Source organism: Providencia sp., assembly GCF_040396775.1.
In the GTDB taxonomy this organism is placed as follows: Bacteria; Pseudomonadota; Gammaproteobacteria; order Enterobacterales; family Enterobacteriaceae; genus Providencia.
This window is the reverse complement of sequence record NZ_JBEBNT010000010.1, coordinates 1-115343: the sequence shown is the minus strand read 5'-3', so window position 1 is coordinate 115343 and position 115343 is coordinate 1. Positions and strand designations below refer to the sequence as shown.

General features: G+C 42.4%; 105 protein-coding genes and 3 pseudogenes (1 of these 108 running past the window's edge). 60 read left to right on the top strand and 48 right to left on the bottom strand.

Going from position 1 to position 115343, the window contains the following annotated elements; genetic code table 11:
• From hemN to greB, 14 genes are all read right to left on the bottom strand, one after another.
• Positions 1–331, bottom strand: the start of a protein-coding gene (gene hemN, locus ABWP91_RS12360; RefSeq protein WP_353243533.1) for an oxygen-independent coproporphyrinogen III oxidase. 1043 nt of this gene lie to the left of the window's left edge; the window shows 331 of its 1374 coding nt (coding positions 1–331); it begins with the start codon at positions 329–331; the stop codon falls past the left edge of the window.
• A gap of 333 nt (positions 332–664) precedes the next feature.
• Positions 665–1183: a Der GTPase-activating protein YihI gene (gene yihI, locus ABWP91_RS12355; RefSeq protein ID WP_353243532.1), complete on the bottom strand. Its 519-nt coding sequence runs from the start codon at positions 1181–1183 to the stop codon at positions 665–667.
• Positions 1184–1625: 442 nt separating this feature from the next.
• Positions 1626–2960 (bottom strand): NCS2 family permease, encoded by a 1335-nt coding sequence (locus ABWP91_RS12350; protein WP_353243531.1) that lies wholly within the window; start codon positions 2958–2960, stop codon positions 1626–1628.
• A gap of 182 nt (positions 2961–3142) precedes the next feature.
• The gene (locus ABWP91_RS12345; RefSeq protein ID WP_353243530.1) at positions 3143–3895 is read right to left on the bottom strand and encodes an amino acid ABC transporter permease; all 753 of its coding nucleotides are present in this window, start codon (positions 3893–3895) and stop codon (positions 3143–3145) included.
• Position 3896: 1 nt separating this feature from the next.
• Entirely contained in the window at positions 3897–4649 is a 753-nt protein-coding gene (locus ABWP91_RS12340; protein ID WP_219245367.1) for an amino acid ABC transporter permease, read from the bottom strand.
• A 111-nt stretch (positions 4650–4760) separates the two neighbouring features.
• Entirely contained in the window at positions 4761–5600 is an 840-nt protein-coding gene (locus tag ABWP91_RS12335; RefSeq protein WP_219245366.1) for an ABC transporter substrate-binding protein, read from the bottom strand.
• A 460-nt stretch (positions 5601–6060) separates the two neighbouring features.
• Positions 6061–6774 (bottom strand): phosphate signaling complex protein PhoU, encoded by a 714-nt coding sequence (gene phoU, locus ABWP91_RS12330; protein ID WP_353243529.1) that lies wholly within the window; start codon positions 6772–6774, stop codon positions 6061–6063.
• A gap of 13 nt (positions 6775–6787) precedes the next feature.
• Positions 6788–7564 carry a phosphate ABC transporter ATP-binding protein PstB gene (gene pstB, locus ABWP91_RS12325; RefSeq protein ID WP_219245365.1) on the bottom strand — a complete coding sequence of 259 codons (777 nt, stop codon included), beginning with the start codon at positions 7562–7564 and terminating at the stop codon, positions 6788–6790.
• Between the two features lie 37 nt (positions 7565–7601).
• Positions 7602–8483 carry a phosphate ABC transporter permease PstA gene (gene pstA / locus ABWP91_RS12320; RefSeq protein ID WP_502935811.1) on the bottom strand — a complete coding sequence of 294 codons (882 nt, stop codon included), beginning with the start codon at positions 8481–8483 and terminating at the stop codon, positions 7602–7604.
• A gap of 1 nt (position 8484) precedes the next feature.
• A complete protein-coding gene (gene pstC / locus ABWP91_RS12315; RefSeq protein WP_206084973.1) occupies positions 8485–9441 on the bottom strand; it encodes a phosphate ABC transporter permease PstC in 957 nt (318 codons plus the stop codon).
• A gap of 109 nt (positions 9442–9550) precedes the next feature.
• Positions 9551–10594, bottom strand: coding sequence for a phosphate ABC transporter substrate-binding protein PstS (pstS, locus tag ABWP91_RS12310; protein ID WP_353243528.1), 1044 nt, complete (start codon positions 10592–10594; stop codon positions 9551–9553).
• A gap of 500 nt (positions 10595–11094) precedes the next feature.
• Positions 11095–12426, bottom strand: a complete 1332-nt coding sequence (gene envZ / locus ABWP91_RS12305; protein ID WP_353243527.1) for a two-component system sensor histidine kinase EnvZ — start codon at positions 12424–12426, stop codon at positions 11095–11097.
• Positions 12423–13142, bottom strand: a complete 720-nt coding sequence (gene ompR / locus ABWP91_RS12300) for an osmolarity response regulator transcription factor OmpR (RefSeq protein WP_042847751.1) — start codon at positions 13140–13142, stop codon at positions 12423–12425. Before ompR ends, envZ begins: the two co-directional genes overlap by 4 nt.
• Before the next feature lie 114 nt (positions 13143–13256).
• Positions 13257–13742 (bottom strand): transcription elongation factor GreB, encoded by a 486-nt coding sequence (greB, locus tag ABWP91_RS12295; protein WP_353243526.1) that lies wholly within the window; start codon positions 13740–13742, stop codon positions 13257–13259.
• A 169-nt stretch (positions 13743–13911) separates the two neighbouring features.
• Here greB and ABWP91_RS12290 point away from each other — a divergent pair, with 169 nt between their 5' ends.
• The 4 genes from ABWP91_RS12290 (at position 13912) to ABWP91_RS12275 (ending at position 19429) form a co-directional block, all read left to right on the top strand.
• The gene (locus ABWP91_RS12290; RefSeq protein ID WP_353243525.1) at positions 13912–16242 is read left to right on the top strand and encodes a Tex family protein; all 2331 of its coding nucleotides are present in this window, start codon (positions 13912–13914) and stop codon (positions 16240–16242) included.
• Positions 16243–16606: 364 nt separating this feature from the next.
• Positions 16607–16837 carry a ferrous iron transporter A gene (gene feoA, locus ABWP91_RS12285; protein WP_047756225.1) on the top strand — a complete coding sequence of 77 codons (231 nt, stop codon included), beginning with the start codon at positions 16607–16609 and terminating at the stop codon, positions 16835–16837.
• Positions 16838–16866: 29 nt separating this feature from the next.
• Positions 16867–19185, top strand: coding sequence for a Fe(2+) transporter permease subunit FeoB (gene feoB, locus ABWP91_RS12280; protein ID WP_353243524.1), 2319 nt, complete (start codon positions 16867–16869; stop codon positions 19183–19185).
• A 10-nt stretch (positions 19186–19195) separates the two neighbouring features.
• Positions 19196–19429, top strand: coding sequence for a FeoC-like transcriptional regulator (locus tag ABWP91_RS12275; protein WP_273803884.1), 234 nt, complete (start codon positions 19196–19198; stop codon positions 19427–19429).
• Here ABWP91_RS12275 and ABWP91_RS12270 read toward each other — a convergent pair.
• The 4 genes from ABWP91_RS12270 to bioH form a co-directional block, all read right to left on the bottom strand.
• Positions 19414–19590 carry a DUF6392 family protein gene (locus ABWP91_RS12270; protein WP_353243523.1) on the bottom strand — a complete coding sequence of 59 codons (177 nt, stop codon included), beginning with the start codon at positions 19588–19590 and terminating at the stop codon, positions 19414–19416. The genes ABWP91_RS12275 and ABWP91_RS12270 overlap by 16 nt on opposite strands.
• A 2-nt stretch (positions 19591–19592) precedes the next feature.
• The gene (locus ABWP91_RS12265; protein WP_353243522.1) at positions 19593–20096 is read right to left on the bottom strand and encodes a DUF6392 family protein; all 504 of its coding nucleotides are present in this window, start codon (positions 20094–20096) and stop codon (positions 19593–19595) included.
• The gene (locus ABWP91_RS12260) at positions 20093–21499 is read right to left on the bottom strand and encodes an S-type pyocin domain-containing protein (protein ID WP_353243521.1); all 1407 of its coding nucleotides are present in this window, start codon (positions 21497–21499) and stop codon (positions 20093–20095) included. The genes ABWP91_RS12265 and ABWP91_RS12260 overlap by 4 nt, the downstream gene beginning before the upstream one ends.
• Before the next feature lie 267 nt (positions 21500–21766).
• Entirely contained in the window at positions 21767–22543 is a 777-nt protein-coding gene (gene bioH / locus ABWP91_RS12255) for a pimeloyl-ACP methyl ester esterase BioH (protein ID WP_353243520.1), read from the bottom strand.
• 46 nt (positions 22544–22589) lie between these two features.
• On the opposite strand from bioH, the gene ABWP91_RS12250 reads away from it, so the two are divergent.
• The 7 genes from ABWP91_RS12250 to ABWP91_RS12220 all read left to right on the top strand — a co-directional run bounded on the left by ABWP91_RS12250 (position 22590) and on the right by ABWP91_RS12220 (position 29717).
• Positions 22590–23273: a DNA utilization protein GntX gene (locus ABWP91_RS12250; protein ID WP_353243519.1), complete on the top strand. Its 684-nt coding sequence runs from the start codon at positions 22590–22592 to the stop codon at positions 23271–23273.
• Positions 23274–23336: 63 nt separating this feature from the next.
• A complete protein-coding gene (gene nfuA / locus ABWP91_RS12245; protein WP_047756247.1) occupies positions 23337–23915 on the top strand; it encodes a Fe-S biogenesis protein NfuA in 579 nt (192 codons plus the stop codon).
• 86 nt (positions 23916–24001) lie between these two features.
• Positions 24002–24325, top strand: a complete 324-nt coding sequence (gene glpE, locus ABWP91_RS12240) for a thiosulfate sulfurtransferase GlpE (RefSeq protein ID WP_219245354.1) — start codon at positions 24002–24004, stop codon at positions 24323–24325.
• A gap of 16 nt (positions 24326–24341) precedes the next feature.
• The gene (glpG, locus tag ABWP91_RS12235) at positions 24342–25190 is read left to right on the top strand and encodes a rhomboid family intramembrane serine protease GlpG (protein ID WP_353243518.1); all 849 of its coding nucleotides are present in this window, start codon (positions 24342–24344) and stop codon (positions 25188–25190) included.
• Between the two features lie 28 nt (positions 25191–25218).
• Complete coding sequence (locus ABWP91_RS12230; protein ID WP_004262881.1) at positions 25219–25977, top strand: DeoR/GlpR family transcriptional regulator; 759 nt, start codon at positions 25219–25221, stop codon at positions 25975–25977.
• Between the two features lie 392 nt (positions 25978–26369).
• Entirely contained in the window at positions 26370–27860 is a 1491-nt protein-coding gene (gene glpD, locus ABWP91_RS12225) for a glycerol-3-phosphate dehydrogenase (protein ID WP_353243517.1), read from the top strand.
• 285 nt (positions 27861–28145) lie between these two features.
• Entirely contained in the window at positions 28146–29717 is a 1572-nt protein-coding gene (locus tag ABWP91_RS12220; protein WP_353243516.1) for an ATP-binding cassette domain-containing protein, read from the top strand.
• A gap of 35 nt (positions 29718–29752) precedes the next feature.
• Here the strand turns inward: ABWP91_RS12220 and ABWP91_RS12215 are convergent, their stop codons facing one another.
• Genes ABWP91_RS12215 through ABWP91_RS12205 form a run of 3 tightly spaced genes read right to left on the bottom strand, consistent with a single transcriptional unit; the run spans position 29753 to position 31172 of the window.
• Positions 29753–30277 carry a DUF2569 family protein gene (locus ABWP91_RS12215; RefSeq protein WP_353243515.1) on the bottom strand — a complete coding sequence of 175 codons (525 nt, stop codon included), beginning with the start codon at positions 30275–30277 and terminating at the stop codon, positions 29753–29755.
• Entirely contained in the window at positions 30278–30640 is a 363-nt protein-coding gene (locus tag ABWP91_RS12210; RefSeq protein ID WP_353243544.1) for a DUF488 domain-containing protein, read from the bottom strand.
• A gap of 22 nt (positions 30641–30662) precedes the next feature.
• Entirely contained in the window at positions 30663–31172 is a 510-nt protein-coding gene (locus ABWP91_RS12205; RefSeq protein ID WP_353243514.1) for a DUF2569 domain-containing protein, read from the bottom strand.
• 149 nt (positions 31173–31321) lie between these two features.
• Here ABWP91_RS12205 and ABWP91_RS12200 point away from each other — a divergent pair, with 149 nt between their 5' ends.
• On the top strand, positions 31322–32221 hold the full coding sequence (locus ABWP91_RS12200; RefSeq protein WP_353243513.1) for a DNA-3-methyladenine glycosylase family protein: 900 nt from the start codon (positions 31322–31324) through the stop codon (positions 32219–32221).
• A 67-nt stretch (positions 32222–32288) separates the two neighbouring features.
• Here the strand turns inward: ABWP91_RS12200 and poxB are convergent, their stop codons facing one another.
• Positions 32289–34013, bottom strand: a complete 1725-nt coding sequence (gene poxB, locus ABWP91_RS12195; RefSeq protein ID WP_353243512.1) for a ubiquinone-dependent pyruvate dehydrogenase — start codon at positions 34011–34013, stop codon at positions 32289–32291.
• A 340-nt stretch (positions 34014–34353) separates the two neighbouring features.
• Complete coding sequence (locus ABWP91_RS12190; protein WP_353243511.1) at positions 34354–35325, bottom strand: 3-oxoacyl-[acyl-carrier-protein] synthase III C-terminal domain-containing protein; 972 nt, start codon at positions 35323–35325, stop codon at positions 34354–34356.
• A 483-nt stretch (positions 35326–35808) separates the two neighbouring features.
• Between ABWP91_RS12190 and proP the strand changes: the two genes are divergently transcribed.
• Genes proP through ABWP91_RS12175 form a run of 3 tightly spaced genes read left to right on the top strand, consistent with a single transcriptional unit; the run spans position 35809 to position 39156 of the window.
• Positions 35809–37311: a glycine betaine/L-proline transporter ProP gene (gene proP / locus ABWP91_RS12185; RefSeq protein WP_353243510.1), complete on the top strand. Its 1503-nt coding sequence runs from the start codon at positions 35809–35811 to the stop codon at positions 37309–37311.
• Between the two features lie 24 nt (positions 37312–37335).
• Entirely contained in the window at positions 37336–38784 is a 1449-nt protein-coding gene (phrB, locus tag ABWP91_RS12180) for a deoxyribodipyrimidine photo-lyase (protein ID WP_353243509.1), read from the top strand.
• 60 nt (positions 38785–38844) lie between these two features.
• The gene (locus tag ABWP91_RS12175) at positions 38845–39156 is read left to right on the top strand and encodes a monooxygenase (protein WP_353243508.1); all 312 of its coding nucleotides are present in this window, start codon (positions 38845–38847) and stop codon (positions 39154–39156) included.
• 4 nt (positions 39157–39160) lie between these two features.
• On the opposite strand, the pseudogene ABWP91_RS12170 reads toward ABWP91_RS12175, so the two are convergent.
• A pseudogene (locus ABWP91_RS12170) lies at positions 39161–39928 on the bottom strand (class I SAM-dependent methyltransferase); the annotation flags it as partial.
• A 92-nt stretch (positions 39929–40020) separates the two neighbouring features.
• On the bottom strand, positions 40021–42084 hold the full coding sequence (gene paaZ / locus ABWP91_RS12165; protein ID WP_353243507.1) for a phenylacetic acid degradation bifunctional protein PaaZ: 2064 nt from the start codon (positions 42082–42084) through the stop codon (positions 40021–40023).
• A 322-nt stretch (positions 42085–42406) separates the two neighbouring features.
• On the opposite strand from paaZ, the gene paaA reads away from it, so the two are divergent.
• The 13 genes from paaA (at position 42407) to paaY (ending at position 53912) form a co-directional block, all read left to right on the top strand.
• On the top strand, positions 42407–43345 hold the full coding sequence (paaA, locus tag ABWP91_RS12160) for a 1,2-phenylacetyl-CoA epoxidase subunit PaaA (protein ID WP_353243506.1): 939 nt from the start codon (positions 42407–42409) through the stop codon (positions 43343–43345).
• A gap of 33 nt (positions 43346–43378) precedes the next feature.
• The gene (paaB, locus tag ABWP91_RS12155) at positions 43379–43666 is read left to right on the top strand and encodes a 1,2-phenylacetyl-CoA epoxidase subunit PaaB (RefSeq protein WP_004262911.1); all 288 of its coding nucleotides are present in this window, start codon (positions 43379–43381) and stop codon (positions 43664–43666) included.
• Positions 43667–43676: 10 nt separating this feature from the next.
• Positions 43677–44435, top strand: coding sequence for a 1,2-phenylacetyl-CoA epoxidase subunit PaaC (gene paaC / locus ABWP91_RS12150; RefSeq protein ID WP_353243505.1), 759 nt, complete (start codon positions 43677–43679; stop codon positions 44433–44435).
• A 4-nt stretch (positions 44436–44439) separates the two neighbouring features.
• Positions 44440–44949, top strand: coding sequence for a 1,2-phenylacetyl-CoA epoxidase subunit PaaD (gene paaD, locus ABWP91_RS12145; RefSeq protein ID WP_353243504.1), 510 nt, complete (start codon positions 44440–44442; stop codon positions 44947–44949).
• A gap of 10 nt (positions 44950–44959) precedes the next feature.
• Positions 44960–46018, top strand: coding sequence for a 1,2-phenylacetyl-CoA epoxidase subunit PaaE (gene paaE, locus ABWP91_RS12140; RefSeq protein WP_353243503.1), 1059 nt, complete (start codon positions 44960–44962; stop codon positions 46016–46018).
• Between the two features lie 8 nt (positions 46019–46026).
• Positions 46027–46800 (top strand): 2,3-dehydroadipyl-CoA hydratase PaaF, encoded by a 774-nt coding sequence (gene paaF, locus ABWP91_RS12135; RefSeq protein ID WP_353243502.1) that lies wholly within the window; start codon positions 46027–46029, stop codon positions 46798–46800.
• A gap of 2 nt (positions 46801–46802) precedes the next feature.
• Positions 46803–47597, top strand: coding sequence for a 2-(1,2-epoxy-1,2-dihydrophenyl)acetyl-CoA isomerase PaaG (gene paaG, locus ABWP91_RS12130; protein ID WP_353243501.1), 795 nt, complete (start codon positions 46803–46805; stop codon positions 47595–47597).
• 2 nt (positions 47598–47599) lie between these two features.
• Positions 47600–49147, top strand: coding sequence for a 3-hydroxyacyl-CoA dehydrogenase (locus ABWP91_RS12125; protein ID WP_353243500.1), 1548 nt, complete (start codon positions 47600–47602; stop codon positions 49145–49147).
• On the top strand, positions 49144–49587 hold the full coding sequence (gene paaI / locus ABWP91_RS12120) for a hydroxyphenylacetyl-CoA thioesterase PaaI (RefSeq protein ID WP_353243499.1): 444 nt from the start codon (positions 49144–49146) through the stop codon (positions 49585–49587). Before ABWP91_RS12125 ends, paaI begins: the two co-directional genes overlap by 4 nt.
• Entirely contained in the window at positions 49580–50782 is a 1203-nt protein-coding gene (pcaF, locus tag ABWP91_RS12115; protein WP_353243498.1) for a 3-oxoadipyl-CoA thiolase, read from the top strand. Before paaI ends, pcaF begins: the two co-directional genes overlap by 8 nt.
• A 113-nt stretch (positions 50783–50895) precedes the next feature.
• Entirely contained in the window at positions 50896–52206 is a 1311-nt protein-coding gene (gene paaK / locus ABWP91_RS12110; RefSeq protein ID WP_353243497.1) for a phenylacetate--CoA ligase PaaK, read from the top strand.
• A gap of 152 nt (positions 52207–52358) precedes the next feature.
• Positions 52359–53297, top strand: coding sequence for a phenylacetic acid degradation operon negative regulatory protein PaaX (gene paaX / locus ABWP91_RS12105; RefSeq protein ID WP_353243496.1), 939 nt, complete (start codon positions 52359–52361; stop codon positions 53295–53297).
• A gap of 21 nt (positions 53298–53318) precedes the next feature.
• Positions 53319–53912 (top strand): phenylacetic acid degradation protein PaaY, encoded by a 594-nt coding sequence (gene paaY, locus ABWP91_RS12100; protein WP_353243495.1) that lies wholly within the window; start codon positions 53319–53321, stop codon positions 53910–53912.
• A gap of 41 nt (positions 53913–53953) precedes the next feature.
• On the opposite strand, the gene ABWP91_RS12095 is transcribed toward paaY, so the two are convergent.
• From ABWP91_RS12095 to ABWP91_RS12070, 6 genes are all read right to left on the bottom strand, one after another.
• A complete protein-coding gene (locus ABWP91_RS12095) occupies positions 53954–55477 on the bottom strand; it encodes a DHA2 family efflux MFS transporter permease subunit (protein WP_353243494.1) in 1524 nt (507 codons plus the stop codon).
• Positions 55478–55493: 16 nt separating this feature from the next.
• A complete protein-coding gene (gene emrA, locus ABWP91_RS12090; protein ID WP_353243493.1) occupies positions 55494–56666 on the bottom strand; it encodes a multidrug efflux MFS transporter periplasmic adaptor subunit EmrA in 1173 nt (390 codons plus the stop codon).
• Positions 56667–56984: 318 nt separating this feature from the next.
• Positions 56985–57293: a hypothetical protein gene (locus ABWP91_RS12085; protein ID WP_353243492.1), complete on the bottom strand. Its 309-nt coding sequence runs from the start codon at positions 57291–57293 to the stop codon at positions 56985–56987.
• A 24-nt stretch (positions 57294–57317) separates the two neighbouring features.
• On the bottom strand, positions 57318–57545 hold the full coding sequence (locus tag ABWP91_RS12080; RefSeq protein ID WP_225820068.1) for a type II toxin-antitoxin system Phd/YefM family antitoxin: 228 nt from the start codon (positions 57543–57545) through the stop codon (positions 57318–57320).
• Positions 57546–57664: 119 nt separating this feature from the next.
• Entirely contained in the window at positions 57665–60751 is a 3087-nt protein-coding gene (locus tag ABWP91_RS12075) for an efflux RND transporter permease subunit (RefSeq protein WP_353243491.1), read from the bottom strand.
• The gene (locus ABWP91_RS12070) at positions 60748–61830 is read right to left on the bottom strand and encodes an efflux RND transporter periplasmic adaptor subunit (protein WP_353243490.1); all 1083 of its coding nucleotides are present in this window, start codon (positions 61828–61830) and stop codon (positions 60748–60750) included. The genes ABWP91_RS12075 and ABWP91_RS12070 overlap by 4 nt, the downstream gene beginning before the upstream one ends.
• A gap of 262 nt (positions 61831–62092) precedes the next feature.
• Here ABWP91_RS12070 and ABWP91_RS12065 point away from each other — a divergent pair, with 262 nt between their 5' ends.
• Both ABWP91_RS12065 and ABWP91_RS12060 read left to right on the top strand, forming a co-directional pair.
• Positions 62093–64141, top strand: coding sequence for a TonB-dependent receptor domain-containing protein (locus ABWP91_RS12065; RefSeq protein ID WP_353243489.1), 2049 nt, complete (start codon positions 62093–62095; stop codon positions 64139–64141).
• Between the two features lie 69 nt (positions 64142–64210).
• Entirely contained in the window at positions 64211–65068 is an 858-nt protein-coding gene (locus ABWP91_RS12060; protein WP_353243488.1) for an alpha/beta hydrolase, read from the top strand.
• On the opposite strand, the gene ABWP91_RS12055 is transcribed toward ABWP91_RS12060, so the two are convergent.
• On the bottom strand, positions 65069–66004 hold the full coding sequence (locus ABWP91_RS12055) for a LysR substrate-binding domain-containing protein (protein WP_353243487.1): 936 nt from the start codon (positions 66002–66004) through the stop codon (positions 65069–65071). It abuts the gene before it with no gap.
• A 600-nt stretch (positions 66005–66604) separates the two neighbouring features.
• Here ABWP91_RS12055 and ABWP91_RS12050 point away from each other — a divergent pair.
• From ABWP91_RS12050 to ABWP91_RS12020, 7 genes and pseudogenes are all read left to right on the top strand, one after another.
• The gene (locus ABWP91_RS12050; protein WP_353243486.1) at positions 66605–67210 is read left to right on the top strand and encodes an ankyrin repeat domain-containing protein; all 606 of its coding nucleotides are present in this window, start codon (positions 66605–66607) and stop codon (positions 67208–67210) included.
• A gap of 30 nt (positions 67211–67240) precedes the next feature.
• Positions 67241–68164, top strand: a complete 924-nt coding sequence (locus tag ABWP91_RS12045; RefSeq protein ID WP_353243485.1) for an oxamate carbamoyltransferase subunit AllH family protein — start codon at positions 67241–67243, stop codon at positions 68162–68164.
• Positions 68154–69704: an acyl-CoA synthetase FdrA gene (fdrA, locus tag ABWP91_RS12040; RefSeq protein WP_353243484.1), complete on the top strand. Its 1551-nt coding sequence runs from the start codon at positions 68154–68156 to the stop codon at positions 69702–69704. Before ABWP91_RS12045 ends, fdrA begins: the two co-directional genes overlap by 11 nt.
• Positions 69704–71119, top strand: coding sequence for a YlbE family protein (locus tag ABWP91_RS12035; RefSeq protein ID WP_353243483.1), 1416 nt, complete (start codon positions 69704–69706; stop codon positions 71117–71119). The genes fdrA and ABWP91_RS12035 overlap by 1 nt, the downstream gene beginning before the upstream one ends.
• Positions 71120–71374: 255 nt before the next feature.
• Positions 71375–72937 carry a permease family protein gene (locus ABWP91_RS12030; RefSeq protein WP_353243482.1) on the top strand — a complete coding sequence of 521 codons (1563 nt, stop codon included), beginning with the start codon at positions 71375–71377 and terminating at the stop codon, positions 72935–72937.
• A gap of 74 nt (positions 72938–73011) precedes the next feature.
• Positions 73012–73962 (top strand): carbamate kinase family protein, encoded by a 951-nt coding sequence (locus tag ABWP91_RS12025; RefSeq protein WP_353243481.1) that lies wholly within the window; start codon positions 73012–73014, stop codon positions 73960–73962.
• Between the two features lie 125 nt (positions 73963–74087).
• Positions 74088–75476, top strand: a pseudogene (locus tag ABWP91_RS12020) (amidohydrolase family protein).
• 198 nt (positions 75477–75674) lie between these two features.
• Here the strand turns inward: ABWP91_RS12020 and ABWP91_RS12015 are convergent.
• From ABWP91_RS12015 to ABWP91_RS11970, 10 genes are all read right to left on the bottom strand, one after another.
• Positions 75675–76658 (bottom strand): nucleoside hydrolase, encoded by a 984-nt coding sequence (locus tag ABWP91_RS12015; protein WP_353243480.1) that lies wholly within the window; start codon positions 76656–76658, stop codon positions 75675–75677.
• Positions 76659–76682: 24 nt separating this feature from the next.
• On the bottom strand, positions 76683–77684 hold the full coding sequence (locus tag ABWP91_RS12010; protein ID WP_353243479.1) for a LacI family DNA-binding transcriptional regulator: 1002 nt from the start codon (positions 77682–77684) through the stop codon (positions 76683–76685).
• A 70-nt stretch (positions 77685–77754) separates the two neighbouring features.
• The gene (locus ABWP91_RS12005) at positions 77755–79140 is read right to left on the bottom strand and encodes an MFS transporter (RefSeq protein ID WP_353243478.1); all 1386 of its coding nucleotides are present in this window, start codon (positions 79138–79140) and stop codon (positions 77755–77757) included.
• A 256-nt stretch (positions 79141–79396) separates the two neighbouring features.
• Positions 79397–80794: a hexose-6-phosphate:phosphate antiporter UhpT gene (gene uhpT, locus ABWP91_RS12000; protein ID WP_219245311.1), complete on the bottom strand. Its 1398-nt coding sequence runs from the start codon at positions 80792–80794 to the stop codon at positions 79397–79399.
• Positions 80795–80843: 49 nt separating this feature from the next.
• Positions 80844–81632, bottom strand: a complete 789-nt coding sequence (locus ABWP91_RS11995) for an inositol monophosphatase family protein (protein ID WP_353243477.1) — start codon at positions 81630–81632, stop codon at positions 80844–80846.
• Positions 81633–81931: 299 nt separating this feature from the next.
• A complete protein-coding gene (locus ABWP91_RS11990; protein ID WP_353243476.1) occupies positions 81932–82192 on the bottom strand; it encodes an acyl carrier protein in 261 nt (86 codons plus the stop codon).
• Between the two features lie 10 nt (positions 82193–82202).
• Complete coding sequence (locus tag ABWP91_RS11985; RefSeq protein WP_353243475.1) at positions 82203–83837, bottom strand: hypothetical protein; 1635 nt, start codon at positions 83835–83837, stop codon at positions 82203–82205.
• A 53-nt stretch (positions 83838–83890) separates the two neighbouring features.
• Positions 83891–84139: a hypothetical protein gene (locus ABWP91_RS11980; protein ID WP_353243474.1), complete on the bottom strand. Its 249-nt coding sequence runs from the start codon at positions 84137–84139 to the stop codon at positions 83891–83893.
• 233 nt (positions 84140–84372) lie between these two features.
• Positions 84373–86019, bottom strand: a complete 1647-nt coding sequence (locus tag ABWP91_RS11975) for a secretin N-terminal domain-containing protein (RefSeq protein WP_353243473.1) — start codon at positions 86017–86019, stop codon at positions 84373–84375.
• The gene (locus ABWP91_RS11970; RefSeq protein ID WP_353243472.1) at positions 86009–86788 is read right to left on the bottom strand and encodes a helix-turn-helix domain-containing protein; all 780 of its coding nucleotides are present in this window, start codon (positions 86786–86788) and stop codon (positions 86009–86011) included. Before ABWP91_RS11970 ends, ABWP91_RS11975 begins: the two co-directional genes overlap by 11 nt.
• Before the next feature lie 196 nt (positions 86789–86984).
• On the opposite strand from ABWP91_RS11970, the gene ABWP91_RS11965 reads away from it, so the two are divergent.
• The 9 genes from ABWP91_RS11965 (at position 86985) to ABWP91_RS11925 (ending at position 92378) form a co-directional block, all read left to right on the top strand.
• On the top strand, positions 86985–88154 hold the full coding sequence (locus ABWP91_RS11965) for a PrgH/EprH family type III secretion apparatus protein (RefSeq protein WP_353243471.1): 1170 nt from the start codon (positions 86985–86987) through the stop codon (positions 88152–88154).
• 24 nt (positions 88155–88178) lie between these two features.
• Positions 88179–88508, top strand: coding sequence for an EscF/YscF/HrpA family type III secretion system needle major subunit (locus tag ABWP91_RS11960; protein WP_353243470.1), 330 nt, complete (start codon positions 88179–88181; stop codon positions 88506–88508).
• A 51-nt stretch (positions 88509–88559) separates the two neighbouring features.
• Positions 88560–88856, top strand: coding sequence for a type III secretion system inner rod subunit SctI (gene sctI, locus ABWP91_RS11955; protein ID WP_353243469.1), 297 nt, complete (start codon positions 88560–88562; stop codon positions 88854–88856).
• Positions 88857–88859: 3 nt separating this feature from the next.
• A complete protein-coding gene (gene sctJ / locus ABWP91_RS11950; RefSeq protein ID WP_353243468.1) occupies positions 88860–89609 on the top strand; it encodes a type III secretion system inner membrane ring lipoprotein SctJ in 750 nt (249 codons plus the stop codon).
• Positions 89593–90084, top strand: a complete 492-nt coding sequence (locus ABWP91_RS11945) for a hypothetical protein (protein WP_353243467.1) — start codon at positions 89593–89595, stop codon at positions 90082–90084. The genes sctJ and ABWP91_RS11945 overlap by 17 nt, the downstream gene beginning before the upstream one ends.
• Positions 90062–90733, top strand: a complete 672-nt coding sequence (locus ABWP91_RS11940) for a hypothetical protein (protein ID WP_353243466.1) — start codon at positions 90062–90064, stop codon at positions 90731–90733. Before ABWP91_RS11945 ends, ABWP91_RS11940 begins: the two co-directional genes overlap by 23 nt.
• A 118-nt stretch (positions 90734–90851) precedes the next feature.
• A complete protein-coding gene (locus ABWP91_RS11935; protein WP_353243465.1) occupies positions 90852–91172 on the top strand; it encodes a hypothetical protein in 321 nt (106 codons plus the stop codon).
• 321 nt (positions 91173–91493) lie between these two features.
• On the top strand, positions 91494–91925 hold the full coding sequence (locus ABWP91_RS11930) for a winged helix-turn-helix domain-containing protein (protein WP_353243464.1): 432 nt from the start codon (positions 91494–91496) through the stop codon (positions 91923–91925).
• Between the two features lie 24 nt (positions 91926–91949).
• On the top strand, positions 91950–92378 hold the full coding sequence (locus ABWP91_RS11925) for a hypothetical protein (protein WP_353243463.1): 429 nt from the start codon (positions 91950–91952) through the stop codon (positions 92376–92378).
• A 25-nt stretch (positions 92379–92403) separates the two neighbouring features.
• On the opposite strand, the gene norR is transcribed toward ABWP91_RS11925, so the two are convergent.
• On the bottom strand, positions 92404–93918 hold the full coding sequence (norR, locus tag ABWP91_RS11920) for a nitric oxide reductase transcriptional regulator NorR (protein WP_353243462.1): 1515 nt from the start codon (positions 93916–93918) through the stop codon (positions 92404–92406).
• A gap of 183 nt (positions 93919–94101) precedes the next feature.
• Here norR and norV point away from each other — a divergent pair.
• A pseudogene (norV, locus tag ABWP91_RS11915) lies at positions 94102–95298 on the top strand (anaerobic nitric oxide reductase flavorubredoxin); the annotation flags it as partial.
• 59 nt (positions 95299–95357) lie between these two features.
• Positions 95358–96020 carry an iron-sulfur cluster repair protein YtfE gene (gene ytfE, locus ABWP91_RS11910; protein ID WP_353243461.1) on the top strand — a complete coding sequence of 221 codons (663 nt, stop codon included), beginning with the start codon at positions 95358–95360 and terminating at the stop codon, positions 96018–96020.
• Positions 96021–96082: 62 nt separating this feature from the next.
• On the opposite strand, the gene ABWP91_RS11905 is transcribed toward ytfE, so the two are convergent.
• The 3 genes from ABWP91_RS11905 to ABWP91_RS11895 all read right to left on the bottom strand — a co-directional run bounded on the left by ABWP91_RS11905 (position 96083) and on the right by ABWP91_RS11895 (position 99958).
• On the bottom strand, positions 96083–97453 hold the full coding sequence (locus ABWP91_RS11905) for a class-II fumarase/aspartase family protein (protein WP_353243460.1): 1371 nt from the start codon (positions 97451–97453) through the stop codon (positions 96083–96085).
• Between the two features lie 14 nt (positions 97454–97467).
• The gene (locus ABWP91_RS11900; protein WP_353243459.1) at positions 97468–99024 is read right to left on the bottom strand and encodes a PTS transporter subunit EIIC; all 1557 of its coding nucleotides are present in this window, start codon (positions 99022–99024) and stop codon (positions 97468–97470) included.
• Between the two features lie 193 nt (positions 99025–99217).
• Positions 99218–99958 (bottom strand): MurR/RpiR family transcriptional regulator, encoded by a 741-nt coding sequence (locus tag ABWP91_RS11895; protein WP_353243458.1) that lies wholly within the window; start codon positions 99956–99958, stop codon positions 99218–99220.
• A gap of 520 nt (positions 99959–100478) precedes the next feature.
• On the opposite strand from ABWP91_RS11895, the gene fdnG reads away from it, so the two are divergent.
• The 12 genes from fdnG (at position 100479) to ABWP91_RS11835 (ending at position 114190) form a co-directional block, all read left to right on the top strand.
• Positions 100479–103526: a formate dehydrogenase-N subunit alpha gene (fdnG, locus tag ABWP91_RS11890; RefSeq protein WP_353243457.1), complete on the top strand. Its 3048-nt coding sequence runs from the start codon at positions 100479–100481 to the stop codon at positions 103524–103526.
• Positions 103527–103535: 9 nt separating this feature from the next.
• A complete protein-coding gene (gene fdxH / locus ABWP91_RS11885) occupies positions 103536–104474 on the top strand; it encodes a formate dehydrogenase subunit beta (RefSeq protein ID WP_353243456.1) in 939 nt (312 codons plus the stop codon).
• Complete coding sequence (gene fdoI, locus ABWP91_RS11880; RefSeq protein ID WP_353243455.1) at positions 104474–105112, top strand: formate dehydrogenase cytochrome b556 subunit; 639 nt, start codon at positions 104474–104476, stop codon at positions 105110–105112. The genes fdxH and fdoI overlap by 1 nt, the downstream gene beginning before the upstream one ends.
• A 372-nt stretch (positions 105113–105484) precedes the next feature.
• Complete coding sequence (locus tag ABWP91_RS11875; RefSeq protein ID WP_219245275.1) at positions 105485–106042, top strand: tyrosine-type DNA invertase; 558 nt, start codon at positions 105485–105487, stop codon at positions 106040–106042.
• Positions 106043–106978: 936 nt separating this feature from the next.
• Positions 106979–107368, top strand: a complete 390-nt coding sequence (locus ABWP91_RS11870) for a helix-turn-helix domain-containing protein (protein ID WP_353243454.1) — start codon at positions 106979–106981, stop codon at positions 107366–107368.
• An 82-nt stretch (positions 107369–107450) separates the two neighbouring features.
• Positions 107451–108014, top strand: a complete 564-nt coding sequence (locus ABWP91_RS11865) for a fimbrial protein (RefSeq protein ID WP_353243453.1) — start codon at positions 107451–107453, stop codon at positions 108012–108014.
• Between the two features lie 66 nt (positions 108015–108080).
• The gene (locus tag ABWP91_RS11860) at positions 108081–108626 is read left to right on the top strand and encodes a fimbrial protein (protein WP_353243452.1); all 546 of its coding nucleotides are present in this window, start codon (positions 108081–108083) and stop codon (positions 108624–108626) included.
• Positions 108627–108654: 28 nt separating this feature from the next.
• Positions 108655–111186, top strand: a complete 2532-nt coding sequence (locus tag ABWP91_RS11855) for an outer membrane usher protein (RefSeq protein ID WP_502935810.1) — start codon at positions 108655–108657, stop codon at positions 111184–111186.
• Positions 111187–111199: 13 nt separating this feature from the next.
• Positions 111200–111949, top strand: coding sequence for a fimbria/pilus periplasmic chaperone (locus ABWP91_RS11850; RefSeq protein ID WP_353243450.1), 750 nt, complete (start codon positions 111200–111202; stop codon positions 111947–111949).
• 10 nt (positions 111950–111959) lie between these two features.
• The gene (locus tag ABWP91_RS11845) at positions 111960–112574 is read left to right on the top strand and encodes a fimbrial protein (protein WP_353243449.1); all 615 of its coding nucleotides are present in this window, start codon (positions 111960–111962) and stop codon (positions 112572–112574) included.
• Positions 112575–112614: 40 nt separating this feature from the next.
• The gene (locus tag ABWP91_RS11840) at positions 112615–113175 is read left to right on the top strand and encodes a fimbrial protein (RefSeq protein WP_353243448.1); all 561 of its coding nucleotides are present in this window, start codon (positions 112615–112617) and stop codon (positions 113173–113175) included.
• Between the two features lie 13 nt (positions 113176–113188).
• Positions 113189–114190: a fimbrial protein gene (locus ABWP91_RS11835; RefSeq protein ID WP_353243447.1), complete on the top strand. Its 1002-nt coding sequence runs from the start codon at positions 113189–113191 to the stop codon at positions 114188–114190.
• A gap of 45 nt (positions 114191–114235) precedes the next feature.
• Here the strand turns inward: ABWP91_RS11835 and ABWP91_RS11830 are convergent, their stop codons facing one another.
• Together ABWP91_RS11830 and ABWP91_RS11825 are read right to left on the bottom strand one after the other, a co-directional pair.
• Positions 114236–114913 carry a fimbrial protein gene (locus ABWP91_RS11830; RefSeq protein WP_353243446.1) on the bottom strand — a complete coding sequence of 226 codons (678 nt, stop codon included), beginning with the start codon at positions 114911–114913 and terminating at the stop codon, positions 114236–114238.
• A 92-nt stretch (positions 114914–115005) separates the two neighbouring features.
• On the bottom strand, positions 115006–115343 hold a 338-nt coding region (locus ABWP91_RS11825; RefSeq protein ID WP_502935809.1), incomplete at its 5' end, for a fimbrial adhesin EcpD family protein.

The following is a 115343-nucleotide window of genomic DNA, read 5'->3' as shown; positions in this document are numbered from 1 at the left end:
CCCAATGCATTTGCGTGACCGTGCGGTTTTTTAATAAAGATGCGCGTTGAATGATTTCTTTTTCAATAACTTTTAAATATTCATCCGCTTTATGTTTTTGGCGAGTAACTAATTTATTACAGCCACAGAAATAGCAGAGTTTATGGCAAAAAGGAATGTGCACATATAGCGATAACGGGCGTTCGGGATAACGCGCCGTGGCGCTAATAAACGCTTGTTCATCATAGTCTTGATTAAATTCCAAGGCGGTCGGATATGACGTATACCGCGGCCCTGAATAATTGTATTTCTGAATGAGAGAAAGATCCCAAACAATATTTTGCTCTGACATAACATTCCTCAATTGACCAAAAGCTCAAACCATTACAACGGGTTGCACCTTATTTAATTTGTTATTCGGTGGTGTAAAAATTTTATCGCATACATAACGTTATAGACTCTAAATATTTCAAGTTGCGGCTAGGCGGCAAGTGAATGAGTCGCTAGGAGTATACATAAGTATATGACTCGTGCGAATGAACGTAGCCAACAATGCTGCAGCTTGAAATATGACGAGTATTATAAAGATGTTAGAGAAAAGAGACTTGATGCAACATCAAAGAAAAGTGTGTTTATAGAAAAAACAGACGCATCCCCCGCTTACACGAGGGATGGTTAAACGAAGTTATTTGCTTTTTAAGATGCGCATGATGTCATCTAATTTATCTTCGTCTTCTTCCTCTTCTTCTTCGTCAGCATATTCAATGCCTAAGATATTCATCAGTTCATCAATACGATCTAAACAAGTGTTGATGTATTTTTGCTCTTCTGCATTAACCGTTTCGCCATCTTCTAAACGAGCCAATAAGCTATCTAAACGGTCATCGCTTTCTAACAGCTCTAACTCTTTTTCAGGCGTCAGTTTTTCTTTAACAACTGGCTGTTTTTTCTCAACAACAGGTTTTGTAATTTGTTTTTCATCCACAACCAAAGGAACCGGTTTTTTGCTACCTAAACGTGGATCAGCGGAGGCATTTTGCCCACCATTTTGCTTGTTGGATGCTTGTTCTTCATAGCGGCTGCCAGATTTATGACCACGATGTTTTTTCTCGCGTTTACGTTCACGGCCTTCCGCGTTTAATTCTTCTTTAGTTTTACGGTATTTTTTCTTTGGCTTAGCTGCCGGTTTTTTTGGTGCATTCATGGTCTGATACCTTGATAAAGTCAGTTTCTGCTGCGAAATCTAGCAGGATCCCATAAAGGGGGAAAGCACTAGTTTGCAATTTCAGCGGATTTTTTATTCCACCCTGCCTTCGCAACAGTACTTTACTGATTATACCTTAAATAATTCGCGTTGCATGTAGAGGGATTCGAATAGAAGAAAGAGAAATGATTAACTCATTAAATGACTTTAAAAAATTTGTGCAGCTAAACAAAGTTAGCTCTAGGAGCATACACAAGTATGTGATTAGAGTTAGCAAACGAAGCCAACACAGTTAATGTGACTTATTAATGCTCTAAATAATTCGAACTGTGGCTAGGCGCCAAGCGAGGTTATCTCGGGGAGCATACACAAGTATGTGACCCGAGTAACCAAGTGTAGGCAACAACGTCACAGCTCGAAGTATGACGAGCATTCGAGCATTTTAGGCGTCGACTAAAATCATTTTAAGCAAAAACATCGCTGCCACTAAAATCACGCACAGGCCCAGATCACGCCAGCGTCCTGTCCCGATTTTCATCGCACAGTACGCAATAAACCCTAACGCAATCCCTTCTGTAATTGAGAAGCTAAACGGCATCATCACTGCGGTAATAAACGCAGGGACGGATTCCGTTAAGTCATCCCATTTCACGCGAGTCAGGCTTGAAGTCATCAACACACCCACGTAAATCAATGCACCCGCAGTTGCATAAGCAGGAACCATACCCGCAAGTGGAGAGATAAACATGGTCAATAGGAACAAGATACCAACCACGACTGCCGTTAACCCTGTACGCCCACCGACTGACACTCCTGAAGAGCTTTCAATATAGGCCGTTACCGATGAGGTTCCCATTGCTGAGCCAGCGACTGAGCTTAAGCTATCAACATACAAAGCTTGCTTCATACGAGGGAAAGTCCCGCGTTCATTGGTGATCCCAGCTTTGTCAGTTACACCAATCATGGTGCCTGATGAGTCAAATAAGTTGACTAACATAAAAGCGAAAATCACGCCAGATAACGCTAAATCTAATGAGCCTGCGAAGTCCACTTGACCTACGACGCTAGTGATACTTGGTGGGATAGAGAAAATGCCCGTGTATTGCACATCACCGAGGGCCAGACCAATTAAGGTGGTCACGACAATAGACACTAACACCGCCGCATGGATATTACGCGCCGCTAAAATGGCGATAATAAAGAAACCCAGCGCGCCTAACCACACGTTATGGTGTGTTAAGTTACCGATAGACACCAATGTATCTGGGTTTGCCACGATAATACCGGAGTTTTTCAACCCCATCATCGCAATAAATAAACCAATACCGCTGGTGATCCCCACACGTAAACTCAGAGGGATATTCGCAATAATCCAATAACGAATGCGGAATAATGTCAGGATAAACAAGCCAACTGCGCCCCAGAAAACAGCGCCCATCGCCACTTGCCATGAATAACCCATCGCGCCAACCACTACAAATGCAAAGAAGGCATTCAGCCCCATCGCGGGTGCGACCGCAATCGGTAAGTTAGCGAGTAAGCCCATCAAAATACTGCCAATTGCCGCAATCAAGCAGGTGGTAACGAACACCGCTTTGATATCCATGCCTGCAATTGACAAAATTTGAGGGTTAACAAAGACGATATACACCATCGTCAGGAAGGTTGTGAAGCCAGCGACAACTTCAGTTCGTGCGGTTGTGCCGTGTTCTTGTAATTTAAAAACACGCTGAAACAAGCTCTGCGATTGTGCCGAGCTAGAAGATTGATTACTCATTAGATATCGCGCCCAAAAAAAGTTTTTTTCGCCCTATACTACAATTAAAAATCGAAAAAGAAAACGATTGCGTAAAATTCAACAGGCAAAATGTCCTAACTAACTGATACAACGCGATGAATTATGAAAAAGAATAAAAATGGGTTTTGGTAAGATGGCGGTATAAAAACCGCCATTCCTATTTAGGATAGTGCTAACAATTTTTGTCTACGCCAAAATAATAAGCTACGTTTTGCCGCCCGCTTGTATGGGTCATTTTGCGCACTGAGTTTTTTCGCCGCCACATTGGCAATGATTTCTACCGCAAAACACATCACAAAGTAGATAAATGCCACGAATAAGAAAACTTCCAGTGGATAAACCATTTCGCGGTTATTCACTTGAGTTGCTAAGAAAGATAATTCAGCCACACCAACAACATAGGCTAATGAAGTGTCTTTAATCAGCGCCACCCATTGGTTGATAAACGACGGCACCATCATACGTAATGCTTGGGGTAAAACGATATTCCACAGTACTTGCCAGCGGTTGAAACCAAGGGACAACCCTGCCTGCCATTGCCCTGCGCCTATCGCTAAGATCCCGGCTTTCACAGCATGGGCTAAGTAAGCGGAAGTGATCAAGGCGAGTGCACAGACTACCGTGGTGATCCCGGGGATTTCTGTGCCTAATAAAATCGGTAGCAAGAAATAGGTCCAAAATATCAACATAATGACAGGAATTGCACGGAAAAAGCCTAAAACTGCTGCAAATAGGTTAACCCAAAAGCCACGTAACATGGCTAATGCAATACCGCCCAAGGTTCCTAAAACAATGGATGCTGCCCCTGCTAACAAACTAATTACCAGCGTCAGTGCTGCCCCTTCTAATGGGCCGTCAGGGAAAGTCCCAAACAGTAAATATTGCCAATTTTGTTCGATCACTGAAAAATCCATGTTACACCCCCTGAGCCAAGTTACGTTGCAAGCGCCACTGTCCCCAACCTTCCATCAACGCAATAATGGCGATATACAGCACCGTTGCTACCCCAAATGCAGTGAAGGTTTGTAAGGTTTGGCTATCCACTTGGCGAGACACATAAGAGAGCTCCGCGACGCCAATCGCCATGGTTAAAGACGAATTTTTTACCACGTTCATGTACTGACCAAGTAACGGCGGCATGGCGATTTTGACCGCTTGAGGCAATACCACCAATTTCATCGCTTGCCACGAAGTCAGTCCCAGCGCAAACGCGGCATATTTTTGCCCTTGGCGTACCCCACGGATCCCCGCGCGAATTTCTTCCGCAATAAAAGGGACGGTGTATAACGTTAACCCAATAAAACCGGCTAAAAACTCAAAAGAAGGCCAACCTACAGTGAGCCCAAATACGTTGATTTCATGGGGTGTATTTAGCCATTCCATCGCCGCAGAAGGGAGAATTTCCCCCGAGGCGAAATACCAGAAAAATAACTGCACCAACAAAGGCGTGTTTCTAAAAATAGAAATATAGATGCTCACTCCCCAGCGCAGAGGAGCAATCTGGCTATCCTTTGCTGATGCAACTAAAAAGCCTAAAAAGGTGGCGGCAATAATGGTGCAAATCGAGATCCAGACTGTTAAAACAAAGCCATAGCCGAACCATTCAAGGTACTGTGGCGCGAGTAAATGCGCAGACCAAAAATCACCGCTGACAAATTTCTCAAACATAGTTCACGACCTATTTCTTTCACATCCTGTGACTAAAAAACTCACCCCGTATAACCAAGAACCCCGCACACAGTGCAGGGTCTCAAATCACTCAATTCTTGCCACTATCGATTAAGATTGTGGTTGTTGTTCGCTCAGTGGGGCAAATTTAAAGTCACCGCGTGGTTGAGCAGCTTTGGTGTCTGGACCAAACCAACGGTTATAAATCACTTCGGCTTTACCGTCTTTTTCCAGTTTCAGCAGGGTTTCATTCACGTTTTCAACTAAACGCGTTTCGCCTTTGCTGGCAGCCAGAGCTTGGTACTCTTTGGTTAAGCTAAACGGTGAAATTTCAAAATCTACTTTTACTTTTTCTGGCAAGTTACCTAATAAGCCAACCAGTTTTGCATCGTCTTGGGTAATCGCTTGGACGTTACCATTACGCAGCGCCGCAAATGCTTGCGGAGTATCATCATAAGAAATCACTTTGGTATCTGGGAAACGTTCACGCAGTGTAACTTCCTGCACCGTTCCTTTATCGGCACCAATACGCAGTGGTTTGATGTCATCAGGGGTTTTTAATACGCCTTTACGAGCAATAAATTTTTGGCCAGTGGCGAAATCAGGGATAGAGAAATCAACCTGTTTTGCACGCTCATCGGTAATGGTGAAGTTCGCCCCAATCAGGTCAACTTTACCAGAGGTCAGCAGTGGAATGCGGTTTGCAGGGTTTGTTGGGCGCAGTTCAAGTTTCACACCTAAGCTATCTGCAATTTCTTGCGCGATATCAACGTCATAACCCGCTAGCTTTTTAGTTTGTGGGTCAATAAAACCAAACGGAGGATTGCTATCAAATACGGAGATGCGGATCACACCCGCTTGTTTAATATCATCTAATTTATCTGCGCTAGCGACATTCGCTGTCAGCGCCAAACCTGTAAGTAAAACAGTCGTCAGAATACGAGCTTTCATTGAATACCCCTAGTGGTAAATTTATGTAAATCGACCACCACACGCTATCAACTATCTCTTAGCACCTGAAATAATATTAAATAATATATTTATAACAAAATGGAATATATGAAAGTACAAAAAAGGGGCAAATGCTATAACAAAGGCCCCCGAATATGGTTTTCACCATCAATAGACTCTTATCGAGCAAGAAGAAAGTCCGTATAAAAATCTTAAGCTAAATTTTTAGATACGTTGTACCTAAAAAACAACCATTTAATTTTCTAAATCATTCGCGTTGTGGCTAGGCGGCAAAATGAGGATAGCTTGGGGAGCATACACAAGTATGTGACCCAAGTAGCCGAATGAAGCCAACACCGCCACAGCACGAAGGATGACGAAAATTGGGAGCATACATAAGTATGTGACTAGAGTGGCGTTGTGCAGCCAACGCCGCTACAGTGCGAAATATGACGAGCATTTATTTGCTAGTGAGCATTTTTTCTAAATTATCCCCACCCACATGACGGAAATCCTGCCCCTTCACATAGTAGAAAATAAACTCACAGATATTTTGGCAGCGGTCTCCGATACGCTCGATTGAGCGTGCGCAGAACAGCGCCGTTAACACGCTTGGAATGGTGCGCGGGTCTTCCATCATGTAGGTCATTAGCTGACGCACAATGCCTTCGTACTCTTGGTCCACTTTTTCGTCTTCGCGGTAAATACGAACGGCTTCTTCGAGATCCATACGCGCAAACGCGTCCAACACATCATGCAGCATTTGCACTGTGTGGCGGCCTAGCGATTCTAAACTAACGAGAAGCGGCTGATGTTGCTGCGAAAATTTCTCCAATGCGGTTTGGCAGATTTTATCGGCAACGTCACCGATGCGCTCCAATTCCGCAATAGTTTTGGAAATTGACATAATCAGTCGCAAGTCACTCGCCGTTGGCTGACGCTTAGCGATAATTTTGACGCACTCTTCATCAATAGCCACTTCCATCATATTGACTTTGTGGTCATTTTCGATAACTTCACGCGCTAGAGCTTCATCCTGATTATGCATTGCCGTGATGGCTTTGGTGAGCTGTTCTTCGACCAGCCCTCCCATTGTCATTAATTCAGTATGGATATGTTCCAGTTCCGCATTGAACTGCCCAGATATATGTTTGTTGTGATTCAGCGTATCCATCGTCGGCTCCATATCAACCGTAGCGGCCAGTAATATAATCTTCAGTTTGCTTCATTTCTGGGGTGGTGAACATCTTATCGGTATGATTAAACTCAACCAATTCACCTAAATACATAAATGCTGTGTAATCAGAACAGCGCGCCGCTTGTTGCATGTTGTGGGTAACAATCACGACGGTATACTCTGATTTTAATTCACTGATTAACTCTTCAATACGACCTGTGGAAATAGGGTCCAAGGCTGAACAAGGTTCATCCAGCAATAACACTTCGGGACGAATCGCAATACCACGCGCAATACACAGGCGCTGTTGCTGACCACCCGACAAGCTGTAACCGCTTTGGTGCAGTTTGTCTTTGGTTTCATTCCACAGTGCCGCTTTAGTTAATGCCCATTGCACGCGCTCATCCATTTCCACACGAGACAGTTTTTCAAACAAACGCACGCCAAACGCGATGTTGTCGTAGATAGACATTGGGAATGGCGTTGGTTTTTGGAACACCATGCCCACTTTTGCACGTAATAATGCGATATCTTGTTTATCCGTCAGGATGTTTTGACCATCCAGTAAGATTTCGCCTTGTGCGTGTTGTTCGCCGTACAACTCATACATTTTATTGAAAGTACGTAATAATGTGGATTTACCACAACCTGATGGGCCGATAAACGCCGTAACTTTGTTTTTCTCAATGTCTAAAGAGATATTTTTCAGTGCGTGAAACTTGCCATAATAGAAGTTGAGGTCACGGACTTTAATTTTACTGTTCGCAATTTCGTTTGCATTAATCATGGTTACTTTCTCTCTAAATCTTTATTTATCCGGGCGATTAGTGTTTTTTCTGTGCAAACACAACGCGGGCAATGATGTTAATGATCAGGACACACAGGGTAATTAACAGCACCCCAGCCCAAGCGAGATCTTGCCATTCCGAGAATGGGCTCATTGCAAATTTGAATATAGTCACAGGTAAGTTAGCAATTGGCTCGCTCATATCTGTACTCCAGAACTGGTTCGACAATGAAGTAAACAGGAGCGGTGCGGTTTCCCCCGCAATACGCGCAATTGCTAGCAAGATCCCTGTAATAATCCCGGATACTGATGCTTTTAATGTAATGGATAAAATCATTTTCCATTTTGGTGTTCCAAGAGCATAAGCCGCTTCACGCAAGCTATCCGGTACCAACTTCAGCATGTTTTCAGTGGTACGAATAACAATGGGAATTTGCAGCAATGCCAGTGCAATCACCCCAGCCCATCCAGAGAAATGCTGCATTTGCGCCACCACAATGGTGTACACAAATAAGCCAACAACGATAGATGGTGCTGATAACAAAATGTCATTAATAAAGCGGGTCACAGACGCTAGCCATGATTTACGGCCGTATTCAGCTAAATAAATTCCCGCTAAAATCCCTAAAGGCGTTCCAATCACCGTTGCCCATAAAATTAATAAACCACTACCGACGATCGCATTCGCTAAACCACCGCCTTCGGTATTTGGTGGCGGGGTCATTTCGGTAAACAGGTTGAGGGACATGCCGTCAATCCCTTTGGTCACCGTCGAAAATAAAATCCACACTAGCCAGAACAACCCAAATGCCATGGTCAGCATTGAGACAAACAGCGCCATTCTATTCACTTGGCGGCGCCATGCTTGACGGCGGGCGCGTTCTTTCTCATTGACGATAAAAGGTTGAGATTCAGACATATTAACGGCCCTCATTCTTCGCAAGACGCATTACCATCAACTTGGAAATTGCCAACACAATGAACGTGATAACAAACAGGATAAGCCCAAGTTCCATCAGCGCTGAGGTATGTAAGCCGCTTTCTGCTTCCGCAAACTCATTCGCCAATGCAGAGGTAATACTGTTCCCTGGCATGAAGAGAGATGCGCTATCGAGTTGGTAAGTATTACCAATCACGAAGGTCACTGCCATGGTTTCACCCAATGCACGGCCTAACCCTAACATCACCCCACCTATTACCCCGTTTCGAGTATACGGCAGTACAATGTTCCAAATCACTTCCCACGTGGTACAGCCAATTCCGTAGGCTGACTCTTTCATCATCACCGGGGTTTGTTCAAACACATCACGCATAACAGACGCAATGTAAGGAATAATCATGATCGCGAGGATAATCCCCGCCGCTAAAATACCTATCCCGAAAGCAGGGCCTGAAAATAACTCACCGACAATCGGAATACTCGACATCACGTTGCCGACTGGCTCTTGGAAGTATTCTGCGAATAGGGGGGCGAAAACGAATAAGCCCCACATCCCGTAAACGATACTGGGAATGGCGGCAAGCAATTCAATAGCAATCCCTAATGGACGCTTTAGCCAATTTGGTGCAAGTTCCGTTAAGAACAGTGCAATACCAAAACTGACAGGCACCGCGATAATCAGGGCGATTAGCGAGGTTACAATGGTACCGTAAATCGGCACAAGGGCACCAAACTGTTCCGCTGGCGCATCCCACTCTTTAGTCCATAAAAACGAAAACCCAAACTTCTGCATACTTGGCCAAGATGCAAAAATAAGGGAAATAATGATGCCACCGAGCATTAATAAAGTGATTAGCGCGGCAATCTTTACCAGTGCACCAAAAATTACATCACCTGATTTGCTGGGAGCTCTAAATGCCGTTGTTTTTTCGGCCATGCGCTTTGTTCTCTTTCCATTCCTACTTGGTTTGTAGGATTGCGTTACAACAATGAGCGGGTAAGCCCTGTTCCTCAGTACTTACCCGCCATTTCCAACCCGAGGGGCATTAAAACAATGCTTTACCTTGGCTATCTTTAATTTCTGTTTTCCATGCTGCACGAACGGCTGTTACAACTTCTTGAGGTAAAACGGCGTAATCCAGTGCTTCTGCTTGCTTGCCGCCTTTATCGTACGCCCAGTTGTAGAAGTCGAGAACTGCTTTACCTTTCTCAGCATTCGCTTGTTCTTTGTGTACTAAGATGAACGTCGTTGACGTGATTGGCCATGCGTTTGCGCCGTCACGGTTAGTCAGGTCTTGTGCAAACGACTTAGACCAATCAACTTTTTTCGCTGCTGCGCTGAAGCTTTCACCTGTTGGTGATACCGCTTCGCCATCCGCAGAAACTAACTTAGTATACGCAAGATTATTTTGTTTTGCGTAAGCATATTCAACATAACCGATAGAGCCTGGCAGGCGCTGTACGAACGCTGCAACTCCGTCGTTACCTTTGCCGCCTACGCTGTTTTTTGGCCAGTTAACGGTTGAACCTGCACCAACTTCATCTTTCCAACCTGTGCTGACTTTTGCTAAGTAGCTTGTAAAGACGAATGTGGTACCTGAACCGTCAGAACGTCTTACCACCGCGATGGCTTGGTCTGGTAAGTTTGCATTTGGGTTTAATTTTGCGATAGCAGGGTCATTCCATTTGGTGATTTTACCTAAATAGATATCACCTAATGTGTTGCCATCTAAAGTCAGTTGGCCTGACTCTATGCCTTTTACGTTAACCGCCAGCACCACACCACCAATAACAGTAGGGAATTGGAACAGGCCATCTTCTTTTAATTTTTCGTCAGTTAATGGCGCATCAGATGCACCGAAATCAACGGTTTTTGCATTAATTTGTTTTACACCACCAGAAGAACCGATCCCCTGATAGTTCACTTTATTACCTGTTTCTTTCTGATAAGAGTCTGCCCACTTCGCATAGACAGGAGCAGGGAAGGTCGCGCCAGCTCCGGTCAGGCTGGTAGCAGCAAAAGAAGACATTGCAGTCAGAGATAAAGTTGCTGCCATTACGCTTGCTAAGGTGGTACGCGTCATTTTCATAATCCCTCCGGGGATGTATAGAAACAATCAAGTATAAAATTGTTGGGTGTATGTCACGGTAGGAAAAATAGGACAATTTAGTTACGACAACATGTCGTTTTTATGACAGTTTTATGACAATTGATTATTTTTTCACTGAGGACGAGATAAAGCCAGGAAGGATAAAAATAAAAATAAATTAAATTCAAATAGTTAAATAAAAATCGCATCAAAATACGTTTGAAAAAGAAAAATGACAGACTGTCATAAAAGCGAAAAATATTTTTAGTCTAGGCAAAAAAGGATAGCGCTAAATAGTTCAAGTTATCGATAGGCGCCCAAGGAGCCTGAATACAGATAATACGCAAAACAATTCGAACTCTATAAATAGGAAGATAGCTCTAAATAGTTCAAGCTGTAGGTAGGCGCCAAACGAAGATATCCCTAGGAGCATACGCCAGTATGTGACTAGGGGAGCTGAGTGTAGGCAACACCCCTACGGCTTGAAATATGACGAGATATCAGTCTTCTTTTTCTTTGAGAGGGAGCAAAGCCCTAATCGCAAACCCGCCACGCTCACTTTTGTGGATCTCAATACTCCCTTCATGGGCATCCACTATACGGCGTATAATCGCTAGCCCCAAACCTGTCCCTTTGTTGCTTCGTGCTTTTTCACCTTGCACAAACGGTTGGAATAAACGGTGGATATCTTCGTCTTTGATCCCTGCGCCGTCATCTTCCACTTGGAACCACACGAAATCTTCGGTTTTTCCACTGCTGACTTTGATCCAGCCATTCCCATAGCGATAAGCATTCACAATCATATTGGTGATTGCACGCTTAATCGCCAGCGGGTTACCGTTCACAATCATAGAGCCTGGTTCTAACGCGGTTTCAATTTCGCCGATAACATTACTTTCAGCACTAACCGCTTCCATAAGGATAGCGTTGAGATCGCAGAACTCCATATCCATTTCTTGACCTGTTTTCAGGTAAGACATGAATTGGCCGATAATCGCGTCACACTCTTCAATATCTTTATTGATAGACTCTGCCAGATAGCTGTCTTCTGGGCTCATCATTTCTGTGGCTAAGCGAATACGAGTTAACGGTGTTCTTAAGTCATGGCTGACCCCTGCCATCAGGACAGTTCGGTCATTTTCAAGGGTTTTAATCCCTGCGGCCATATGGTTAAAAGACCGAATTGCTGCTCTAACTTCCGTTGCCCCCTTTTCTTGCATCGGGGGCAAGACAAAGCCCTTTCCGACCTCCCCTGCGTGGTACTCCAATTCAAGCAATGGCTTGTTTTGGTAGCGGATATACAGCCATACCCCCGCAAAAATTGTGAGGAAAATAGTTAAGGTATACCTGAAGACAAGGGAAAATTGATTTTGACCAATTTCAGTCAGGGGAACTCGCACCCAGATATCGGGAGCGAGGTAAGACGTTAACCACAAAATCGGATACTCACGGCCAAGTTCAAGATGAACACTCGCCTTTCCACCTAAGTATTGCGACATGTGGTCACTCAGAAAGTCATACTCTTTAGCCCAGTTCAGCCCCTCTTCCATTGCAGCCGAGTGGGCATAGAACGTAATACCTAATTCGTTGTAGATTTTCTTACGCAAAGCGGGAGATACCCGCACTGAGGTTCCATCTTGCAGCACCATTTTCTCAGTCATCAATGTTCTTACTTCGTACGCAAGGACTTTATTGAATTGCTGTAAGCTTGGCATCACAACAAAATTCAATACAACCATGTAGCTGGTCACTAAACTTGCGAACAGCAGCGCAACAAATAAGAACAACGAACGAGAAAATGTACTACGTCGAGAGAACCTCAGTCGCTTCATGCTTTACTTCCATCCGGAACAAACACATAGCCCAAGCCCCAAACCGTTTGAATATAACGTGGGTGAGCAGGGTCTTCTTCAACCATACGACGTAGGCGTGAAATTTGAACGTCGATAGAACGCTCCATCGCACTGTATTCGCGGCCTCTCGCTAAGCTCATCAGCTTGTCACGAGATAACGGTTCCCTTGGGTAAGAAACCAGCACTTTTAATACTGCGAACTCGCCGCTGGTCAATGGCATATTTTCATCGCCTTGGAACATTTCACGCGTTCCGAGATTCAGTTTAAATTTACCAAAGGTAATGACTGCATCATCTTGAGATGGTGCACCCGGTAATTCATTCGCTTGACGACGTAATACCGCACGAATACGTGCAAGCAATTCACGCGGATTGAACGGTTTTGGAATATAGTCGTCCGCACCAATTTCTAAACCAACAATACGGTCAACTTCTTCGCCTTTCGCCGTCACCATAATGATAGGAATTGGGTTATTTTGGCTACGTAAACGGCGGCAAATTGATAGGCCATCTTCACCCGGAAGCATTAAATCTAACACGATCAGATGAATAGATTCCCTCGTCAGGATCCTGTCCATTTGTTCAGCGTTCGCAGCACTCCTAACCTGAAAACCTTGTTCAGTGAGGTAACGCTCCAGCAGTGCACGTAAACGCATATCATCATCGACGACAAGAACTTTATAACTTTCCTGCATTTTGTAGCCCTCAAGATGTGCATCTTTCAAATTATTGTTCTAAAAGTGAACAAAAACACGTTTAATGTTCACTAATTTACCATTAACCATAGATTTAATGAATCATTTTACACTTCAGGCGGTTAGTGGCTTATAGCTTATATCTAATACAAAATAAGTGACTTCCCCACCCGGTGTATTCACCGTAATTTCATCTTCAACCTGCTTGCCTATTAGGGCGCGAGCAACGGGAGAGTCAATTGAAATCCATTGTTTTGCAGGATCAAATTCATCCGCACCGACAATGCGGAATATTCTGATATTTTCATTCTCATCTTCAAGTTTAACCCATGCGCCAAAAAAGACACGGCCTTCTTGGCGAGGATCGGGCTCGATAATCCTGAGTTGATCTAACCTTTTAGATAAAAAACGAATGCGTCGGTCTATCTCACGCAACCTTTTTTTACCGTAAATATATTCTGCGTTTTCTGAGCGATCGCCTTGTGCCGCAGCTTCTGACACGGATTGAGTGACTCTAGGCCGTTCCTCTTTCCACAGATACTTCAGCTCCTTGTCGAGCGTATCCCAACCTTCACGCGTTATTAATAGACTTTTCGCCATAACCTTAGAATATTAGTCAATAAAGACAACAATTATAATATTTTATAGAACATAATCTGAGACTTTCCTACCAATAGACCGAAATTCAGTCTGGAAATTCTCGCTACCACCAAGTATAACAGTGCAGTAAATTTTTTAACTGTTCTTTCAGTAGGTATTTAAACACGACATGAATGAAACTCTAAGCCAAATTATTGCAGCTGAGCTGCATGCCCAACCGAAACAGGTTTTTTCTGCCATCACCTTATTGGATGAAGGCAATACTGTCCCGTTTATCGCGCGTTACCGTAAAGAGGTTACCGGAGGGTTGGACGATACTCAGCTTCGCCAGCTGGAAAGCCGCTTAGGGTACTTACGCGAACTGAACGACCGTAAGCAAACCATTCTCAAATCGATTGAAGAGCAAGGGAAATTATCCCCTGAACTCGCTTCTGCGATTAATACCACGCTCAATAAAACCGAACTTGAAGACCTGTACTTACCGTATAAACCGAAACGTCGCACCCGTGGGCAAATCGCTATTGAAGCAGGGCTTGAACCATTAGCGGATACGTTATGGGCAGACCCTAGCCAATCCCCTGAAACACTTGCTCAAACGTATATCGATGCAGATAAAGGCGTTGCGGATGTGAAAGCTGCCTTAGATGGTGCGCGTTATATCCTGATGGAGCGTTTCGCCGAAGATGCAGCCTTATTAGCCAAAGTTCGTGACTATATTTGGAAAAATGCCCACCTTGTTTCTGTAGTAGCTGAAGGCAAACAAGCGGAAGGCGTCAAATTTAGTGACTATTTCGAACACCAAGAACCCGTTTCACAAGTGCCTTCACACCGCGCACTGGCCATGTTCCGTGGACGTAACGAAGGGGTTTTACAGCTTTCGTTAAATTGCGACCCTCAATTCGATGAGCCACCAAAAGAAAGTTATTGTGAAGAGATTATTACTCGCCACTTAGATGTGCGTTTGAATAACGCCCCTGCTGACCAATGGCGTAAAGCGGTGATCAGCTGGACATGGCGCGTTAAAGTATTACTGCACTTAGAAACGGAAGTGATGAGTTCTTTGCGCGAAAAAGCCGAAGAAGAAGCAATTAACGTTTTTGCCCGTAACCTCAGTGACTTACTGATGGCTGCACCGGCAGGAATGCGTGCAACGATGGGCCTCGATCCAGGTCTGCGTACTGGGGTGAAAGTTGCTGTTGTAGATGCAACAGGGAAACTTATTGCCACCGACACTATCTACCCACACACTGGGCAAGCAGCGAAAGCGGCAACCATCGTCGCCGCACTATGCCAGAAACATAACGTGGAGTTAGTGGCAATTGGTAACGGTACAGCATCCCGTGAAACGGAGCGCTTCTTTGCAGAAGTGCAAAAACAGTACCCTGAAGTCACTGCGCAAAAAGTGATTGTCAGTGAAGCGGGTGCGTCAGTGTACTCCGCCTCTGAGCTAGCCGCGCTAGAATTCCCAACCTTAGATGTGTCTTTGCGTGGCGCCGTGTCGATTGCTCGCCGTCTGCAAGACCCACTGGCTGAACTGGTTAAAATCGACCCGAAATCTATCGGGGTAGGCCAATATCAGCATGACGTCAGCCAAACTCAACTTGCCCGCAAGTTAGATGCCGTTGTCGAAGACTGCGTAAACTCCGTAGGTGTAGACTTAAATACCGCCTCAGTCGCCTTGCTGACTCGCGTTGCAGGCCTGAGCAAAATGATCGCGCAGAACGTGGTTGATTGGCGCGATGAAAACGGCCAATTCAATGACCGAAAACAGTTACTGAAAGTGGCTCGCCTTGGGCCTAAAGCCTTTGAACAATGCGCAGGATTTTTGCGTATCACCAATGGCGAAAACCCGCTGGATGCATCAACGGTTCACCCTGAAGCTTACCCTATCGTTGAAAAAATTCTGCAAACCGTCCGCCAGCCGCTGAAAGATATTATGGGTAATTCACAAGCGCTCAACGCACTAAGCCCACGTGATTTCACAACAGAGCAGTTTGGTGTTCCAACGGTTACGGATATTATCAAAGAGTTAGAAAAACCGGGTCGTGACCCACGTCCTGAGTTTAAAACCGCCACCTTTGCTGAAGGTGTAGAAACGATGAATGACCTCGTTTCTGGCATGATTTTAGAAGGCGCAGTGACCAACGTAACCAACTTTGGTGCATTTGTGGATATCGGTGTACACCAAGATGGCTTAGTGCATATTTCTTCACTCTCCAATAGTTACGTCGAAGACCCACACAAAGTGGTGAAAGCGGGCGATATTGTGAAAGTGAAAGTGTTGGATGTCGATATTGCCCGCAAGCGTATCGCCCTCACCATGCGCTTGGATGAACAAGCAGGTGATTCCAACAGTGCACCTCGCAAAGCTGCACCTGCACAAGATAAAAACGCACGTAAAGCCCCTGCACCTCGTGGTAATTCGCGCCAAAACGCGAATTCATCAAGCAACAGTGCTATGGGCGACGCCCTTGCTGCTGCATTTGGCAAGAAGCGCTAGTTTGATTAAGCTAAATACCCCAATAAATTCATTGGGGTATTTAGTATTCTCTAGAAATATCTTCACCGCTAAATTAATAAACAAATTCAATGTATTGTTCAAAAAGCAACCTTCTCAATTCTTTCTGCCTGATCCTATCCCTATCTAAAAAACACCGCTAACTCCATGCTTCGTTGATCCACATCAAGTCAAATTGACGAAAAAAGAGGCTAAATATAACAAAAGGTGGATGATTATGATTCTCATTGTTAATTAGATTTATTTTTGTTTTTCTCAGCGTTTTGCTTGTAGATAGAAACTTTTCTAACAATAATTATCAGTATCATTATGAATTGAATCGTTAGGAAGATAATAGGAAGACACTATGGCTATACTTCCTCAATGCAGTTACAAAATTCTGGGCTTTTCCCCCGAGATAAGCCCCGCATACAGACAAAAATTATTGTCTCTCGGTTTATTACCGGGCTCCGTTTTTAAAGTGGTGCGTTTAGCGCCTTTTGGCGATCCAGTGCAAATCGAAACTCACCGCGTCAGCTTAGTGCTACGCAAAAAGGACCTCGCCCTACTAAACCTTGATGAAGCGCCTACCGCTTAAGTCTTCTTTTTTGATTATTGGCAAACACTATGAAACGATTGACTATCGGCTTAATTGGTAACCCCAATGCAGGTAAAACAACCCTTTTTAACCAGCTAACAGGGTCAAGACAGCGCGTCGGTAACTGGGCTGGCGTCACCGTTGAGCGCAAGGTTGGCCGCTTCCACACGGATGACCACAAAATTGAGCTTGTCGACCTCCCTGGCACTTACTCGCTCACCACCATTTCTGAACAGACCTCCCTCGACGAACAAATTGCCTGCTACTTTATTTTAAGTGGCGAAGCCGACATGTTGATTAACGTTGTGGATGCATCGAACTTAGAACGCAACCTCTACCTGACATTACAACTCGTTGAGTTAGGCGTCCCATGCATTGTCGCCCTGAATATGTTGGATATTGCCCAAAGCCAACATATTGATATCGATATTGCTGAGCTGGAAAAACAACTGGGTTGCCCTGTTATCCCAATGATTTCAACCCGTGCAACGGGCATTGATAAGCTGAAAAAAGCCATTGATACTCACCCGCAAAATAACCAAAAAGCCCTTGTTGAATATCCACCCCAGCTATTACAAGCTGTTGATTCATTATCTGAACAAATTTCAACGCAACAATTTAGCCAACAACAGCGCCGCTGGTTAGCCCTGCAAATTTTAGAAGGGGATATTTATAGCCGCCAGCGTGCTGAAATTTCGGAAACGCAATTACAAACGACTCGCCAACAGCTCAATGAAACATTAAATGAAGAACCTGAGCTGCTGATTGCTGATGCGCGTTATCAATCTATTGCAACCATCTGCCAAGCGGCGATCAACAATAGTGCGGCTGAGCCTAACCGACTCACACAATCACTGGATAGATTTATCCTCAACCGCTGGTTAGGCGTACCGATTTTCTTATTTGTGATGTACCTGATGTTTGTCCTTGCCATCAATATTGGTGGGGCACTTCAGCCGTTCTTTGAAGGGGCTTCTGAGGCGATATTTATCCATGGTATTCAGTGGGTTGGTGCCTACTTCAGTTTCCCTGATTGGCTCACTATCTTCTTAGCTCAAGGTGTCGGTGGCGGTATTAATACCGTTCTACCATTGGTGCCACAAATCGGGATGATGTACCTGTTCCTTTCCATCCTTGAAGACTCAGGCTATATGGCACGAGCAGCTTTCGTGATGGACAGATTGATGCAAGCGCTGGGCCTACCGGGCAAATCGTTTGTCCCATTAATCGTCGGCTTTGGGTGTAACGTCCCATCGATTATGGGCGCTCGTACCCTTGATGCCCCACGTGAAAGGCTGATTACCGTTCTAATGGCACCGTTTATGTCTTGCGGCGCAAGGCTGGCAATCTTCGCGGTATTTGCCGCAGCCTTCTTTGGTAAAAATGGCGCGAGCGTCGTGTTCTCCCTGTATATTTTAGGGATTGTGGTGGCTATCCTCACGGGGCTTTTACTCAAACACACCCTCATGCGTGGTGAAGCATCGCCATTCGTGATGGAATTACCGGTGTACCACGTACCACACGTCAAAACGTTGTTAATTCAAACATGGCAGCGCTTAAAAGGCTTCGTGGTGCGTGCAGGTAAAGTTATCGTCGTGGCGAGTATTTTTATCGGCGCACTCAATAGCTTCTCGTTCTCCGGTAAACCTGTTGATAACATTAATGATTCCGCTCTGGCTTCCGTCAGTAAGGTGATCACCCCTGCATTGCAGCCAATCGGTGTTCATGCCGATAACTGGCAAGCAACCGTGGGCTTGATTACCGGTGCGATGGCAAAAGAAGTGGTTATTGGGACGTTAAACACCCTCTACACCGCCGAAGCGATTACCTCGGAGCCGTTCGATGCAGAGTCCTTCAATTTATGGGAAGAGCTGGAAGATGCGGTATCTGAAACATGGGATAGCTTAAAAGAAACCTTTACCCTAAGCGCGTTATCGAACCCAATCGAAGCCAGCAAAGGTGATGGCGAAATGGAATCAGGCTCGATGGGCACCATGGCCGCGAAATTTGGCTCTGGTATTGCCGCCTATAGCTACCTGATTTTCGTCTTACTGTATGTGCCTTGCGTGTCAGTCATGGGGGCGATTGCTCGCGAAACAAACAAAAGCTGGATGAGTTTCTCCATCTTCTGGGGACTGAATGTGGCTTATAGCCTGTCAGCACTGTTTTACCAAACCGCGACGTTCAGTGAGCACCCACAAAGTAGCTTAATTACCATCATCGCCGTTGTGGTATTTAATATTGCCCTGTTCATGTTCCTACGCCGCATACGTAGCCGCGTGACGTTGAATATTAAAAGCAAAACCGCACAGCAGTGCTCTGGCTGCTCTAGCAATTCCTGCCACTAAGGACTAAACGATGATCAGCTTGCTGCAAGTAAGAGATTTGATTGCTTTATACGGGCAAGCTGACATCGCGTTACTCAGTGAACAACTCAAAACCCCAACGCCAATGATAAAAGCGATGGTGGAAAAGTTGGAAAGCTTGGGGAAAATTGAGCAGGTGGATATAAGCGCCTGCTTAACGGGCTCTAGCTGCAAAGGCTGCCCAGAAAGCACCGACTGCGCCCATTTTGTTTATAAGATAAAGTAAGCCACACAGAAGGTTGCAAGGCGCCTTTTCATAACCAATGTAACAACATCATCCCCTGAACTCCCCTGAGGCTTAGTTTTATAAGGGATCAAACCATCATGATAAAGCTCGTCATAGGTATCCCCTAATCGTTGCACTAACGCTTCAATATTGACGCTCATTTTTAATAACTAACTCTCCATCTCTTTTCCAAGCTGTCTAATAATTCAAAAGTAACCTCTTGAGCAAGCATTTTCATCTTTGGATGAAAGCTCACGATCATAGCTATAGACTCCATAGCGCGAGTTGTAATGTTTAGCTTAAACACTTCTGTTTTTCCTATGGGTATGCCTAAAATGATATCTTCTGGAGCTTGCCTTATTGGATTACCTATATGTTCATAAAACCAAACATCAGGCATCACTTGCTCTAATCCAAAAGGTATTTTATTCGGAAATACCCATTGATTTCTGACGTTATCAGGGAGCAGCGTCATGGTAATTTGCGATAACTTTTGGGACGGATTTTCAAATGCTAAGAATGTATATTCTTTTGACATTCTAAGGGTTAATACATCATCACCAGAGTTCCCCTGGGGCTTAGTTTTATAAGGGATCAACCCATCAAGATAAAGCTCGTCATAGGTATCCCCTAATCGTTGCACTAACGCTTCAATATTGACGCTCATTTGTATAATCCTTTTGCTTCGTTGAGTTCATGAATTTTGTCTAATTTTTCATCCAGTAACTTACTATCATAGCCTTCATTTTCCAGACATTCTCTGTTAGCAGCCCAATTCCGTTCAACCGCTTCCCATAAATTTTTAGCATCCAGCTCTTTTCGGCGAAGTGATAAACCACCCTCAATATCAACCCAACTATTATTACGTCCCCCATAGGTTTCACTGCATTTTTGATGTATCTCTTTCTGTATCGCAATTGAAGCCACTTGATTAGACATTTTATCTAATTGTATCTCTGTTAATGTGGGGTACTTATTTTTTAAATACATCCTAATCGCCGCCTTAGACGGAAGGTGATCGATTTCATACAACCCACCACGAGGGCGCCCTTTAAAATTATCGTAATAATCTACTTCCAAATCATCGACAGGGTCTTTTTGAAAAAACACATAGATAGCGGGCACTTCACCCAATGGGTCGACAATGACATAATCATTAAAATCCGTTTCCTGAATAGGAAGTGATTCAATCCAACCTGTTGATTGTTCTGGTATCGGACTAGGGGTTAACTCTGGCTTTTGAATTTCGGGTATTGGGTTCGGTAAACTCCACACTTTTTGCTGTTCAGGAAGCGGCGTCGGAGGTAAATAATTCCCAACACCGCCACCATCATGAATAATCGAGCCTCGCTGCCCATTATCGAGACTGAATTTTACCGCTTGAAAAGCTAAATCTGGACTTTTTGCGATCTCCTGAGCGGTATAATCGTTGTACTCTGCCGTATTATTCTGGGTATTCCAAATAAACTGCCCTTTAAAACCTTGGTCAGAAAAGGTCACAGAACCATCCTCATGGCGCTCTGCAAAACGCACACGCACACGATCTAGCCCACTGCTTGCATCCACCGCATACCCAACAATTCTCGGGCTCCCATTTTTTTCGTCCTCAATCACCCGAAAACGAACGCGTGTGGTGACTCGGCTTTTTGCCTCAGCGATTTCTCGGAGAAATTCTTCCGACGTATAATCATATTTTGATACCGTAGAGGCAGAACGCGAAAAACCGCCCACAATCGACCGCTTCTCGAATGGGCGCCCAATAACGATTCGGTCAAGCATGGCATTCCCTACGCTTGGTGAATAAAACAACCCCATTAGCGCAACGGTTATCGGATTAGGCGCTTTAACCACCTGAGAAACTATGCCGATATCTTTTGGAAACGTTGAAGAGGTAGGCTTAGGTATTGTTGCCGTTCCAGAGGGGGTAAGAATTGATTGCGCGGGAGCGAACGATAATGCGCTAGGCTCCATAAAAAATCGTAACTTCGGCACCTTGACATAAACGACCTTCATTGAAGGTCCATCACTCGTTCGGCTACTTCCATGGCCAATGTAATTATCTTCTGGCATCCCTATATCTCCTCATTAAAAACTTAAGTTAAATAAGGTAGCCTAACCCCGCTAAAATATCGTACTGAATAACCCGTATTTATCACTAACAATCAGTCAAACCCCCTGACAATTAATAAGATAAATACAGATTTAATATATAAAATTCCAAAAAAAGGTTAAATAAAAGAAAAAAACAGCGAAGACAAAAAAGCCCCACAATGGGATGGGGCTATGATGAGTAAAATAAACACAATGGAAAGCAGCCTTAGTGGCTGATGGCGCGCTTTACTCTGCCAATCGGCTTTGAAAATCCAGCAAATATTCACAAAACTCATCGGGATGTGAAATAAACGGTGCATGGGCGCTATTGCGCATAATAACGGACGGGGAGTTTGGGTAAAGCTCATCCAATACAGGCACCATCTTACGGGGCACAAGGCCATCAAGGTAACCATAAATCCGTAAGAACGGCACTGGCAGGCTTTTTAATTCTTCTCGTAAATCTTCTGTTCGTAATGATTCAAGCCCTGCATTTAATGTTTCCACCGTTGGAATAGGCTGTTCAAGCACCACCGATTTTAAGGTACGCGCATCATTGCGGGCACTTTCTGTGCCTAAGGTTTGCAATGCTAAAAAACGTTCGACAGTGCGATGAAAATCTGCGGCGAGCTGCTGCTCAAAGCCCAATAACACTTCGGGCCGAATACCCGCCCAGTCCCCATCGGCTTTAAAGCAAGGGGAAGATGCCACGGTGATCAGCCCTTGAACTTCATAAGGGTGATCCAGTGCAATGCGGCTGGCAACTAACCCCCCCAGCGACCACCCTAACCAAATGGCGTTTTTCGGGGCGTGTTCCCACAGAATATCCGCCATGGATTGAATGTTCATTGGCGCAAAATCTTGGCTTCGGCCATAACCCGGCAAGTCAACGAGATGAACACGAAAATGCGAAGCGATTCGAGGAATAATGGTTTGCCAAACTTGCGCGTTCAACCCCCATCCGTGCAGCAGCACAAGATCTTGTTTTCCTTCGCCGACGGTCTGCCAATATAGCTTTGCCATGGTTACACTCTCTTTATTCAATCAACATTTTTAACGGAATATCATCATGCTATCAATGGAAGGGGCGTGTTGGCTTTGTCATCAATCACTTAGCAAAAGCAGCCAAGGTATTTGCAGCTTTTGCCTTAAAGGCTTACCAACGATGCCGACGTGCTGCCCACGCTGCGCATTGCCCAGTGAACTCGATATGCTGCACTGTGGTCGCTGCTTAAAACAGCCCCCAGCTTGGCAACAGTTGATTACCGTCACGCCCTATAAGAACCCATTACGTAAGCTTATTCATCACTTTAAGTTTAATCAACAATCACAGCTCGCTTTTGCTTTAGCGCGCATTTTTGTTTTGTTTTGGCTACAAGGCTACCGCGAAAATGCATGGCAAAAACCCGACCTCATCATCACCATTCCCTTGCATCGTCACCGATTATGGTGGCGAGGATTTGACCACATGGCATTAATAGGCGAAAATTTATCCAGATGGTTAAATATCCCCTATTCGCAAAATTCATTACTCCGTAGTCGTGATACACTGGCGCAGATTACACTAAAACGTGAACATCGCCGAAAAAACCTAAAGGGAGCATTTACCTTAGAAACTGCGGTTTCTGGCCTACATGTCGCTGTCCTTGATGATGTTATCACGACAGGTTCGACAATGAATGCGGCAGCACAATTGTTGATTTGTGCGGGTGCACGCACTGTTGATGCGTGGTCACTCTGTCGCACCTTGTAGGAAAGGGGTAAATGGGCGTATTATAACCAACTAAAGCAGTCAACTATTATTGAGCAAATGATTATGATTAATATTACTGAAGCAGCACAGGCTCATTTTGCCAAGTTGTTGGAAAATCAAGAGCCAGGAACCCAAATCCGTGTATTTGTCATCAACCCGGGTACACCGACAGCTGAGTGTGGCGTGTCATACTGCCCACCGGGTGCCGTTGAAGCAACAGATAAGGAACTGAAGTTCGAGAAATTATCTGCTTATGTTGATGAAATTAGCGCACCTTTCTTGGAAGAAGCGGAAATTGATTTCGTTACCGACCAACTGGGCTCACAACTGACCCTTAAAGCACCAAACGCGAAAATGCGCAAAGTCTCTGACGATGCACCATTAATCGAGCGTGTTGAGTACGTTTTACAGTCACAAATTAACCCACAATTAGCCAGCCACGGCGGTCGCGTTTCCCTGATGGAAATCACCGATGAAGGCTTTGCTATCCTGCAATTTGGCGGTGGTTGTAACGGTTGTTCTATGGTCGATGTCACCTTAAAAGAAGGTATCGAAAAAGAATTACTGAAAATGTTTGATGGTGAGTTAAAAGGCGTTAAAGACCTGACTGAACACCAACGTGGCGAACACTCTTTCTACTAATTGCCACTGACATCTGGCACCTGTTTTTCTGCTTACAGGTGCCGAATTCGTTTTTATGGGGTTTTCCCCACTATATTCGGTATTTTATGGACCATTTTGAGACACTAACACCAGAGCAAGCTTATCAACACTGGTTGGAAAGCACTGCCGTACTTGTTGATGTACGTGATCCACAAAGCTTCCGCGCAGGTCATGCCAGCGGCGCTTATCACCTCACCAATGAGTCGCTGAGCCAATTTTTAGAACAAACAGATTATGAACAACCCGTTATGGTCATGTGCTACCACGGGCACAGCAGCCAAGGCGCAGCACAGTATCTAATCAATATCGGCTATGAATCTGTTTACAGCATTAATGGCGGGTTTGAAGCCTGGTTAAGGGAATATCCACAAGCCGTCACGGCGCTCTAGACGAGAAAACGCATTCATGATCCACATCACTTCCTTTGCTAACCCAAGAATGGCGCAGGCATTTGTTGACTATATGGCAGGGCAAAATATTCATTTAAGCCTTCAGCCATCTCAAGAACAAGCGCTATATGAACTTTGGTTGGAAGATGACCAATATCTTAATCAAGTCCGTCAAGAACTTGATACTTTCCTGCAAAACCCTAATGACCCGCGCTACCTTGCTGCCAGCTGGCAAACGGGTAATGCCGATACACAATTTCAATACCGCAATTTCCTCACTTGGGGCTACCTAAAAGAACAATCAGGCCCACTAACAATTGCTGTTATTCTGCTATCGATTATTGTATATCTTTGGGTAGAAATGACCGATGCACGGGAAGTATTACGTTACTTAGCGTGGCCAATTGGCGACCAACAATCCGAACTTTGGCGTTGGATAAGCCCTGCATTTGTCCATTTTTCACTGTCGCATATTGGGTTTAACCTTGCGCTATGGTGGTTTCTGGCAGGCCAAGTTGAACGCAAGCTAGGAACAGGGAAGCTCTTTACCATTTTATTAGTCTCCGCCCTGTTTAGTAACTGGGGGCAATCGCTGTTTAGCGAAAACAACTTTGGGGGCTTATCGGGTGTCGTTTATGCCTTAGTCAGCTACGTTTGGTTGACGGGTGAGCGCAACCCAGAAAGCGGTGTGAAGGTTCCCCGAGGGTTAATGATCTTCTCAATTATCTGGCTCTTTTTCGGTTACTTCGATATTTTAGGTATGCATATTGCTAATGCCGCACACACTTCAGGGTTAATTATCGGCTTATTGATGGGAGTGTGGGATAATAGGCACAGTTTTATAAAACACCAGAGTTCCAGATAATACATTTTAATAATTAGAGGCTAACGCTGTGAAACAAACCCAGAGACATGATGCAATCGTTGAACTTGTGCGTCTTCAGGGATATGTCAGTACTGAAGAACTTGTCGAGCACTTTGAGGTTAGCCCTCAAACCATCCGACGAGACCTCAATGACCTCGCTGAGCAAAATAAAATTCAGCGGCACCACGGTGGCGCAGCACTGCCTTCAAGCTCCGTAAACGCGGCGTATAATGACCGTAAAATCATGTGGTCAGACGAAAAAGCCCGTATTGCGCAGCATGTCGCTAGCCAAATTCCTGATGGCGCGACGTTATTTATTGATATCGGGACGACACCTGAAGCCGTTGCCCATGCGCTGGTTAACCATAAAAACCTGCGAGTGGTGACCAATAACCTCAACGTTGCCACGTTACTGATGCCAAAAGAAGACTTCCGCCTAATTTTAGCGGGGGGTGAAGTACGCTCGCGTGATGGTGGAATTGTCGGTGAAGCCACCCTCGATTTTATCTCTCAATTTAGATTGGATTACGGCATCCTCGGTATTAGCGGCATTGATATGGACGGCTCGCTACTGGAGTTCGATTACCATGAAGTACGAACTAAACGCGCTATTATTGAGAATTCACGCTGCGTGATGTTAGTCACCGACCACTCTAAATTTGGCCGTAATGCGATGGTCAACCTCGGTAACATGAACTTAATCGACTATTTATTTACCGACAAACAACCACCAGACAGCATTCTCAAAGTGATTGAGCAACATAACGTCCAGCTCGAACTTTGCTAATCAAATCATTAATTTCATGATGGCAGTGCCCTTGCGCTGCTATCATGTTTTTGAATATCACCGTTCTTCACAATCCCCCTATTTTTCTTTCTATTTCTCAATTCGTTTCTAATCATTATTTAACTAACGCGTTATACACAAAATAATTCGCATCACAGCTAGGCGGCAAATGAAGCTAAGCCCTAGGAGCGTACAACAAGTACGTGACTAGGGTTAGCAAGTGCAGCCAACAACGCTGTGGTGGGAAGAATGACGTGTATAAAATTTGTTATCGACATCACGCAGTTGTTATTTTTATACATTATTAGTTGGCATACTAATGGAATTTGATTACAATCAAATGAGCGAAAACGAACATTATTGAAAGTGTTTCGAACATCTCAGGGGGATGCATGGAAACTAAAGACTTGATTGTCATCGGCGGCGGGATCAACGGCGCTGGTATTGCAGCTGATGCTGCAGGTCGTGGATTATCGGTATTGCTGCTCGAAGCTCAAGACTTAGCGAGTGCAACCTCATCAGCGAGTTCAAAGCTGATCCACGGTGGCTTACGCTACCTCGAACATTATGAATTCAGATTAGTCAGCGAAGCACTAGCTGAGCGCGAAGTCCTATTACGACTGGCACCGCACATTGCGTTTCCAATGCGCTTTCGTTTACCACATCAACCTCATTTACGCCCAGCTTGGATGATCCGTATTGGTCTGTTCCTTTATGACCATTTAGGTAAACGTGTAAGCCTACCAAGTAGCAAAAGCTTAAAATTCAACCAGAACTCTGTCCTGAAACCTGAATTAACCAAAGGGTTTGAATACTCAGACTGTTGGGTTGATGATGCGCGTTTGGTTGTTCTAAACGCTCAAGAAGTAGTACGTAAGCATGGTGAAGTTCGTACTCGCACAAAAGTAACGCGTGCTTATCGAGAAAATGGCTTATGGGTCGTTGAGGCACAAGACTTACGTACAGGTGAAACTCATACTTGGAAAGCGAAAGGACTGGTTAATGCAACGGGTCCATGGGTAAAAGAATTCTTTGACGATGGTTTGAAATTAAAATCGCCATACGGTATTCGCTTAATCAAAGGTAGCCATATTGTTGTTCCACGTGCTCACGATGAACCGCAAGCTTACATCCTGCAAAACGAAGATAACCGCATTGTCTTTGTTATTCCGTGGATGGATGAGTTCTCAATCATCGGTACAACAGATGTGGAATACAAGGGCGATCCAAAAGACGTCAAGATTGATGATAAAGAAGTCAGTTATTTGCTTAAAGTGTATAACGACCACTTCAAAAAACAGTTAACGGTTGAAGATGTGGTATGGGATTACTCAGGGGTTCGCCCATTGTGTGATGATGAATCTGACTCACCACAAGCGATTACCCGTGACTACACATTAGATATTCACGATGAGCAAGGCCAAGCACCATTACTGTCTGTATTCGGTGGTAAATTAACTACTTATCGTAAATTAGCTGAAGCCGCTGTGAACAAACTGGCCACTTACTACCCGAACGCAGGTAGCCCGTGGACTAAAAATGGTCAATTACCGGGTGGTGATATCGAAGGTTGTGACCGTGATGGTTATGCACGCGTATTACGCCAGCATTATCAATGGCTTCCAGAAGGCATTGCGCTGCGTTATGCAAGAACTTACGGCAGCAACAGCAAACTCATTTTAGAAGGCGCGAATTCGCTCAGCGATCTTGGTGAATCATTCGGTGCCAACGTCTATGAAGCCGAACTGCGTTACTTAGTGAAAAATGAGTGGGTAACAGAATTAGATGATGCCATCTGGCGTCGCACTAAATTGGGCATGTGGCTGAATGATTCAGAAAAACAACGCATTGCACAATGGTTGTCAGAGCATACCTCTGCATAATCGTAAAAATCTCGTTGTTAGTACAAAGCCAGTCAAGTGACTGGCTTTTTTATATTCAAAGCCTATAGGTTGCTTAAATTGATTTTCTTTGCCTATAATATGCACGTCTTTTATTCCATCACTTAACTTAGCAGGTACTCCCTACGATGAATTAAGCACTGCCAGAAAATATTTTCCAATACCACTTTGGTATTCATTTTTCTGTTCCTGGCAGGCAACGCTATTCATCGACGCTTCTTGATAAGTCAACGACGTTGTCTGCACCCTTTATTTTTGGAGGTGCCTATGACAATAGCGTGTCACTTTTCACAACTAAATATCGAATTTAACCAAACCGCCCTGTTCCCCCCTGTAAGCGGGACGTTATCTTGCCAAAAAAATGCCTTAATTGGCCATAATGGGCGAGGTAAATCGGTGCTCATGAAGCTGCTCGCTCAAGTTCTATCACCTACACAGGGAAATGTGCATTGGAATATGCCTTTTATCCATATTAATCAGCTCACCCGCTTAACCGGCGAAACGCTGATTGATGCTTTAGGTATTACGGAGCTGTATCATGCTTTTTCTCGCATTGAATCAGGTAATGGCTCACAGCGCGATTTTGAGCAAGTAGACGACAAATGGCATTTACCATCTCAATGGCAAAGTTTATTGGATTCCGCTCGGTTACCCATTTCGATGGACACCCCTATCACCCATCTTAGCGGTGGCGAACGTACACGCCTTGCCCTATGCCGTGCCTTTTTACAGCAAGATAGCTTCTTACTGCTTGATGAACCAGATAACCATTTGGATGCAACTAGCCGTCAGTGGCTAAGCCAAAAACTGACTGAGCACCGAGCTGGTAGCCTTGTTATCTCTCATAACCGAGCACTGTTAAATGAAATGGACACAATTTTTGAACTCACCGAGAAAGGCTTGCAAGAATACGGAGGGAACTATGGGTTATATGACACCCAGAAGAATTTCGAAATTGCCTCGATTGATGCTCAAGCTGAGCGTTTAGAAAAGCGTATTAACCAAGAGAAAAAGCAGCAACAAGCCACGTTACAAAAGGCCGCTCAGCGGAAAAAGCAGGGAGAAAAAATCCGTTATGGTGGTTCTCAATCCTTGTTGCTACTCGATATGCAGAAAAACCGTGCGGAAAAAAGGCAGTCTAATGTTGCTGAACGTCATCAACGAGTGATGGATAACTTGCAAGGCCAACAACAAGAAAACCAAGAAAAAATACACCATACCAAGCAGCAAAAAATGGTCATTGACTACCAGAGCGAGGGGAAAAAAGTGACTGTTTTCGCTTCAGATCTTTGCTTACCCTATGGCCATTTATCACCGCTGTCATTCACCATATACAGTGGGGAACATTGGCATATTCAAGGTGATAATGGTTGTGGCAAATCCACTTTACTTAAGATACTTGCAGGGCATCTCCACGCTCAATCAGGTGAATCTCGTTTAAGTGGTCGTTTTTGTTATTTAGATCAGCACTTAAATTTGCTCGATAAAACGCAACCTGTTGGCGAGGCGCTACATCAATATCAACCCTCATTTACTGTTGAGCAGTGGCGAACACAACTGGGAATGTTGCGGATTCGGGGTGATAAATCCTTATTACCACTACAACAACTAAGTGGCGGCGAACAGCTCAAAGCCACACTATTAGCACTGACCCATAGCCCGAACCCACCAGCGATTTTGTTACTCGACGAGCCAGATAACCATCTGGATTTAGAATCGAAGGAATTACTGGAGGATTTATTGAATAATTACCAAGGTACATTGCTACTGGTTTCCCATGATGACGTCTTTATTGAGCGCTGCAATATTACCCACACATTAAATCTTTCTAGTGAATAGAATTATGAGCCACCTTCAAGAAAGGCGGCTCATTTTTAGTGAATAAACGTGTTTTTGACGCGGTTAGAGACTAAAAGGTACGGTATCCATAACACACAATAGAAACTACCATTAATTGCAGTGATAACATTTGAGTAATTGATTTCCATGCCGAATGCATAAGGAAAGACAAAGCGAGAAACAAACACCATCAAGGTGTATAACAACATGGTTATGATAAACAACCACTTAGCACTTTTTTTCCATTTAACTGCCGCGATAAAATTCCACAATAGTAATGCAATGATTACCCCATAACCCGTTTGTAACAGGTAATAAGCCGTTGAAAACCCTGACACATAAAAGTCGGAATCAACCTGCGTAGCGAGCGGCCATACTGTTTTCACTTGGGAGACTTCCTGCATTAGCATCATGGCCATTTTATACAACATATAAAACAGCCCAATGACTGGCCAAATCAACCAACCCCCTAGCCCTTCAAGTGTTTTTTTCGGCGCAGGTTGTGGGACGACTTGAGCGGCTACCTGTTCTAATTGAACAGTGGATTGAGAATTCTCCATTTAACGAACCTTTTTATCCTGTATTTTTGCTTCAATGTATTCTTTGAGTACAATCGCTTGGTTATGTTCTGTGTTTTTTGCGCTATACAATAGCGTCAAGTTGCCTTTCTCCGCCTGCTCAACTAACGTTTTCCACGCCTGTGTACTATTCAATTCTTCGTGATATTGCTGCACAAATTGCTCGAATTGATCGGTATGTTGATGGAACCACTTACGTAGTTCGTTAGAGGGAGCGACCTCTTTGTTCCACTCATCACACTGTAAATCAGTTTTTTTAATCCCTCTGGGCCAGAGCCTATCGACCAAGACACGGTAGCCATCATTTTCAGTTGTTGTGTCATACACTCTTTTGCAATAAATCATCATGTCACCTCTATGACGGTATTTAATTCACAAAAGTATTTTTTACACGCTTAGAAACCAAAAAATACGGGATCCAAATTGCGCAGCCAATTAAAGCACGAAGAATGTCGCGAATATCTGATGCTTCAACCTCTAAATCTAATAATGTGCCTGCCAGTATAATATCTGAAACAGTCAACACTAAAGCAAATAGCTGGAAGAAAATGTAAATTTTAATCGTGAGTTTTTTCTTCGTAAAAAAGACATAACACAAGAAAAGCAGTAAAGCGTATAAAATCGCGTTCCCTAAAAGCTCAAAATAAATAAGCTCTTTAAACAAGGGAATAAATGTCTCGGATTGAGGGTTAGTTAGCTCATCCCAATACTCAATAACCTGAATATTTTGCCCGTAAATTGCAAATGGAAGAATAATAATGGATAGCACAATTCCCAACATGGGTAAAATTAGCCAACCACCAATCCCTGTTAATTCAGGTACAGACTTAGAAGGGATTGGAGGGTTATGAGATGAACTGCAATCTTCAGTTTTCATTTCACTTCCTTATTAAATATAAACGCCATGTCATTTACGAAATAATCAATCTCATTAAGATAACATACTTGTTCACGAAAATATGAGTTACCTAATGCGTGAATACACAATATATTGGGATTAAAGAAAAATCTTATAAGGTCATCATAATGCAAACATTTACTGTTAATTTACCGCTCCCACAACCTTATCGCTCTGATGATTTTTTTGCCTTTCATTTAAGAGACCAACAAAATGTGGCGGAGATTGTTGTCGATAATTGTTTGCAAAAAGGCCTAATTTGGCAAAACCACCCAGCCAAAATTCAGCTAGCGATTGAAAACCAACAAGCGACCGTTTCTTTGGATATTGATTCTTCCAATATTTCCCCAACTGAAACAGAAATCAGCACCCTTGGGAAACACTTATTGGGCTTACATCAACCCGTTAATGAATTTGAAACGCTCTACCTAACAGACCCAGTGCTTGGCCAACTTATTGAAAAGCAAAAGGGACTAAGGATTTACCAATCCTCTAACGCTTTCGAAGCCTTAGTTTGGGCAATTATTGGGCAACAAATTAGTGTTCATGCTGCTATCGCTATCCGTCGGCGGTTTATACAAGCTGTGGGCATACAGCACTCATCGGGGATTTGGTGCTTTCCTGACATCCAACAAGTGGATTTAGTCAGTGATGATACACTCCGACAAACGGGTTTTTCGCTAGGGAAAATTGTTGCTCTTAGAGCGCTTTGTGAAGCGATTAAAACCCAACAGATTGATTTATCAATGCAAGTGACCCATGACAATGCCGATGCGGTGACAGAGCAACTGCTGAAAATTAAAGGGATTGGCCCTTGGACGGTTAGTTATGCGCTCTTACGTGGCTTTAATTATCTCGATGGCTCTTTACATGGTGATGTGGCTGTAAGACGTAACTTGCAAACATTATTAGCCAGCCAAGAGCAGCCGACAGCGAAAGAAACAGAAAAATGGTTGATGCAATTTTCACCATGGCGAGCACTCGTTGCCGCCCACTTATGGCGTAGTCAATCAGCCGCAGGTTATTAAGTAGCCGTCTATAAAGAAGAAAAGCCCAATCAATTGATTGGGCTCCTAGTCTAACTAACAGCTCGAATTAGCGCAGCCAGTTAGTTTTCACCAATTGAACGACTTCATCACCGCGCCCACTCATAATGGCTTTCAACATGTACAAGCTAAAGCCTTTTGCTTCTTGCGCGGCAATTTCTGGCGGCATTGAAAGCTCTTGTTTTGCGGTTAAAACATCCACCACCACAGGGCCATCGTGGGCAAAGGCCTCTTTAAGTGCGCCGTCGAGATCTTCGCTTTTTTCAACTCGAATGCCTTTAATACCCGCTGCATTCGCAATCGCTGCAAAGTTCGGGTTCTGCAAATCGGTCCCGGCAGTTAAGAAACCTGCGACTTTCATTTCCATCGCCACAAAGCCCAGTACCCCATTGTTATGGATGATAATTTTAACCGGTAGTTGCATTTGAGAGAGAGAAATAAAATCCCCCATTAACATGCTGAACCCACCATCACCACACATGGCAACCACTTGGCGTTTTTTATCGACCGCTTGAGCACCAATGGCTTGTGGCATCGCATTTGCCATAGAGCCGTGATTAAATGAACCGATTAAACGACGTTTACCATTCATTTTCAAATAACGTGCGGCCCACACCGTTGGCGTACCTACATCACAAGTGAAAATTGCATCATCATCAGCCAGCTCACTAATTTTAGTTGCTAAGTACTGCGGATGGATTAATCCTTCATGACCCGGCTTTGCTAGGTCGTCTAACCCTTTACGCGCTTCCTCGTAGTGTTTCAACGCGCCCTCAAGGTGCTTATTATCTTGTTTAGTTTGTAGATGCGGCTGCAAAGCATCCAGAGTTGCTTTAATATCACCAATCAACCCCATATCGATATGGCAGTGAGAACCTAAGCTCCCTGCATTGATATCAATTTGAATAATTTTTGCATCATTTGGGTAGAAAGGGCGATATGGGAACTGTGTTCCAAGTAACACAACAGTGTCAGCATTCATCATTGCGTGGTAACCCGATGAAAAGCCGATTAAACCTGTCATCCCTACAGTGTAAGGGTTATCCCATTCAATATGTTCTTTACCTCGCAGTGCGTGAACAACGGGCGCTTTTAACGTTTCTGCCAGCTTGATCACTTCATCATGTGCGCCTGCACAGCCATTACCACAGAATAATGTAACATTTTTAGATTCATTCAGCACTTGTGCTAATTGTTCGATTTCTGAACGCTGTGGCATGATCAATGGCGCTTGTGGTTGATACCATGTGTCTTTAGCGGTCTCAGGTGCCTCTTTTAATGCAATATCCCCCGGAATGACAACAACAGATACCCCTTTGTTCAAGATTGCTTTGCGCATTGCAATGCCAAGCACTTGTTGAATTTGCTCTGGATTCGATACCATTTCGCAATAATGGCTACATTCACGAAATAACTCTGTTGGATGTGTTTCTTGGAAATAATTACTGCCAATTTCGCTTGACGGGATATGCGCCGCAATCGCCAATACCGGAACTCGGTTGCGATGGCAGTCATATAATCCATTGATAAGATGCATATTTCCTGGCCCACAAGAGCCTGCACAAACGGCTAACTGCCCTGTAAGCTGGGCCTCTGAGCCCGCAGCAAATGCAGCAACTTCCTCATGACGAGTGCCTAACCATTCAATTGCCCCTTGGCGGCGCAAACTGTCGGTTAAGCCATTCAATGAATCCCCAGTAACGCCCCAAATACGTTTAACACCTGCATTATCAAGCACTTTTGCAATATAGGATGCAACACTCTGTTTTTTCATAATGGCACTCTTCTCAGTCGGAGGTCATACATGCAATATTATTGTTTGCTAAAATACCACACGTACCCTTTTAGAAACCCAATAAAATTTATTTTCAATCTTATCGCATTCTCTGATTATCAAACTTATTTACAATCATTTATTTGATTGTAACCAAGTCAATTATCCATTCCTACTTATCAAACCCATTATAAAACAGAACGACACAATCCTCCGTTATTATCAAAAGAAGATGATAATAACGGAATAAATCAAGAGTTTATTTTCTATATAAATGACCAAAATAAGAATATCGCAAAATGACTGATATAATTATCTAATCAGTTTCCGAACGGCTACATTATACTTTCCACAATAAAACACTAGTTTGATAACCTGCACCTAATGACCAGAAAATAATAAAATCACCATCATGAAGTAGCCCTTTTTTTAAACGGTGTGCATAGGCAACAAATGGGCTATTTCCCCCCGTATAACCATACTCATCGCCAATATACTCAATATTACTCCAAGAAATATTCAATCCTTTTTTTATCTTTTCAATATTCACTTTTGATAGTTGAGAAAAGAAAAAACAGCGAATATCTTGTAATTTAAGGTGATGTTTTTCAAGTTGATATTTAATACCTTCGATAGCAAAGCCTAAACTTTGAATACCCGTAAAGTTATTCCAATAAAGCTTTTCTGTCTGCATATTTGTACAGTGAGAAACGCCATGACGAGGGAAAACAATGGTGTCCACAAACTGACTATCTGTAAAATAAATGCTATCAATTAACCCAGCACCTGAATTATCTTCAACTTTCTCTAAAACCATAGCAACAGCCGCATCTCCCATTAAGGCTTCAGGCATTAAATCATTTGGATTCGTAAAACGAGAAAAAAGATCAGCTGAAATAATTAATGCCTTACGATAAGCAGCTTTAGATTTTAACATCATGAATGCTTGCTCAAATATCGTTATCATTCCTAAACAGTTACTGTTCATATCAATGCATACACAACTATGCTTAATGTTTAATTCTTTATGTAAACGAATAGCATGAATTGGCGAAATACACTCAAGCGTTGTAGATGCAAAAAGAATAATATCAATATTCTCATCTTGAATAATAGGTTTAGCAGCCTTAATTGACATGGTTAAGACATTTTCATTTATCGACTCCGCAATATAACGTTTATTACGACCAAATGACGCTAACATTCTCTCTGTATTTTTTATTTCTGGATATTTCCCAATGAAATAATCATTCCCCCTAACTTTTGATGGGTGATAAACATTAATCGCAGATACTTTCACTGAAGTATTCATATCATTATCTCCTATACTCACAGAATATTTAGCATAGAAGAACTCAGAAAAAATAAAATCTAACCAGATGATTATTAATGATTTTATAGTTACACCAAAGAGTTATGAGCCTCGTATATTATCGACATAAATAACGGGTTGGTATAAATCTAACAATCTAAAATAAAACGCTAAAGAATCAGTTAACTCAGAATGAAAAGCCATCAATTTTACATTTTCAAGATTTTAATGTATCATAGGTGACCTGTTTGGTTATTTTCAGGTGGTTATTTTGCTTTACTTACAAAAGAATATTTCCTATTTTGCCCTCTATTCCCGCTGTATCGCCCCTTTATTTAGCGTCACTATAAATACTTAATACTTATCAAATACTCATACAGCGTCTATTCTAAATAATAAGATTTTTACGTTATTAAAGTATGAAAATCCACACCTTAAATGCGATTGATCTGGTTATTGAAATTCAAATAAGAGGATGGTTTTATGAAGTTCAAAAAGAAAAAAGAAAAACCCTTAAATATTAATGACATTACAATCATTGATGATGGTAAATTAAAAAAAGCAATTACTGCTGCTTCACTGGGTAATGCGATGGAATGGTTTGACTTTGGTGTATACGGCTTTTTAGCCTACGTCTTAGGTCAGGTTTTCTTTCCGGACGCATCACCGAGCGTTCAGATGATTGCTGCACTAGCAACATTCTCCGTTCCCTTCTTAGTTAGGCCATTAGGGGGGGTGGTATTTGGTATCTTAGGCGATAAATATGGCCGACAAAAAGTGTTGTCGATGACCATTATTATTATGGCGATAAGTACCTTCTGTATTGGTCTCATCCCATCTTATGAAAGCATTGGTATCTGGGCACCCATTTTGTTATTGGTTGCCAAATTAGCGCAAGGCTTCTCTGTGGGCGGTGAATATTCAGGAGCTGCAATCTTTGTTGCCGAGTATTCCCCCGACCGTAAACGTGGTTTTATGGGGAGCTGGTTAGACTTCGGTTCTATTGCGGGCTTCGTGCTGGGTGCTGGCGTGGTTGTCCTGATTTCCAGTATTGTTGGGGAGGCGAACTTCCATGATTGGGGTTGGAGAATTCCATTCTTCTTAGCCTTACCTTTAGGGATCATTGGGTTATATCTACGTCATTCCCTTGAAGAAACACCCGCTTTCCAACAGCACATTGAATCACTGGAAAAACAAGATAAAGCCAATATTCAAAATCCGCCAAAAGTTTCTGTGCGCGAAGTGGTATCTAAATATTGGAAAAGCTTATTAATTTGTGTTGGCTTAGTCATTGCAACTAACGTCACGTATTACATGCTGCTGACTTACATGCCAAGTTATTTATCACATAACCTGAATTATTCAACTGACCATGGTGTGCTAATTATTATCGCCATTATGATTGGGATGCTGTTTGTTCAGCCTGTAATTGGCTTAACCAGTGACAAAATTGGCCGTCGTCCGTTTGTCATCATTGGTAGTGTTGGTTTAGTATTCTTGGCTTACCCTGCTTTTATGCTAATTAACAGCGGCTCAGTTGGGTTAATTTTTGTTGGGTTACTGATCCTAGCGGTATTGCTGAACTGTTTTACTGGGGTCATGGCATCAATTTTACCCGCGATTTTTCCAACACATATTCGTTATAGTGCCTTAGCCATCGCCTTTAATATTTCGGTATTAATTGCAGGTGCGACACCAACTGTTGCAGCATGGTTAGTTGAATCCACCACGGATTTATATATGCCAGCCTATTACTTGATGGTGATTGCATTGATTGGTTTATACACGGGTATTCGTATGCCAGAAACAGCAAACAAGCCATTACGTGGTGCGACGCCAGCGGCATCGGATAAAGCAGAAGCGAAGGAAATCTTAAGTGAGCACTTTGACAATATTGAGCAAAAAGTCGAAGATATTGAGCAACAAATTGCTGAACTTGAGAAAAAACGCCAGTCGTTAATTAATCAGCACCCTAAATTGGATTAACATCACAACGCGAGGAGGAAAGCGATGGCAGCGAAGCAGGTTTGTCATCTTATTTGGTTTCGTCATGATTTACGCGTTACCGATAATAAAGCGCTTTCCTCGGCCTGCGCTGACCCGCAGGCCAATGTTATTGCCCTCTACACCGCAACACCAGAGCAATGGCAACAACATGATGTTTCTGCGCGGCAAATCGCTTTTATTCACCAAAACCTCGTCGAATTACAACGCTCCCTTGCCCAGCTAGGCATTCCACTTATTTGCCATACCGCCGCACATTTTGCCGATGCTGCTACATGGGTACTGGATTACGCCAAAGAACAGCAGGCCGATGCCCTGTTTTTCAATCGGCAGTATGAATGGAATGAAAAAAAACGCGATGAATGGCTGATAGAACACGCACCACCAATGCATATCCACGCTTTTGATGATGCGTTGTTACTCCCTCCAGGCGCAGTCACTAACCAAAAAGGCGAAATGTACCAAGTTTATACCCCGTTCCGCCGTGCTTTTCTCACTCAACTCACCGTCACTGGCTGCCGTTCATTACGCGCCCCTGACAAACGTTCAAAGCCATTAAATATTGAAAAAAATCTATCGCTATTTCCTCATGAGCATCAAGAAATCGGGCAATCTTTTCCTGCGGGCGAACAAGCCGCTTTAAAGCAGCTCAGGCAGTTCTGTGCTAAAAAAGTTGCAGATTACCAACACGATAGGGATTTTCCCGCCATTGATGGTACCAGCCAGTTATCGCCGTATCTCGCCATTGGGGCGCTATCACCTCGCCAGTGCTTCAATCGCTTACAAGCTGAAAATCTACAGGTTCTTGACTACCCTGATAGCGGCGCTTTCACTTGGTTAAATGAATTAATTTGGCGTGAATTTTATACTCACCTTTTAGTGGCCTTTCCTCACTTGTGCCGCCACCAGCCGTTTATTCAATGGACGCAATATATTCATTGGAATGATTCACCTACCGATTTTGAAGCATGGAAAAGCGGGAAAACGGGTTACCCAATTGTTGATGCGGCCATGCGGCAGCTGAATAACACTGGCTGGATGCATAATCGGTTACGGATGATTGTGGCAAGCTTCTTAGTGAAGGATTTACTCATCGATTGGCGAAAAGGGGAAAAATACTTTATGACCCAACTCATTGATGGAAGTTTAGCGGCCAATAACGGCGGTTGGCAATGGTCAGCCTCTACAGGTGTGGATGCCTCCCCTTGGTTTCGCATTTTCAACCCCACCACACAAGGGAAAAAGTTTGATGCACAAGGCACGTTTATCCGCCATTGGCTCCCTGAATTAAGTGATGTCCCTGATAAACACATCCATACCCCACACGAATGGGCAGAAGAAAACAATATAGCCATTGATTACCCGAAGCCTATTGTCGACCACAAACAAGCGCGTTTAAACACGCTAGAAGCGTTTGAAGCAGGTAAACGCAATAGTCTTAAATACGATAAATAGCAAAGTTATTATTTGTGTTAAGGGGTATTATGCAGGCCTAATGATAAGGAGATGCAATCGATGAGCGTAATTTTACAGGTAGACTTCCCATACCAAGGCCCATGGGGCGAAGAAATGACTGCGGCAATGAATGATTTGGCTGAGTCAATCAACCAAGAACCCGGTTTTATCTGGAAAATTTGGACTGAAAACCAACAAACCCAAATGGCGGGCGGTGTTTACCTGTTTGCTTCCGAACAAGAGGCAAAAGCTTACTTAGCCAAACATAGCGCGCGTTTAAAAGCCTTTGGTGTGCCTGATGTCAGGGGTGAAATTTTTGCAGTGAATACCGCGCTCAGCCAACTCAACCAAGCGCAGTTTATTGCAAAATAAGGGCTTATTGGCGATGAAATTCAAACAGCATTACATCAGAGGTAAATGAACCGTCTGCTTGTACTGCAAAATGCTGTTTTGCTTCATCGCTCAGTGTATTTTGGAATTGACGAATAGCCTCAACCAATGGTTGTGGCGTTCGCATCCGCTCGACCCAACTGGTAAACTCAAGGGGTAAGCGAAAGCTTTGCACTGCACTAACAAATAGCCCTGCATTATTAAACATCCCAGACCATTCCCCTGCGGAATAATCACAAATATGCGACGTATCCCTTAGTACTTCAACGGTTTGCAGGTAAATATCCAATAATGGATGGCCTGGCGAGACGACATCGATAAAAATACCTTTTCCACCGACTTTCAGCACACGGTGAACCTCACGCAGCGCTTTTTCAACATCATGCCAATGGTGCGCAGAATAGCGGCTAATCACCCAATCAAAATGATTGTCCGCAAACGGTAATTGCTCTGCCGTGCCTTTGCAAGTCGTTATATTGGTTAACTGGCGCTCCTGCGCACTCTTCGCCACAACACTCAGCATCGAGTCAGACAAATCATATGCAGTGACCGATTTCACCTGTGGCGCCGCACAAAAACTCGCATGCCCTGCACCACAACCGAGATCAAGGATGCTTTCATCCTGACAACCCTGTAGCCGCTGCTGCAAGGCGAGTAAGTCCTCACCTTGGGCATGGACTGCACTGGTTAAATAGGCGTTGGCTTGCTCATCAAATTGTTGATAAACCGCTTGATGGTGCGTTTTCATCTCTGTTTCCTTACATTCTGTTGGTCATTTCCCCATCACAACAGAAAATGATTGAAAAAGCACCTATTTGTTCACCACAAATTTATAGCAATTATTGATTAATGGAAGTCCCCTTGACGACGTTCCACCAGCGTCAAAATGCTATAAAGCGCTACAGCTGTATCATCTTGGTTAAAGACTTGCACATCCCATTCAACGACACCATTCGGTTTATCTTCTGCGATTTTTTGGGTTTTTTTAATTTTTTTCTTGCACGTTAGGCGAACTTGAATGGTATCACCGATTTTGACAGGCTCAATAAAACGCAAGTTTTCCATCCCATAATTCGCGATAACAGGGCCAACGCCTGCATCAACAAATAAGCCTGCCGCCGCTGAAACCACAAAATAACCGTGTGCGATGCGCTCACCAAATAAGGATTGCGCCGCGCCGATTTTATCCACGTGAACATAGAAATTATCACCACTCAGGCAAGCGAAATTTGCAATATCTGCTTCTGTCACAGTGCGCCTTGCGGTGAGCAAGGTATCGCCAATCACTAAATCTTCGAAATATTTTCTAAAAGGATGAACAACATCGGCAACGGTATCTGCACCACGGAGCCATTGCTGGTTAATGGCGGTTAACATTGATGGGCTCCCCTGAATGGCTGTGCGCTGCATATAATGCTTCACCGCTCTCAACCCACCAAGCTCCTCCCCACCGCCTGCACGCCCTGGCCCACCATGTACTAAAAGAGGTAATGGCGAACCATGCCCTGTGGACTCTGTTGCTGATGCTTCGTTTAGCACCAACATGCGTCCATGTGCTCGCGCACTCGCACGGATCACAGATTGAGCCACTTGCGCATCCGCTGTCACTAATGTGCCTGCAAGGCTACCGCCCCCTAAAATGGCGAGCTGCACCGCTTGCTCAAGGTTTTCGTAACTCATCAGTGTGGAAACGGGGCCAAAAGCCTCAGTTTCATGAACAGCTAAAGATTTAAAGGGTTCCGCGCAATATAATAAGGTAGGTGGGTAAAAAGCTCCGTTTTGGCTATCCGCACCAATGACATCTAATTGTTCGAACTGCCCACCGCAGAGCACCTCACAACCATTGCTACGCAGATAATCCACTTTAGCTTGCACATCTTGCCGTTGCTCTAAATTAATTAACGCCCCCATACGAACCCCATCAACCGCAGGGTCACCCATTGTGGTACCTGATAAGCGTTTGAGTAGTGCTTGTTTAACATTTTCTAGTTGATTTTTCGGCACGATAATACGGCGGATTGCCGTACATTTCTGCCCCGCTTTCGCGGTCATTTCGCGAGTAATTTCTTTAATAAACAAGGCAAATTCAGGCTGTCCTGGTTGGACGTCATTACCTAAAATTGCACAGTTCAGCGAGTCGGCCTCCATAGTAAAAGGCACTGATTTCTCAATAATTCGGGGGTGCGATTTAAGCTTTTGCCCTGTTGAGGCAGATCCTGTGAACGTTACCACATCCTCAAAATCAAGGTAATCAAACATATCCCCAACACCGCCACAAACTAGCTGAATAGCCCCTTCAGGGACAAGGCCGCTATCGGTCATCAATTTCACCATTGCTTGGGTAACTTGGGCTGATGCCGTTGCGGGTTTGATGATGGCTGGCATACCCGCTAACCATGTAGGAGCTAGCTTTTCTAACATTCCCCAGCACGGAAAGTTAAAAGCGTTAATATGCAAAGCCACGCCACGGCGGGATGTCAAAATATGGTGGCCAATAAATTGCCCCTGTTTAGACAAGGGAATCATATCGCCTTCAGGCCAAATAGTGTCATCGGGAAGCTCTCTACTTGCTAACCCTGAATAGGCGAACAACGTCCCGATCCCCCCTTCAATATCCACCCAGCTATCTGCTTTTGTTGCCCCAGTTTGCGCAGAAATCGCATAGAGCTCGGCTTTATGTTCCAACAAATACTTGGCAACCGCTTTTAACATCTGGCCCCGCTGCTGAAATGTCATCTCAGACAACGTTTTGCCCCCCACATTCCGCCCATAGGCCAAGCTCTCGGATAACGGGAGCCCTTCTGTTGTCACTGCATATAAAGCTTGGTTAGTAAGTGCATGGTAAATCGTCCGCTCCTTACCCTTACCCTGTACCCACTTCCCCATAATGTAACTTGTTAAATGCTGCATATCCGTCTCCAGAAACAAAGGCAATAAACAAAATTGATAATTAAATATGTATCATAAAAACAATCATAGATGCTAATTTAAATTTAACAAATTAAGAACAAATGCGTTATAAACCTGTCTATCCATTAAATCCACATAAAAAAAGGTATTTTTATCACCTTGATTTAATTAAGCTTAGTTTAAAACCTTGTGAAGCTCATCGCAAAACCAAGTTAATGAATATTGATATTTTTGTTAAGTATTCCTAGCATTAATGTTAAATAAACATGATTCGACATTTTAAATTAAATTAAAATTTACGAATCACTTAATGGAAAAATCAATGAACGATATCAATCAGGCTAGCTTCGAAGCCAAAATCGAAGCAGATATTTCCATCGAACCCAAGGATTGGATGCCCGATGCATACCGACAGAATCTTATCCGCCAAATAGGCCAACATGCTCACTCTGAAGTCGTAGGAATGCTTCCAGAAGCCAACTGGCTAACGCGGGCACCCACACTGCGTCGCAAAGCGATATTACTGGCCAAAATTCAAGATGAAGCAGGCCACGGCCTTTACCTCTATAGCGCCGCAGAAACCCTTGGCTGCACTCGCCAAGATATCTACCAAAAGCTGCTTGATGAAAAAATGAAATATTCCTCCATTTTTAATTACCCCACCTTAAGTTGGGCAGATATCGGGGTAGTTGGCTGGCTAGTAGATGGCGCCGCAATTGTGAACCAAGTGGCGCTGTGCCGCGCTTCATATGGCCCTTATGCACGTGCCATGGTGAAAATTTGTAAGGAAGAGAGCTTCCACCAGCGCCAAGGCTACGAAGCGGCTATGGCACTGGCACAAGGCACTGATGAACAAAAGGCAATGCTACAAGATGCGATAAACCGCTTCTGGTGGCCTGTTCTGACCATGTTTGGTCCAAATGATTCTGATTCCCCGCACAGTGCTCAAAGTATGGCGTGGAAAATCAAACGTTTCAGTAATGACGAGCTGCGCCAAAAGTTTGTCGATAACACGGTGCCACAAGTTGAAGCACTCGGTATGACCATCCCTGACCCCGATTTGATTTGGAACGACGAGCTGGGTCACTACCGCTTTGGGGAAATTGACTGGGCAGAATTTTACCAAGTGATTAAAGGTAACGGCATTTGTAACCATGAGCGCCTTGGTGCAAAGCGCAAAGGTTGGGAAGACGGTGCATGGGTACGTGCAGGCGCAATGGCACATAGCCGCAAGCAAAAAACCGTGAAATCCGCTGCTTAAATGACTGACTGATGCCCAAAAAAGGAAAATACCATGAGTAACCAAGATTGGCCTTTATATGAAGTTTTTGTTCGCAGTAAACAAGGCTTAGCCCATCGTCATGTGGGAAGTTTGCATGCCGCAGATGACCAAATGGCGCTGGAAAATGCCCGTGATGCCTATACTCGACGCAGCGAAGGGTGCTCCATTTGGGTCGTCAAAGCGGCGCATTTAATTGCATCGCAGCCAGAAGATAAAAGTACATTCTTTGACCCCGCGGACACCAAGGTTTACCGCCACCCGACGTTTTATACCATCCCTGATGGCATTAAGAACATGTAAGGAGTTGTCCATGAACCAACAAGAACAGCTCCATCATTACACATTACGACTCGGTGACTCACCCTTAATTCTGGCTCAGCGCTTGTGTGAGTGGTGTGGACATGCACCTGAAATTGAAATCGACCTTGCGCTATCCAATATTGGCCTTGATTTACTGGGGCAAGCTCGCAATTTTTTAAGCTACGCTGCCCAGTTAAAAGGCGCTGACTGTGATGAAGATAAACTGGCCTTTTTGCGTGACGAACGTCAATTCAGCAATTTGTTACTCGTTGAGCAGCCAAATAATGGTTTTGACGACACATTAGTGCGCCAGTTCTTTATGGATGCTTATCACGTCCCATTATATGAAGCCTTGATTCATAGTTGCGATGAACAAATTTCGGCTATCGCAGAAAAATCCCTCAAAGAGGCTATTTACCACCTCCGTTTTAGCCGTAATTGGATGATCCGTTTAGGGGATGGCACCGAAGAAAGCCACCGACGGATCCAACGTTCCATTAATGAATTATGGCGCTTTACCGGTGAGCTTTTTCACGCAGATAACATTGAAATTGCCCTCAGTGAAGCGGGTCTTGCCGTTGACCCACGTTCTTTGAAAGACACATGGTTAGCCACCATCACGGAAACCTTTGATAACGCCACACTTAGCGTACCTGAGAAAAACGCTTACCGTTTAGGGGGCAAGCAAGGCAGCCATACTGAACATCTCGGCCTGCTCTTAACGCAATTGCAATTTATGCAACGCGCTTACCCAAATAGCCAGTGGTGATGCAGTGGAACAGAGACTGCAACTAAACGAGCTTCAATCACCCCAAGTTCATCAGATCTGGCAACAGCTGCATCAAATTCCCGATCCTGAGCTGCCTGCACTCTCTATTACTGATCTTGGCATGATCCGCAATGTGCTTCCAAGCCATCACGGGTGGAAAGTTATTTTTACACCCACGTATTCAGGTTGCCCAGCCACCGAGTTTTTAATCAATGAAATTAAAACGGTTTTGGGTGACGCAGGCTTTGAACAAATTGATATCGAGGTGGTGCTAACCCCCGCATGGACAACCGACTGGATGAATCAAGATGCCAAAAAGCGCTTACGCGAGTTTGGTATCGCACCGCCACAAGGCACCGCTTGCGAGCACCCAGAACACAAAGGGGCGATTCGCTGCCCACGCTGTGATAGCGAACAGACTGAAAAAATTAGTGAATTTGGTTCAACCGCATGCAAAGCATTGTATAAATGCGCCGAATGCTTAGAGCCGTTTGATTACTTTAAATGTATTTAGGGGCATTCATATGACTGTATTTCATCGTTTAAGCATTGCAGCTATTGAGCGCGACACCCCCGATGCGGTTGCAGTGACGTTCAATGTTCCTGACGCCTTGCGCGAACAATATCGCTATCGCCCAGGGCAACACCTCACCTTAAAAGCCGCCATTAATGGTGAAAATTTGCGCCGCTGCTACTCCATTTGCAGCTCCCCCGACGAAGAGACACTAAAAATTGGTGTAAAAGCTATTTATGAAGGCCGATTTTCCAATTTTATCAACCAACAACTGAATGTCGGCGATAGCCTTGATGTGATGATCCCGCAGGGGCAGTTTGGTTACCAGCCTGAAACACATACCCATGCGCACTACCTCGCCGTTGCAGCAGGCTCTGGGATCACCCCTTTGCTTTCCATCATTAAAGCCACATTGCAAACCGAGCCTAAAAGCCATTTTGTGTTGATTTATGGTAACCGTAATAGCCGCTCAGTAATGTTTAAAGAGAGCATTGCGGACTTAAAAAACCGCTTTGCTGCGCGTTTTCAAGTGCTTTATCTCTTTAGCCAAGAACCTCAAGATAGCGAACTTCTTAGCGGCCGCATTAGCCAGAAACAACTTTCTGCGTTAGGCAATACATTGTTAAATTTCAAACAATTTGACCGTGCGTTTATCTGTGGCCCTGAAAGCATGATGGATGAAGTGCATGACACCCTTGTCAATTACGGCATGCCAAAAGAATTCGTTCACACTGAGCGCTTCAACACATCAGGGGCAAAATTTAAACCGACTTCAGCGAAGTCTAATGAAACACGCCAAGTCAGTATTCACCTCGATGGGCGCACCTTAGATATCAGTATGGACAGCCAAGATGACAGCATTTTGGATGCAGCATTGCGACAAGGTGCCGACCTGCCATACGCATGTAAAGGGGGCGTGTGCGCAACTTGTAAATGCAAATTGCGCTCAGGGGAAGTGGAAATGGGCGTCAATTACAGCCTCGAACCAGACCAAATCGCCGATGGGTACATCTTAAGCTGCCAAGCATGGCCGAAGGGCGATGGCGTTGTTTTAGACTTTGACGTATAGGAGGCGTAATGGAAAATCCGTGGATTTTATCTCAACAAAACCAGCACGTTCTCACACTAACGTTGAACCGCCCCGACGTGCGCAACGCGCTCAGCACACCGTGCCTTGAACTACTGGTAAAGCACCTTGAAGCGGCTGATAACAACGCAGAAATTGGGGCGATAGTGATCGCAGGCAACCCACGATTCTTTGCAGCAGGCGCCGACCTTAAAGAGCTGCAACAACAAACTATCGCCAATGCGATGATGGATAAACGCCCTCAAATGTGGCGCCGTTTATCCATGATATCAAAACCTATTATTGCTGCCGCCAATGGATATGCACTTGGAGCGGGTTTCGAACTGCTCCTCGCCTGTGACATGGTGATTGCAGGGGGATCCTCCCGTTTTGGGTTACCCGAAATTACCCTAGGTTTAATGCCTGGAGCGGGTGGTACACAGCGTTTAATCCGCACTGTGGGCAAATCTTTAGCGATGCAAATGGTGCTGACAGGGGAACCGATTAATGCCAAACATGCACTCCAAGCGGGTTTAATCAGCGAAATTTGCGTCGATGACCTCGTGGTCGAACGTGCCCAACAGCTTGCACAACGTATTGCAACCCACGCACCTTTAGCCGTACGCGCAGCAAAGGCAGCCTTAGTTCACGCCCAAGATAGTCACCTTACTGAGGGGTTACAGCTAGAGCGCCAATATTTTGTGGCCTTAGCAGGTACGCAAGATCGCCAAGAAGGGATCGATGCCTTCTTCGAAAAACGCCCACCTCAGTTTACAGGACAATAACCATGACAAACGAAGCGATGATCCTCACCGTACTGGAGAATGGCGTTCTCACCATCACCTTAAACCGCCCTGATAGGCTCAATAGCTTTAACGATGAAATGCACCGCCAGCTAAGTGATGCCGTCAAAATTGCAGAACGTGACGACTCCGTACGTTGCTTAGTGATCACGGGTGCAGGCCGCGGCTTTTGTGCAGGGCAAGATCTCAACGATCGTAATGTCAGCGTGGATAGCGAAGCGCCTGATCTAGGCTTTTCTGTGGAAACCTACTATAACCCGTTGATCCGCCGCCTCACCGCCTTACCAAAACCGATTATTTGTGCCGTCAATGGTGTCGCCGCAGGGGCAGGCGCGGCTATCGCATTGGCTGGGGATATCGTGATCGCTGCCAAAAGCGCGAGTTTTATTCAATCATTTTGCCGCTTAGGTCTGGTTCCTGACTCAGGCGGGAGCTGGTTTTTACCCCAACTCGCTGGCCACGCCAGAGCCATGGGTATGGCATTATTGGGGGACAAAATCAGTGCAGAGCAAGCACTGCAATGGGGAATGATTTGGCAGGTCACTGAAAATGAAGCGCTCACCGATACCGTTTTGCAACTTGCTCAACGCCTTGCGATACAACCCACCTACGGCCTTGGTCTGATCAAAAAAGCCATTTACTGCGCAGCGACCAACACCCTAGACGAACAGCTAGACCTTGAACGTGATTTGCAGCGTTTAGGGGGACGTAGCGAAGACTATCGCGAAGGGGTAAATGCTTTTTTAAACAAACGCGAACCACAGTTTAAGGGGCGATAACCATGACACTCCCTTTGAATTATGCCATCAAGACAGTCGCCGTTATCGGCGCTGGCACCATGGGTATTGGTATTGCACAAGTGGCCGCCACTGCGGGCCTCACCGTTTTACTGTTTGATGTGAACCAAGATGTATTAAACCGTTCACTAAACACCATGGCGCAACGTTTGCGTAAACGAGTCGAACAAGGGAAAGCTGAGTCGAAAACCGCAGAAGCGCTCATAGCCAACATTCATGTTGTTAAAAGCTTATCTGAGTTTTCGAGCGCTCAGCTTGTTATTGAAGCTATTGCGGAAAAACTCGCAATAAAACAAGCTATTTTCGGTGAACTTGAAGATATTTGCCACGAATCAACGATATTTGCCAGTAACACCTCTTCATTGTCGATTACGGCGATTGGTTGCCAATTGAAATACCCTGAACGGCTTGCTGGATTGCACTTTTTTAACCCCGCCCCAGTGATGAAATTAGTTGAGGTCATCCGTGGCTTAGAAACATCGCCTGAAGTGATTGAACAATTGAAAGCATTAACTCTCTCATGGGGGAAAGTACCTGTAATTTGCCGCTCAACACCCGGTTTTATTGTTAACCGTGTTGCGAGGCCTTTTTATGCAGAGACCTTACGCGCCCTTGAAGAGAAAGTTGGCACCCCTGCCACGCTAGACAGCGCACTGCGCGATGCCGGTGGCTTCGCGATGGGGCCATTACAACTCACTGATTTAATTGGTCATGATGTTAATTATGCCGTGACGGAATCTGTATTTCAGGCATTCGGTTATGACCCTCGCTTTCAGACCTCATTAATGCAATTGGAATTAGTACAAGCGGGGCATTTTGGCCGTAAATCAAAACAAGGTTTCTATCACTATGATGATAAACCACACTCTACCGCGTCATTTGCAGCAAAAGTGCACCTTAGCCACCCTCAAGATGTAGAAATTCGTGGCAATTGGCAGATATTTCCTGAGTTTGCGCAGCTTTTATCTGAAAGTGGGATCTCACTCGAAGGATTAGCACAACAATCAAATCAATCCCCCACCCTCATTGTTAATGACGTTATTATTATGCTAACAAATGGTGAACTGGCGTCATATTATGCGCAACAAACTAATCAAGCGGTAGTTCTCTTTGATTTATCAGCAAATTACCTTGCCGCAACAGCCATCACATTAACCTTCGCAGCACAAAACAGTGCGCAACAAAACCAGCACGCGGTTGCCTTTTTCCAGTCACTTGGAAAAAACGTGATTGTGCTACCTGACTACCCAGCTCTCTTAACAATGAGAACCGTTGCGATGTTATGCAATGAAGCACTCGATGTGGTGAATAAAGGGGTGGCGACCGTGCCAGATACCGACAATGCCATGCGATTTGGCGTGAACTACCCCAAAGGCCCATTGGCTTGGGGGGCTCAACTGGGTTGGTCACGCGTGTTATCGGTACTCGAGCAACTCGCACAGTTTTATGGGGATAACCGTTATCGGCCCAATCCATTACTTAAGCAATTAGCTGCGGGTTATCAGTCTTTATCTTTCAAGGAGTTGCTATGATCTCAGTACCGAATATCACCACTGCTCAGCAATCCGCTCACATTATGTATCGTGATGATGCATGCGCAAAAGCAATGGGTATGTCGATTGAAAAAGTCGAAGATGGCTTTGCGCAATTAAAAATGCCCATCACAGCAAAGATGCTTAATGGTCATAAAACCTGCCATGGCGGGCAATTGTTTAGTCTCGCCGACACCGCATTTGCTTACGCCTGCAATAGCCAAGGGTATGCTGCTGTTGCGTCGATGTGCTCAATTGATTTTGTCCGCCCAGGCTTTGAAGGGGACTTACTGACAGCGACCGCAACAATGAAGCACCAAGGTAAGCGCAATGGGCTATACGAAGTCGAGATAATTAACCAAAACGGAAAAATACTCGCCTTATTCCAAGGTCGCTCTCATCGCTTAGGGCACCATTTAGAGGAAAATCACCATGATTGATGCTTATATTTGTGATGGTGTTCGTACGCCAATAGGCCGTTATGGCGGTGCACTTTCTTCCCTGCGCCCTGATGACCTTGCAACTTTGCCATTAAAAGCCTTGATGGCAAGGCACCCACAGTTAGATTGGTCACTGACCGATGATATTATTTTAGGTTGCGCAAACCAAGCGGGTGAAGACAATCGCAATGTCGCCCGCATGGCGGGTTTATTGTCTGGTTTACCCATTTCCGTTTCAGGCACGACCATCAACCGCTTATGTGGCTCAGGGTTGGATGCTATCGCACTTGCCGCACGAAGTATTAAAGCAGGTGAATCTGGGTTAATGATTGCAGGCGGCGTCGAGTCGATGAGCCGCGCGCCTTTTGTAATGGGAAAACAGGAATCTGCTTTTTCACGCCAAGCACAAGTTTTTGATACCACAATCGGTTGGCGGTTTATCAACCCATTAATGGAACAACAATGTGGTACTGACTCAATGCCAGAAACGGCAGAAAATGTGGCAGAAACCTACCAAATCAGCCGTGAAGACCAAGATGCATTTGCGCTGCGTAGCCAACAACGCACTGAAATTGCTAAAATTAATGGTATTTTTGCGCAAGAAATTGTTCCCGTCACCATTAAACAACGCAAAGGCGAAATACGGGTCACCGAAGATGAACACCCTCGTGCAGAAACCACCTTTGAGCAACTACAAAAGCTGAAAACGCCGTTTCGTGAAAATGGCACGGTAACTGCGGGTAATGCATCTGGTGTGAATGATGGCGCTGCTGCGTTAATTATTGCATCCGAGCAAATCGCGAAACAGCAAGGCTTAACCCCTCGGGCTCGCATTGTTGCTACCGCCACTTGTGGCGTTGAACCACGGCTAATGGGGATTGGCCCGCTACCTGCCTCACAAAAAGTCTTAAAAATGGCAGGATTAACTATCGACCAAATGGATGTCATTGAACTCAACGAAGCGTTTGCCGCACAAGCCCTCGCCGTATTGAGGGGGTTAGGCTTACCCGATGACGCGCCACACGTAAACCCCAACGGCGGAGCGATTTCCTTAGGTCACCCTTTAGGCATGAGCGGAGCAAGGCTTGCCATCGCCGCAATCAATGAACTTCATCGCAAACAAGGCCGCTATGCCTTATGCACCATGTGTATTGGCGTAGGCCAAGGCATCGCCATGATTATCGAACGAGTCTGAACAACGTATTCATATCAATAATAACCGCCTGAAACCCTACACCTGCTCAGGCGAAAACCAGCAACGTTATCGACGAAAACTGGTTACCATAATAATTATGAGGACTGGCAATTATGAGCATGATACAAGATAGCATCGACCCAATTGAATTTGCCTCACGAGATGAAATCGAGTCATTACAGTATTCTCGAATGAAGTGGACACTCACTCACGCCTATGAAAACGTGCCAATGTACCGGAAAAAATTTGATGATGCAGGCGTGCACCCTGATGACTTTAAACAATTAAGCGATATCGAAAAATTCCCCTATACCACCAAGCAAGATTTACGCGAAAACTACCCCTTCAGTACGTTTGCCGTGCCAATGGACCAGATCATTCGTATCCATGCCTCTTCGGGAACGACTGGGCGCCCAACGGTTGTTGGTTACACGCAACGTGATATCGACAATTGGGCTGATTTAATTGCACGTAGTTTGCGTTCAGCAGGAACCGTTCGCGGTGATAAGGTCCATGTGGCTTATGGCTATGGCTTGTTTACTGGCGGCTTAGGGGCACATTACGGCGCAGAGCGCCTTGGCGCCGCCGTTATTCCAATGTCAGGTGGGCAAACTGAAAAACAAGCGCAATTGATTGCTGATTTTAAACCTGATGTGATTATGGTGACGCCATCATATTGCTTAAGTATTATCGATGAACTTGAAAGAATCATGGGCGGAGACGCTAGTAAGTGCTCACTTAGATTAGGCGTATTCGGTGCTGAACCTTGGACGGAATCCCTACGTACCGAAATCGAAACACGCTTAGGCATCAAAGCATTAGATATCTATGGGTTATCTGAGGTCATGGGCCCAGGTGTCGCCATGGAGTGTGCTGACTCAGGGGCTAGCGGCCCAACCATCTGGGAAGACCATTTTTACCCTGAGATTATTTCCCCCGAAACCCTCAAAACATTAGGGGATGGCGAGCACGGTGAGTTAGTGTTCACTACCCTGACAAAAGAGGCTATGCCAGTAATTCGCTACCGCACACGGGATTTAACTCACTTAATGAATGGCGTGAATCGCAACATGCGCCGAATTGGTAAAATCACAGGTCGCTCTGATGACATGATGATTATTCGCGGTGTGAATGTGTTCCCTTCTCAGATTGAAGAACAGATTATGCAGTTCAAAGAGCTATCCCCGCACTACCAACTTGAAATCGGTCGCCAAGGCAATATGGATAACCTATCAGTACGTGTCGAGCTCAAAAGCCCAGAGCAACTCACTTATGATGAACGCTGTAATATCTGCCATCACTTAAAACATCGTATCAAATCAATGGTAGGGATTAGCACGCGGGTCAGTATTGTAAATTGCGGCGATATTCCACGTTCACAAGGTAAGGCAGAGCGTGTCATCGACACAAGAATTGCTATTTAAACCAGTAAGTTAAGGCATATTGAATACTTGTTACTCTAATATGCCTTACTTGCCTGCTCATTTTTAGCAAAAAACCAAACGAGACAATATTCCATTTTATGTCTACTATTCAGAAAGCATTTTGATACATAAAATTTATGGATGAAGCATAAATGAATACCAAACTCGACCAATTTATCCAGCATGCCATTGCTAGTCAGCCCATTAGTGGCACGTCGCTCATTAGCTCCTTGTACGGTGATGCGCTACATCACCGAGGAGGCGAGGTTTGGTTAGGTAGCCTAACCAAATTATTAGAACCCATGGGGTTTACTGACCGCTTTGTGCGCACCTCCGTTTTTCGTTTGCAAAAAGAAGGCTGGTTAGATATCGAAAAGATTGGTCGACGCAGCTACTACCGAATTTCAGCCCGTGGACAAAGTCGATTTCGGCGTGCTGAACAAAAAATTTACCTTGCAGAGCAACCTGACTGGGATGGTAAATGGGACTTATTGTTGTTGGAAGCCGCTGATAAAGAAGAAAAAATTCGATTAAAGAAAGAGCTTGGTTGGTTAGGGTTTGGTCAATTTAATACGTCTTTAATGGCTGCACCAAGCTGCGCGCAAAGCGATGTACCCGCGTTATTAAATGAGCTCAATGCCACTGAGCAAGCTATTTATTTTCATGCAGACTACCCCTACCGCCGCTCAGAAAAAAACCTGAAAGATTTGGTCTCTCAGGCATGGTCGCTGCAAGAAATTTCAGAGCATTATCACCAATTTATTTCATTATTCAGGCCGCTTGCGTTATTGCTCAAGGATAATGCGGGAACACAAATCAGCCCTGAGCATTGTTTTCAGTTACGGCTGCTTTTAATTCACTTTTATCGCCGTGTCACGCTCAAAGACCCACTGTTACCTGACGAACTTTTACCTCCCCAATGGGAAGGCCATATTGCGCGCCATTTGTGTACCAATATTTATCAACGTATCGACCAAGCTGCGACGCAATATGTTTCAGAGAATAGCGAAACAACTGTGGGTGAACTTCCTCAACCTTCTAGCGCTTATTATCGGCGTTTTGGTGGAGTACTGCGGGAAATTGCCGCTTAAATTAACCGTTAAGGAGCCTTTATGCCTTTTTATCAAATTGATGGAATTACTCCTGTTGTCAGTCCAGACAGTTTTGTTCACCCTACGGCAGTCGTTATTGGTGATGTCGTCATTGGTAAAAATGTCTATATTGGCCCCAATGCCAGCCTACGTGGCGATTTTGGGCGTTTAATCATCAAAGATGGGGCGAATGTTCAAGATAACTGCGTGATGCATGGGTTCCCGCAGTTTGACACCATTATTGAAGAAGATGGCCATATTGGTCACGGGGCTATCTTACATGGCTGTCATATCAAACGTAATGCTTTAGTCGGGATGAATAGCGTGATAATGGATGGTGCGGTGATTGGTGAAAATTCGATTGTTGGCGCTTGTACTTTTGTCAAAGCAGAGGCAATATTTGCACAAAATAGCTTAATAGTCGGTACGCCTGCCAAAGTGTTACGAACGCTATCAGAACAAGAAATTACGTGGAAAAGTAACGGTACCAAAGACTACCAGCGCCTCGTTACGCGCTGTTTAAATACGTTTAAAGAAATTGAGCCATTAACAGAAGTCGAAGCCAACCGCCCTGTGCTTCAGTTTGAGAATATTATCCCAAAATCTCAGTTATAACTCACTAGGGCCCCCATAAGGAGGAGCCCTAATCCTCACAATTACTTCGTATTATTACCAAATGGGGGCTTAGCGAACCAAACAGTAATGATTAGTGCGATAAATACCCAACCACATAACCAGAAAATTTCATTCGCTGCGATAATTAACCCTTGGCTAGTAATTTGCTGCGCAATAAACCCCGAGGTTTGCTCCGTACTTAACCCATGCGCTGCCATGCCTTGGTACATATCCAACGACTCAGGGTTATAATCCGTAATAAACTCAGTGAGTTGGCTGTGATGTACAGACTCACGGTCGCTCCACATCGTGGTCGTGATTGACGTACCAATTGACCCCGCGAGTGTGCGGAAAAAGTTTGCCAAACTGGAGGCCGATGCCAGTTTTTCTGGGGGGAGCCCCGAAAGTGTCAATGTCGTCAATGGCATAAAGAAACACGCCACTGCCATGCCTTGTACTAACTGCGGCCAAACCACAGCTGAAAAACCCATACTCGGTTCGAATGTATACGCCCGCCAGAAGAAGCAAATCGCGTAAAATACAAAGCTAAAGGTCACTATCCAGCGGATATCCAAAAAGTCGGATAATTTCGCCACTGGGGCTGAAAATAAAACAGGCAACAAGCCAATCGGTGCAAGTGCAAGCCCTGCCCATGTTGCGGTATAGCCATACACCTCTTGCAGCAATTGAGGCAGCAATACAATTGCCCCAAAGTACGCCATATAGGCCAAACTGACCGAAATGGTACCAATGGTGAAATTACGTGATTTAAACAAAGACAGCTCGACAATCGGGTTTTTATCGGTCAGTTCCCAAATTACTAAGAATACCAAAGCGATAGCCGAAACGACCGCTAAAATCACAATCTCATTTGACGCTAACCAACCCAGCTCTTTCCCTTTATCCAACAGCACTTGTAAGCAACCAACACCGACTGATAATAACGCTAAGCCAATCACATTGAATGGCACTTTAACCACCGTCGATTCCATTCCTTTAAGAATAATAGAGCCCACAATAATCACGAAAATACCAAGAGGCACGTTCATAAAGAATATCCAGCCCCAATGGAAGTTATCACTAATATAACCGCCAAAAATTGGACCAAATACAGGTGCTAAAATGATGGTCATCGACCAAAAGGCCAATGCCATGTTCTGCATTTTCGGTGGGTAACACCGCATAATTAAACTTTGGGATAGCGGGATAACAGGCCCTGCGACAGCCCCTTGTAGAACGCGATATAAAATCAACATTCCAAGACTATCAGAGAAACCACAAAACAATGAAAATAAAGTAAAAAGCGCCGTCGCCCATAAGAAAACACGAATTTCACCAAAACGCTTAGCGAGATACCCCGAAATAGCAATTGAAATGGCGTTCGACACCCCAAACGAGGTGATCACCCATGTCCCTTGTGAGACGGAAACACCAAGGTTACCCGCAATTGTCGGGATAGCGACGTTTGCAATGGTGGAGTCGAGTACTTGCATAAAGGTCGCCAGGGACAATGCAATAGTTGCCCAAACTAGCTTCGCGCCTTTTAGGGGTTGGATATCTGCCACAGCTATTCCTTACGAGCTAGTCCGCATTATCGCTGATAATGCTGTCTATAATGTGGTCGACATCCGCCAATTTCAGCACTAACACATCGCTTTCAAATGCCGGCGTTGTACGCTGAACTTCAGCTAATACGGGGCCATTTTGGTCTTTAATATCAATGGTAACGTTCATCGATAAACCAATGCGCAATGGGTGTTTAGCCACTTGCTCAGGGTCAAGCTCAACTCGTACAGGCAAACGTTGAACCACTTTGATCCAGTTCCCCGTCGCATTTTGCGCAGGCAATAATGAAAATGCGCTTCCCGTTCCCATATCTAAGCCAACCACCGTACCGTTATACACAATGTCATCCCCATAAAAATCACTGTTGATGGTGACTGACTGGCCAATGCGCACTTTTTCAAGCTGAGTTTCTTTAAAGTTTGCATCCACCCAAACAGGTTGAACAGGCACAATCGCCATTAAAGAGCTTTGAGGGCTCACTTGGGAACCGACTTGCACATTACGACGTGAAACATAGCCTGTCATTGGGCTTTTAATTTCAGTACGTTGCAAATTAATCCACGCACTGCGCACGCTATCAGCTGCTTGTTGGATGGCAGGTTGTTTTCTTAATGCTGTGTTGCGTAACAAAGCACGGTTCGCATTATACTGTTGAATGGAAATATCCAACGCCGCTTGGGCTAATTGCACGGCTTCTTGGGAATGTTGTAGGTCTTCTTTTGAAATGGTTCCGCTGCGCCCAAGTGCAGCACGGCGTTGGTAATCTTTTTGCGCTTGCGCAAGTGAGACACGGTTTTTCTGTATTTGCGCCTGATACTCATCACCGTTGATGTATAACTCTTTGGTTTTACGTACTGTGGTGGCTAAATCATGCTTAGCTTGCTCGAATGCCAACTGAGCGTTAGTTTTATCCAACACCACCAGCACATCACCCGCTTTCACCAAGTCGGTATTTTCAAAATTAACTTGGGTCACGTTACCTGTTGTTTGCGCAATAATCGGGATTTGCAAACCCGAGACATAAGCATCGTCGGTATATTCTTGAAAACGTAAAACTAAAAACCAATAAACGCCATAAGCGACAAATAATAAAATGATAATTATTGTGGCGATAGACATCCATATTGTTCTACGTTTTTCATTTTTCGTTTTTTGATTATTTGTTTCTGAATGGGCTGATTGACTCATAATAACTCTCAAGGCCTAAAATCACTATTAATCCTCCCCCTATATTCGGGAAGTAAATGTAATAAAGCAAGAGCTAATCTTTTACAAATAAAATAATCACCATGAAAAACAAATAACCAGTTGATAAAATTAAAATAAATAAAAAATTTAACCATCAGGAAAGATATATTCATTTTATGATTTATTTAAATAAAACTATTCATAATTAGATAACTTTTATTCAATTTGAATAAAATTAATATCAATTAAATATATTGAATACATTAATTCGATAATAACTATTCTTTTTTTGATGTATTTTAAATATGACTAAAATATTTAGCGTTCTATCATTCGATTAAATAATAACCTCATCATATCTTGACGTTGATGAATGATGGCATGGGATATAATTGTATTTTCGGCTATTTCATACGTATAGAGGATGGTATAGTTTTCTGGTGATAAATATCCTCTATACCTTGTGACACCAATATCTTGAAGATATTCTGGTATTGAGTAACACTCTGGAGATGGGTGTAAATGTTTTTCATATTTTTCAAGGAGTAAATTAGCCTGTTTTCTCCCGATACCTAATTCCTTTAACGAGCTAATAAACGTTTCTGTATACTTAAAATTGACTATCATCCAATCGTTCCAATCATGGGTCGTTTAGAGCGTATCCAATAATTGGCTACGTGAATATAATTTATCTTCTTTACTGTCTTTTTCTGAAATAGAAAGTAATTTAAGTAATGCGATTGCATCATCCCTTTTTTTTCTATCTTCATAAGATTCAATGACATATGCAGGAATGCCATTTTGAGTTACTAAAATAGGCTCTGATAATTCAAGCCCTGCAGCATGCTTTTTAATATAGCTAATAGTCTCTATTTTCATGATCGACTCCTAATCAATTCGACACTCACAAACTAAATATAGCCTAAATATAGACTGATGACAATTTTCCAGCAGTCGCAATGTTTAAGGCAAAAACCGGCACATTGGCCGGTTTGTATTTACCACTGTTTAATATTGCGGTCTTCTTGCGTCACGGAGGTGAGCTTTGCCAGCTGTGGCAATAATTTATGTTTTAAATCATCCATCAAACTGTAAATCACGGGTACAAATAACAAACTCAAAATTGTCGAGCTCAGTAAGCCGCCAATGACCGCAATCGCCATTGGTGCTCTAAATCCAGCATCCGCACCGCTGGTTAAGACAAGGGGGATCATCCCTGCAATCATGGCAAATGTCGTCATGATAATTGGGCGAATACGCTCCTGACCCGCTTCTATGATTGCTGCTTCCCTTGGCATCCCTGAACGTTGCTTTTCAAGAATAAACTCCACCAGCAAAATCGAGTTTTTGGTCACAATCCCCATTAGCATCAAAATACCGATAATTACAGGTAAATCAATCATCGCACCGTATAAAACCAGAGCGATAATGGCGCCACCTATGGAAAACGGCAATGCGACAAGTATGGTAATCGGCTGCATAAAGTCTTTAAACAGCACGATTAAAATGGCAAAGACTAACAAAATACTGAATACCATTGTGGTGCCAAAGCGCTCGAACATATCAATCATATATTCCATATCGCCATATTCCACTTGTGAAACACTGTGGGGTAATTGCTGATATTCTGGCAGTTGTGCCACAATTTCCAGCGCCTCACCGAGCGTCAACCCTTCCAAATTCGCTTCTATCGACATCTGCCTTTGTCGATTAATTCGTTCTATTTGTGAAGGCCCATCACTGGAATCAATTTTAGCGACCGATTTCAACGGTACAGCTTGCTCCCCCGTACTATTCACATATAGGTTATTCAGCACATCAATATTGTTTTGTTGATGCTCCGGTAAAATAACCTGTACCGCCAGTTGTCTGTCGGGCAAATTAAACTTGGCGCTACGTGAATTGGCCTCCCCCATGGTCGCAATGCGTAACGTATTGGCGATTTCCTCAACATTGACCCCCGTTCGGCCAATATCTACTAAATTAGGTTTAATGATCAACTCTTTACGTAATAGTGGTTTTCTCACCTGTACATTACGGAGCCCTTCCACTTTAGCCATGGCATCACGCAGCTTTTGCATTGATGCTTCAAGCTCTTGAGGATCTGTCCCTGTAAACATTAAAGAGAACTCTTTGCCACCATTACTGTTACTAAAGGTATAACGTGCATCTGTTTTTTCACTTAACCACTTTGATATTTCAAGCTCAAATTGCTTTTGTGATAATTCACGTTCACTCGGTTCGACGAGGGTGAGGATCATTTCACCTTTGTGTTGAGCAACCCCCTCAGAGTCGTCCGCGATCCCAGCCACCGTATACGTCGAAAGAATTTCAGGCCTATCTTTTAACTGTTTTGTTATTTCATTCATTTTGTGCTGCGTTTGCTCAACCGGCGTGCCCGGTGGCAGCTCAATATTGATTTGACTGATACTGATATCACCATCAGGCATAAAGCCGACGGGTAACAAACTGGTCACCGCCACTGAGCCGATTAAAAAGCCCCCCGCCAATGCAGACGCTAATTTTCGGTGTTTTAACGTGAGTAATAAAAACTGCGTATAGCGCGCTATCCAATTTGGAATTTTTACGCCGTCGTGTGCGCCTTTTTGCGGTAGCAGCACATAAGCCGCCATTAACGGCGTCACCAAGCGAGCGACTAGCAATGAAGAGAGCACTGCTGCAGACACTGTCACACCAAATGGCACGAAATACTGACCAACAAAGCCCCCAATAAAACTGACGGGCAAGAACACCGCCACAATGGTCAATGTGATTGCGACAATTGCAAAACCGATAGCATCAGACGCTTTTAGTGCCGCTAAATAGGGGCGTTCACCACGTTCGATGTACTTTTGAATATTTTCAATTTCAACAATGGCATCATCCACCAATATCCCAATAACCAATGTCAAAGCCAGTAATGTAATACTGTTCAAACTGTAATCGAACAGAGCCAATACAAAAAAGGTCGGCAAAATCGATAACGGTAATGCCACGGCTGCCACCAAGGTTGCACGCCAGCTTTTCAAAAAGAAAAATACAATAATAACGGTGAGAAACGCCCCTTCTAATAAGGTTTGAATGGTTAAAAAGAAGCTCGATTCCGTATATTTAACCGTTGAGGAAATCAGGCGGATATCAATCTCTGGGTTCGCTTTTTGTAATTTTTCGACCGCTTCAGCGACGCCTTGCCCCACTTTAGTATCACTGGAACCTTTGGCTCGATAAACTGCAAAACCGACTACATCCTGACCATTGAACTGCGAAATAGATTTCACATTCTTATGGCCATCATAAATATTGGCGATTTCGCCTAACCGTACCGATTGCTGGTTATCAACGGGTAACATGATGTTTTTAATCTCATCCGCAGTCGATTTTTCACCTAACACGCGAATGGTGTGCTGCAATGAATTATATTTTGAGTTACCACCCGCTGAGTTCTGGTGATTATTTTTCAGTAATTCATTGATACTGGCTATGGAGATTTGCATCGCAGCCAATTTATTCGCATCGGGTTCAATGCGGATCACACGTTCGGTATCCCCTAAGCGACTGACTTTTTGCACCCCCGGCACCGTGATCAATTGCTTACTGACCGTGTCATCCACAAACCAAGACAAATCCGCGAGGGATTCAGTTTCAGACGAAACGGCGTAACGTAGAATCGCACCACCCTCGACATCGATGCGGTTAATTAGCGGTTCATCTATTGTTTGGGGTAGCTCTCCACGAATTTGCCCCATTTTTTCGCGCACATCATTGGTGGCAACATGGGCATCGACACTGAGGTCAAACTCAATGGTGGTGGTCGATGCGCCTTCACTAATAGAAGAAGTAATATGGCGAATACCTGGTATCCCAGACACCGTGCGCTCAACTCGCTTTGTGACTGCATTTTCTAGCTCTGTTGGCGATGAACCATCTTGGGTCACTGTCACTGTGACGATCGGGAACGTCACCACTGGGTTGGCAGTCACGGGTAATTGATTAAATGAAAATAACCCCGCGATAGTTAATGCTAAAAACATCACTATTGTGGGAATAGGCCGCGTAATCGCCCAAGAAGATAACTGTAATTTCATTGGCTATCCTTTACAGGCACAACAATGTCATCATCTGATAAAAAAGCTTGTGCATAAGCCACGACATCTAAACTCAGCGCTAATGGTGTTAACACTTCCACTCGCCCTTGCTGAATTTTGCCAATTTGTATTTTTTGTTTCGCCACTTTGCCGTCTGTCACGGTAAAAATAAAACGTTCACCATTGGGTTCTGTACGAATGGCACTATAAGGTAGTGATAGTTGTTCACGCGGTGAATTGCTGTACACCATCGTGCCCGTTTCACCAAGACGCACGTGTTTGGTTGGCTCTGTAAGCGCCACACGAATTTTCCCAAGTTGAGTTAACCCATCTATTTTTGGCGACAAATAGCGTAATTTCCCCGATGTTGATTGGTTTTCATCAAGGTTAATCACGACGCCATTACTGCCCACAAGGCGAGAAAGCTCTGAAGGGTGTGCCTGCGCTTCAAACTCTAATTCATTATTTTCAATCAGCTTAAATAACAAACTGTTATCCGACAGCGTGCCATTCATCGCATGACGTTCACTGATCACCCCCGAAACAGGCGCGATAATTTTCGATTTGTCTTCTTGGCTTTGTTCACGCATTAACTGGGCTTTGAGTTGGCGCAGTTCAGCACGGCTTGCTGTTAACAATGCGCTCTGTGCAGCAGCTTCTGATTTGGCTTTGCCAAATTCATTCGCCGAAATCACCCCTGTTTTTGCCAGCGGTGATAAGCGTTGCAGTTCTTGTTGAGATTGAGAGCTGAGCGCTTCTTGTTGCTTAATGTATGCGGCAGCTTTATCAATTTCTGCTTTTAATTGATTAACCCCTGCACTTTGGATAGGTGATTCCAATGTCGCGAGCAATTGCCCTTTTTCAACCCATTCCCCTTCCTCCACAAACACTGCGGTGACCATTTGCTGTTGCAATGGAGAACCAATCGAAATTTCATTTTTTGCCACAAATTGGCCAGGAATGCTGACGACATCGACTGCCATCACATTTTTTGGGTTTGTAACGCTTAAGCGAATTTCCTCTGCCTGTGTATTCAAGCAAATGAAAAATAATGAAATGGCTAAAAAGATGTGTTTCATAAGTCATAAAATTCCCGAGTAGACGCTCGCGCTACTGTAATTTCGCTGAACCCTAAACACCATAAACCAAAGTTAAACCTTAATTTTTCGTTAAGCTTGGCAAAAACCATCAAGTACATTTTTGCCATACGGGAAAATTATTAACTGAGATCAAATATTGACCAGAAATTAGCTCGCCAATTATTTATTTCAGATATGTTTTAGTGATACTATTCGCAAACAATATAATTATCATTCTCATTTCTATTTGCTAGGGATTACTATGACTACGCAACATCACTACACACTTGTCGCCGCAGGTATTTGCGCGGCTTTGGCTTCATTTAGTACGACAGCAGCAGAAGATTCAGACAAACTTATTGTCACCGCATCGGGTTATTCACAACAATTACGCGATGCCCCTGCCAGTATCACGGTGATCACCGCCGAGCAGTTACAAAACAAACCTGTACGCGACCTAGCTGATGCAGTTAAAGACGTAGAAGGTGTCAGCATTGTGGGTGCAGCCAATAAACAAGATATTAATATCCGTGGCTTACCCGGTGAATACACCTTAATACTGGTTGATGGCCGCCGCCAAAATAGCCGTGAATCACGCCCAAATGGCAGCGGTGGTTTTGAAGCAGGTTTTATGCCGCCCGTCGAAGCCATTGAACGCATTGAAGTGATCCGTGGACCAATGTCTTCCCTGTATGGTTCCGATGCGATGGGTGGTGTTATCAATATCATCACCAAGAAAACCACCAATGAGTGGCACGGCAGCGTAACCACAGGTGTGATTATTCAAGAAAACAGTGATAGTGGTAATTCCACCGACGGTAACTTCTATCTGTCAGGCCCATTAGTTAAAGATAAATTAGGCTTGCAACTATACGGCGGCGGTGATTATCGTCAGGAAGATAAAATTACAGATGGTCACTACAAAAAAGACAACAAAAGCCTTACCGCTAAGTTAAGTTTTACACCAACTGAAAACCAAACCTTCCTTTTAGAAGCAGGTAGAACACTACAAGAAAGAGAAGAAACTCCGGGCAAATCTCTTGCTGAATATGAAATGCGCGGACAATCAAAGCAATATAATAAAAAAACCGAACTCTACAATAACCGAAACCACGCAGCACTGACTTATAAAGGTGAATGGGATTCGTTTAATACGGAGTTAAGTGTCTATCAAGAAAGTACAAAGAAAAAAACCAAAACAGAAATTAAGGATGCCATCACTAAGCTGACTGAATACCGCTATGAAGACCGTGTACCTGAAATTACCAACACTGTCGTAGATGGTAAAGTTGTCGCATTCTTACCAGACAATATCTTAACAGTCGGTGGTCAATACCAATACTCAAAACTCAAAGACAGCTCACTTGTTTCAAAAGGGAAATTTGAGAATAGCAGCATGAGCGTCGACCAATCCGCATTATTTGTTGAAAATGAATTTACCGCCACTGATGACCTCATTCTAACGGGTGGATTACGTTTAGATCACCATGAAACTTACGGTAACCACTGGAACCCTCGCGGTTATGCAGTTTATTATCTAACTGACGAAATCACCATTAAGGGTGGCGTGTCATCTGCATTCCGTGCGCCAACCTTACGTGAAGTAAGTAAAGGTTATGGTACTTCTACAGAAGGTGGAAATGGGATTATTTATGGTAATCCAGACCTGAAACCTGAAAAAAGCGTTAGTGAAGAAATCAGCATTGCCTATAACCATGAATCTGGCTTTGATGCGAGCCTGACACTATTTAACACTGACTTTAAAAACAAGTTAACCAGCTATAACACTGGCAATCCAGACCCGCTTTCAAACCTGAATCTCTATACTTATGACAATGTCGGCAAGGCAAATGTTAAAGGGGTTGAAGTCGCAACAGGTATTCCAATCGCTAAAGACTGGAAGCTAAGCGCCAACTACACCTACACTGATTCAGAACGTAAAAGTGATGATGAAAAACTCGGTAATGGCATTTCACTCAAAGGCTATCCATTGGATAAAACACCAAAACATATGGCTAACGCAAAATTAGATTGGCAGTTTAACGAAGATCTCAATCTGTATACGCGTGCACAATATACCGGTGAACAAGTGTGGGCTGCACAGCGCAACGGTTCAAAAGTACCTCGTTACCGTAGCGGTTATACCACCATGGATGTAGGTGCAACTTATCAGTTATTGAAAAATACCAAGTTGAACTTTGCGGTGCTCAATATTGGTAATGAAAAAGGCCCTAAAATTGATAAAGTAGATGGAAACTGGGATGTGGAAGATGGTCGCCGTTATTGGGCGAACGTTAACGTCAGTTTCTAATTTTTCACCTTGTTAATCTTTTACGGGTTACCTCAATTGAGGTCACCCGTTTTTAACCTCTAAGAAAAAATGAATAAATTCCTAATTTCCAGCCTACTACTGTGCATAACAACCAGTGCCATTGCTCGCCCTAGCCAAAGTATTCCGCCTTTGGATGATAACGTCGCACAATTTTACGATATTAAACAGACGGATATGGCTTATGGCGACCGAGCGCTACGCATCTACAGTGCCGTGCCGTATAACGTCACTGCGAAGCGCCCTATATTGTATATGCTTGATGGAAATGGGTTATATCCAAAAGTCGTCAACCGTGCGGTGGAAACACTCAATAAAGACTCGCTCCCGATTATTATCGGCATCGGCTACCCCGTTGATGAAGCCTTTCCAAAGGCTTTGCGCACCTATGACTATACCCCACCTGTATCTGGGGAAGATTTTAGCCATGGTGGCGGTTCGCCTGCGCTGTACCAGTTTATCAGCCAAACATTGCGCCCTTGGGCTGAACAACAATTTCCTATTGATAAGCAAAAACAAACCTTATTCGGTCATTCATTTGGTGGGTTATTCACCTTAATGGCTTACCAACAAAAACCCGATGATTTTCAGTACTATGTTTCGGCAAGCCCGTCATTGTGGTGGGGGAAAGGGGAAATGGTAGAGCTTAAGAAACTCACGCAAAAACAAGATGCTGCGCCTATTTTTGTCACCTTGGGTGGCTTAGAAGAGACCCCTGATTTATCCAAATTAACGCAAGAACAAGTCCAAAATTACCAAAACCGCAAAAGTTGGATCAGCACCCACCAAGTGTGCACTGAAATTCAAACCCACCAGCGAACCTGCGAATTCACTTTATTTGAGGGCAAAAGTCACGGAAGCGTGATCCCCGATGCCATCAATAAAGCGTTGGCGGTTGCCACGCACTAACTACCCACTAATAGGTTTTAGCAAGTCACTGTAAAGGTCAGCTAAAACCCCATTATCCGTGAACGACTTGCGTATCCATTGGGTCACTTGCCCAGTGGCGGAATGTTGTGTGGCTAATAGCATATTGGAATCTTGGCGCGGGTTTTGAATATTTTTGACCACTAACCGGCCACTCTTCGCGTGCTCTCTCACCATATAGTCTGGTAAAAACCCGATCCCCTCGCCCAATATCTGGCATTGGCACTTGGTATTAAAGTCTGGCACCTGTATCGCTTCTTGCCCGTGCAATAGCCAACCAACCCGTTTGTTTATCGTGTCTGCGGTGTCTTCCACCATGATATTGGGGTAAAGGCGCAACTGGCTTTCGGCAATAGGCTCTGGCATTAATGCGAGCGGGTGTGTTGCCGCAATGGCAAACTGCCAATGGATCGCGCCGATTTCCGTATAATCTATTCCACCGCCGTCCATTAATGTCCCCGGTGCACCAATCGCAATATCTGCATGGTTATTAATAATTGCATCCCATACACCGTTATACACCTCAGTTGTGACGGTAATTTGGCAAGTGGCAAATTGCCTTTTTAATATTTGCAGTAATTTAGCCGTATGGTAAGGGGTATATAAAAGTTGGTTAATACAAATACGTACCCGCGCTTCAATACCTTGCTCAATAGAATAAATACTTTTTTGAATGGAATGAAAGTTATTCAGTAAATCCGTTGCTTTACGATAAAAATAATAACCCGCTTCCGTTAATTCAATATTGCGAGTGTCACGAATAAACAATGCAACATCTAAATAAGTTTCAATGCGTTTAATGGTATAACTCACGGCCGATGTCGTAATGCCTAACGCTTCTGCGGCTTTACTGAAGCTCGCAAATTTGGCTGCGGTGGTGTAGGTCAATAAATTTTCTTCAGTAAAAATTGAGTTCATACTCGCCTTCCCAACGTGTTCTAATTTTAATCAAATTGGCTTTTTATGTGAATATTATTCAATAGATTGAAAATCAGGCTATTTTTCAACCGATTCATGAATAGCTTAACAGAATAATTGCCAAGAAGAAGTGTTTTAATCTCATTTACCTTAAGTCGACGCTTTAACCACAAAAGCTAAGGGACTATTAATAATCAAAATACTTAATATTATTGAATTAAATATACAAACCAAGTATTAACATTTACCCTGATTACGACCAGATTAATCACAAATTTAACAATAATAAAACCTTCAATTTGATGTACGTCACAGAACAGAATAATGGATTATTCTGTTTTCCTATTAATCAAAAACAATCGACAAAAACGCGTGAAAAACAGGCAAAAAACGTCAAAAAAGGATGAAAAATAATGCGTACACGCACAAAAAAGGCTGATTATTGAATTTCATTCAACAATAAAGCCTCCCATTGATGAATGAAATTTAAATGGATTCTTTTTATTAATCGCAATTGGTATGCTCTAACCATCATAAATAATCTTTAAATTGTCTTTATCTATGTTGGCAATATCAATAAGCCAACCTAAGGGGAAAAGAATGACCACCAGCACACTCACTCAAGAATTTTTAACTGCTGCTGAAAAAGGGCAATTAGAGTTATTAAAAAATTGCATTGAAAAAGGTGTGGATATTAATACCACCAATCGCCAAGGTCGCACTGCAATTGTAAACGCAAGCCTAAACAAACATTATGAATGTGTTTCTTTTCTGATTAGTGCAGGTGCGGATATTGATAAACAAGACCAAACGTGTTTTAACCCATTTTTATTAAGCTGCTTGAATGACGACTTAACGTTATTACGCCTTGTGTTACCTGCAAAACCGAATTTAGATTTATTAACGCGTTTTGGTGGTGTCGGTATCACGCCTGCAAGCGAAAAAGGCCACGTTGAAATAGTCCGCGAACTGCTCGAAAAAACAGAAATTAACGTCAATCACACCAACTTTGTGGGCTGGACTCCGCTTCTTGAAGCTATCGTCTTAAATGATGGTGGCGAGAAGCAACAGCAAATCGTTAAGCTGCTACTAGAGCATGGCGCAAACCCGCATATGACGGATAAATACGGTAAAAAACCATTAGAACTCGCACGTGAGAAAGGCTATCACGAAATTGCTGAATTACTGGTTGCTGCGGGCGCATAAGCCGCAAAACTTTCACCGATAAGGAGGCATGTGAACACATTCACATCCCATCGGCAAATATTATACGGGCTCACGGCTGATAACCATTTTCTCAACCTTTTACATCAGCCGCAGCCTTTAGGAAAAATAGAGCAGGTATTCAATAAAGCGATTAATTTTACGGTAGAAAATACCCTTTATACGTTACTTTGCTCTTCGTTAGATAATGCACCAAATAGTTGCCGATTAATAAATACTGACTTTTCTCTTTTAACATTAAAAGAAGGGGATCCTATTTATCTATCAAATAAAGAATGGAATATTGGTGAAAACTACACAATTTCATTTTCTTTATGTAAACACTGGCAACCGTTAAAAATTATTTTTGATTCTAAAAAATTAATTAACGAAAACTATTTGTTATATATAACAAACCAAATTAAACGTTTGGATTTTATTTTACAGGATAACTCAAGTTCCCTATTTAATTATCAGGGCACCAACTTGTTTTATCTAACCGTATCAAAACAATTGGTTCAATTACGTTTAAATTTCATTGAATCATTAATTAACAAAGACCAACAAAGTATCACCAAGATTATTAAGCAATTTGTTGGGTTAGGTATTGGGCTTACGCCTTCTGGTGATGATTATTTAGTTGGGTTAATGGCATTTTTGTTATTAAAAGGTCACCCCGCTTCCGCTTTATTCCCTGCGTTTTATCAAGGGATAACACAAAGCAAAAGCCAAACGACCCCCATTAGCGCCATCACATTAGAAAAAGCCTTAAACCAAGAATACCGAGAAAATATGCAGCAATTAATTCAGTCATTAGTTGATGCGCAAGAGACAAATATTTATCCACAATTTTTAGAGATTTTAAATATCGGGTCGAGTTCAGGCAGCGACATGCTATTTGGCCTTCGCGACGCTTTGTACCTCACTCACTATTTCGGAGAAAGACATGTCGACTAAAGTTGTCATAAAGAAAAATACCTATTTTGATTCCGTGTCACTGATGTCAATTTCAACTAAAGCCAATCAGCTCGATAATGTTGAGCAAGCTTTTGTTGCAATGGCAACGGAGATGAACAAAGGCGTTCTGCGTAATTTAGGGTTATTAACCACTGAATTAGAAGAAGCCAAAAATGGCGATTTAATGATTGTGATTAAAGGGCCAAGTGATGAAGCCAACGATGCCACATTAATTGCTATCGAAGAATTATTTAATAAGAAAAACCAAGGTGGCGGCTCCCATGAAGCCAAATACGCCACCATCAACTCGGCGAAAACGCACATTCCAGATGCCAACTTAGCGGTGATTTCTGTGAATGGGCAATTTGCGGCTCGTGAAGCGCGCATTGCGTTAGAAAATGACCTTAACGTCATGCTGTTCTCAGATAACGTCTCCATTGAAGATGAATTAGCCCTGAAACAACTCGCCAGCAAAAAAGGCTTATTAATGATGGGTCCTGACTGCGGAACCGCAATTATCAATGGCACCGCACTGTGCTTTGGTAACGATGTACGCCGTGGCAGCATTGGTATTATCGGCGCATCGGGAACAGGCAGCCAAGAATTGAGCGTACGTATCCATGAATTCGGTGCGGGTGTCTCTCAGTTAATCGGTACTGGCGGCCGTGATTTAAGCGAAAAAATCGGCGGTATCATGATGATTGATGCCCTGAAGATGCTTGATGCGGATGAAGAAACGAAAGTTATCGCATTGATTTCTAAGCCACCAGCACCGGCGGTTGCGAAAAAAGTGCTTGAGCAAGCTGAAAAATGCCATAAACCCGTTGTTGTCTGTTTCTTAGGTAGCCAGCCGCTGCCAGAAGACAAACCAGGGCTAACCTTTGCACAAGGCACCAAAGAAGCAGCATTGAAAGCGGTTCTGCTGACAGGTATTCGCAAAGAAGATTTAGACCTGCACCCACTGAATCTGCCATTAATCGATGAAGTAAGAGCCAAACTCAAACCTGAGCAAAAATACATTCGCGGCCTGTTCTGTGGCGGTACGCTGTGTGATGAAGCCATGTTTGCTGCACTGGAAAAATATGACGATGTTTACAGTAATATCCAGCCAAATCCTGAATATCGCTTAAAAGATTTAAACAAAAGTATTGCCCACACCTTCCTCGACTTTGGTGATGATGACTTTACCAACGGTAAACCACACCCAATGATCGACCCAACAAACCGTATTGAGCGTTTACTGCAAGAAGCCCGCGACCCAGAAGTTGGCGTCATCATGATGGACTTTGTCCTTGGCTTTGGTTCTCACGAAGACCCTGTTGGCGTGATGATTGACGCTATCAAAGAAGCCAAAAATATCGCCAAGAAAGATGGCCGTGAATTAGAAATTTTAGGCTATGTGCTGGGCACCGACCAAGATACGCCAAATATGGATGCACAGGTCAAAATGCTGACTGACGCAGGTGTGATTTGGGCTAGCAGCAGCACCAATACTGGTTTATTAGGACGTGAGTTTGTGTGGAAAGGGGAGAAAGCATAATGACTACATTATTTAAGCAACCATTAAGTGTCATCAATGTGGGTATTGAAATGTTCAGCGATGACCTGAAAAAACAACATGTTCCGGTGACACATTTAACATGGACACCACCAGGACAAGGCAACGTTGCGGTTATTCATGCTCTCGACCAAATCGAAGGAAATGCCGCGCTGCAAGAGAAAATTGAAGCGGCTAACGCACAAGCCCTCGAACGCATTATTCAGTCTCAACCAGTGTTAATCGGTTATGACCAAGCCATTAATGTCGTACCAGGTATGACGAAAAACACCATTTTACACGCAGGCCCACCAGTAGAATGGAAAGACATGTGTGGCGCGATGAAAGGCGCAGTAACAGGTGCATTGGTCTTTGAAGGTCTCGCGAAAGATTTAGCGGATGCTGAGCGTGTTGCCGCATCGGGTGAGATTATTTTCTCTCCGTGCCACGAACATGATTGCGTGGGCTCTATGGCTGGTGTGACGTCTGCATCGATGTTTATGCATATCGTTGAAAACAAAACTTACGGCAACCGCGCGTTCACGAACCTCAGTGAGCAAATGGCTAAAATCCTGCGCATGGGTGCAAATGACCAAAGCGTTATAGACCGTTTAAATTGGATGCGCGATGTATTAGGCCCAATGCTGCGTGACGCCATGAAGATTGTTGGCGAAATTGACCTACGTTTAATGTTAGCACAAGCACTGCATATGGGTGATGAGTGCCATAACCGTAATAACGCGGGTACCACATTGCTTATCCAAGCGCTGACCACGGGGATTATCCAAACCGATTTCTCTGTCGCGCAGCAAAAAGACGTGTTTGATTTCGTCGCAAGTAGCGATTATTTCTCAGGCCCAACATGGATGGCAATGTGTAAAGCCTCAATGGATGCAGCACACGGTATCGAATACAGCACCGTCGTCACCACCATGGCACGTAACGGTTATGAATTCGGTTTACGTATCAGTGGATTACCGGGCCATTGGTTTACAGGCCCTTCTCAGCAAGTTATCGGCCCAATGTTCGCAGGTTACAAACCTGAAGATTCTGGCTTAGATATCGGTGACTCTGCAATCACTGAAACCTATGGTATCGGCGGCTTTGCAATGGCAACAGCACCCGCAATCGTCGCATTAGTCGGCGGTACCGTAGAAGAAGCGGTGGATTTCTCTCGCCAGATGCGCGAAATCACACTGGGCGAAAACCCGAATGTGACTATCCCATTACTCGGCTTTATGGGTATCCCAACTGCCATTGATATTACAAAAGTGTCAGCCAGCGGTATTTTACCTGTCATCAACACAGCAATTGCCCATAAAGATGCAGGTATCGGTATGATTGGAGCAGGTATTGTTCACCCGCCGTTTGATTGCTTTGAAAAAGCCATGTTGGCCTACGCGGAAAAATACGCCTAGTTTCCATTTATAAAAATAACGCCTAACTTCGGTTAGGTAATAAAGTTAAAGAGACATATACCCTGATTAATTTTATTTGAAAAACAGTGCTGTAACTCAAAGCATAGAGGGGCATACCCTAAATAATTTGAATTGCAGCTAGGCGGCAAGTAAACGAGACCCTAGGAGCATACATCAGTATGTGACTAGGGCGAGTGAATGCAGCCAACAACGCTGCAGTTCAAAGTATGACGGGTATACAGGGGAACACTTAAAATGAGTATACTTAATATAAAGTGGAAACGCGGTGACTTGGCGGCCTACTTCGGCCTAATGACCAATAACCTGACCAACCTTCTCACTATGATGGGCCTATTGATTTTCGTCGTTGGGATCCCATCCGAAATTGTTTATGGCCGCATCGCCCCCGCTTTTGGCTTCGCCGTTTTACTCGCCAGCATCAGTTATGCCTACTTTGGTCAGCAAATGATCAAACAAACCGGTCGTAATGATGTGACCGCACTGCCTTCAGGCCCAAGTGCGCCATCCATCTTCACCGTGACGTTCTTAGTTATCATGCCCGTGTACCAGACCACACAGAATGCCGAGTTTGCCATTCAAATTGCCTTGGTTTGGTGTTTTGTCGAATCCATGATTTTAGTGGGTGGTTCATTCTTAGGTGAAACCATCCGTAAGATGATCCCACGTACCGTGCTGCTATCCTGTTTGTCTGGCTTAGGTTTACTGCTTCTGGCGATGAACCCAATGCTGCAAGCATTTGAAGCGCCGACCGTTTCCTTTATCGTTTTACTATTAATCTTTATTAACTGGTTCGGTAAAAAACCTATCTTTGCTCGCGTTCCAACCGGTTTACTGCTGTTGATTGCAGGTACTGTATTAGCATGGGTTTCTGGCTTACAAAGTGCCGAAGCGATTAAAGACTCTATGGCGTCATTTGGTTTTAACCCTCCGGGCATCCACATTGACAGCTTTTTCCAAGGCTTACCACACGCACTGCCATACTTAGCATCTGCGGTACCATTGGGCTTAGCAAACTATATCTTTGACCTTGAGAACATTGAAAGTGCGCACGCCGCGGGTGATGAATACAACACACGTAAAGTCATGTTAGCGAACGGTTTATCTTCCACTGTTGGTTGCTTTATGGGTAACCCATTCCCTGTCACTGTTTACGTGGGCCACGCAGGTTGGAAAGCAATGGGCGCAAGCGTGGGTTATACCTTAGCATCGGGTATCACCATGTTTATCGTTCCGTTATTCGGTATCGGCGCATTCATGTTAGCCATTATTCCAATGACCGCTATCGTACCAATTCTGGTGTTTATCGGGGTTGTTACCGCTAACCAAGTGGTGCGAGAAACGCCGAAAGTGGAAGTCCCTGTCATCTTTATCTGTCTGTTCCCGTGGATTGCCAACTGGGCGCTTACAATGGTGAACAGTGTGATGGGCGCCGCAGGCACTTCTGCAAGCGCGATTGGGACGGAAGTTCTGTTACATAAAGGCGTTTATTACCAAGGTCTTGTGCACTTAGGTAACGGGGCTCCATTAGCCAGTATGCTGTGGGGTTGTATCGCTATCTTCGCTATCCTCAATCAGCCATTACGTGGTGCGATTGCCGCAGCAGTGGGAGCCGTATTAGTGTTCTTCGGAATTATTCACTCCCCAGCGGTAGGAATTGCAACCGGTTCAACCTTGATGTTTGTTTACGCTTACCTCATGATGGCGGCTTTATTTGTACTCAAGCATTTTTTAGATAGCCGTAAATCGGTTGAAGAACAACAGGCTGAAAAGTCTGAGAAGCTCAGCAAGTCAGTGTAACGTAGCCAACCTTGCCTAGTAGGTGTGCGCTGTACACCTACTATCCGAACTCTCTGTATCAGGAAATATTAACAATGAAAGAACTCGTGGTTGTTGCCATCGGGGGCAACAGTATTATCAAAGATAACAACAGCCAGTCTATCGAAGCTCAAGAAAAAGCCGTCCAAGAAGTCGCGCACCATATTAGTGACATGCTTGAAGGCGACTACAACATTGTTTTGACTCATGGAAATGGACCTCACGTTGGACTGGATTTACGCCGTGCAGAAATCGCACACGAAACCGAAGGTTTGCCATTAACCCCCCTCGCTAACTGTGTTGCAGACACACAAGGTGGGATCGGCTATTTAGTTCAGCAAGCACTCACTAACGTACTCGCAAAGCGCCATAACCGCCAAGCGATCACAGTTGTCACACAAGTGGAAGTGGATAAAAACGACCCGAACTTTAGCGCACCGACGAAGCCAATTGGCGCATTTTTCACGCAAGAACAAGCCAACGAACTGCAACAAGCTAATCCAACGTGGCATTTTGTGGAAGACTCTGGCCGTGGTTATCGCCGTGTTGTTGCCTCTCCAGAACCAAAGCGAGTCATTGAATCAAAAGCCATCCGCACCTTAACAGAGCACGATTATGTTGTCGTTGCGGCTGGCGGTGGAGGAATTCCTGTCATTGATAACGGAAATGGTGGATACAAAAGCGTTGATGCGGTGATTGATAAAGACTTATCAACCACGTTGCTCGCCAAAGAACTGAACGCCGATATTTTGATTATCACCACGGGCGTTGAGAAAGTGTGTATTCACTTTGGCAAACCAGAGCAAAAAGCCCTCGGAGAAACCTCCACCAGCGATATGCAACGCTACATGGAAGAAGGCCATTTCCCTGCGGGTAGCATGTTGCCCAAAATTGAAGCAAGCCTGTCATTTATTGCCAACGGCGGTAAACGTGTGATTATCACTACCCCTGAAAAATTACCTGAAGCCTTACGCGGCGAAACAGGTACCCACATCGTTAAAGGGTAAACGTTGGGTTCGCGGATCTTCTTATCGGGATCTGCGAATTAACTGCCCATTTCACAGTAAAATTGCCTCCCAGATCGTTTAAACATGATCTGGGCGGTTAAGTGCCATCCAAAAAAGGAGTTTCTATGACAGCAGAAAGACCATCCGGCAGAAGAGAGTTCCTATCCACAGGCGCAAAAGTGGCTGCCGCTTGCACCTTGTTTGGCACGATGTCGAGTATCGCCAATGCACAAAACGAACCCGCAGGGCAATCCGCTATTTAAAGTATCACCGACAAGCACTACTACCTCGATGATGTGTTACTTGAAACAGGGTTTAACTTTCGTGATTCAACGGTAGTCGGCACGGAAACAGCCTTGCAAACCGTTGAAATCGATCAAGGCAAAATTGTTGCGGTTTTACCGAATAAACAACACGCCAATAGCGCCTTAAATGCCTATAGCGCACAAGGTAAACTAATGTTGCCTGCGTTTCGCGATATGCATATTCACCTCGATAAAACCTTCTACGGTGGCCCATGGCAAGCCCCTGCTTCTCGTGAAGGTAAAACGATTATGGATATGATAGCGCTTGAGCAAAAAATGTTGCCCGAGTTGCAACCCTTCACCGAAGAAAGGGCGCACGCGCTGATCAACTTGATCCAATCCCAAGGATCCACCATTGCACGCAGCCACTGCAATATCGAACCCGTTTCTGGGTTGAAAAATTTAGAAGCGCTACAAAAAGTATTGGGTGAGCATCAACACGATTTGACCTGCGAAATTGTCGCATTCCCGCAACATGGGTTATTACTCTCTAAATCAGAGCCATTGATGCGTGAAGCCATGCAAGCAGGTGCTCATTACGTGGGTGGCTTAGACCCAACCAATGTCGATGGCGCGATGGAAAAATCCCTCGATACCATGTTCCAAATTGCTTTGGATTACAATAAAGGCGTGGATATTCATCTACATGAAACCAGCCCTGCGGGTTTTGCCGCTATCGAGTATATGATTAAAACCGTGGATGAAAACCGCAGCTTACGTGGAAAAGTCACCATCAGCCATGCGTTTGCACTTGCCACACTCAGCCCTGAACAAGCTGAAAAAACGGCTAAACAGTTAGCTGAGCAACAAATCACCATTGCCTCGACTGTGCCAATTGGCACACTGCATATGCCATTGAAGACGCTCAATAAAAATGGCGTATTTGTGATGACCGGAACCGACAGCGTGGTTGACCATTGGTCGCCATTTGGCCTTGGGGATATGCTGGAAAAAGCCAATTTATACGCGCAGCTTTATACCCGCCCTGACGAGCTTTCGTTATCACGTTCTTTGGCGATCGCGACGGGCAATATTCTGCCGTTAGATGAAAAAGGAACGCAAGTATGGCCTGCAAAAGGGGACGATGCGAGCTTTGTGTTAGTTGATGCGTCTTGCTCCGCTGAAGCGGTTGCACGTATTTCACCAAGGCATGCCAGCTTCCATAAAGGCAACCTTGCCCATGGCCTTCTGCAAAAGTCTGTTGCGTAACGCACCATCGCACCATACAAAATAGCGCCAATCGGTGCTATGAGGTTGTTGACAAAGCAGGATAAAAGCGTGGTTTTTCCTGCTTTGTGTTATCAGCCGAAAATCAATGAATTGATTTTCCTTAGTCTTTTTCAAAACCAATCCAACCTGCAGTCAAACCTAATCGGCTTGCCAGCAGTCTGATAGCGCCAATCGGCGCTATTTTGTTGTTGGGTAATTTTTAATAACTTGAAAGATTAAATCTAATAATTTTTGGTTATCAACTGATTGCAGCACCCTAATAGGCTTCGTTGTTAATGCTGGAATTCCCACTCGTAGTCGCAACGGCTCAAGACGGTAGCTTTTCCCTCTTAGTGCCCCTTGTAACTCAATATCCACTTGCTGCAACTCATAAGTTACTACGCTTTTATCCAATAACCATGCGACGGTTAATACATCGTGGATCCAACACCCTGCAAGCTGCCGCGTTGCTCGTGAATAGTCTATCCATGGGCGCATGGTACTCACCAGAAACTGGCTCAATGGCGAGGTTAACTCAGCAAACCTATCGAGGTCGCTATGCACCATCTGGGTTTGTACCGTCACATCCATAGGAACTAACGTAATATTCGCGCCGCTGTTTAATACGGCATGAGCCGCTTCAGGGTCTAAACCAAAGTTAGTGTCTTTCACATAACCTGGCACATTAAAGACCGCACCCATAATAATAATTTCAGCCACATTTTCAGCAAGCTCAGGGAATAGCTGCATCGCCATCGCGATATTAGTAAGAGGGCCAATGGCAATAATAGTCATTTTTTTGGGGTTTTCGCAGACTAATTTGCCAATGCGTAAAGCCGCTTCAGGAATCGATTCAGGTAACACGGGCACAGAAGGAAGATTGTCCCATAAATGGGTGAGCTTGGCTCTTTGTGCACCGTTGTCTAGTTGCTCCCGCCATGGCGCACTGGCTTCAATCAGGGCAGATGATGCACCGCGATAAACGGGGATATTTTCGTTTAATGAGCGTACCAAATGGCTCGCAACATTATACCCCACGTTGCTAGGCGTATTACCAGAAACCGTGGTGATCATCTCTAACTGGATTTCAGGTGCCGCAATCGCAAGTGCCAGTGCGAGCCCATCATCAACATTCGCGCCAGCAACCCCATTTCCCGGATCACAATCAATAATTACACGCATAATTTTCCCTGAAATAGTAAATCATTAGCACCCACAAGAGTGCCCAATCTGTAATTCAAACTCCACCTCACAGACGGCTTCTTTATATGGCCAGTTTTGTAAGATGTGTATCGCTTTTTCAGCAATTTTATCAACGGGTTGGCGGACGGTTGTCAGCGTAGGAACCGTATACTCAGATTGAACGGTGCCATTAAAACACACCAGTGCAATATCCTCTGGAACACGTACTTTTAGCTCCGCTAATGCCTTTAAGCAACCGAAAGCCTGTAATTCATTCGTCGCAAAAATGGCCTCTGGCAAACCTATCTTTTGCATTTGATAAACCGCCTGATATCCCCAATCACGGGAATACTCCCCCGCTAAAATCCATTTTTGCTGTACTTCAAGGCTGGATGTTTCTAGCGCCTCTTGCCAGCCACTCAAACGGTCTTGCGTATTGAGCATTTCATTTGGCCCGCAAATAATGCCAATATTTTTATAACCATGCTCTATCAAATGGCGGGTGATCTGATAAGCGGCAAGTTTCTCATTCACTTGGATCGTACTCACACCCTCTGAGGCTTCCACCCTATCTAGCATTACACATGGTGTGCCTGATGCCTGAATCATATCAACATAAGGGTGCCTATCAACACTGGTATAAATTAAGCCCTCAACCTGCCGTAACAACAAATTATTGATTAGCTCTTTTTCACGAGCCCTCGAGTCGCCAGCATCCCCAAGTAATAAAACGTGGCCATGTTTAAAGGCTTCCCGTTGTAGTGCATGAGCTATCGAAGCCAAAAAAGGGTTGGAGATATCGGGGATCACTAACCCATAAGTCTGCGTGCTGCCTGATGCAAGTGCTTTGGCAATCCCATTGGGGCGATACCCCGTTTTCTTGATTGCCGCTAACACTTTTTGTTTTGTCGCTTCCGCAACAGGGCGGGGCCCGTTATTAATCACATAACTGACCACCGCAACCGATGTTCCCGCTTCGCGGGCAACATCTACCCGCGTCACTTTACGGCTATTTGCATCAGACACTCTGCATTCCTTATTCTGTTACCCTTATTTTCTCCAAAGAATAGCAGTCGTCTGGGCTTTTATATACCACTTATATGGCATCTTCAGGCAAGTTAAGGTCACGACCTCGCGTTTCTGGTGCAAAGAATGTTGTCACAAGCCCAATACACGCCATTCCCATAAAGTAAATCGCAATTGGCCACCAATGCCCTGTCCAAGACAGTAATGCCGCAGCGACCAGAGGCGCCGTACCGCCAGATAAAATGGAGCCAAGTTCTTTGGCAAATGCCATTTTCGTATAACGGTTACGCACGCCAAACAGTTCAACACCCCACGCTGCTTGTACCCCAAAAATACCCAGTGATGCTAACCCCATTCCAACCACAATCGTTGGGATAACAATCATTGGCTCACGGGAATCGAGCAACATAAATGCAGGTACAGCATACAGCATCAATAAGAAGCAGAACCAACGGTAAATAATACGGCGACCAAATCGATCAGATAACCAACCCGCGAATGGAATAATGGCAAACCCCAAGATTGATGCGATTAACACCGCAGTAGTGGGAACGGACTTATCCACCAGCAATATTTTTGTGACGTAGCCAATAATAAAGCCTTGAGCAAGATAAGACGGGCCATTTTCGCCAATTCGCAAGCCAACCATTGTCCAAAATGCACGGGTTTTCTGCCAAAATGAACGATTATCAACGGCATGGATGATAGTGTCTGATTCCAATGCCTTGCGGCGCTCTTCTGCCAGCAATTCTTTTTGGCGTTCAAACACCGGTGTTTCGCGCATATGTTGGCGAATAAATAACGCAGCTAATGCAATTAAAATACTGCCAAGGAACGGAATGCGCCATCCCCATGACATTAGGCTCTCTTTGTCTAATTGCAATACAATCAACCAAATCATCGATGCCAACAATGTGCCGCTGTTTGATCCCAATGCAATGATTGAAGACACTAAACCGCGGCGCTTCACTGGCGCATATTCCCCTAGCATCACGGTACCACCCGATAGCTCTGCGCCCGCCCCTAAACCTTGAGCAAAACGTAAAATAACCAAGCATACGGGAGCCCAAACACCAATTTGGGCATGGCTAGGGATTGCCCCAATAAGCGTAGTGGATAGGCCCATCAGCGCAATGGTGATCACCATGACCATCTTGCGCCCATGTTTATCGCCGAGCCATCCAAAAAACAGTGCGCCAATCGGGCGAGCAATAAACCCAACAGAATAGGCAGCAAAACTTGAGAGCAAGGCCATAATCGGCGTCGCATCAGGGAAGAAAACATCACCAAAAATGATACCTGCAGCTAAACCATAAAGAGCAAAATCCGCATACTCCATGGTTGTTCCTAACCAACATGAAAAAATCGCCCGACGGAAATCTTTCTTCCCTTCAGGCGTATTTAACCGCTCTTGTGCAGCTTGTTGATTAGTATCAACATTTGATTGTGTGACCATAGTCATAAACCCTTGGTGTTGGCGCAAAGCCGATTAATCAAGAAAATGTAGCTTGTGGTTTTATTTACTTAAAGCATAGTCTATGCGCGTAGAATTAAGCAAACGAGGTAATCCTATTTTGTGAGCGTTATCACTTGATGATAGAAATATGAAATTTATATGACTGAAAATATAGGAATAAATGACTGAAGGTAAAAACAGAAATAAAAACCTCCCGAACCCACTAAGGCACGAGAGGTTGAGTCTCTAAAAACCGTTATTCTACCGCTCTATCTAAACGAATTTTCCGTTCTTCATAAATGGCGACAACACCTAACATCACAATACCCACCGCTGTTGCAGCAAATAATAAATAGAAAGTGTCTGACCAACCGTGCAATGTGAGACCCCCCAGTGAAATACCATCTCCTTTTGGGTCTGCAATGCGGGAAACGAGGACTTTTGCCATCCCATCACCGAACAGGTAACCAAAGAAGCCAGGGATTGAGTTCACCACCGCAGTGGCACATTTTGGCGCAAAACCAATGATAGAAATACCAATCAGGATCACAGGGCCAAAAATAAAGAACCCTTCAAAAAACAATGCGATATAGATCCCCCACACACTGGTCATGTTTTGATAAGCTATCAATGGGAAAATCACTGAAATCATACACAACATACCCAGCAGTGCACGCCTTCCCCCCATTTTATCCGAAACATAACCCCATGTTAGTGAACCTAAAAAGCCACCAAGCTCAAGGGCGGTGATTGTACCAATCGCAGAAATATCATCCCAGTTGAGCGCCATTTTAACGTACGCCACACTCCAGTTATCGACCCCAATCCGAATGGTATACACACATAAATTCGCAAAACATAAAAACCAAACAGCAGGGTTTTTCAGCACATATTTGACGAAAATATCACGCTTAGACATGCTTTCTGCCGCAGTATCCGCTTTAGAAACAGGCTCATCAAAAATCTCTTCTGGAGTATTCCACCCTAACTCCGATGGGTCATCTTTCCCGAAGAATAGACCAAAAGTCGCGATAACGGCGGCAAATAAAATAGGGAAGATAAACATCCCTGCCACATTGCCGTTAAAGGCGTATTCCATCCCAAATAAGGCAATTGGCCCTGCTAAAATTGCACCAATGTTGTGAGATGCATTCCACCATGAAATATAACGGCCTCGGTTCTTTCTTGGTGTCCAGCGGTTAATCGTTGAATTTGAGCAAGGCCCACCAGGTGCTTGAAATAGCCCAGTCAGCGCCCAGAGGAAAATAAATATCCCCAGCGAATGCCCTGAAGACAATAAAAACATCCCAATAGCAAATGAAGAAGCGCAGGACAGCAATAACAAGAAACTGAGTATCTTCTTGGTATTCTTCCCATCAATATAATACGAGAGCAATACCCGCCCTAAGCTATAAGTGATGGAGAAACCGAACCCTACTGTGCCTAAATCACTTAACGTAAAATCCGTTTGTTCAATAATAAATGGTGTTGCTGCCTTGAAGTTATAGCGTAGAAAGTAGATCCCGGTGTAGGCGAGACACATCACCAAGAAGGGTTCCATAAATTTTCGTAGCCATAAATCACGTTGTACAGAGAGAGGGACCTTGCCAATCGGGAGTCTTTTAATATCAAAAAAGGAAAGTTTAGAACTCATTTTATTACCCTTTTATCGTTCTTAATTATTTTAATATTTTATTTTTTAGTTACTTAAGAAACATATCGAGCTGCTGATAGACATCTGGGCTCGACGCTAAAACATAGCCTCCTTTCATCAAAAAATCGGGATTCGAAGAATAATCATTGGTTGTGCCGCCCGCTTCTTGGATTAATAACAAGCCAGCTAGGCAGTCCCAAGAGTTGAGATGAGGTTCGAAGTAGCCAATCAGCCTGCCAGCCGCAACGTAAGCTAACATCAATGCCGCCGAGCCATTACGGACAAACATACCGTTCGCATGGAGTAACTTATCGAGAAATGGAATAATAGTTTCAGGTGGCATTCTGGTTGAAATGCCCACACCTAATAAACCCGCATTCAGAGAATGGACAGGGTTAACATTCACGCGTGTTGCATTGCAATAGCAGCCATGGTTTTGCATTGCATGAAATAAGTCATCATGGACGGCGTCATACACCGCCGCAATCACCGTATTTTTGTGCTCATCAAGCAATGCGATGGAAACGCACCAAGACGCAAGGCCAAAAATAAAAGCGCTGGTGCCATCGATGGGGTCAACTACCCATGTGTAGCCTGATTTCCCTTGTGAAAAACCGCCTTCTTCACCAAAAATCGCATCATCAGGAAAATGATGATTAATTTTCTCACGAATAAAATTTTCTGTATTTTGATCCGCAACGGTAACAAGGTCTTGCCCATCACCTTGCTTCTTTTCAATATTTAATTGCCCACGTTGATGATAATAAGCGACCGCTAACTTACCTGCATCAATAGCCACTTTTTGAATAAACTGATACCTGCTCGAAATAGCGTCCATTTCAACCCCTTAAATTGAAATTATTATTTCGAACATTACATTTAGTGAACTATTTATTTTGTGATCGATTTCAAGGCATGAAAAATTAATGTTAATTTTATTTTATAAAAAATAGTTAATTTTGCTGTTAGCTTATTGATATAAATGCAACTAAACTCAAATTGAATATAACTTAAAGAATGGGGTTTATTTTTATTTATTCACATTCGAAATAAATAAATCAAAAAATCCTCTTTTTATGAGGACTTAATGGGAAATTAAGAGCCGCTATCTGAAGAGAATCACGGCTTTTTTAAACATTAGGAAGAAGATGAAGTACTGGCAAGGTAATTGACAATATCCTGAAGGTAATACCATTTCATCCAGACGTCATCTTGCAGAGGGACATCAGTGTATTGCTCAATTGTAGTTATTAGCTCCAACATTTCAAGTGAATCAATATGCACATCTGCGATTAATGCTGAATCCACGGTAAAATCATTCTCAATACCTGAATACGTTCGGATTTGCTGAATTTGCTCTGATAACCACTGCCAATGAATATCTGATGATGCACTCATTATATTCACCTTATGGTTTGTTCCCATACACTAATTTTTCATTTAGATTACGCGTCATTAGCCCTTCGGCGGATAACACCACTTTATCGTCCTGACTAATGTATGATGTTCTATAATGGGAAGCATTTTTGATCGCTAAATTAGATTCAGTCTCTGTCTGTCCCGTCGACTTATTCTGTACAAACTCTCTGTTATTCGTCAATTTAACACCGTTAGGCACTTTATTATCGATTAAATAGCTACCATAGTGACCGCCCATCTTGGGTTTAATATCGTCCACCCGTTGACTATTTTTTTGCGCTGATTCAGACCTAGCTTTAAACCGGTTTATAGTCGACTGGACTGTTTCTTCTTCAAGAATGGATGATGGTTTCCACGGACCACTTACATTACTTGGCTCTATAAAATATTGTGGTTTGACTGTGTCAATCTCTTGGTCATTTTGATCTCGGTTATTAGGAAAATCGTAGTCTGGTGAAGGTTCTTTTATTGGTGTCTCTAATACTACATGCGGTAGTTTTATTATGTTTTGGGATGAAAACTCATCATTCTCAAACGGCTTAACATTCACATTTTCAGTTTTATTTGATGAATATGAACCTTGCTCTTGCTCCTGATTAATCGTACTCTCTTGCTGCGAAACCTGCTTAATACTTTCAGGGAATGACGAGCCATAAAAATTATTTATCGTGGTCGTATTGTAGCTATTTGAAATATTTCCCGCTGAACTCGCATTTGATTGATGAGGAAAACTATCCACTTCATCATCGTTCATTTTATTTTCTGGTATTTTAGATGCGTCTTGATTCACTGGCTCATTTAGGTTCATCTTTACTTTTAATGGGCTAATAACGCCAATTTTACTCTCCAAAGAACGAAATATATTATTTAGATGCTGATATTTATCACCATAATGCTTATCATCAATATCATGATATGCGGCTATTGATTTACTAATACACTCTTCTAACTGTGCATTTCCACTCGTGACTAAGAATTTATCAACTGGCTGGCTTTCAATCACCTCATTAGAAAAATATTCACCAAGCAGTGCTTTAATAGCAGGAGAAACATATTTATCTTGGTAACGAGATGCTATATCTTTCAACCCCGCCGTCCCCTTGTTAGATAAAAACACATCGAGTTTTTTATCCAAATCTTTTTGCTTTTTACTTAGAATATTTTTAACATCTTTTTCATTATTTAAATCTTTTCTATTTATAGTCTTAACTAGTTCTGCCGCGGCAGAAAGTAGCTCTGGTGAAATATCGTTAGACTCAAGTAACGTTAAAATCACCAACGCACTCTCTGGTCTCAGGTTTAACTCCTGCTGTTGAACGCTTCCATGCCCACCCGCATTTAATGCCTTTGCCACCATATCATGCGTAATATCCTCACCTGATTGAACAAACATTTTTGTAATATTTTCTATTTGTTGCTGATGATTACTTACGTGTAATTGATCAGCACATCCAGAAATATTGATTTCATTTTTAATATTACTTTTAGGTAATACACTGTCTACTCCTGACGAGTGAACCGAATTCAATTTAGGTGCTAATTGACTATCATTATTAACCATCTTAGGATGATTCAGCGTATTAATATTGGGTAGTGATTTAGGTTCATTCTGAATTCTAGGCATGAGTTATCCTTATAGAAGACTATTATAAATTTAATCTATTAAAAAAACGGAATTTATATATTGATTAAACTATTATTATATTGGTTTAGATCTTTAATTAATTGAACCAACAACTGAGTTAATGTATCAAAGTGGCTATTATCTTGCCTGAAGGTTTCTAATAAGCGTGAGACTGAATTATTCACGGCATTTTTTTGTGCATCAATGGCGGTTTGCATGCTTTGTACACTTTGCGCAAGTAAATCAACCCCTTTACTCGCCCAACCTTTAGAGGTGCTATCAATATCATAAACCGATTTCATGATTTCCCGAAGTGGCTTGAGGTCAGGGTAAATACGAATCACTTTATCACTACCACTCCCTCGTGTTTCTACGCTAAATCCTTGGTCATCGAGTTTCTTTTTCCAGAAATCAAATACAGCTTTATCATATTTAATTTCATAGATTTTCCACGCGCTGTCTTTCGGTTCTGACCAGTTTTGATAGTACTTTATGTTTATCTCATCAGAATCTGTAATTGCAGGTTTTTTTTCACCTAATTCTTTTTCTCTGACCGATTTATGATCGGTATAATGCCAATAAATTCACGAGGCTTTGAGGCCTTAGTACTTTCAATCGTCTTTTTTTCTGCATTTTCAAAGATAGAATATAGCTGATTAGCAATCATCGGTTTGTGAGCAACTACGGCTGCAGCTGCATTTTCTGTTTCATCTAAGTCAAGATGTGATAAAGCAGACATTAATTGCTCTGGCATTGTCTCACCACTCAAAGGTGGATTTAACGCTGGCTTTTCAGATACTGCTGCAGATATTAGTGGCGGTAACCCTTCAACGCTGGAAGCCTTGCCATCACTGCCATGGCTTTGTGCACCATCTTCAATATTCACTTCCATTTCAACTTGATGGCCAGCTGAAATACGTGGCATAACGCTGATCATAGTGCCGTAAGTGACTTGCTCCAACGTCGCAATCCGCTCACCTTGTAATTTGGCGTAAAAGCTGGTGTTGTTATCAAATAATGCGGGAATATTTTCTTGTGTCAGTAAAACAGGACGGGATACGATATGCCCATTGCCTTTTTTACTAAGTGCATCAATTTGCAGTAAAAAATCTTGACTATTCGATAGCGTGCTACGGTTAAAAGCGATTGCACCTCGACCCGCTTTAAATGTCCCAACTTCCCAGCTCACACCTAAGTTATCTAACTCAGAACGGGTAATATCGATAATCCACAATGAGAGCTCGACTTGGCGTCGGCGTACATCCAGTGTACGAACTAGCTGTTTTACATAATTAATTTGTTCTTGGCTGCCCTTCACAATTAAGCTATTGCTATCTGGATGAGCCACTAATGAAAGCGCATTTTTGCCCGATGAACGATTAACAATAACCTGCTTTTTTTCCTGCTTTTCTTCACCTATCGGGGCATCCATTAATTCATCGATTGAATCCCCAGATACATTAAGTTTTGCAGGCTGAATGTTAACGGTTTCCTCTACGGTATTACCGCCATCTTTAAACAACGTGCTAATCACCGTGAGCATTCCTGGCACTGTTGTACTCTGCCCCCGAGAGGTATACGTCCGGTCAGTAACAGAGGCATGTTTCAATGAAATAACAGCCACCTCACTGCTGGTTGACTCTTCTTGCTTTAACTGCTTTTCTAGGTACAGCGTGGCAGCTTTAATAAGCTCGACATACAGCGGGGGCCCTGAAACAAATAATAGATTATCAGCACCTTGGGAACGCACTGGAAATCGTTCATCATAAATCCCATTGCGCTGAATATAGCTCAATACTTGCCCACTGCTCACACGGTGTGTTGGTACAATCACACTGCGCATTTCACTGTTATCATAAACATAAATACTCGCGCCATCGTCATACCACACCAGTGCAATGCGCCGCGTCAGAGCTTTAAACATTTCATCCGCATTCGCCAGGTTAAAATTACCCGTGACCTTTTTCTGAGCCGCTAACTTACTCAAAATGATGGGTTTATTTAACTGTTCAGCCACAGCCTCAAAAACCTTACCCACCGCAATATTATTCGCGACAAAGGTTTCATGGTTTCTTTCTTGTGCCACAGGCTCTGCAATAAATATTTCAGACTGAGCCGCGTAAACATTAGAACCCAGTAAAAGGAGCGTCAGTAATATGGCTCCTTTTCTTTTACTGCTCATATAAATTTGCTCCAAGATGTCTTATTTCTGAAGGCGTTAACCCCAGTTCTTTTTTGATATCATTGGTGAAATGGGAGGCTGAGCAATAACCCGCTTCTAACCCAACATCTAAAATGGAACTTTCACTCTCAATTAACTGTAAAATTGCGTTCGCCATACGAACACTCATAATTTTACGTTTTGCTGTTTTATTAAAGTTTTCTCGATAAAGTTGTCTAAAATAAGAGGCTGATACACCATAGCGAGCACAAAGCTGATTGATATTGGCATTCTTATCACTCTGTGCAGCCTCCAAAATAAAACGCATCATTCCGTAAGCTTCATATTTACGTAATACATTGCACCAACCGTTAAATGACGGATGTATTTTAATAACTAAATCGATAACAACATTTCTAATTGAGACACTGGCAGAAAGCTCTTCATCCAATGAAATAAATTCTTGAGTGACTTGTTCGTTTAAGCTGTAAATTTCCTTCTTTGAAAGAAATGACTGCCCCATCGCCGTATCAATCACCGCAAGAATCTCAATCAACTCTGACAATGCTATTGAATAGAGCTCCCAGCATGGGTTTTTATTGCTCTCTAACACTTCATCATTGGCAATAAATATAGAGGATTGTTCAAATGAAATATTTAAATTTGAATATGGCGATTTATAAAAAAACGCCGTTGCACTATCACCTGGTACTGCCAAAAACAATTTATCCTGCAAAGAAAAACAGAAGTTTCTATTTTCTAACAGCGCAGCAATATCTTTCTTTGTCATGATATATAAGCCCTATCTATGTATTTTTTCAAAAAGTAGCTTGAAATATATGCCCAACAAACTCAAAGGAATAAAAAGGAATACTTTGCACTTAAAAAAATGTTTCCCTAGTCATAACGAATAAGATTAATTCAGCTGACAGTGTTTTTTTTATTCTGTTTAATACACTCAACTTATTTTTAAAGAGATTATATACGTGACAGATATCCATAATCAGACTTACGTGATGAAAATCATGAATGGTGAGATGCATGACCATGAAATAATAATTAATTTAAATGCCAACTTGATTATTATTGGTGAGGAAGATACATATAAGGCTAACGTAACGGATGAGGGTTTTACTGACTACTCAATACCTAGCCATCAAGACGCTTTTACTTTCTCCATTATTTCACATGAAGGCCAAATTGCCATTGACCTACACACAAATAACCAAAGTGAGATCATCTTAATCAATCTACAAGAAATTGTTTTAAAAGAGCTATTTCCATTTATGCTTAAAAAAATTGATACACCTTGGAATACATCGCTAATGTATGAAGAGAAGCAACACCAACCTATTAAAACAGAAAAAAATCATAATAAATTTAATAAATCGCCATACAACTATAAACTCTTTGCTGGTCTATCATTATTAGCTCTCATTCTTGTTGGTTCTTACTTTTTTCCTAACAATTCTGAATTGAAAAAAGATGTCCAGTTACAGTCTATTGAAAAAATACTGATAGGCAGCACACAAAAAGTTGTGGTGACCAAAGACAATAAAAATACCGCACTAATATTAGTACAATCTCAACGTGATTATGATTGGGCGATGCAACAATTGTTAAAGACAAAATTTCGCAACAATTTTTCTATCAAAATCCGCCGCCAATTAGAAAATGAGATAGAGAATAAGATCTCGAATAATATTCCTGAATTATTAAAAATTGACCTTACTGATCCCTGCCATCCAGTGATTAAGTCATTATCTAATCAGCAGACAGTGAAAAACAATGATTTTTTTAACAGAACATTTTCCAGTAACTTTAGTTGCTATACAAACTATACTTCACGCGTTATCAATATCGATGAATTACTAAAAAATGCCGAACTAGGATTAACAGAAAGCAACGTCAAATGGCATAAAATCACTAAAAATAATAAATCCATATTTATTATTAAGGATAGTTTAAACGATAAGCAAACTATCTCATTAATTAACTTTGTTAATTCATTTAATCAGCAATGGGGGGAGCGACAAATTCAGTTTTCAATATCATTAGCTAATAATGAATTAGCAGGTAAATCTTTTATCACAAATGAAGATGGTTATATTTTATTAGGTAATAACCATTGGAAATTCAATCCAAAAACACATTAATCAGTAAACAATGAGGACAATATCATGGCAACAATTGGAATGGGTACGACAGGCTCAGGTAGCTCAGCAGTTAGCACGGGTGAATGGGATGGTTCTGCCTTTGAAGCAAGCGGAAGTGCAGATAGTAAATGGGGGATGATGTATCGTGCATCAGCAGGCTTAAGCGCACGTACTAAAATCATTGCAGACAAGTTAAAAGATACATTAGACAACCCAAATGTTGAAGTTGATAACCCATTAGTGCTTGGTCAAATTACGTCTTTGAGCGGTAACTACAATATGGCGCGTCAATTACAAAGTAATGTTATGAAATCAATTAAAGACGCTGCACAAGCTATTATTCGTAACGTTTAATATTTAACTAAGCACCCTATAAATGGGTGCTCTTTTTTATAGGATATTTTTATGATTAACCCAATTACACCTTCGACTCTTTTCCAAATTGACAATGACATCACAACAGCTGTCCCTATGGGTTCATTTGAAGACAAAGTGAGGCAATTATTTGCGGAATATACTGTGGCTGTTGGAAGTGAAAAAGCGGATTTAATCAATAAGGCGAATAATATTGATGTCAGCAACCCCGCTGAATTACTTAAAATTCAAAACCAAGTTGGTAATTATAATCTTGCGATGAGTACAATCAGCACGCTCACTCACAAAAGTGTTTCGGCCATAGATGTCATCTTAAAAGCTCAATAACTTATGAACATTTTAAAGAAAATATTATTAGTCGGTTTTATTGGCTTGTTATTAGGCTGTGATAATCAATTACTGCTCAGTAACTTAAGCCAAAGACAAAGTAATGAAGTTCTCGCAATATTACAAGCACACGGCGTAGATGCGATCCGCAAGCATGATAATAAAAACGGAGATACCATCCGTGTCTCAAGCGATAATTTTGTCATTGCAGTTGATTTGCTGCAAAAATATAACCTCCCCTCGAAAGACCCCGTTGAGATTATTCAGGCCTTTCCTGGTGATTCACTCGTTGCCTCACCGCAAGCGGAGCGAACCCGTTTGTTATCTTTAATTGAACAACGTTTAGAACAATCATTGTTGTCTATCCCCGACGTAGTCAATGCGAGGGTGCATGTTAGTTACCCATTAAATGGCAATGGTACGGTAAAGCCAATACAAAAGGTCTCCAGCTTGGTGACCTACTCTGGAAATGAAGACCCTAAAATGATGATGAGTAAGATAAAACTATTTTTAAATAGTAGTTTTTCAGAAACAACTTACGATAATGTCTCGGTTGTTGTTATTAATCGTCCACCACTTCAATATCAATTAAAATCGACATCTGAAAATAGTATTCAGCCTATCTTGATAGGGACTATTTTTGTCATGATTGTTTTTCTCTTTAGCTTATTAGCTTTTATCCTGAAACGGCAATCAAATAGAAAAAAATCAGATGATATTACTGAGATTAAATTAGATGTTATTACTAAATAAGCTTCTTTTTGACCAGAAAAATATTTTTTTAGCGCCAGGAAGCTATTTTCATAATGAATTTAGTGCCCCTATTTATCACCAGTTACCTGAAAAATTGCAGCGGCAACATAATCAAGATTTGATTAAAAAATATGAATTAACAATGCCAGATAGTTATACCCGTGTATTACCCCGCGTATTATCAAACAATTGGGGAGCATTTCCTACCATTGCAATAACTCTAGGTAATTTATGGAAAGAAAAACCATTCAATAACAATATGCTACCCATAGAAAATATTCCACAGGCACTGTCTGCCTTTGGTGCAGCGCAACTTCTAGCTTGTCTTGCCCCTTTCGGCAATATTTATGTTTTACGCGCAAAATATATGTTCAGCCCAAAAACTCAACAACTTATTCCTACATATTTCGATGAGACATTACCTTGGAACCTTATCGAGGAGGCGTGTCACCATGTTAGCAGAAATCAAAAATAATGAAGTAGGTTCGCAAATGATGGCGACTGCAAAAGAAAAAGTACTCATTAAAAGACAGGTACTGAACGCAGAAAAATATGAAAAAAATCTCCTGCACTATGCGAGAAAGAAAACAGCAGGTCTTTATCAGCATGCACAAGAAAATAATACTCACTTACGCAAGATGGCTTACCAACAAGGCTACGATGATGGCATAAAACAACTTTTACATGATTTTATTGCAGGGCTAGAACACAGTAAAAATGCCTTTCAAGAACAGGTAAATCAAAGCCAAACAAGACTAGAGAACCTATTGATGTCAATGTTTAATGATAACCGTTTGAAAGATATCATTGCGCATTATTTCGCTCAGTCCCCTGAAATAACATCAAAAACAACCTTACATTTGCCGACGCAGATACATGTAAATTTAAATGAAATAAAACAAAGCATTACAATATTAACTCATGATGATTATGAATCAATTGCGTTAGAAGTTAATAACCAAATTTGCTATTTTTCACCCTCAATTGCGACGAAAAATACGTTACCACAAATTTTTACCATCCCCGTCCGTTGTCAAATACTTGATGAACAAAAAGTGGCCTATCAGAAACTTATTGAAAGAATAAATGCAGAGAAAGAGAATAATGAAGATACTCCCCAATAAGCCCATAAATACACTAATACCAACAAACTCTGTCGTGCCAATAAGCCATCCCCAAGATAAAATAAGCCTTATCACAAAAGGCACGACACATTTCGCATCAAGCACAACGAAACACACGGTGGATATTCCACCTAAGACACAAGAAAAAATAGATAAATTTATTGAAAAATTACAGTCAAAAGAAACAGATAAAGACTTTTTTTCTGCTATTTTCAGTACTCTCACTCGGCTTAAAAAAAATGAAAAAGAAAATTTTATTGCCGGCACGGCTCAAATGCTCAAATCGCTACCGAGTGATGGAACGCCATCACTCTATGATAAGTTCACGAAAGGTTTAAAGCGTTATATGGCGATAAATTTAATGAATCAACCGTTTACTGAGCAACTAAACAAAAACATATCTAGCCTCAATATCGATGGTAACGATGATGATGATTAAGCTTAAAAATGATAATCACCATCAATATTAGATGTGCTTTTATAGAGGTAAAGTTTATACATACTTTGATAACTATTTACCTCTTTTATATTCCCTCTCTATTTCCCCTCTAAAAAATAAAAATTATGTATATTTTTTTGATATATATATCCTACCGATATGAGTTAAATTTATTCTAACAATAAATCCAGCGTTATTATAAAAAAACGACTTAATTTTTTTCATTTATTAGTGAGCCCCGTTTTTTTATATTGAAGCATATTTTCGTGGAAGTTAGGATATAACTAATTTCTTACCCAATTATCATTTATAGGAAAATATATGAGTAGTATGGAATACATGGAAATAGAACCCATGATTTTGTTATCCGAAGAAGTTGTTTATAACCCATTAAAAAGAACGCTTTCCAAAGGAAAGAAATTCATCAGCCTTACAGAAAATGAGTCTTGCCTGTTAAAATTATTACTAGTAAAAACAAGTAATAAAAGAGAGATCATGTACGAAATCTGGGAAAAGAGAGGAACCATTGTGACTGAAAGTAGCTACTACAAGCTGGTGAGGCAGTTACGCCAATCTTTCAAAAAAGTGGAATTAGATGAAAACCTTATCATGACATTACCGAGAATTGGTATTCTCTATACTGGAGAGAAATTTGAACTACCTGTTTTATCAAGAGATTATCAAGATAGAAGAAATTTTTATTCCTATATTCGATGTTTTTTCCAAAAAATTTTTGTTCGCTCATTCCAATAAAATCATACGAAGAAGAAATTAATCATGCTTTTTATCAATACATTAAAAAAATATATTAACATTTTATTTATTCTCGCTTTTGTTGGCTTACTGTTTGGTTGCAGCCAATTTTCGAAAAACAGACTACCTGATTCTGACTACAGTATTGAAGGGGATATATATTCACATACCAATATTCCTGATAATGCTGAAATAACATTATCCATTAGTCCGTTGGAGATGAATGTTTCTAATAATGAAACCTATAGTTATCACTTTAAAACCAATAAAATCAGCCGTGCTGTTTATTTTAAGGCAAACATTCCAGATCATATTGCGATGAGTAAAAAACCATTAGGAATTAGTGTAAGAATCGAAAAAGACGAGGCGTTAATTATGATGACAAATAAAATTGTTCCACTTCCTCTGCTTTCTTCAGAAAAAATATCACTACCTGTTTTATCAATGCAGTAATAAATTTATTACCTATTACTCCTAATTACTTTAACCCTAATCGCTTGGCTAATCGGTGTAAATTTGCAATATCTAATGATAAATCGCGAGCACTTGCCGACCAATTATAATGGTTTTGCTCCAATGCTTGCGTAATCATTTTACGTTGAAAATCATCTGTGGCATCACGCAAGTTAGTGCTCGCTGGCAGCATTAGTGGCTGATCAGTTACCAGCTCAGATTCACGATGGTTAAACGTAAAATAGTGCGGCTGTAAAATAACATCGCCAGTATGGGTAGATGCCCGAGCAAGTACAATAGCACGGTGGATAGCATGCTCTAATTCCCTGACATTTCCAGGCCACACATAATTTAGCAAATACATTTGTAATGATGAGCTTAATACCACACTCGATAAATTAAAACGTTGGCGATATTGTTCACAGAAATACCCCGCAAGCAAAATAATATCTTCACCGCGCTCTTTTAATGGTGGTACAAATAATGGGAATACGCTGAGCCGATGAAATAAGTCTGCTCTGAAGCGCCCCTCTAATACCTCCTCTCGCAAATCACGGTTAGTAGCTGCCAATACCCGCACATTGACCCGTAGACTACGGTCATCTCCCACCCGCTGAATATCACCATATTGTAAAACACGCAATAATTTTGCCTGCAATGATAATGATAACTCACCAATTTCATCAAGAAACAGAGTGCCATTATCTGCCATCTCGAACTTGCCGCTTCGGTGGCTTATTGCCCCTGTGAATGCCCCTTTTACGTGCCCAAATAATTCACTTTCAGCCACATTTTCAGGTAATGCCGCACAGTTCAAATACACCAATGGCTTATCTGCGCGCAATGATTTTTCATGTATGGATTTAACTACAAGCTCTTTCCCTGTTCCCGTTTCACCTCCCACCAGTACATTCAGATCAGATGCAGCGACAATATCGATTTCTTTTTTCAATTGCTGCATTCGCAGGGATAAACCAATGATTTCAGTTTGCCCTGTCGGTTTAAATAAAGCGGGTTGGTTTGGCAAAATATTTTGGTTTTCAAGCTGTTCAACCAACAAGGCATTATTTAATGCCCCCGCGGCAAGTGCCGCAATTAACCTCAATGATTCATTACTAAAGGCATCAAATTGGTCAGGAGACAGTCCATCTAAGGTTAATGCACCGATAAGACTCTGCCCTGCGTATAAAGGTAGCCCTACACAGGCATGAACTTTAAGGTGTTGATGATGTGGAATTAAGCCATCATAAGGGTCTGGTAGTTGGCTATCAGCGGGGAAACGTACCACATCCCCAGCGCGTGCAATCGCTTCGAGTCGTGGGTGCCCTTCTAATAAAAAGCGTCTTCCCAACACATCTGCCATTAAACCATCAATTGCTAAAGGTATGAATTGGCCTGACTCATAACGGAGCAATGCACAAGCATCACATTTTAGGGATTGCCTCAATGTGGTAATAAGCCGTTGAAAGCGATCTGAGTGTTCAATACCACTTTGCAGTTCAATCGCGATTTGTGCTAATGCATCGACAGAAAAACCCATCATCATTCCTCATAGTCAATTTGACTATCATTATAGTCATAATGACTCATTTTGATATAGTCATTTTGACATATTCATTTTACCTTAAAATCACTATTTCAATTAAAATCAAATAGATAAAAACATGGCATGGATATTGATTATGTCTCTATATATTCCAAAGAAATATAGGACAAAATTAATATGGCGATTCATGTAAAAAATAATATTCAGTGGGTAGGTCAACGTGATTGGGAAGTGCGTGATTTTCATGGGACTGAGTACAAAACACTCAAAGGAAGCAGCTATAACAGCTATTTAATTTGTGAGGAAAAAAATGTCCTTATCGATACGGTAGACCATAAATTTAGCCGTGAATTTGTGCAAAATCTACGAGGCCAAATTGATTTAAATGATATCGATTACATTGTGATTAATCATGCGGAAGAAGACCATGCAGGTGCCTTAACTGAGCTCATGAGCTATATTCCTAACACACCTATCTATTGCACCGCAAACGCTATTGACTCAATCAATGGTCACCATCATCACCCTGAATGGAATTTTAATGTCGTCAAAACAGGTGACACCCTAGATATTGGTAATAATAAGCAGCTGATATTTATTGAAACCCCCATGCTTCACTGGCCAGATAGCATGATGACTTACCTTACTGACGATGCCGTTCTTTTCAGCAATGACGCATTTGGGCAACACTATTGTGATGAGCGGTTATTCAACGATGAAGTTGATCAAAATGAATTGTTTGATCAATGTCAGCGCTATTACGCCAATATTCTGACACCCTTTAGCCGCTTAGTAACCCCGAAAATTAATGAGATTTTGGGCTTTAACTTGCCAGTCGATATGATTGCAACGTCACACGGTGTGGTATGGCGAGATAATCCGACACAAATTGTTGAGTTATACCTGAAATGGGCGGCAGATTATCAGGAAGATCGCATCACCATTTTCTACGATACCATGTCGAATAATACCCGTTTAATGGCCGATGCCATTGCACAAGGTATTAATGAGGCAGACCCTAATGTTGCAGTTAAGATCTTCAATGTCGCAAGAAGTGATAAAAATGACATTATTACTCACGTGTTCCGCTCTAAAGGCGCCCTTGTCGGCACATCAACCATGAATAATGTGATGATGCCGAAAATTGCAGGCATGCTTGAAGAAATTACAGGGTTACGATTTTTAAATAAAAAAGCAGCCGCATTTGGTAGCTTTGGTTGGAATGGCGGCGCTGTTGATCGGGTACAAACACGGCTCATGGACGCAGGGTTTGATACCGCCCTATCATTAAAAGCAAAATGGAAACCGGATACCACAACGTTAGAAAGCTGCCGTGAATATGGCCGAGATATTGCGCGTAAATGGGCTTTATCTGCATAAGTGTACTGACAAAACACAGTAAGAATTTTATGATTTTATAGAGGACACCTCACATGCAATTAAGAGATAAAACACTTGGCCAACTTGCCTTATCGATTCCAAGAGCATCGACGCTTTTTCGCCAATACAATATGGATTACTGCTGCGGAGGAAAACAAACGCTCAGCCGAAGTGCAGAAAAATTGAATTTAGACATTGAAGCTTTAGAAAAACAATTAGCGGAATTATCAAACGAAGCATTAGAGAAAGACTGGCGAGCAGCCCCACTAGGCGAAATTATCGATTTTATTATTGTCCGTTATCACGATAGGCACAGAGAGCAATTACCTGAACTGATTTTACAAGCGCAAAAAGTTGAGCGTGTTCATGCGAATAAACCAACCGTTCCGAATGGTTTAGCGAAATACCTTGAAGCGCTGCTCGAAGAATTAAGCAGCCATATGATGAAAGAAGAACGCATATTGTTCCCAATGATTAAAAATGGTTTAGGGCAAAATGCCGCAGGTCCAATTAGTGTCATGGAACAAGAACATGATGATGCTGGGGATTTATTAGAAGCGATTAAAGGCATCACAGATAATGTAACGCCTCCAGCAGAAGCCTGCACCACTTGGCGCGTACTTTATAATGGGATTAATGAGTTAATTGATGATTTAATGAACCATATTAACTTAGAAAACAACTTACTGTTCCCAAGGGCATTAGCAGGCGAGTAAGCGTTTTGCAAAAAAGAGCGACCTAATGTGTAGATCGCTCTTTTATTATTTTTTAATGATTGCTATTGGTAGCTTTTTTTAATTTCTTGCGAAATCGCTAAGCCACGTCTTGCTTCTTTTTCCGCTATTTCAACAGACAAACCTATATAGGAGCGTGGGTCGAGCATTGCTTTAATTTCATCATCACTAAAAGCGGCTGAAATCACACTGTTTTTGGTTAGATTGGTATAGAAATCCTCACCATCCGCCGCAGTCTTGATCGCCTCTTCGTATAGCAGCTCATGGGCTTTGTCTTTTCCCAGTTTTTCTGCCATTTTCATCATGACGTATTCAGTATTATCTAACCCTTTATTTCTCAATACATTATGCAGCATTCTATCTTCATGAGGAACGATAGTTCTTGAAAGCTCCTCGGTTCTTAATAGGATTTCCGTCGTTAATTCTAACGCTTCTTCAATTAAGCCATCGAATAACATATAAGAACTGCTGTCACCTTCATAAGGGCGCACCGCAGAGTACATACCCACGCTTGGCAAAGAGTACAATTTCTGTGAGTTCGCAATAATACCTTTCGCTAGTTTTGGGTTAATCTTGTGCGGCATAGTACTGCTGCCCACCGTCCCCTTAGTAAACCCTTCAGAAACCTCAGCAATTTCTTCCAATGTGGTGCTGTAAACTTCCTCGCCAATTTTATGGCAGATATTCGCCATCAGCGCCAAGTTCGCCATATATTCTAATTTATGGGTGCTTAAGTTTCTCGATGGAACTTCCATCGCATGCATGCCCGTTAGCTCTGCGACGCGTTTTTGTACTTCTAAACCAATACCCGGCATAGAGTTAAATGCACCAACCGCACCGCCCATCATGATGGTGAAAACGCGTTTTTCACACTCTTTCATACGCTGATAACAATCAATAAAATCACTGATCCACACCGACACTTTATAGCCGTAAGTGATCGGGATGGCATGGCGCCCATGGGTTCGACCTGGCATGACCATATGTTTGGTTTTTTCTGCCAATCCCGATAAGTTCTCAATAATTTCACTCAGCAACAACATAAATTTGTTGTGTACTGTTTTCATCATATACAGCTGGGAACTTTGCTGAATATTCTGCGTGGTAATACCATAGTGGATATACTTACCACTCTCTTCTGAGCATGCATTCACTAATACTTTCAGAAAAGGCACAAAGCCATGGCCAATTTTTTGGTAAATACGGCTCATTTCTTCGAAATCAATATTTTCAATAATGGCCTTTTCTTTGATTTCATCAGCCGCAGATTGGGGAATAAACCCTTGCTCTGCTTGTGCTTGAGCCAACATAGATTCAAACATTAACCAAATCGTATATTTCGCTTCATCAGATAAAAGCGCCTTAATACCTCGGTCATCAATTGTTTTACTTTTAGAATCGTATAATGCTCTCATTTCGTATCCCTTCTTTATTTCTTCATTGCTTCATCAACAGCATTGCGAACGAATTCAACCTTCGGCCCATAAACGACATGGACGTGGTTTGCCGATGGAAAGAAGAATGCGGTACATCCTGATTCCAACATTAAATCTTTATCAATTTGATTCACTTCGCCAACATCAATACGCATACGAGTAATACAGTTATCCACGTTACGAATATTTTGCTTGCCACCTAACGCTTGGATTAAAATTTCTGCAATTTCGCCATAACGTTTTTCTTTAATTAAGGTATTTTTCAGATTGCTAGACTCTTCACGACCCGGTGTTTTGATATCAAATTTAATAATCGCCCAGTAGAAAATAAAGTAAGTGACGACGGCTAAACAGCTACCAATGATGACCAAGAATATCCAGTTGGTGTGCTCATATAGCAATCCAAATATCGTGAAGTCGAATACCGTTCCTCGGATATAACCGATAGCAACACCCGCGAACGAAAGTAATACCGCACCGATACCAACAATAATCGCGTAAATTAAATACAATAGTGGCGCAATAAATACGAAGGTAAATTCAAGCGGTTCTGTCACGTTACCCAACATCGCAGTCAGCACCATTGTCACCAACATCGACTTCACTTCTGCACGGTTTTCTTTCTTCGACGTTTTGTAAATTGCTAGCGCAATCGCTGGGAATAAGAACAATGTCACTAACATTTGTTGCTGTGCCATAAAGCGGGTCAGGCTTGGCATCATTGCCCAATATTCACTGTCAGGGCCTTGTTTGAATAACACTTCGGTTAATGCAGGGACAACCCCCACAAACGTTTGTCCATCAATAATATAAGTACCGCCAGCTTCCGTGAATCGGAACAACACGTTCCAAACATGGTGCAATCCGAACGGAATGAATAAACGTTCACCACCCGCGGTAAAGAATGGCCCGACTGGACTCAAGAACACGGCGGATAGTTTCATTAAGCCTTGAACTAAAACTTCCCAGATAAACGGTAATAACGCGCCAACCATGATCATCAAACCAATCATGATAATAGAGACTGATTTTTTACCCGAGAAGAACGCAAACGCAGTTGGGAGCTCAAGGTTATAGAACTTATCAGTCGCCCATGAGGCAATTAACCCTGTGATGATCCCCCCAGCGGCACTGATATTAAGGGTTTGTATTCCAAGAACTTTGATCTGCCCCACTTGGCTCATAATCGCTGCATCAGCGAGTTTGCCAGTGAGTACCAACCAAATATTCATGGTAATGATCAAGGATAAGTAACCAACCACCGACGCAAAGACGGCAATCCCCTTATCTCTCTGACTCATTCCATAAGCGACCCCCATCGCAAACAGCAATGGGATATTATCGAAAATCACCCCTGCAATAGAACGAATGCTAACTAATAATGCGTTAACCGTTTCATTTCCGAGGAAAGGAAAGCGTGCAATCATGTACGTTTGCACTAACGCACCGCTGATACCCAATATCATACCGATCGGTGCAAGCACACCAATCGGAAGGAGTAATGTTCTCCCAAAGCGTTGGATAGATTCACCAAACTTTCTTCTGGCCATACTTTTTCCTTATGACTTCTATTATTAGAATTAAAGGCATACTAGCTTGGGGGTTTTATAAAAGAAATGATGTCCCGGTTTTAAAAATTATCTTAGGTCATAAATTATGACCTAAGTCATTTTGAAACATCATTATTGTTAAAAATAACAATAAAAAGACGGTAATATAGGAAGGGTAGGTTAAGAAAGTCGCCTAAAGTAAGTTTTCTAACTCATTGATAAGTAAATCAACTAAGATAAAAAAACCGATACGGGACTTGGTATCATCCCTTTTAGTATCGTAACTATCAGCGAAACAAAAAAGTGTGTTATCGGTATAACTGGTTAATTCATTGGTATTGAATGCCGTCATACTAATGATATTCGCCCCTTTCAATTGAACAATTTTAGCGGTTTCAATAATCTTTTTTGTGCCGCCAGAAAGGGAAATAAATATCACCGTATCGTCTTTGCTGACGAGCCGAGTAAAAGAATCAGACAAATTGTAGTCATTAATAAAAAAACAGTGCAGACCTAATGCAAAGAGTAAGTGCTCAAGATAATAACCCACAGCCTTACTGGTTCCCCTCGCGACAATAAAAATATTTCGCGATTTATGTAAGATATTCGCACAGTCATTTATTTGATTTTCATTAATCAGCGTAAAGCTTTTATTAATGTTTTTCTCAAGTTGTTTTTTGTAGGAAGCGGGCGTGACTTTTTCTGTTTTATTTTTGGATAAAATATAATTATTAATTTGAAATTTAAGCTCTTTAAAACCACTGAAGCCTAATTTCTGAGATAAGTTAATAATGACTGTTTTAGACACATACGTTTTAGCCACTAAATCATTGATATTTAAGTATGGAATATCGGCAATATTATCATTTAGGTATTTTAAAACCTTTTTTTCACTGATCGTTAAATTATCGTAATTTTTTAAAAATTCCAACATATCCCACCTGACCAATTTTGCCGAAAAATCCCATTATACCGCAGGGGCCAACAACGTGATGATGATTAATAATGATGAAATAGCACAAAATAATCAATTTGCTGATTATACGCCAAATAGCGCCTTTATGTAGAACACAGGGAGGTAAATTTGTGAGATGCTACAATTATTTCATTAAAACAATATGTTCCAAAAAAATAACTTAGTTTATTAAGATATTTTCCTAAACAATACAGATTGAGTCATATTGCCCGCTAAAGAGCGAATTTATCGATTATCTTTTGGTAGCATCACTTTTTTATGCAATTTCCTGCCTAACTGTTTCCATATTGTTACTATGGATTTATTTTTTTTAGTAATTATAATTAGCGCCCATCATTTTATGTAGTAGTTCATTACATTGAGTTCGTACATGATGCTCAGGTCTGTCTTGAATGATTGAAAAATGAAATTCGCCGCGGATAGGTTGTTTTTAACGACCTAGCCTTGGGCTTTCTTATCAATTAACAAGGAGACGCTGATGCAAGTCAGTCGACGGTCTTTTTTCAAGATCTGTGCCGGTGGTATGGCAGGAACTTCCGCTGCACTACTTGGTTTTGCCCCAAATGTATCTTTCGCAGGTTCTCGCCAATATAAGCTCTTACGCTCTGTCGAAACACGTAATAACTGTACCTATTGTTCTGTGGGTTGCGGTATTTTGATGTACAGCTTAGGCGACGGCGCAAAAAACGCAGAAAAAAGTATCTATCACATTGAAGGCGACCCTGATCACCCGGTTAGCCGAGGCTCATTATGCCCAAAAGGGGCGGGGCTTATTGACTATATCCACAGTGAAAACCGCCTAAAACACCCAGAATACCGCAAACCAGGCTCCGATAAATGGGAGCGTATTTCGTGGGAAGAAGCGATAGACAAAATTGCACGTTTAATGAAAAAAGACCGTGATGAAAATTTCGTTACGCACAATGAAAAAGACCTAGAAGTTAACCGCTGGCTGACAACAGGCATGTTGTGTTCATCTGCGGCGAGCAATGAAACAGGTATTCTCGATAATAAATTCTCCCGCTCGTTAGGCATGCTCGCTATCGACTGCCAAGCCCGACTCTGCCATGCCCCAACCGTTTCCGCACTTGCCCCAACATTTGGTCGTGGCGCAATGACCAACAACTGGGTTGATATTAAAAATGCCAACGTCATTTTAATTATGGGTGGAAACCCAGCGGAAGCTCATCCCGTTGGTTTCAAATGGGTTATCGAAGCTAAGATCAAAAATAATGCCAAAGTCATTGTTGTTGACCCACGCTTTAGCCGCAGCGCATCCGTCGCAGACATGTATTCACCAATTCGAGCGGGTTCAGATACTGCATTTTTACTCGGTGTTATCCGCTATCTTATTGAGAATGATAAAATTCAACATGAGTATGTCAAAGCCTATACTAATGCGCCATTAATCGTTCGTGAAGATTATCATTTTGATGATGGGCTTTTTAGCGGCTTTGATGATAATAAACAACAATATGACCGCAGCTCTTGGCATTATGAAACCGATGCAAATGGCCATGCGCTCAAGGATGAAACACTTCAACATCCTCGTTGTGTTTGGAACCTATTAAAGCAACACGTTTCCCGCTATACACCTGAAGTCGTCACGACATTATGTGGTACACCACTTGAAGATTTTATCTATATTTGTGAACAACTTGCCTCGACTTCTGGCAAAGACAGAACGTCGACCATTTTGTATGCTTTAGGGTGGACGCACCACACAGGCGGGGCACAAACGATTCGTACCGCAGGTATGATCCAGCTATTGCTGGGTAACGTTGGTATGCCGGGTGGTGGTGTCAATGCGCTACGTGGCCACTCCAACATTCAAGGCTATAGCGATTTAGGGTTACTCTCTTTGAATCTACCGGGTTATATGCCGTTACCCAACGAGAAACAGGATTCACTACAAACCTATCTATCGCAAATCACACCAAGCTCAATCGTGCCTGACCAAGTGAACTACTGGAAAAGAACGCCCGATTTTTTCATTAGCTTAATGAAAAGCTTTTGGGGTGACAATGCCACCGCAGCCAATGAATGGGGTTATCACTGGCTACCTAAATGGGATAAGAGCTATGACATCATGGCGCAAACCCAAATGATGGTTGATGGCAAAATGAATGGCTATATCGTTCAAGGCTTTAACCCATTAGCCGCATTCCCAGATAAAAACAAATGTAGCGTAGCACTTTCGAAACTCAAATATCTGGTTATTATCGATCCTCTGGTCACTGAATCATCAAACTTCTGGCAAAACCATGGTGAGATGAACGACGTCAATACAGCAGATATTCAAACCGAAGTCTTCCGCCTTCCATCCTCGTGTTTTGCTGAAGAGAATGGTTCGATTGCAAACTCTGGCCGCTGGTTACAATGGCATTGGGCAGGAGCCCGACCACCCGCTCAAGCATGGCATGACGGTAAAATTTTGGGTCATTTATTGATGCGCCTACGCCAACTATACCAAGAAGAAGGTGGTGTTTGCCCTGAGCCATTAATGAATCTCTCTTGGAATTATGTAGACCCTTATGACCCACAACCTGAAGAAGTGGCAAGGGAAGCGAATGGGCAAGCGATGCAGGATATTTATGATGAAGCCGGCAAGCTATTATTCAAGAAAGGGCAACAACTGGATGGGTTCCACCAATTGAAATCCGATGGCTCAACAGCCAGTTTTTGCTGGGTCTATTCTGGTTGCTGGACAGAAAAAGGCAATCAGATGGCGAACCGCGATAATGCGGATCCATCCGGTTTAGGTTGTACCCCGGGCTGGGCGTTCGCTTGGCCGCAAAACCGCCGCGTTCTCTATAACCGAGCGTCAGTCGACCCAAGTGGAAAACCATGGGATGAAAAACGCCAACTCATTAAGTGGGATGGTACTCAATGGGGGGGATTTGATGTCCCTGATTTTGGTAATGCCCCGCCAAACAGCGGTGTCGGGCCATTTATTATGCAGCCTGAGGGTGTCGGTCGCTTATTCGCCGTGGATAAAATGGCTGACGGCCCATTCCCCGAATTCTACGAACCGTTTGAATCTCCAGTAGAACATAATATTTTGCATCCAAAAGTGTCGCGTAACCCAGTAGCCCGTTTATATAGCTATGATAAGGATCACTTAGGAAATGCAAAAGATTTCCCTTATGTGGCAACTACTTATTCCATCACTGAGTTATTCCGTCATTGGACGAAACATTCATTATTAAATGCCATTGCACAGCCTGACCAGTTTATCGAAATTGGTGAGCAATTAGCCTCCCAAAAAGGCATTAAGCAAGGTGATGAAGTTAAAGTCAGTGCGAAACGAGGCTTTATTAAAGCCAAGGCTGTGGTCACTAAACGAATTCGCCCATTAACCATCAATGGTAATGTGGTTGAAACCATTGGGATCCCTTGCCACTGGGGCTTTGAGGGAGCAACACAAAAAGGTTTCCTTGCCAATACATTGACGCCATCAGTTGGTGATGCAAATGCATTCACGCCTGAATATAAAGCGTTTTTAGTTAATGTTGAAAAGGCGTAAGGAGAAATTATGTCACTGCAATCTCAAAATATTATTCGCCGTTCAGCAACGAATAGCCTTACGCCAGCACCACAAGTGCGCAACCATCAAGAAGAAGTTGCGAAACTGATTGACGTTACGGTCTGTATTGGCTGTAAAGCCTGCCAAGTGGCCTGTTCCGAATGGAACGATATTCGTGACCAAGTGGGCACTAATATTGGTGTTTATGATAACCCTATCGACTTAACGGCAAAGTCTTGGACGGTTATGCGCTTTTCTGAAGTTGAAGAAAATGGCAAATTGGAATGGTTAATTCGTAAAGATGGTTGTATGCACTGCGCTGACCCGGGTTGCTTAAAAGCCTGCCCCGCAGAAGGCGCTATTGTTCAATATGCTAACGGTATTGTCGATTTCCAATCTGAGCACTGTATTGGTTGTGGTTACTGTATCGCAGGTTGCCCATTTGATGTTCCTCGTATCAATAAAGAGGATAACCGTGCCTATAAATGCACATTGTGTGTCGACCGTGTCGAAGTAGGTCAAGAACCTGCATGTGTAAAAACCTGTCCAACAGGTGCTATCCATTTTGGTAGTAAAGAAGACATGAAACATCTTGCTCAAGAGCGTGTTTCTGAACTGAATACCCGAGGCTACCAAAATGCCGGGCTTTATGACCCCCAAGGCGTTGGTGGAACCCACGTGATGTACGTTCTTCATCATGCAGATAAACCCAATCTTTATCATGGGCTCCCTGACAATCCCGAAATCAGTGAAACGGTAAAATTCTGGAAAGGAATTTGGAAACCGCTTGCAGCAGTTGGCTTTGCGGCAACCTTTGCTGGCGCAATGTTCCACTATTTTGGTATCGGGCCAAACCACACCACAGAAGAAGATGAGGAAGAAGCGCGAAAAGATAAAGAAGCGGCTTCTCAAACTGCACAATCAGAGCACAACGAGGAGCAACACTAATGAAAAAAAACAGCGATACAATTTTACGCCATAATGCATCTGAGCGTATTAATCACTGGTTAGTCGTCATTGCCTTTGTCTTTACGGCATTCAGTGGGTTAGGTTTCTTTTTCCCCTCATTAAACTGGTTTATGAGTATTTTAGGGACACCCCAGTTATCTCGAATACTGCATCCCTTTGTCGGTAGCCTCATGGCATTTTTATTTATCTTCATGTTTTTTAGATACTTAAAATATAACTTTGTGGATAAACAAGACCTTATTTGGGCTAAAAATATCCACAAGGTATTACGTAATGAGGAAGCTGGCGATATCGGCCATTATAACCTTGGGCAAAAAGGGATTTATTGGGTTCTCAGCCTGTGCCTTATCGTCCTTACAGTCAGTGGGATTATTATTTGGCGCCCTTATTTCGCGGATTATTTTTCGATTTCAATAATCCGCGCGGCATTACTAGCGCACTCACTGTCTGCTATAGTTCTGATTATCACGGTTGTTGTTCATGCTTATGCAGCCTTTTGGGTAAAAGGCTCTATTCGTAGCATGGTTGAAGGCTGGGTGACACGTGGATGGGCAAGGAAACACCATCCTCGTTGGTATCGTGAAGTATTAGAAGAAGAAAAAGAGAAGAAAGAATAATCGTAAATTAAAACCGCCAAGCAGCGTCATTTATGGTGTTGTTTGGCAAATTTTTACCCGTAGATGCCCTTTACCGCCCACCTCTTCTTAGTGCCAACGCAACAACATTCTCTCATAAATCAATTTATCTCTGGGAACGAAACTAGTTTCACAAAGATGCATTTTATCCTTCAACAATTCCATACTTTTTGCTCACTTACTCTTTTTAACACGACTAAAGAGTATGAACAGTCATCATGATTAATCACTCGTATTTAGGTATCATCACGTATGTTTATGACATATTATATTTAATTTTAGGAAAATTAATTATTTTTAGTTAATTTATTGTGGGTATATAGCGAAATGTAACTAGGTATAAATGAGATCATAATGACTAAACGTAAATTTATTACACGCACAGAAGTTAACGCTCTATTACATGCAACCAAACAGGGGCGATATCCTAATCGTGACTATTGTTTGTTATTAATGAGCTTTTTACATGGTTTGAGAGTCAGTGAACTTACTCATATTACCATGTCTGATATTGATTTAGTCCAAAAAGTCATCTACATCAGACGATTAAAAGGGGGACTATCCACTGTTCAACCTATAATTCCAGAAGAATTTACAGCAATAGAAAGATGGTTAATTGAGAGAGACTCTTGGAAAACATCCAGTTCAGATTGCTTGTTTATCTCGCAAAAAGGGAGCCAAATTTCTCGCTATCAAATTTATCGTTTATTTGAACAATACGGCAAGATAGCAGGACTTCCCGTCAAGCTTCACCCACATATGTTAAGGCATGCGTGTGGATATGCATTAGCTGACCTCGGCAGAGATACTCGATTAATTCAAGACTATTTAGGGCATCGAAATATTGCCCACACTGTAATTTATACCGCAAGTAATGAAAAACGCTTTAGCGGTATTTGGTCTAATCAATAGACAATTTAATGACTTGTGTCAACATGAAACCAAAGTTCAATATTATAAAATGAATTAAATACCAAGAATACCTCAGTTATTTAACCAATTAGTTTTATAAAACTGAGGTATTCTTATAAATAGTGGGTGTAACGATTAATTTTAATACCACTAAATGAAGCTACAAATTGGTTATTTCCCAAAACCCTAAAATAAGATTAGTTAATAATTTTATTTATTCTTATTTTACCAATTATCATGATTTAAATACTCAAAATATGAGTATAACCACAGCCTTATTAAATTAACAAACCATTATCAATACACACACAAAAAAATCACACAATCATTCATATTAAGATAATCGCATAAAGATTTTTAATGATATTCAAAATGAAATTTAAATAATTCTGGAGTTTAATATCAAAAAACTACACTTAAAAAGGAATAATCAATATATATATTATGAATGAAACAAAAAATAAGATAATAATAAATAAAGCTAACAATAATGAATAAAAATCAACAATGTAATTAAAATATCATTTAAAATCAAATGGTAATGCAACATAATAAATCAAAATGTTTAAAATGCCTAATAAGTATAATTCTGAGACTAACCAAAATCAAACAGCATAAAACTCTGTTGATGTAATACCTTTTAGAGATAACCAGCAATTAATGTAAAAATTTATTATCTACAACAAAAAGTTACCATCCATGATGTTTTTATTACAAAAACAACCCAGCCAAATAATCTAATTTTACTAACAAAATACACAAATTAAAGATTTTAATCCTGACAACGATAATATATAAAACAAAATCGCTAAAACCAATTTAACGCAACATTTTGATTTATTTTGTTGCGTTTTTTGAGTCAAAAATAATCAAGTTGTTTACTTTGCAGGCAGGTCTGACCGTAGTCTAACTGACATAACGCTTTATTGGTGAGATATGAAAAATAATAAGTTAAAAACCAGTATAGATAACTTTCAGAAAATACTGACTGAACAAATTGGTTTGGAATTATTCCATCTTAGAAAAGAAAAAGGGTTAAGTGGTAAAGAGCTAGCTAAAAAATTAAAGATATCACAACAACAAATTTCTCGATATGAAAGAGGAATATGTAGCATTAACTGTGCAATGCTGTTTTCAATCTTATTCTATCTAGATACTAACCCTAGTGCGTTTTTCGAAAGTATAACATTGAAAATAAATGAAGAACATCCAACTGCTAATTCATTTATTCATAACAATGAAAGTCTCTTCGATGAACAAGATAATTGTCACTATATTTTTAATCGGCAAACAGAAATTATTTTAAATTCTTTATACAGCAAATAGTTATTTAAAAAATATAAAATTTTAACTATGCCCACTTAATTGTTGGGTAATCATCACGTTGTTATATATAAATGAGGTTCAAATGAAAAAAGTATTTTTAGCAGCACTTGTTTCTGCCGCTATCGCTTCTCCAGCACTCGCTGATCAAGGGCATGGTAAAGTTACATTTAAAGGTGAAATCATCGATGCACCTTGCTCAATTAGTTCTGACTCTATTGACCAAACAGTATGGTTAGGCCAAATCGCTAACTCCGTTTTAGCGAATGGCGGCACTTCTACTGCTAAACAATTCAACATTGAATTAGAAGACTGTGTATTCCCTAAAGATGCAGATGACAAAGTCTATAATGACAAAGTCAACATCACATTCTCGGGTTCTAGTGCTGCGTTCAACGCTAAATTATTAGGTGTAACTGGCTTAGATGCAACGGATCCTACTATTGCAGGTAACGTCGGTATTCAATTAACAGATACCAACGGTGCTGCATTAGATATGGGTGTAGCGACTGCGCAAGAACACCAGCTACAAGCTGGTGATAACACTCTGCGTTATAGCGCTTATGTACAAGGTGCAAACGTTGCAGTGGATAAAATCCCATTAGGTAAATTCGAAGGCGTAACTAACTTTACCCTAACTTATAACTAATTGATTAGTTAAAGAGGAATACATTCGTATTCCTCTATTAGTCACCTAATTAAGTCAGAGGTTAAAGTGAAAGGATTTATCTATTCGCCAAGAAATGTATTATCTCTATTTCTTCTTACATTATTTCTTTCGCCACAAATGGCGGCATCACCTCATGGATGGGGAAAAGTCACAATGAATGGTGAGATAGTCGATACTGCCTGTGCAATAGATATCGGGTCTAGGGATCAGACTATTAATATGGGGGTGCTTCCAACAAGCTATATTCGTGAAGTTGGGAAAGGCCCCATAAAAGAATTCAATATTAAACTCGTTGATTGCCGTTGGGAAAAATATTCAAAAGATAATAACGAATGGAATTCACTCGAAGTCACTTTTGATGGTCCATCAGAAGGTGATTTTTTCACACTCTCGGGTGAAGCAAAAGGAGTGCAATTGGCATTGCATGATATATCTGGATATTCCATTACACCAGGGAAACCGTTACCTGCATTAGGAATTACACCTGGCACAATAATATTGAAATATCAAATGCAATTAGTCACCAATTATCACCCTGTTAAAGCGGGTAATTACCAAACCTTATTAAGGTTCAAGGTCGATTATTATTAATTCTAAAAGTTATATTGGTGTTTTAGGGATGTTTTTTATGTTTTTTAGACAACACAAAATAAATATAATAACGACAACGATAATACTCACTTTTGGGTCATTATCTACTCAATTATATGCTGCTGATACCATACAATTTAATACAGCATTATTTGATTTAGAAGACAAAAAAAACATTGATATTAAGCAATTCTCACGTGCTGGCTATATTATGCCTGGCACTTACCCTCTGAAAATACAATTAAACAAAGAAACGCTACCTGAGCAACGATTTTCATTTTATGCGCCGAAGAATGACCCTGAAGCGAGCCTTGTGTGTATTACTCAAGAACAAGTCCAACTGTTGGGATTAACGGCGGATTCGCTGAAGAAAATCACGTGGTGGCATAATAATGAGTGCCTTGATTTACTCAGCTTGCCCGGTTTTCAAGCTCGAGGAGATTTATCTGACTCAACATTATACCTGAGCATCCCTCAAGCCTACCTTGAATATAGAACAGCTAACTGGGATCCACCTTCCCTCTGGGATGAAGGGATCTCTGGGGCGCTTTTCGACTACAACATTAACGCCAGAGCCAATAAACCCCATGATAACAACAGTAACTATAATGTAACGGCAAACGGTGTTGCGGGTGTGAACCTTGGTGCTTGGCGCTTCAGGGGAGATTGGCAAGGGCGTGCTCAACGAGAAACTGGCTCAAATAGTAAAAATGAGCATGATTTCCAATGGAGCCGGCTATACGCCTACAAAGCATTAACCAGTATTAAAGCTAAATTGACCTTGGGTGAAGACTATTTCAACACGGATTTATTCGATAGCTTCCGGTTTACAGGTGTTAGTTTACGCTCTGATATCTTAATGCTACCACCTAACTTACGTGGGTATGCGCCTGAAATTACAGGTGTTGCGACCACCAATGCGACCGTCATTATTAGCCAACAGGGGCGAATTATTTACCAAGAACAAGTCGCTGCGGGGCCTTTTCGCGTCCAAAATTTAAGTGATGCAACAACAGGTAAACTGGATGTTCGAATCGAAGAGCAAGATGGTTCAGTTCAAGAATATCAAGTTGAAACAGCTAATATCCCTTATTTAACACGACCTGGCAGTGTTCGATATAAATTAGCAATGGGCCGACCAACGGATATGGAGCACCATGTTAATGGAGACACATTCGCAAGTGGTGAAATGTCATGGGGTGTCACCAATGGTTGGTCATTACTCGCAGGCTCATTAAATAGCCAAGACTATAATGCATTCAACGTAGGTGTAGGCCGAGACCTATTAGCATTTGGTGCTTTATCTTTCGATATTACACATTCTATTGCAAATATTCCGAATGATAAAAAACTAACTGGTAATTCATATCGAATAAACTATTCGAAGCGCTTTGATGACTATGATAGCCAAGTCCAATTCGCAGGCTACCGCTTCTCTGAGCGTAGCTTTATGACAGTGACTGATTTTTTAACGGCTAAAGACTCCGGTGAACGCCAAGGCAGTAATAAGGAAATGTATGTGATTTCCCTAAATAAAAACTTTAGGGAATCAAGAATTACGGCTTATTTAAACTATTCGCACCAAACGTATTGGGATAAGCCAGAAAGTAATCGCTACAATTTAATGGTCACAAAAACCTTAGATTGGGGGAGCCTGAAAAATATTAATATTTCGTTATCGGCTTATCGCAATAAATATAACGAAACAAATGATGACGGCCTTTATATCTCAGCATCAATGCCTTGGGGAAATGGCGCCAATATCGGCTATTCATTACAAGCAACACGGGACGACACCGTTAACCGGGCAACTTATTATGACAAGCTGTCTGATAGAACCAATTACCAAGTCAGCGCAGGGTCAACCAACAAAGGCGGAACCGCAAGCACCTATATTACTCATTACGGCGATAATACGAAGTTAACCGCAAATGCCAGCTATATTCACAATAATTACACGTCATTTGGATTAGGGGCTCAAGGCGGATTCACTATGACGTTAAAAGGTGCGGATGCTCACCGAGTTTCAAATATTGGCGGCACTCGTTTACTTATCGACACTGACGGCGTAGCTAAAATCCCCGTATCAGACCGCGGTATCCCTATTGCATCAAATGCATTTGGTAAAGTGGTTGTACCTGACTTAAATAGCTACTACCGCAGTAAAGTTAAAGTCGACTTAAACGCTCTACCGAATAACGCCGAAGTGACTGATTCTATTGTTCAAGCAACATTAACAGAAGGCGCGATTGGCTACCGTAAATTTAATGTGTTATCTGGTGAAAAGATGATGCTTTCAATGCGTATGTCTGATGGTTCTGCGCCACCATTTGGTGCTCAGGTTACCAATTTAGCAGGAAAAGAGACAGGAATAGTCACTGATAATGGGTATGCCTACGTGAGTGGAATCAACCCGAATGAAGTCATGATTATTCATTGGGGTGGCGCAGCTCAATGTGAAATTCATTTTCCTGAAAATTTAGAAACAATTAACCAAGGATTATTCATTCCTTGTAAACCATTATCAAATAAACGTAATGAAACAGATAATAATCTGTAGATGAGTGATTGCGATGAAAAAATTAACTAATTTATATATCAGTACTATTTTATTAAGCAGTTTAGTTAGCGGAAGTGCTTTCTCAGCAATTGCTTTAGATAGAACTCGCATTATTTTTAATGGCGATCAAAAAAGTGTATCAATCACTATTACCAATAAAAATAACCAACTGCCTTATTTAGCTCAAGGCTGGGTAGAAAATATTCAAGGGGTGAAAATTACCTCACCTTTTGCCGTATTACCTCCCGTGCAAAGAGTTGAGCCGGAAAAATCAAGCCAAGTGCGTGTTGAGGCACTCCCTGAAATAAGCCAATTACCGCAAGATAGAGAAAGTGTTTATTACTTTAACTTAAGAGAGATCCCACCTAAAAGTGATAAACCCAATGTTTTGCAATTAGCATTACAAAGCAAAATTAAATTATTTTATCGCCCCAAAAGCATCATGCTAAGCGAAACTGAAATGTTGAATAACCCTTGGCAAGAAAAAACACAGCTTATTAAGCAAGGCGACCAATATATTATAAAAAACCCAACGCCCTTTTACATCACTATTATTGGCGCCGCGGAGCGTATCAACTCACCGGTAAATCAAAACTTTAAAGCCGTTATGGTCGCACCATTTAGCCAAGAAAATCTAGGTGTCCCAAGCTCTACTGTAGGTGCGAACCCTGTTCTCACCTACATCAATGACTACGGTGGCCGTCCTAAATTGCAATTCAAATGCCAAGCCAGCACATGTCAGGTTATTCCTGAAAATAAATAGAGAGGAAAAGATGATTAATCAAAAAAGTCTTACCTTGCTTCTCGGGTTATCTCTAATATTTCCATCGTCTATCATATATGGGGCGTCTTCGAATGCCTTTCATAACGCCACAGGGAATTGGGATGTCGAAGGCGCCAACGGAAAAATTTTTGTTTACGGCTCCTTAACTGAGAGTGCTTGCCATTTATCGATGGACTCTGCATTTCAATCTGTTGATTTGGGGAATGTTGAAACTGCGTCATTAAAAGCAATTGGCGCACAAGGCCATAAGACCCCGATTAATATTGAATTACTGGATTGTATCGAAACACCAACCATCTTAAGAAATAATAAATCAGGCAATGTTACATGGAGTACTTCTCAGCCGGGGATGAAAATTCGGTTTATTGCCCCCGTCATTCCGTTTCGCCCTAATATTGCCAGTGTAGAAGGCGTCACAGGATTAGGACTACAAATCACTAACCCAAAAGGAAAAGAAATCGCTTTTGGTGAATACAGCGAACCACAACTTATTTCGTCTGGGCAAAATATTTTAACCTATTACGTAGCCCCCATTAGAGTTGCCGAAAAATTACAGGCAGGCGCGTACCGAAGCGTTATTTCTTTTCAAATAACCTATGAATAAGCTCACTCAATTTTGCGGATGTAGCATTGAAGGTATTTATATGAATAATTTCAATTTTTATAAATTTAAAAAAATAATACTCTCCATGCTATTAAGTTTGTTATTTTTTTCATTACCGAGCCATGCAAAAAATGGTCAAATCGGTGAAATTAAAATTCGAGGGCAGCTTGTTGCCGAAGCTTGTACGGTAAGACCCGGTGATGAAAATATCATTGTAGACTTTGGTACTATCGTCAATAAGTATCTCTATATCAACCAAAAAACGCCTCTGGAAAATTTTAATATTCACTTAGATGACTGTGATAATAGTATCTTTAAAACGGTAACCGTTAAATTTACAGGAACCGAAAATACCAATCTACCGGGCCTTCTTGCATTAGATTCAGGCAGTATGGCTTCAGGTATAGGTATTGAAATTTTAGAATACAGCGGAAAAAAAATTCCCATTAATAGTACGACGCCCGCATACAATCTAGAGAATGGTACGAATATATTAAGTTTTAATGCGAATGTACAAGGGGAACCTGATGCAATCAAAAATAAAAGTATTGCGTTTGGCCATTTTACTGCAACCGCTATTTTTAGTTTAATTTATGATTAAGGTATCAGTAACAATGAAGATATTAATATTACTTCTCGCAACCTTATTATTTTCCCCCACCATTTTAGCATTCCAATGTAAAACAAATGGGGGCCAAGAGGTCGGTGGTGGAACACAAAGTATTTATGATGTTCCTCTTGATAATGATATTTTTGCGGTACCTAATCGAATTAATGAATTTGCAGATGTAAGCGACTTTATGACCTGTCGTAATGAAGCACCCAATGCGTACGTCGATTACCTCAATGTCACAGGCGCTGATTTAGGCCCCGCATTTAAAAATAACCCTGAGTTAAAAGCGGGTGTCGTTGTACGTGGCGCTTATTATCTGGCCCCTTTTAGTGGGAAAGAAATCCAAGTTTTTCGTTTAACCACCGCCTCTGAACCTTTACAAATCAAATTATATTTACAAGTAAACGTTAAGCCGACACCTTCCGTGTTAGTTAGAAAAGGCGATTTATTGATGACGCTGGATCTCCATAAGTACGCGACATATGTAAATAGTAGCCAACATATTGACCACGCCTATTTTAAGTGGAACTTCTATGCTGGAAATGATGTGGTTGTCGGAACAGGGACATGCGATATCAATAATAACCAAATCATTATTGTTGATTTTGAAACAGTCAATGCATCAGGTATTTCAACCGTAGGTAGCGCGAGCCGTTTTCAGCGCAATGTTGAGATCACATACAGCTGTGAAGATAACAACTTAACAGCTCCAATAAAAATGATCTTGAGCGGGGAAACCTCAACCTTTTCATCGGATGCTCTACTCATTAGAACCGGTGATATCGGTAGCCAAGGCCCAATTATGCCCGGACTAGGTGTAGAGGTTTATCATCAAGGCCAACGTGTTTCGCCAATGAATGGGCACTTCAATTCAAAAATCGAAAACGGCCATGGCCGAGATACATTAATGTTTACGTTAGTGAAAAAGCCAAATCTATCACCAAATGAGCTAACAGAAGGCCAGTTTAACTCTGCGGCAACAATTATTATGTCCACCCCTTAGCGATAAAAAGAGGCTTTTACTTATTAAAAGCCTCTTTTTCGTTAATTATTCACAATTCCCAACTGAGTAATATTTATCAAAAATAACAATGTATTTTCGGCTTTTTTTCTTTAAGCGCGTATCGTTAAACTCTTGATTAGGCAATAAATAAAAGACGTAAGGTTCCGAGTCATCATCAGCATCACAGCTTTCATGCAGTAGCACTCTAAAGTAAGTATTCCCTGTATTTTTCAACACGCCTTCATTTGAATTGAGGTTGTATTTAAAGTCAGGTTTTTTGGGTCTCACAACAAAATAGGTTTCTAAACTAACCGTTGGGTAAAATAATGGCTGCTTTTTTTTCCCATCATCGCTTCGCATATCTAAGGGCGTTTCGCTAATAATAATCTTATAATAGCGCTCGGTTTCATCCGCTTGCCCTCGATAAAAAATCTTAAAAAACTCTTGCTCTCCCGGTAATAAAATTTTCTTCAGTGGCGTAAAGATAATTTCACCGTTGAGTATCGGCTCACCTTGTTCTTGGCCACCTGGTTTATCAATTTTATAAGCACTAAAATTATATAAATTCGTCTTTTTTGTGTCATTAACGTATGGCTTCGAAAAAAACTCTTGTCCCGAATCCATCGAAGAAATATCTGAGTTGATATATAACGCAAACGCGTTGTTGTAGAACGAAAAAAATACCATCAAGAATAGGATTTTAAGCAAAGAAAAACGTTTCATAATAAAAATCCGATATTGAATTGAAGGAAGAATTGGCGCCAATAAAAAGGCTACTTGTATCTTTACAAGTAGCCACAAAATAGTTGTAAGATTTATTGAATATCCGGCCCTGTCCAAATCGCCTTGACGGTGATCGTCCCACTAGCTGAAACTGTTCCTAGCCAATCAATGCCGTCTAATGTGAAAAACGAATTGGCATCATTCATTGGGAACGATAAATCTAAATTAGTGCGATAAAAGGAACCGAGGTCTTCATTTGGCCTATCCCATGGCGTTTCCGCCCATAACGCATTTTTCAATGAGATTTCATTACTATCACAACTTGCGCGGTATGATTCCTTCACCCCACTGCCATTTTTAAAGGAAAGATAAGCGGAAAAAGGCACATTTAATTTGTTATCGTTTGACGTAAATAAACAGTACGACTGGC

What these genes read in the sequence shown, in the direction of transcription:
- ABWP91_RS12035 (WP_353243483.1), top strand. Translation starts at nt 69,704, where the DNA reads ATGACTACATTATTTAAGCAACCATTAAGTGTCATCAATGTGGGTATT.
- emrA (WP_353243493.1), bottom strand. Translation starts at nt 56,666, where the DNA reads ATGAGTCAATCAGCCCATTCAGAAACAAATAATCAAAAAACGAAAAAT.
- ABWP91_RS11990 (WP_353243476.1), bottom strand. Translation starts at nt 82,192, where the DNA reads ATGAGTGCATCATCAGATATTCATTGGCAGTGGTTATCAGAGCAAATT.
- ABWP91_RS12250 (WP_353243519.1), top strand. Translation starts at nt 22,590, where the DNA reads ATGCTATCAATGGAAGGGGCGTGTTGGCTTTGTCATCAATCACTTAGC.
- paaX (WP_353243496.1), top strand. Translation starts at nt 52,359, where the DNA reads ATGAATACCAAACTCGACCAATTTATCCAGCATGCCATTGCTAGTCAG.
- ABWP91_RS11900 (WP_353243459.1), bottom strand. Translation starts at nt 99,024, where the DNA reads ATGGCCAGAAGAAAGTTTGGTGAATCTATCCAACGCTTTGGGAGAACA.
- fdoI (WP_353243455.1), top strand. Translation starts at nt 104,474, where the DNA reads ATGAAAAAAAACAGCGATACAATTTTACGCCATAATGCATCTGAGCGT.
- ABWP91_RS11930 (WP_353243464.1), top strand. Translation starts at nt 91,494, where the DNA reads ATGAGTAGTATGGAATACATGGAAATAGAACCCATGATTTTGTTATCC.
- paaF (WP_353243502.1), top strand. Translation starts at nt 46,027, where the DNA reads ATGGAAAATCCGTGGATTTTATCTCAACAAAACCAGCACGTTCTCACA.
- phrB (WP_353243509.1), top strand. Translation starts at nt 37,336, where the DNA reads ATGGCAGCGAAGCAGGTTTGTCATCTTATTTGGTTTCGTCATGATTTA.
- norR (WP_353243462.1), bottom strand. Translation starts at nt 93,918, where the DNA reads ATGGGTTTTTCTGTCGATGCATTAGCACAAATCGCGATTGAACTGCAA.
- ABWP91_RS11895 (WP_353243458.1), bottom strand. Translation starts at nt 99,958, where the DNA reads ATGTTGGAATTTTTAAAAAATTACGATAATTTAACGATCAGTGAAAAA.
- ABWP91_RS12350 (WP_353243531.1), bottom strand. Translation starts at nt 2,960, where the DNA reads ATGAGTAATCAATCTTCTAGCTCGGCACAATCGCAGAGCTTGTTTCAG.
- sctJ (WP_353243468.1), top strand. Translation starts at nt 88,860, where the DNA reads ATGAACATTTTAAAGAAAATATTATTAGTCGGTTTTATTGGCTTGTTA.
- envZ (WP_353243527.1), bottom strand. Translation starts at nt 12,426, where the DNA reads ATGAAGCGACTGAGGTTCTCTCGACGTAGTACATTTTCTCGTTCGTTG.
- paaC (WP_353243505.1), top strand. Translation starts at nt 43,677, where the DNA reads ATGAACCAACAAGAACAGCTCCATCATTACACATTACGACTCGGTGAC.
- ABWP91_RS12210 (WP_353243544.1), bottom strand. Translation starts at nt 30,640, where the DNA reads ATGATTTATTGCAAAAGAGTGTATGACACAACAACTGAAAATGATGGC.
- paaI (WP_353243499.1), top strand. Translation starts at nt 49,144, where the DNA reads ATGATCTCAGTACCGAATATCACCACTGCTCAGCAATCCGCTCACATT.
- ABWP91_RS12025 (WP_353243481.1), top strand. Translation starts at nt 73,012, where the DNA reads ATGAAAGAACTCGTGGTTGTTGCCATCGGGGGCAACAGTATTATCAAA.
- glpE (WP_219245354.1), top strand. Translation starts at nt 24,002, where the DNA reads ATGGACCATTTTGAGACACTAACACCAGAGCAAGCTTATCAACACTGG.
- proP (WP_353243510.1), top strand. Translation starts at nt 35,809, where the DNA reads ATGAAGTTCAAAAAGAAAAAAGAAAAACCCTTAAATATTAATGACATT.
- glpD (WP_353243517.1), top strand. Translation starts at nt 26,370, where the DNA reads ATGGAAACTAAAGACTTGATTGTCATCGGCGGCGGGATCAACGGCGCT.
- ABWP91_RS11970 (WP_353243472.1), bottom strand. Translation starts at nt 86,788, where the DNA reads ATGACAAAGAAAGATATTGCTGCGCTGTTAGAAAATAGAAACTTCTGT.
- glpG (WP_353243518.1), top strand. Translation starts at nt 24,342, where the DNA reads ATGATCCACATCACTTCCTTTGCTAACCCAAGAATGGCGCAGGCATTT.
- bioH (WP_353243520.1), bottom strand. Translation starts at nt 22,543, where the DNA reads ATGGCAAAGCTATATTGGCAGACCGTCGGCGAAGGAAAACAAGATCTT.
- ABWP91_RS12215 (WP_353243515.1), bottom strand. Translation starts at nt 30,277, where the DNA reads ATGGAGAATTCTCAATCCACTGTTCAATTAGAACAGGTAGCCGCTCAA.
- ABWP91_RS11835 (WP_353243447.1), top strand. Translation starts at nt 113,189, where the DNA reads ATGAAGATATTAATATTACTTCTCGCAACCTTATTATTTTCCCCCACC.
- ABWP91_RS11985 (WP_353243475.1), bottom strand. Translation starts at nt 83,837, where the DNA reads ATGCCTAGAATTCAGAATGAACCTAAATCACTACCCAATATTAATACG.
- ABWP91_RS12005 (WP_353243478.1), bottom strand. Translation starts at nt 79,140, where the DNA reads ATGGTCACACAATCAAATGTTGATACTAATCAACAAGCTGCACAAGAG.
- ABWP91_RS12175 (WP_353243508.1), top strand. Translation starts at nt 38,845, where the DNA reads ATGAGCGTAATTTTACAGGTAGACTTCCCATACCAAGGCCCATGGGGC.
- ABWP91_RS11940 (WP_353243466.1), top strand. Translation starts at nt 90,062, where the DNA reads ATGTTAGCAGAAATCAAAAATAATGAAGTAGGTTCGCAAATGATGGCG.
- ABWP91_RS12030 (WP_353243482.1), top strand. Translation starts at nt 71,375, where the DNA reads ATGAGTATACTTAATATAAAGTGGAAACGCGGTGACTTGGCGGCCTAC.
- paaA (WP_353243506.1), top strand. Translation starts at nt 42,407, where the DNA reads ATGAACGATATCAATCAGGCTAGCTTCGAAGCCAAAATCGAAGCAGAT.
- ABWP91_RS12015 (WP_353243480.1), bottom strand. Translation starts at nt 76,658, where the DNA reads ATGCGTGTAATTATTGATTGTGATCCGGGAAATGGGGTTGCTGGCGCG.
- pcaF (WP_353243498.1), top strand. Translation starts at nt 49,580, where the DNA reads ATGATTGATGCTTATATTTGTGATGGTGTTCGTACGCCAATAGGCCGT.
- paaK (WP_353243497.1), top strand. Translation starts at nt 50,896, where the DNA reads ATGAGCATGATACAAGATAGCATCGACCCAATTGAATTTGCCTCACGA.
- paaG (WP_353243501.1), top strand. Translation starts at nt 46,803, where the DNA reads ATGACAAACGAAGCGATGATCCTCACCGTACTGGAGAATGGCGTTCTC.
- fdxH (WP_353243456.1), top strand. Translation starts at nt 103,536, where the DNA reads ATGTCACTGCAATCTCAAAATATTATTCGCCGTTCAGCAACGAATAGC.
- ABWP91_RS11845 (WP_353243449.1), top strand. Translation starts at nt 111,960, where the DNA reads ATGATTAATCAAAAAAGTCTTACCTTGCTTCTCGGGTTATCTCTAATA.
- ABWP91_RS12205 (WP_353243514.1), bottom strand. Translation starts at nt 31,172, where the DNA reads ATGAAAACTGAAGATTGCAGTTCATCTCATAACCCTCCAATCCCTTCT.
- sctI (WP_353243469.1), top strand. Translation starts at nt 88,560, where the DNA reads ATGATTAACCCAATTACACCTTCGACTCTTTTCCAAATTGACAATGAC.
- paaE (WP_353243503.1), top strand. Translation starts at nt 44,960, where the DNA reads ATGACTGTATTTCATCGTTTAAGCATTGCAGCTATTGAGCGCGACACC.
- ABWP91_RS11855 (WP_502935810.1), top strand. Translation starts at nt 108,655, where the DNA reads ATGTTTTTTATGTTTTTTAGACAACACAAAATAAATATAATAACGACA.
- ABWP91_RS11840 (WP_353243448.1), top strand. Translation starts at nt 112,615, where the DNA reads ATGAATAATTTCAATTTTTATAAATTTAAAAAAATAATACTCTCCATG.
- nfuA (WP_047756247.1), top strand. Translation starts at nt 23,337, where the DNA reads ATGATTAATATTACTGAAGCAGCACAGGCTCATTTTGCCAAGTTGTTG.
- ABWP91_RS12065 (WP_353243489.1), top strand. Translation starts at nt 62,093, where the DNA reads ATGACTACGCAACATCACTACACACTTGTCGCCGCAGGTATTTGCGCG.
- pstS (WP_353243528.1), bottom strand. Translation starts at nt 10,594, where the DNA reads ATGAAAATGACGCGTACCACCTTAGCAAGCGTAATGGCAGCAACTTTA.
- pstC (WP_206084973.1), bottom strand. Translation starts at nt 9,441, where the DNA reads ATGGCCGAAAAAACAACGGCATTTAGAGCTCCCAGCAAATCAGGTGAT.
- ABWP91_RS12290 (WP_353243525.1), top strand. Translation starts at nt 13,912, where the DNA reads ATGAATGAAACTCTAAGCCAAATTATTGCAGCTGAGCTGCATGCCCAA.
- ABWP91_RS12075 (WP_353243491.1), bottom strand. Translation starts at nt 60,751, where the DNA reads ATGAAATTACAGTTATCTTCTTGGGCGATTACGCGGCCTATTCCCACA.
- ABWP91_RS11830 (WP_353243446.1), bottom strand. Translation starts at nt 114,913, where the DNA reads ATGAAACGTTTTTCTTTGCTTAAAATCCTATTCTTGATGGTATTTTTT.
- ABWP91_RS11865 (WP_353243453.1), top strand. Translation starts at nt 107,451, where the DNA reads ATGAAAAAAGTATTTTTAGCAGCACTTGTTTCTGCCGCTATCGCTTCT.
- ABWP91_RS11945 (WP_353243467.1), top strand. Translation starts at nt 89,593, where the DNA reads ATGTTATTACTAAATAAGCTTCTTTTTGACCAGAAAAATATTTTTTTA.
- fdnG (WP_353243457.1), top strand. Translation starts at nt 100,479, where the DNA reads ATGCAAGTCAGTCGACGGTCTTTTTTCAAGATCTGTGCCGGTGGTATG.
- greB (WP_353243526.1), bottom strand. Translation starts at nt 13,742, where the DNA reads ATGGCGAAAAGTCTATTAATAACGCGTGAAGGTTGGGATACGCTCGAC.
- ABWP91_RS12335 (WP_219245366.1), bottom strand. Translation starts at nt 5,600, where the DNA reads ATGAAAGCTCGTATTCTGACGACTGTTTTACTTACAGGTTTGGCGCTG.
- ABWP91_RS12070 (WP_353243490.1), bottom strand. Translation starts at nt 61,830, where the DNA reads ATGAAACACATCTTTTTAGCCATTTCATTATTTTTCATTTGCTTGAAT.
- ABWP91_RS12340 (WP_219245367.1), bottom strand. Translation starts at nt 4,649, where the DNA reads ATGTTTGAGAAATTTGTCAGCGGTGATTTTTGGTCTGCGCATTTACTC.
- ABWP91_RS11980 (WP_353243474.1), bottom strand. Translation starts at nt 84,139, where the DNA reads ATGAAATCGGTTTATGATATTGATAGCACCTCTAAAGGTTGGGCGAGT.
- ABWP91_RS12260 (WP_353243521.1), bottom strand. Translation starts at nt 21,499, where the DNA reads ATGCCAGAAGATAATTACATTGGCCATGGAAGTAGCCGAACGAGTGAT.
- poxB (WP_353243512.1), bottom strand. Translation starts at nt 34,013, where the DNA reads ATGAAAAAACAGAGTGTTGCATCCTATATTGCAAAAGTGCTTGATAAT.
- paaZ (WP_353243507.1), bottom strand. Translation starts at nt 42,084, where the DNA reads ATGCAGCATTTAACAAGTTACATTATGGGGAAGTGGGTACAGGGTAAG.
- ABWP91_RS12085 (WP_353243492.1), bottom strand. Translation starts at nt 57,293, where the DNA reads ATGATAGTCAATTTTAAGTATACAGAAACGTTTATTAGCTCGTTAAAG.
- pstB (WP_219245365.1), bottom strand. Translation starts at nt 7,564, where the DNA reads ATGATTAATGCAAACGAAATTGCGAACAGTAAAATTAAAGTCCGTGAC.
- ABWP91_RS12055 (WP_353243487.1), bottom strand. Translation starts at nt 66,004, where the DNA reads ATGAACTCAATTTTTACTGAAGAAAATTTATTGACCTACACCACCGCA.
- ABWP91_RS12060 (WP_353243488.1), top strand. Translation starts at nt 64,211, where the DNA reads ATGAATAAATTCCTAATTTCCAGCCTACTACTGTGCATAACAACCAGT.
- ABWP91_RS11870 (WP_353243454.1), top strand. Translation starts at nt 106,979, where the DNA reads ATGAAAAATAATAAGTTAAAAACCAGTATAGATAACTTTCAGAAAATA.
- ABWP91_RS12080 (WP_225820068.1), bottom strand. Translation starts at nt 57,545, where the DNA reads ATGAAAATAGAGACTATTAGCTATATTAAAAAGCATGCTGCAGGGCTT.
- ABWP91_RS12270 (WP_353243523.1), bottom strand. Translation starts at nt 19,590, where the DNA reads ATGAGCGTCAATATTGAAGCGTTAGTGCAACGATTAGGGGATACCTAT.
- ABWP91_RS11995 (WP_353243477.1), bottom strand. Translation starts at nt 81,632, where the DNA reads ATGGACGCTATTTCGAGCAGGTATCAGTTTATTCAAAAAGTGGCTATT.
- ABWP91_RS12265 (WP_353243522.1), bottom strand. Translation starts at nt 20,096, where the DNA reads ATGAGCGTCAATATTGAAGCGTTAGTGCAACGATTAGGGGATACCTAT.
- ABWP91_RS12220 (WP_353243516.1), top strand. Translation starts at nt 28,146, where the DNA reads ATGACAATAGCGTGTCACTTTTCACAACTAAATATCGAATTTAACCAA.
- yihI (WP_353243532.1), bottom strand. Translation starts at nt 1,183, where the DNA reads ATGAATGCACCAAAAAAACCGGCAGCTAAGCCAAAGAAAAAATACCGT.
- ABWP91_RS12345 (WP_353243530.1), bottom strand. Translation starts at nt 3,895, where the DNA reads ATGGATTTTTCAGTGATCGAACAAAATTGGCAATATTTACTGTTTGGG.
- ABWP91_RS11975 (WP_353243473.1), bottom strand. Translation starts at nt 86,019, where the DNA reads ATGAGCAGTAAAAGAAAAGGAGCCATATTACTGACGCTCCTTTTACTG.
- ABWP91_RS11875 (WP_219245275.1), top strand. Translation starts at nt 105,485, where the DNA reads ATGACTAAACGTAAATTTATTACACGCACAGAAGTTAACGCTCTATTA.
- ABWP91_RS12190 (WP_353243511.1), bottom strand. Translation starts at nt 35,325, where the DNA reads ATGAATACTTCAGTGAAAGTATCTGCGATTAATGTTTATCACCCATCA.
- ABWP91_RS12275 (WP_273803884.1), top strand. Translation starts at nt 19,196, where the DNA reads ATGATCAGCTTGCTGCAAGTAAGAGATTTGATTGCTTTATACGGGCAA.
- ompR (WP_042847751.1), bottom strand. Translation starts at nt 13,142, where the DNA reads ATGCAGGAAAGTTATAAAGTTCTTGTCGTCGATGATGATATGCGTTTA.
- ABWP91_RS11905 (WP_353243460.1), bottom strand. Translation starts at nt 97,453, where the DNA reads ATGAGAGCATTATACGATTCTAAAAGTAAAACAATTGATGACCGAGGT.
- ABWP91_RS11850 (WP_353243450.1), top strand. Translation starts at nt 111,200, where the DNA reads ATGAAAAAATTAACTAATTTATATATCAGTACTATTTTATTAAGCAGT.
- ABWP91_RS12125 (WP_353243500.1), top strand. Translation starts at nt 47,600, where the DNA reads ATGACACTCCCTTTGAATTATGCCATCAAGACAGTCGCCGTTATCGGC.
- ABWP91_RS12050 (WP_353243486.1), top strand. Translation starts at nt 66,605, where the DNA reads ATGACCACCAGCACACTCACTCAAGAATTTTTAACTGCTGCTGAAAAA.
- ABWP91_RS12200 (WP_353243513.1), top strand. Translation starts at nt 31,322, where the DNA reads ATGCAAACATTTACTGTTAATTTACCGCTCCCACAACCTTATCGCTCT.
- fdrA (WP_353243484.1), top strand. Translation starts at nt 68,154, where the DNA reads ATGTCGACTAAAGTTGTCATAAAGAAAAATACCTATTTTGATTCCGTG.
- feoB (WP_353243524.1), top strand. Translation starts at nt 16,867, where the DNA reads ATGAAACGATTGACTATCGGCTTAATTGGTAACCCCAATGCAGGTAAA.
- ABWP91_RS11960 (WP_353243470.1), top strand. Translation starts at nt 88,179, where the DNA reads ATGGCAACAATTGGAATGGGTACGACAGGCTCAGGTAGCTCAGCAGTT.
- paaY (WP_353243495.1), top strand. Translation starts at nt 53,319, where the DNA reads ATGCCTTTTTATCAAATTGATGGAATTACTCCTGTTGTCAGTCCAGAC.
- ytfE (WP_353243461.1), top strand. Translation starts at nt 95,358, where the DNA reads ATGCAATTAAGAGATAAAACACTTGGCCAACTTGCCTTATCGATTCCA.
- phoU (WP_353243529.1), bottom strand. Translation starts at nt 6,774, where the DNA reads ATGGATACGCTGAATCACAACAAACATATATCTGGGCAGTTCAATGCG.
- paaB (WP_004262911.1), top strand. Translation starts at nt 43,379, where the DNA reads ATGAGTAACCAAGATTGGCCTTTATATGAAGTTTTTGTTCGCAGTAAA.
- ABWP91_RS11925 (WP_353243463.1), top strand. Translation starts at nt 91,950, where the DNA reads ATGCTTTTTATCAATACATTAAAAAAATATATTAACATTTTATTTATT.
- uhpT (WP_219245311.1), bottom strand. Translation starts at nt 80,794, where the DNA reads ATGAGTTCTAAACTTTCCTTTTTTGATATTAAAAGACTCCCGATTGGC.
- pstA (WP_502935811.1), bottom strand. Translation starts at nt 8,483, where the DNA reads ATGTCTGAATCTCAACCTTTTATCGTCAATGAGAAAGAACGCGCCCGC.
- feoA (WP_047756225.1), top strand. Translation starts at nt 16,607, where the DNA reads ATGGCTATACTTCCTCAATGCAGTTACAAAATTCTGGGCTTTTCCCCC.